112 protein-coding genes, 9 tRNA genes, 2 pseudogenes and 1 CRISPR repeat array (2 of these 124 running past the window's edge) are annotated in these 115,343 nt (G+C 38.5%); of the genes and pseudogenes, 52 read left to right on the top strand and 71 right to left on the bottom strand.

The window, feature by feature from the left end:
• The 21 genes from GSF08_RS03435 to GSF08_RS03335 form a co-directional block, all read right to left on the bottom strand.
• Window positions 1-877, bottom strand: partial view of a rhamnosyltransferase WsaF family glycosyltransferase gene (locus GSF08_RS03435; RefSeq protein ID WP_249805840.1) — the 5' portion only. 350 nt of this gene lie to the left of the window's left edge; the window shows 877 of its 1,227 coding nt (coding positions 1-877); it begins with the start codon at window positions 875-877; the stop codon falls past the left edge of the window.
• 14 nt (window positions 878-891) lie between these two features.
• Window positions 892-1,866 (bottom strand): glycosyltransferase family 2 protein, encoded by a 975-nt coding sequence (locus GSF08_RS03430; protein ID WP_160624418.1) that lies wholly within the window; start codon window positions 1,864-1,866, stop codon window positions 892-894.
• Between the two features lie 17 nt (window positions 1,867-1,883).
• Window positions 1,884-2,666 carry an ABC transporter permease gene (locus GSF08_RS03425; protein WP_160624417.1) on the bottom strand — a complete coding sequence of 261 codons (783 nt, stop codon included), beginning with the start codon at window positions 2,664-2,666 and terminating at the stop codon, window positions 1,884-1,886.
• Window positions 2,663-3,796 carry an ABC transporter ATP-binding protein gene (locus GSF08_RS03420; protein WP_160624416.1) on the bottom strand — a complete coding sequence of 378 codons (1,134 nt, stop codon included), beginning with the start codon at window positions 3,794-3,796 and terminating at the stop codon, window positions 2,663-2,665. The genes GSF08_RS03425 and GSF08_RS03420 overlap by 4 nt, the downstream gene beginning before the upstream one ends.
• A gap of 115 nt (window positions 3,797-3,911) precedes the next feature.
• A complete protein-coding gene (locus tag GSF08_RS03415) occupies window positions 3,912-5,549 on the bottom strand; it encodes a rhamnan synthesis F family protein (protein WP_160624415.1) in 1,638 nt (545 codons plus the stop codon).
• 9 nt (window positions 5,550-5,558) lie between these two features.
• Complete coding sequence (locus GSF08_RS03410; protein ID WP_160624414.1) at window positions 5,559-7,127, bottom strand: glycosyltransferase family 4 protein; 1,569 nt, start codon at window positions 7,125-7,127, stop codon at window positions 5,559-5,561.
• A 40-nt stretch (window positions 7,128-7,167) separates the two neighbouring features.
• Window positions 7,168-8,130, bottom strand: a complete 963-nt coding sequence (locus tag GSF08_RS03405) for a glycosyltransferase (RefSeq protein ID WP_160624413.1) — start codon at window positions 8,128-8,130, stop codon at window positions 7,168-7,170.
• 12 nt (window positions 8,131-8,142) lie between these two features.
• Window positions 8,143-9,108: a glycosyltransferase family 2 protein gene (locus GSF08_RS03400; RefSeq protein ID WP_160624412.1), complete on the bottom strand. Its 966-nt coding sequence runs from the start codon at window positions 9,106-9,108 to the stop codon at window positions 8,143-8,145.
• A gap of 10 nt (window positions 9,109-9,118) precedes the next feature.
• On the bottom strand, window positions 9,119-10,000 hold the full coding sequence (locus GSF08_RS03395; protein ID WP_160624411.1) for a glycosyltransferase family 2 protein: 882 nt from the start codon (window positions 9,998-10,000) through the stop codon (window positions 9,119-9,121).
• 16 nt (window positions 10,001-10,016) lie between these two features.
• Window positions 10,017-10,496 (bottom strand): PssE/Cps14G family polysaccharide biosynthesis glycosyltransferase, encoded by a 480-nt coding sequence (gene pssE / locus GSF08_RS03390; protein ID WP_160624410.1) that lies wholly within the window; start codon window positions 10,494-10,496, stop codon window positions 10,017-10,019.
• Window positions 10,497-10,507: 11 nt separating this feature from the next.
• The gene (gene pssD, locus GSF08_RS03385) at window positions 10,508-10,978 is read right to left on the bottom strand and encodes a PssD/Cps14F family polysaccharide biosynthesis glycosyltransferase (RefSeq protein WP_160624409.1); all 471 of its coding nucleotides are present in this window, start codon (window positions 10,976-10,978) and stop codon (window positions 10,508-10,510) included.
• 241 nt (window positions 10,979-11,219) lie between these two features.
• Complete coding sequence (locus GSF08_RS03380; protein ID WP_160624408.1) at window positions 11,220-12,569, bottom strand: Gfo/Idh/MocA family oxidoreductase; 1,350 nt, start codon at window positions 12,567-12,569, stop codon at window positions 11,220-11,222.
• A gap of 8 nt (window positions 12,570-12,577) precedes the next feature.
• The gene (locus tag GSF08_RS03375) at window positions 12,578-13,651 is read right to left on the bottom strand and encodes a pyridoxal-phosphate-dependent aminotransferase family protein (RefSeq protein ID WP_160624407.1); all 1,074 of its coding nucleotides are present in this window, start codon (window positions 13,649-13,651) and stop codon (window positions 12,578-12,580) included.
• A 14-nt stretch (window positions 13,652-13,665) separates the two neighbouring features.
• Entirely contained in the window at window positions 13,666-14,862 is a 1,197-nt protein-coding gene (locus GSF08_RS03370) for a Coenzyme F420 hydrogenase/dehydrogenase, beta subunit C-terminal domain (RefSeq protein ID WP_160624406.1), read from the bottom strand.
• Window positions 14,862-15,992: a polysaccharide pyruvyl transferase family protein gene (locus tag GSF08_RS03365; RefSeq protein ID WP_249805839.1), complete on the bottom strand. Its 1,131-nt coding sequence runs from the start codon at window positions 15,990-15,992 to the stop codon at window positions 14,862-14,864. Before GSF08_RS03365 ends, GSF08_RS03370 begins: the two co-directional genes overlap by 1 nt.
• 284 nt (window positions 15,993-16,276) lie before the next feature.
• Complete coding sequence (locus GSF08_RS03360) at window positions 16,277-17,254, bottom strand: LCP family protein (RefSeq protein WP_160624405.1); 978 nt, start codon at window positions 17,252-17,254, stop codon at window positions 16,277-16,279.
• A gap of 299 nt (window positions 17,255-17,553) precedes the next feature.
• A tRNA-Gly gene (locus GSF08_RS03355) sits at window positions 17,554-17,627 on the bottom strand.
• Window positions 17,628-17,630: 3 nt separating this feature from the next.
• Window positions 17,631-17,706, bottom strand: a tRNA-Asp gene (locus tag GSF08_RS03350).
• A gap of 117 nt (window positions 17,707-17,823) precedes the next feature.
• A tRNA-Ser gene (locus GSF08_RS03345) sits at window positions 17,824-17,914 on the bottom strand.
• Window positions 17,915-18,050: 136 nt separating this feature from the next.
• The gene (locus GSF08_RS03340) at window positions 18,051-18,383 is read right to left on the bottom strand and encodes a type II toxin-antitoxin system PemK/MazF family toxin (protein WP_160624700.1); all 333 of its coding nucleotides are present in this window, start codon (window positions 18,381-18,383) and stop codon (window positions 18,051-18,053) included.
• A complete protein-coding gene (locus GSF08_RS03335) occupies window positions 18,383-19,372 on the bottom strand; it encodes a LolA family protein (protein WP_160624404.1) in 990 nt (329 codons plus the stop codon). The genes GSF08_RS03340 and GSF08_RS03335 overlap by 1 nt, the downstream gene beginning before the upstream one ends.
• 96 nt (window positions 19,373-19,468) lie before the next feature.
• Between GSF08_RS03335 and GSF08_RS03330 the strand changes: the two genes are divergently transcribed.
• Entirely contained in the window at window positions 19,469-19,660 is a 192-nt protein-coding gene (locus GSF08_RS03330; protein WP_160624403.1) for a hypothetical protein, read from the top strand.
• Window positions 19,661-19,714: 54 nt separating this feature from the next.
• Here the strand turns inward: GSF08_RS03330 and GSF08_RS03325 are convergent, their stop codons facing one another.
• The 9 genes from GSF08_RS03325 to deoD form a co-directional block, all read right to left on the bottom strand.
• The gene (locus GSF08_RS03325) at window positions 19,715-19,906 is read right to left on the bottom strand and encodes a heavy-metal-associated domain-containing protein (RefSeq protein ID WP_160624402.1); all 192 of its coding nucleotides are present in this window, start codon (window positions 19,904-19,906) and stop codon (window positions 19,715-19,717) included.
• A 58-nt stretch (window positions 19,907-19,964) separates the two neighbouring features.
• Window positions 19,965-20,954, bottom strand: a complete 990-nt coding sequence (locus GSF08_RS03320; RefSeq protein WP_160624401.1) for an Asd/ArgC dimerization domain-containing protein — start codon at window positions 20,952-20,954, stop codon at window positions 19,965-19,967.
• A 4-nt stretch (window positions 20,955-20,958) separates the two neighbouring features.
• Window positions 20,959-21,681 carry an amino acid kinase family protein gene (locus GSF08_RS03315; protein ID WP_249805837.1) on the bottom strand — a complete coding sequence of 241 codons (723 nt, stop codon included), beginning with the start codon at window positions 21,679-21,681 and terminating at the stop codon, window positions 20,959-20,961.
• Between the two features lie 148 nt (window positions 21,682-21,829).
• Complete coding sequence (locus tag GSF08_RS03310; protein ID WP_160624400.1) at window positions 21,830-22,945, bottom strand: phage tail sheath family protein; 1,116 nt, start codon at window positions 22,943-22,945, stop codon at window positions 21,830-21,832.
• Window positions 22,946-22,964: 19 nt separating this feature from the next.
• Window positions 22,965-23,543, bottom strand: a complete 579-nt coding sequence (locus GSF08_RS03305; RefSeq protein WP_249805835.1) for an NUDIX hydrolase — start codon at window positions 23,541-23,543, stop codon at window positions 22,965-22,967.
• Entirely contained in the window at window positions 23,540-24,616 is a 1,077-nt protein-coding gene (gene mutY / locus GSF08_RS03300; protein WP_160624399.1) for an A/G-specific adenine glycosylase, read from the bottom strand. Before mutY ends, GSF08_RS03305 begins: the two co-directional genes overlap by 4 nt.
• 99 nt (window positions 24,617-24,715) lie before the next feature.
• Window positions 24,716-27,136 (bottom strand): heavy metal translocating P-type ATPase, encoded by a 2,421-nt coding sequence (locus GSF08_RS03295; RefSeq protein ID WP_347337977.1) that lies wholly within the window; start codon window positions 27,134-27,136, stop codon window positions 24,716-24,718.
• Window positions 27,137-27,147: 11 nt separating this feature from the next.
• Entirely contained in the window at window positions 27,148-27,414 is a 267-nt protein-coding gene (locus tag GSF08_RS03290; protein ID WP_160624398.1) for a metal-sensing transcriptional repressor, read from the bottom strand.
• Window positions 27,415-27,530: 116 nt separating this feature from the next.
• Window positions 27,531-28,247: a purine-nucleoside phosphorylase gene (deoD, locus tag GSF08_RS03285; protein WP_160624397.1), complete on the bottom strand. Its 717-nt coding sequence runs from the start codon at window positions 28,245-28,247 to the stop codon at window positions 27,531-27,533.
• A 128-nt stretch (window positions 28,248-28,375) separates the two neighbouring features.
• Here deoD and pepF point away from each other — a divergent pair, with 128 nt between their 5' ends.
• Window positions 28,376-30,136 (top strand): oligoendopeptidase F, encoded by a 1,761-nt coding sequence (gene pepF / locus GSF08_RS03280; RefSeq protein WP_160624396.1) that lies wholly within the window; start codon window positions 28,376-28,378, stop codon window positions 30,134-30,136.
• 165 nt (window positions 30,137-30,301) lie between these two features.
• Window positions 30,302-30,866: a CRISPR direct-repeat array (repeat unit 36 nt; unit sequence GTATAAGTACAAATTCATTTTACAAGATTCTCTATT).
• An 85-nt stretch (window positions 30,867-30,951) separates the two neighbouring features.
• Here pepF and GSF08_RS03275 read toward each other — a convergent pair.
• The 6 genes from GSF08_RS03275 to GSF08_RS03250 all read right to left on the bottom strand — a co-directional run bounded on the left by GSF08_RS03275 (window position 30,952) and on the right by GSF08_RS03250 (window position 37,672).
• Window positions 30,952-31,830: a hypothetical protein gene (locus GSF08_RS03275; protein WP_160624395.1), complete on the bottom strand. Its 879-nt coding sequence runs from the start codon at window positions 31,828-31,830 to the stop codon at window positions 30,952-30,954.
• Complete coding sequence (gene cas2 / locus GSF08_RS03270; RefSeq protein WP_249805833.1) at window positions 31,827-32,138, bottom strand: CRISPR-associated endonuclease Cas2; 312 nt, start codon at window positions 32,136-32,138, stop codon at window positions 31,827-31,829. The genes GSF08_RS03275 and cas2 overlap by 4 nt, the downstream gene beginning before the upstream one ends.
• 10 nt (window positions 32,139-32,148) lie before the next feature.
• Complete coding sequence (gene cas1, locus GSF08_RS03265; RefSeq protein ID WP_160624393.1) at window positions 32,149-33,063, bottom strand: type II CRISPR-associated endonuclease Cas1; 915 nt, start codon at window positions 33,061-33,063, stop codon at window positions 32,149-32,151.
• Complete coding sequence (gene cas9, locus GSF08_RS03260; RefSeq protein WP_160624392.1) at window positions 33,063-36,635, bottom strand: type II CRISPR RNA-guided endonuclease Cas9; 3,573 nt, start codon at window positions 36,633-36,635, stop codon at window positions 33,063-33,065. Before cas9 ends, cas1 begins: the two co-directional genes overlap by 1 nt.
• Window positions 36,636-36,871: 236 nt before the next feature.
• Window positions 36,872-37,159, bottom strand: a complete 288-nt coding sequence (locus GSF08_RS03255; RefSeq protein ID WP_160624391.1) for an HIRAN domain-containing protein — start codon at window positions 37,157-37,159, stop codon at window positions 36,872-36,874.
• A 48-nt stretch (window positions 37,160-37,207) separates the two neighbouring features.
• Window positions 37,208-37,672: a hypothetical protein gene (locus GSF08_RS03250; RefSeq protein WP_160624390.1), complete on the bottom strand. Its 465-nt coding sequence runs from the start codon at window positions 37,670-37,672 to the stop codon at window positions 37,208-37,210.
• A gap of 112 nt (window positions 37,673-37,784) precedes the next feature.
• On the opposite strand from GSF08_RS03250, the gene GSF08_RS03245 reads away from it, so the two are divergent.
• Complete coding sequence (locus GSF08_RS03245) at window positions 37,785-38,765, top strand: helix-turn-helix transcriptional regulator (RefSeq protein ID WP_160624389.1); 981 nt, start codon at window positions 37,785-37,787, stop codon at window positions 38,763-38,765.
• A gap of 215 nt (window positions 38,766-38,980) precedes the next feature.
• Here the strand turns inward: GSF08_RS03245 and GSF08_RS03240 are convergent, their stop codons facing one another.
• Window positions 38,981-40,384 carry a DEAD/DEAH box helicase gene (locus GSF08_RS03240; RefSeq protein ID WP_160624388.1) on the bottom strand — a complete coding sequence of 468 codons (1,404 nt, stop codon included), beginning with the start codon at window positions 40,382-40,384 and terminating at the stop codon, window positions 38,981-38,983.
• A gap of 356 nt (window positions 40,385-40,740) precedes the next feature.
• Window positions 40,741-42,186 carry a leucine-rich repeat domain-containing protein gene (locus GSF08_RS03235; RefSeq protein ID WP_160624387.1) on the bottom strand — a complete coding sequence of 482 codons (1,446 nt, stop codon included), beginning with the start codon at window positions 42,184-42,186 and terminating at the stop codon, window positions 40,741-40,743.
• A 122-nt stretch (window positions 42,187-42,308) separates the two neighbouring features.
• Here GSF08_RS03235 and GSF08_RS03230 point away from each other — a divergent pair, with 122 nt between their 5' ends.
• On the top strand, window positions 42,309-42,764 hold the full coding sequence (locus GSF08_RS03230; RefSeq protein ID WP_160624386.1) for an HD domain-containing protein: 456 nt from the start codon (window positions 42,309-42,311) through the stop codon (window positions 42,762-42,764).
• 132 nt (window positions 42,765-42,896) lie between these two features.
• Here GSF08_RS03230 and GSF08_RS03225 read toward each other — a convergent pair whose 3' ends face one another.
• From GSF08_RS03225 to GSF08_RS03185, 9 genes are all read right to left on the bottom strand, one after another.
• Entirely contained in the window at window positions 42,897-44,057 is a 1,161-nt protein-coding gene (locus GSF08_RS03225) for a D-alanine--D-alanine ligase family protein (protein ID WP_160624385.1), read from the bottom strand.
• 56 nt (window positions 44,058-44,113) lie between these two features.
• Complete coding sequence (locus GSF08_RS03220; protein WP_160624384.1) at window positions 44,114-45,688, bottom strand: UDP-N-acetylmuramoyl-tripeptide--D-alanyl-D-alanine ligase; 1,575 nt, start codon at window positions 45,686-45,688, stop codon at window positions 44,114-44,116.
• Entirely contained in the window at window positions 45,681-46,412 is a 732-nt protein-coding gene (locus GSF08_RS03215; protein ID WP_160624383.1) for an alpha/beta fold hydrolase, read from the bottom strand. The genes GSF08_RS03220 and GSF08_RS03215 overlap by 8 nt, the downstream gene beginning before the upstream one ends.
• Window positions 46,413-46,521: 109 nt before the next feature.
• The gene (locus tag GSF08_RS03210) at window positions 46,522-47,883 is read right to left on the bottom strand and encodes a HAMP domain-containing sensor histidine kinase (protein WP_160624382.1); all 1,362 of its coding nucleotides are present in this window, start codon (window positions 47,881-47,883) and stop codon (window positions 46,522-46,524) included.
• Window positions 47,883-48,542 carry a response regulator transcription factor gene (locus tag GSF08_RS03205; protein ID WP_160624381.1) on the bottom strand — a complete coding sequence of 220 codons (660 nt, stop codon included), beginning with the start codon at window positions 48,540-48,542 and terminating at the stop codon, window positions 47,883-47,885. The genes GSF08_RS03210 and GSF08_RS03205 overlap by 1 nt, the downstream gene beginning before the upstream one ends.
• Window positions 48,543-48,597: 55 nt before the next feature.
• On the bottom strand, window positions 48,598-49,932 hold the full coding sequence (gene glmM, locus GSF08_RS03200) for a phosphoglucosamine mutase (RefSeq protein ID WP_160624380.1): 1,335 nt from the start codon (window positions 49,930-49,932) through the stop codon (window positions 48,598-48,600).
• 17 nt (window positions 49,933-49,949) lie between these two features.
• Window positions 49,950-51,323 (bottom strand): CdaR family protein, encoded by a 1,374-nt coding sequence (locus tag GSF08_RS03195; protein WP_160624379.1) that lies wholly within the window; start codon window positions 51,321-51,323, stop codon window positions 49,950-49,952.
• A complete protein-coding gene (gene cdaA, locus GSF08_RS03190) occupies window positions 51,323-52,699 on the bottom strand; it encodes a diadenylate cyclase CdaA (RefSeq protein ID WP_160624378.1) in 1,377 nt (458 codons plus the stop codon). Before cdaA ends, GSF08_RS03195 begins: the two co-directional genes overlap by 1 nt.
• A gap of 83 nt (window positions 52,700-52,782) precedes the next feature.
• Entirely contained in the window at window positions 52,783-53,553 is a 771-nt protein-coding gene (locus tag GSF08_RS03185) for an HAD-IIB family hydrolase (protein ID WP_160624377.1), read from the bottom strand.
• Window positions 53,554-53,679: 126 nt separating this feature from the next.
• On the opposite strand from GSF08_RS03185, the gene GSF08_RS11500 reads away from it, so the two are divergent.
• Window positions 53,680-53,841 carry a hypothetical protein gene (locus tag GSF08_RS11500; protein WP_249805831.1) on the top strand — a complete coding sequence of 54 codons (162 nt, stop codon included), beginning with the start codon at window positions 53,680-53,682 and terminating at the stop codon, window positions 53,839-53,841.
• A gap of 313 nt (window positions 53,842-54,154) precedes the next feature.
• On the opposite strand, the gene GSF08_RS03180 is transcribed toward GSF08_RS11500, so the two are convergent.
• The 4 genes from GSF08_RS03180 to GSF08_RS03165 all read right to left on the bottom strand — a co-directional run bounded on the left by GSF08_RS03180 (window position 54,155) and on the right by GSF08_RS03165 (window position 56,043).
• Window positions 54,155-54,228: transfer RNA gene (locus tag GSF08_RS03180), tRNA-Thr, on the bottom strand.
• 9 nt (window positions 54,229-54,237) lie between these two features.
• Complete coding sequence (locus GSF08_RS03175; protein WP_249805829.1) at window positions 54,238-54,795, bottom strand: Maf family protein; 558 nt, start codon at window positions 54,793-54,795, stop codon at window positions 54,238-54,240.
• On the bottom strand, window positions 54,792-55,517 hold the full coding sequence (locus tag GSF08_RS03170; RefSeq protein ID WP_160624376.1) for a TIGR01906 family membrane protein: 726 nt from the start codon (window positions 55,515-55,517) through the stop codon (window positions 54,792-54,794). Before GSF08_RS03170 ends, GSF08_RS03175 begins: the two co-directional genes overlap by 4 nt.
• Before the next feature lie 91 nt (window positions 55,518-55,608).
• Complete coding sequence (locus GSF08_RS03165; protein ID WP_160624375.1) at window positions 55,609-56,043, bottom strand: ACT domain-containing protein; 435 nt, start codon at window positions 56,041-56,043, stop codon at window positions 55,609-55,611.
• A gap of 246 nt (window positions 56,044-56,289) precedes the next feature.
• On the opposite strand from GSF08_RS03165, the gene GSF08_RS03160 reads away from it, so the two are divergent.
• Window positions 56,290-57,291 carry an aspartate-semialdehyde dehydrogenase gene (locus tag GSF08_RS03160; RefSeq protein WP_160624374.1) on the top strand — a complete coding sequence of 334 codons (1,002 nt, stop codon included), beginning with the start codon at window positions 56,290-56,292 and terminating at the stop codon, window positions 57,289-57,291.
• 39 nt (window positions 57,292-57,330) lie between these two features.
• Here GSF08_RS03160 and GSF08_RS03155 read toward each other — a convergent pair whose 3' ends face one another.
• The 7 genes from GSF08_RS03155 to GSF08_RS03135 all read right to left on the bottom strand — a co-directional run bounded on the left by GSF08_RS03155 (window position 57,331) and on the right by GSF08_RS03135 (window position 61,542).
• Entirely contained in the window at window positions 57,331-57,678 is a 348-nt protein-coding gene (locus GSF08_RS03155; protein ID WP_160624373.1) for a hypothetical protein, read from the bottom strand.
• Window positions 57,679-57,794: 116 nt separating this feature from the next.
• Window positions 57,795-58,154: a DUF6483 family protein gene (locus GSF08_RS03150; protein ID WP_283809451.1), complete on the bottom strand. Its 360-nt coding sequence runs from the start codon at window positions 58,152-58,154 to the stop codon at window positions 57,795-57,797.
• A 128-nt stretch (window positions 58,155-58,282) separates the two neighbouring features.
• Window positions 58,283-59,554: a GGDEF domain-containing protein gene (locus GSF08_RS03145; protein ID WP_160624371.1), complete on the bottom strand. Its 1,272-nt coding sequence runs from the start codon at window positions 59,552-59,554 to the stop codon at window positions 58,283-58,285.
• Entirely contained in the window at window positions 59,547-60,017 is a 471-nt protein-coding gene (locus GSF08_RS11495; RefSeq protein WP_347337981.1) for a GGDEF domain-containing protein, read from the bottom strand. The genes GSF08_RS03145 and GSF08_RS11495 overlap by 8 nt, the downstream gene beginning before the upstream one ends.
• Window positions 59,987-60,718 carry a PDC sensor domain-containing protein gene (locus GSF08_RS11490; protein ID WP_249805827.1) on the bottom strand — a complete coding sequence of 244 codons (732 nt, stop codon included), beginning with the start codon at window positions 60,716-60,718 and terminating at the stop codon, window positions 59,987-59,989. Before GSF08_RS11490 ends, GSF08_RS11495 begins: the two co-directional genes overlap by 31 nt.
• 14 nt (window positions 60,719-60,732) lie before the next feature.
• Window positions 60,733-61,116, bottom strand: coding sequence for a hypothetical protein (locus tag GSF08_RS11485; protein WP_249805825.1), 384 nt, complete (start codon window positions 61,114-61,116; stop codon window positions 60,733-60,735).
• A gap of 225 nt (window positions 61,117-61,341) precedes the next feature.
• On the bottom strand, window positions 61,342-61,542 hold the full coding sequence (locus GSF08_RS03135) for a cold-shock protein (protein WP_160624370.1): 201 nt from the start codon (window positions 61,540-61,542) through the stop codon (window positions 61,342-61,344).
• A gap of 1,035 nt (window positions 61,543-62,577) precedes the next feature.
• On the opposite strand from GSF08_RS03135, the gene GSF08_RS03130 reads away from it, so the two are divergent.
• Both GSF08_RS03130 and GSF08_RS03125 read left to right on the top strand, forming a co-directional pair.
• Window positions 62,578-63,096, top strand: coding sequence for a hypothetical protein (locus GSF08_RS03130; protein WP_160624369.1), 519 nt, complete (start codon window positions 62,578-62,580; stop codon window positions 63,094-63,096).
• Between the two features lie 492 nt (window positions 63,097-63,588).
• A complete protein-coding gene (locus GSF08_RS03125) occupies window positions 63,589-63,945 on the top strand; it encodes a tyrosine-type recombinase/integrase (protein ID WP_160624368.1) in 357 nt (118 codons plus the stop codon).
• Window positions 63,946-64,417: 472 nt separating this feature from the next.
• On the opposite strand, the gene GSF08_RS03120 is transcribed toward GSF08_RS03125, so the two are convergent.
• The 3 genes from GSF08_RS03120 to GSF08_RS03110 form a co-directional block, all read right to left on the bottom strand.
• Window positions 64,418-64,503, bottom strand: a tRNA-Leu gene (locus GSF08_RS03120).
• Between the two features lie 290 nt (window positions 64,504-64,793).
• Window positions 64,794-66,125 (bottom strand): glycoside hydrolase family 3 protein, encoded by a 1,332-nt coding sequence (locus GSF08_RS03115; RefSeq protein ID WP_160624367.1) that lies wholly within the window; start codon window positions 66,123-66,125, stop codon window positions 64,794-64,796.
• Window positions 66,126-66,521: 396 nt separating this feature from the next.
• A tRNA-Leu gene (locus GSF08_RS03110) sits at window positions 66,522-66,607 on the bottom strand.
• Window positions 66,608-66,743: 136 nt separating this feature from the next.
• Here GSF08_RS03110 and GSF08_RS03105 point away from each other — a divergent pair.
• On the top strand, window positions 66,744-67,907 hold the full coding sequence (locus tag GSF08_RS03105; protein WP_160624366.1) for an iron-containing alcohol dehydrogenase: 1,164 nt from the start codon (window positions 66,744-66,746) through the stop codon (window positions 67,905-67,907).
• A 61-nt stretch (window positions 67,908-67,968) separates the two neighbouring features.
• Here GSF08_RS03105 and GSF08_RS03100 read toward each other — a convergent pair whose 3' ends face one another.
• Window positions 67,969-69,747 (bottom strand): hypothetical protein, encoded by a 1,779-nt coding sequence (locus GSF08_RS03100; RefSeq protein WP_160624365.1) that lies wholly within the window; start codon window positions 69,745-69,747, stop codon window positions 67,969-67,971.
• 168 nt (window positions 69,748-69,915) lie between these two features.
• Window positions 69,916-75,201, bottom strand: a complete 5,286-nt coding sequence (locus GSF08_RS03095) for an SdrD B-like domain-containing protein (protein ID WP_160624364.1) — start codon at window positions 75,199-75,201, stop codon at window positions 69,916-69,918.
• Window positions 75,202-75,233: 32 nt separating this feature from the next.
• Between GSF08_RS03095 and GSF08_RS03090 the strand changes: the two genes are divergently transcribed.
• A complete protein-coding gene (locus GSF08_RS03090) occupies window positions 75,234-76,001 on the top strand; it encodes a nucleoside phosphorylase (protein ID WP_002582179.1) in 768 nt (255 codons plus the stop codon).
• Between the two features lie 53 nt (window positions 76,002-76,054).
• On the top strand, window positions 76,055-76,927 hold the full coding sequence (ant(6), locus tag GSF08_RS03085) for an aminoglycoside 6-adenylyltransferase (RefSeq protein WP_002582178.1): 873 nt from the start codon (window positions 76,055-76,057) through the stop codon (window positions 76,925-76,927).
• Between the two features lie 75 nt (window positions 76,928-77,002).
• Here ant(6) and GSF08_RS03080 read toward each other — a convergent pair whose 3' ends face one another.
• Window positions 77,003-77,191 carry a hypothetical protein gene (locus GSF08_RS03080; RefSeq protein ID WP_257362619.1) on the bottom strand — a complete coding sequence of 63 codons (189 nt, stop codon included), beginning with the start codon at window positions 77,189-77,191 and terminating at the stop codon, window positions 77,003-77,005.
• A gap of 706 nt (window positions 77,192-77,897) precedes the next feature.
• Here GSF08_RS03080 and GSF08_RS03075 point away from each other — a divergent pair.
• From GSF08_RS03075 to GSF08_RS02960, 24 genes and pseudogenes are all read left to right on the top strand, one after another.
• Complete coding sequence (locus GSF08_RS03075; protein ID WP_021401955.1) at window positions 77,898-80,942, top strand: SrtB-anchored collagen-binding adhesin; 3,045 nt, start codon at window positions 77,898-77,900, stop codon at window positions 80,940-80,942.
• Between the two features lie 12 nt (window positions 80,943-80,954).
• Window positions 80,955-81,227, top strand: a complete 273-nt coding sequence (locus GSF08_RS03070; RefSeq protein ID WP_009269673.1) for a hypothetical protein — start codon at window positions 80,955-80,957, stop codon at window positions 81,225-81,227.
• Window positions 81,175-81,501: a YdcP family protein gene (locus tag GSF08_RS03065; protein ID WP_003417601.1), complete on the top strand. Its 327-nt coding sequence runs from the start codon at window positions 81,175-81,177 to the stop codon at window positions 81,499-81,501. The genes GSF08_RS03070 and GSF08_RS03065 overlap by 53 nt, the downstream gene beginning before the upstream one ends.
• 15 nt (window positions 81,502-81,516) lie before the next feature.
• Window positions 81,517-81,900 carry a YdcP family protein gene (locus GSF08_RS03060; protein WP_103951361.1) on the top strand — a complete coding sequence of 128 codons (384 nt, stop codon included), beginning with the start codon at window positions 81,517-81,519 and terminating at the stop codon, window positions 81,898-81,900.
• A gap of 167 nt (window positions 81,901-82,067) precedes the next feature.
• Window positions 82,068-82,475, top strand: a complete 408-nt coding sequence (locus GSF08_RS03055; protein ID WP_003423032.1) for a helix-turn-helix domain-containing protein — start codon at window positions 82,068-82,070, stop codon at window positions 82,473-82,475.
• Window positions 82,476-82,490: 15 nt separating this feature from the next.
• A complete protein-coding gene (locus GSF08_RS03050) occupies window positions 82,491-82,817 on the top strand; it encodes a hypothetical protein (protein ID WP_003423033.1) in 327 nt (108 codons plus the stop codon).
• Between the two features lie 100 nt (window positions 82,818-82,917).
• A complete protein-coding gene (locus tag GSF08_RS03045) occupies window positions 82,918-84,312 on the top strand; it encodes an FtsK/SpoIIIE domain-containing protein (RefSeq protein ID WP_003423037.1) in 1,395 nt (464 codons plus the stop codon).
• A gap of 183 nt (window positions 84,313-84,495) precedes the next feature.
• The gene (gene mobT / locus GSF08_RS03040; RefSeq protein ID WP_003423038.1) at window positions 84,496-85,692 is read left to right on the top strand and encodes a MobT family relaxase; all 1,197 of its coding nucleotides are present in this window, start codon (window positions 84,496-84,498) and stop codon (window positions 85,690-85,692) included.
• Window positions 85,693-85,725: 33 nt separating this feature from the next.
• Window positions 85,726-85,839 (top strand): annotated as a pseudogene (locus GSF08_RS03035) (DUF3789 domain-containing protein); the annotation flags it as partial.
• Complete coding sequence (locus GSF08_RS03030) at window positions 85,840-86,061, top strand: hypothetical protein (protein WP_002323342.1); 222 nt, start codon at window positions 85,840-85,842, stop codon at window positions 86,059-86,061.
• Window positions 86,062-86,264: 203 nt separating this feature from the next.
• Window positions 86,265-87,041, top strand: coding sequence for a helix-turn-helix domain-containing protein (locus GSF08_RS03025; protein WP_003423043.1), 777 nt, complete (start codon window positions 86,265-86,267; stop codon window positions 87,039-87,041).
• A gap of 84 nt (window positions 87,042-87,125) precedes the next feature.
• On the top strand, window positions 87,126-87,422 hold the full coding sequence (locus GSF08_RS03020; protein ID WP_003423044.1) for a hypothetical protein: 297 nt from the start codon (window positions 87,126-87,128) through the stop codon (window positions 87,420-87,422).
• Complete coding sequence (locus GSF08_RS03015; RefSeq protein WP_003423046.1) at window positions 87,341-87,844, top strand: antirestriction protein ArdA; 504 nt, start codon at window positions 87,341-87,343, stop codon at window positions 87,842-87,844. Before GSF08_RS03020 ends, GSF08_RS03015 begins: the two co-directional genes overlap by 82 nt.
• Window positions 87,845-87,861: 17 nt before the next feature.
• Complete coding sequence (locus tag GSF08_RS03010) at window positions 87,862-88,365, top strand: antirestriction protein ArdA (protein WP_003423048.1); 504 nt, start codon at window positions 87,862-87,864, stop codon at window positions 88,363-88,365.
• A gap of 117 nt (window positions 88,366-88,482) precedes the next feature.
• Window positions 88,483-88,881 (top strand): conjugal transfer protein, encoded by a 399-nt coding sequence (locus GSF08_RS03005; protein ID WP_004843362.1) that lies wholly within the window; start codon window positions 88,483-88,485, stop codon window positions 88,879-88,881.
• Window positions 88,859-91,309, top strand: coding sequence for a conjugal transfer ATPase TcpF (gene tcpF / locus GSF08_RS03000; RefSeq protein ID WP_003423051.1), 2,451 nt, complete (start codon window positions 88,859-88,861; stop codon window positions 91,307-91,309). Before GSF08_RS03005 ends, tcpF begins: the two co-directional genes overlap by 23 nt.
• Window positions 91,309-93,504, top strand: coding sequence for a CD3337/EF1877 family mobilome membrane protein (locus tag GSF08_RS02995; protein WP_160624363.1), 2,196 nt, complete (start codon window positions 91,309-91,311; stop codon window positions 93,502-93,504). Before tcpF ends, GSF08_RS02995 begins: the two co-directional genes overlap by 1 nt.
• The gene (locus GSF08_RS02990) at window positions 93,501-94,508 is read left to right on the top strand and encodes a C40 family peptidase (RefSeq protein WP_003423055.1); all 1,008 of its coding nucleotides are present in this window, start codon (window positions 93,501-93,503) and stop codon (window positions 94,506-94,508) included. Before GSF08_RS02995 ends, GSF08_RS02990 begins: the two co-directional genes overlap by 4 nt.
• 15 nt (window positions 94,509-94,523) lie before the next feature.
• Entirely contained in the window at window positions 94,524-95,435 is a 912-nt protein-coding gene (locus GSF08_RS02985; protein WP_003423057.1) for a conjugal transfer protein, read from the top strand.
• Window positions 95,436-95,555: 120 nt separating this feature from the next.
• Complete coding sequence (locus GSF08_RS02980) at window positions 95,556-95,933, top strand: GntR family transcriptional regulator (protein WP_003423058.1); 378 nt, start codon at window positions 95,556-95,558, stop codon at window positions 95,931-95,933.
• Window positions 95,934-96,797, top strand: a complete 864-nt coding sequence (locus GSF08_RS02975) for an ABC transporter ATP-binding protein (protein ID WP_003423060.1) — start codon at window positions 95,934-95,936, stop codon at window positions 96,795-96,797.
• Window positions 96,794-97,438 (top strand): ABC-2 transporter permease, encoded by a 645-nt coding sequence (locus tag GSF08_RS02970; protein ID WP_003423062.1) that lies wholly within the window; start codon window positions 96,794-96,796, stop codon window positions 97,436-97,438. Before GSF08_RS02975 ends, GSF08_RS02970 begins: the two co-directional genes overlap by 4 nt.
• A gap of 12 nt (window positions 97,439-97,450) precedes the next feature.
• Window positions 97,451-97,642 carry a hypothetical protein gene (locus GSF08_RS02965; protein WP_003423063.1) on the top strand — a complete coding sequence of 64 codons (192 nt, stop codon included), beginning with the start codon at window positions 97,451-97,453 and terminating at the stop codon, window positions 97,640-97,642.
• A gap of 204 nt (window positions 97,643-97,846) precedes the next feature.
• A complete protein-coding gene (locus GSF08_RS02960; protein ID WP_009269672.1) occupies window positions 97,847-98,035 on the top strand; it encodes a cysteine-rich KTR domain-containing protein in 189 nt (62 codons plus the stop codon).
• A 107-nt stretch (window positions 98,036-98,142) separates the two neighbouring features.
• Here the strand turns inward: GSF08_RS02960 and GSF08_RS02955 are convergent, their stop codons facing one another.
• The gene (locus tag GSF08_RS02955) at window positions 98,143-98,502 is read right to left on the bottom strand and encodes a helix-turn-helix transcriptional regulator (protein WP_003423065.1); all 360 of its coding nucleotides are present in this window, start codon (window positions 98,500-98,502) and stop codon (window positions 98,143-98,145) included.
• A gap of 171 nt (window positions 98,503-98,673) precedes the next feature.
• Here GSF08_RS02955 and GSF08_RS02950 point away from each other — a divergent pair, with 171 nt between their 5' ends.
• The 10 genes and pseudogenes from GSF08_RS02950 to GSF08_RS02885 all read left to right on the top strand — a co-directional run bounded on the left by GSF08_RS02950 (window position 98,674) and on the right by GSF08_RS02885 (window position 105,233).
• Entirely contained in the window at window positions 98,674-98,883 is a 210-nt protein-coding gene (locus tag GSF08_RS02950) for a peptide-binding protein (RefSeq protein WP_000527317.1), read from the top strand.
• Between the two features lie 16 nt (window positions 98,884-98,899).
• The gene (locus GSF08_RS02945) at window positions 98,900-99,172 is read left to right on the top strand and encodes an antitoxin (protein ID WP_000301765.1); all 273 of its coding nucleotides are present in this window, start codon (window positions 98,900-98,902) and stop codon (window positions 99,170-99,172) included.
• A gap of 1 nt (window position 99,173) precedes the next feature.
• Window positions 99,174-99,803 (top strand): annotated as a pseudogene (locus GSF08_RS11750) (P-loop nucleotide/nucleoside kinase family protein).
• Window positions 99,804-99,849: 46 nt separating this feature from the next.
• Window positions 99,850-100,587, top strand: a complete 738-nt coding sequence (erm(B), locus tag GSF08_RS02930) for a 23S rRNA (adenine(2058)-N(6))-methyltransferase Erm(B) (RefSeq protein ID WP_002292226.1) — start codon at window positions 99,850-99,852, stop codon at window positions 100,585-100,587.
• Window positions 100,588-100,732: 145 nt separating this feature from the next.
• Entirely contained in the window at window positions 100,733-101,017 is a 285-nt protein-coding gene (locus GSF08_RS02925) for a topoisomerase C-terminal repeat-containing protein (protein WP_073459356.1), read from the top strand.
• A 144-nt stretch (window positions 101,018-101,161) separates the two neighbouring features.
• The gene (locus tag GSF08_RS02920) at window positions 101,162-101,998 is read left to right on the top strand and encodes a ParA family protein (protein ID WP_021377930.1); all 837 of its coding nucleotides are present in this window, start codon (window positions 101,162-101,164) and stop codon (window positions 101,996-101,998) included.
• Between the two features lie 447 nt (window positions 101,999-102,445).
• Entirely contained in the window at window positions 102,446-102,862 is a 417-nt protein-coding gene (locus GSF08_RS02915; protein ID WP_003423075.1) for an RNA polymerase sigma factor, read from the top strand.
• 6 nt (window positions 102,863-102,868) lie between these two features.
• Window positions 102,869-103,117, top strand: coding sequence for a helix-turn-helix domain-containing protein (locus GSF08_RS02910; RefSeq protein ID WP_002323370.1), 249 nt, complete (start codon window positions 102,869-102,871; stop codon window positions 103,115-103,117).
• A gap of 394 nt (window positions 103,118-103,511) precedes the next feature.
• On the top strand, window positions 103,512-103,769 hold the full coding sequence (locus GSF08_RS02890; RefSeq protein WP_009269671.1) for a helix-turn-helix domain-containing protein: 258 nt from the start codon (window positions 103,512-103,514) through the stop codon (window positions 103,767-103,769).
• An 18-nt stretch (window positions 103,770-103,787) separates the two neighbouring features.
• Complete coding sequence (locus GSF08_RS02885) at window positions 103,788-105,233, top strand: site-specific integrase (protein WP_003423078.1); 1,446 nt, start codon at window positions 103,788-103,790, stop codon at window positions 105,231-105,233.
• A 208-nt stretch (window positions 105,234-105,441) separates the two neighbouring features.
• Here GSF08_RS02885 and GSF08_RS02880 read toward each other — a convergent pair.
• The 4 genes from GSF08_RS02880 to GSF08_RS02865 form a co-directional block, all read right to left on the bottom strand.
• A tRNA-Arg gene (locus tag GSF08_RS02880) sits at window positions 105,442-105,518 on the bottom strand.
• A gap of 278 nt (window positions 105,519-105,796) precedes the next feature.
• Window positions 105,797-105,873: transfer RNA gene (locus GSF08_RS02875), tRNA-Arg, on the bottom strand.
• Between the two features lie 103 nt (window positions 105,874-105,976).
• Complete coding sequence (locus GSF08_RS02870) at window positions 105,977-106,453, bottom strand: methylated-DNA--[protein]-cysteine S-methyltransferase (protein WP_160624362.1); 477 nt, start codon at window positions 106,451-106,453, stop codon at window positions 105,977-105,979.
• Window positions 106,446-107,618 carry a DNA glycosylase AlkZ-like family protein gene (locus GSF08_RS02865; RefSeq protein WP_160624361.1) on the bottom strand — a complete coding sequence of 391 codons (1,173 nt, stop codon included), beginning with the start codon at window positions 107,616-107,618 and terminating at the stop codon, window positions 106,446-106,448. The genes GSF08_RS02870 and GSF08_RS02865 overlap by 8 nt, the downstream gene beginning before the upstream one ends.
• 84 nt (window positions 107,619-107,702) lie before the next feature.
• On the opposite strand from GSF08_RS02865, the gene GSF08_RS02860 reads away from it, so the two are divergent.
• From GSF08_RS02860 to GSF08_RS02840, 5 genes are all read left to right on the top strand, one after another.
• Complete coding sequence (locus GSF08_RS02860) at window positions 107,703-108,467, top strand: MBL fold metallo-hydrolase (RefSeq protein ID WP_160624360.1); 765 nt, start codon at window positions 107,703-107,705, stop codon at window positions 108,465-108,467.
• A 274-nt stretch (window positions 108,468-108,741) separates the two neighbouring features.
• Window positions 108,742-109,728 (top strand): rod shape-determining protein, encoded by a 987-nt coding sequence (gene mreB / locus GSF08_RS02855; protein ID WP_160624359.1) that lies wholly within the window; start codon window positions 108,742-108,744, stop codon window positions 109,726-109,728.
• Window positions 109,729-109,785: 57 nt separating this feature from the next.
• Complete coding sequence (locus tag GSF08_RS02850; protein WP_160624358.1) at window positions 109,786-110,280, top strand: GNAT family N-acetyltransferase; 495 nt, start codon at window positions 109,786-109,788, stop codon at window positions 110,278-110,280.
• Window positions 110,281-110,326: 46 nt separating this feature from the next.
• A tRNA-Ser gene (locus GSF08_RS02845) sits at window positions 110,327-110,415 on the top strand.
• Window positions 110,416-110,573: 158 nt separating this feature from the next.
• The gene (locus GSF08_RS02840; protein WP_160624357.1) at window positions 110,574-111,248 is read left to right on the top strand and encodes an MIP/aquaporin family protein; all 675 of its coding nucleotides are present in this window, start codon (window positions 110,574-110,576) and stop codon (window positions 111,246-111,248) included.
• 50 nt (window positions 111,249-111,298) lie between these two features.
• Here GSF08_RS02840 and GSF08_RS02835 read toward each other — a convergent pair whose 3' ends face one another.
• Window positions 111,299-112,300, bottom strand: a complete 1,002-nt coding sequence (locus tag GSF08_RS02835) for a DMT family transporter (protein WP_160624356.1) — start codon at window positions 112,298-112,300, stop codon at window positions 111,299-111,301.
• Window positions 112,301-112,445: 145 nt separating this feature from the next.
• Here GSF08_RS02835 and GSF08_RS02830 point away from each other — a divergent pair, with 145 nt between their 5' ends.
• On the top strand, window positions 112,446-113,786 hold the full coding sequence (locus tag GSF08_RS02830; RefSeq protein ID WP_249805823.1) for an MATE family efflux transporter: 1,341 nt from the start codon (window positions 112,446-112,448) through the stop codon (window positions 113,784-113,786).
• Window positions 113,787-113,791: 5 nt separating this feature from the next.
• Window positions 113,792-114,292 (top strand): ECF transporter S component, encoded by a 501-nt coding sequence (locus GSF08_RS02825; RefSeq protein WP_160624355.1) that lies wholly within the window; start codon window positions 113,792-113,794, stop codon window positions 114,290-114,292.
• 286 nt (window positions 114,293-114,578) lie between these two features.
• Here GSF08_RS02825 and GSF08_RS02820 read toward each other — a convergent pair whose 3' ends face one another.
• A protein-coding gene (locus GSF08_RS02820) for an ABC transporter permease (protein ID WP_160624354.1) crosses the window boundary here: on the bottom strand, window positions 114,579-115,343 show its 3' portion. Its footprint extends 2,499 nt past the window's final position; only the last 765 of its 3,264 coding nucleotides appear in the window; the start codon falls outside the window, past its right edge — the gene reads right to left on this strand; its stop codon occupies window positions 114,579-114,581.

The following is a 115,343-nucleotide window of genomic DNA, read 5'->3' as shown; positions in this document are numbered from 1 at the left end:
TTTCAAGTGAGCGATAGGGGAAGGAAAACTCATATTCATCAACACTTCCTCCGGCAAATACAACTTCAAAATTAGGTATTTTTTTTGATAATAATTCTAAAGCCAAAATACCAATTTCAAAATCTCGCCGAGATGTGTTCTGACGGGCATAAAAGAAAACACGATTTACTGAATCCTTTTTTTCTTTTGAAATATACAGGGTTTTATCAAAAGAAAAAGCAAAACTTTCTGCCTGCATATTAAAATCGTTAATGCAAATATCTTTAAGCCAGTCGCCAGCTGTTATTCCCTTGAAACCGAACTTATACGTATTTTTTGCAAATTCGTAAAATGATCCAACTGGGAAAAAATAAGGCTCATAGTCCTGTATGAAATAGAATTTTTCCAGTGTATTCTCAAATCTTTTAACAAAATAAGCTGTATGCCAAGCAGTCGCTATGGTGGCATGAGCAAATGATATAAATGATGTACTGTAGAAGAATTCAATTCTTGTATCAATAACATCTGAATAATGCAGATGTACAAACTCGGTTAGCTCTTTATTATCATAAAAACGAGAGGCATCCAAATACACGCGGCTATGCACATGCTCATCTTCAATCATACTGATAAAACGAAAAATGTTTATATGACCTCCGCCACCAACTCCTACATCAGGAATAATCCAGTTTAAGAGAATATTTCCCGTTTTCATACTTGCGTCATATTCAGCCTGATTAAAGGGGATTGTTTCTGTATTCACAATGAATTCCAAATCTTTTAATAAATTGATTTTAGCAGGAACAGGTTTATTTAAAAGTCGATTGAATACAGCCTTGACTCCTCCGGTCTTGAACATGTGGATACCATTTTTAAGCTTCTGCAATATATTACTCATATTTGATTGCTCCTTTAACTATTTCTCTGTTTAAATTGCTGAGAGAATTTCCTATCCAATTTTATCTGTTTATCCTCATCCAATAAATGATATTTGCCGCCTAAATATCCTGCCTTAAATTTAAAATAGTTTCTAATAAACATATAAATAATATTTTTTATTTTTTCGCTAATACTGAGTTCTGAATGACGTACATAATTTAATTCATACCAGCAAATCTTAAGATACTCTTTCAAAAGCTCAGGGACAGATCGGGCAATCCTATACTGCTGTATATTGTATAAACCTTTGTATTCATCATAGCAACGGGTAAAATACTCTTTCAATGGATAATTATGCGAATGGATAACTGGAGCATCGTAACAAAATACCTTCTTATAACCTTTTTCCATCATTTTTCTCATCCAGATTTGATCCTCTGCAAAATTTACATCATCATAAGGATAAATCTCAAAAATTGATTTTCTAACACAAGAGTTATTATCCGAGAAAAATGATATGTAACCTCGATATGCATCATTTTTCAGAAAGGCAGACTGATCATCCAGCGATATTATATTTGTCTGATCACCAAATTGACGGAAACACTCAGTTATATTTCGAATTTCGAATACATTACAATTCTCAAAATCAGGATAATGTGCTCCAAATCCTCCAACGATATCTTTATCCAGATACATTGGACGGACAAGATTTTCAAGCCAGTTTTCATGGGCAGGGATCGCATCTTGCGTAATGAATACAATGAATTGACCTGATCCTTTTGAAGCTCCAAAGTTTCTGGTTTTACCGTGTCCAAATTCCGCAGCAGGAATTTCATATAAGGTATATCCATACTCTTTTATAACAGCGATACTATCATCCTTTGATCCAGAATCAACACAAATAACCTCATAAGTTAATGAGGTTTTTTGATTTTTAATCATCGCTAAACACTTTTTGAATTTTTCTCCGCCATTTTTCACCGGAATTACAATGCTTATATCCATTTCATCACTCCCAAATATTATACTTCCTCTGCAAATCCCTTTTCTAATCTGACAAAAATCAAATAACCAATAATCAATAATACTGCACTTGCAAGGAACACACAACCTAATAGTAACATATCCGGTGTTCGATGATATAGGAAAATATCACGATAACTATTCATAATGTGAGTTAGTGGATTTAGATTGATCAATGTTAAAAATATTTTAGAAGCGTTCGTAAATTGAGCTAAACTATACAAAATTGGAGTACCATAAAATAGCATATTCAATACAAAGGTAACTATATACTCGGTATCCTTGATATATATATTAATTGCACTCAGCGGCAAAATTAATGCTAGAGACAACATTGTCTGTATAATAGCAATAATCGGAAGTAAAATCAAATGCCAGCTTATTCCAATTCCGTTGATCAGTACAAAGAATAAGACTATCAAACAGGATATGAAAAAGTTAATCACTCCACTTATCGCTACTGAAAGCGGCAGAATTTCTCGGGGGAAATAAACTTTTTTAATGATTCCTGCATTTGCTCGAATCGATGTAGTGCCTGCCTGTACTACAGTTACAAAAAAGGTCCATGGAATTATACCTGTTACTAGATAAATCAAATAATTATCAATGACATTTCCCATTAAATATGGAAACACAATTGCATACACTAAAACAGACAGAAGCGGATTGATAAAAGACCAGAGAATACCCAGCGCGGAACCCTTATATTTTCCTCTGATTTCTTTACGGATACTCGTCTTTAAAAGTTCTTTATAGGAAATAATTTCTCTTAATCGATTCATGAAATCACCTGATTCCCCTCTATTTTTATTTGGATTCTGTCTTGAGTAATTATTTTTTGATCAAAATTATTATATAGAATAGCATCAATACTATGTAGTCCGGTATAATTATTTAATTTCACCGGGCAATACCATCCACATTTAGCATTCGGAGCCGCACCACCGTACATATCATGATAAGTCATCAAAACATCAGGTCTGCGCTCTCGCATTGCGGTGGCAATTTCCATTCCATCTAAATAAATTTTTAGTGTGGTATTTGCAATATTACACAATGCCCAGCCGCGTACCATCAAAGGTTCTGATACATCCACTACTATTTCATTCATAAGCGGCTCATCAAAATGGATTTGGCCTTCCACTTTTTCGACTGGACCTGTTTGACTGCTGTCATGATCCTCTATCATTTTATCAAGATAATGGTCGATGACATCAGCAGGATCGCCATCCATCGCAACTTCTCCATTATAAAGCCATATTGCTCTTCCACAAAGTCTCCTTACCGTATCAAGACTATGAGAGACGATTACAATGGTTTTATCACTATCCCGTAATTCAACCAGCTTAGAAAAGCATTTATCCTGAAAATGCTGATCACCTACAGCCAATATTTCATCAATTAACAAAATTTCAGCGTCTACGTTAATCGCCACTGAAAAAGCGAGTCGCATATACATTCCTGAAGAATATGTCCTTACAGGATTATCAATAAATTCTCCAAGCTCTGAAAAAGCGATAATATCTTCCATGCGATTTTCGATTTGTTTTTTTGATAAGCCAAATATAGCAGCATTAAAATATATATTTTCCCTGCCGGTGAAATCAGGGTGAAAGCCTGCACCTAATTCTAACAATGATGTTAACTTTCCATTTGTTATAATAGAGCCCTGATTAGGATATAAAATTTTAGACATTAATTTAAGCAAGGTTGACTTCCCGCTGCCATTGCTTCCTATCAATGCAACTGTTTCACCGTGCTGAATATTAATATTTATATTCTTCAATACATGATGAACTTCACTTTTTGATTTGTTCCAGAAAATCAAACGTTCTTTTAACGTATTTGGTTTATCAAAAATTCTTTTGAAATTTTTAGACATTTGTATTACCTGGATTGCAATATCGTTCATAGTTACCTCCTGCTACTTAAACCAATTAATAGTAGCATATATTTATGTCCTTGTTAATCATATCTTTTTAGTTTAACCCTTTTAAATAATCATTTCAAGTATCGATAACTAACTGTTAATAAAAGAATCCCCGCCCCGTCAGTAATTGATTCAACTTTAACTTAAGCAAATCGAAAAATGATCTTTGTCTGTAAGTATTATAAAAATCAGCATAGACTTGCGTGTTTGGCATCTGTTTTAATACATCAATGCAGGCTTTTCGAACTGCGTCAGTTACAGTATAAGTACTCTCTTTCATTATGAAAGGACAATTCAGTACGATAAAATCATATGGCAGACGTTCAAATTCACGATTTACATTTAACATTTTTCCTAGATATAGACTTTCTATACAAAAGATTCTAAAGCTGAATCCTTCATGCTTCAAAAAACGTGATAGTCTAAATTCAAATTCAGATGTACATTTTATACTGTCAATTCCATTACCAAAAAAAGATTGAAATCGATTATCATGAATAATGGCTTGATTAAAAAACAGAAAATTACTTTTTAAAATACATTCATTCTGATCCGTCTGCATGCCATATAAAGCTAGTGCATCACAGCTGTCATCCATTGTTTGAATTATTTCTTCAATTGGATAAACAGGACCGAAACATGAATTGTCCATTAAAACCAATTGATCATAATCAAACAGATTAATAGTCGATAAATGTTCACGCCAAATTTCAAAAGATTTATGCTTTTTCAAATGCTCTGCGTATACTATTTTTTCTTTTGCAAATTGAGGATCCACATTTAAATGCGAATAATCTGTTGCAAAAATGATGGTTTCAAAGCTGTCACTTATTTTTTTGATTGTTTCGATATCCATGTCCAAGAAACCATTTTTTTTCAAGCTGCTGTATATAAGAAGACGTTTTTTATTCTTCATCTCTTCTTTCTTCACAGTAATTGCATTATGAACAATCTCATAATCATATCCGTTTCCATTAACAAGATAAACCCAAATCCGTTCAATTGCATGAGCTGGTGTAAAATCAATTTGTCCATTTTCATCCGGAAAATCATATTGACTCCAATCTAATTCAAATATTTGATGCACAGCATTTGATTTTGCCCAAAACATCGTACCAGCTGGAAATATCGGTTCATCTGGTAATGTGACAGCTATTCCCATATCCGCCAATAAAGTTTGCGTAGTATCTTTGGTTCCATTCCATCTTGCTGCCAATTGTATTAAAGGGTAAACCTCTGGCATTACTAATCCTAAATGTTCATCTTCCTCCATCCGGCTGAATAATTCGCAAAGATGTTGGGTACTGCCAAATAAATTCTGATACAAATGATGACGCCAAGCGTCTCCCCATTCAACAGTTTCAGATTTTTTTGTATGCAAGTGACATATATAGTCATAATTTTCAATGAAGGAACCTACTTGCTTAAGAAAAGGGAGCACATCTCTGCCACGATTTTCATATACATCAACCTTATATTGCAAACAGTGATCAATCAACTCAATTTTACTTTCGATAATTGCCTTTTTCTTTTCGCTATCAGTGCTGATCCATAAATCATACGAAAAAGGCATAAAGTTCAATGATTGAATAATTTCATCAAGTATATCAATGAAATATACATGTATCTGTATAAGTATCCGTTTATTGAAAGACTTCACGAATCCCTCATGTATATTACTAGTATGAATCATAGTTAAATCATGCCTTATTTGCTTGTTATAATAGTTACTCATAGGTTCCTCCTATTCCCAAAGATCTATTAATTTTTGTATATAATTTTCAAATTGCAAATTTAACACAGCATAATTTCTTGCTGTATTTGTCATTGTTTCAATTTCTTTTGAATTTTTTAACGACTGTAGTGTTAAATCAGCTAATTTCACTATATCAAACCTGGATATAAGAAATCCTCTGCCGTCAGCTAATAGAGAATCTGCACCCCCAGCATGTAAAAATGCAAAAACAGGCACCTTATTGAAAACTGCATCAATCATAACATTAGGAAATGGATCTTCTCTGGAAGTTAACCAAAAAGCACTTGCACTTTTAACCATACTATTATAACTATTTTCAGGTAATAAAGGAATAAATATAAAATATTTTTCAAATCCAGCTTTTTGTATTTGCAATTTCAGCCAGTAATAGAGTTCGGTGTCTTCATAATCACCTATCCATACAAACTGATAATCTCTTATTCCTCGCTTTAATATTTCAATTGCCGCTGAGCAAAATAAATCCGTTCCTTTCCTCAATGAAAATGTTCCCAATCCCAGGATATATTTCTCGGATACCAAAATTTCACTCGCCCTATCAGCATTCTCTTTTTGAAAATAACCCTGCGGATAAATATAGGCATTGGATGTTTCACCGTAAAGGGATTCAAAATCCTTTTTCACACATTCTGCAGGAAAAACGACTGCATCAGAATAAAGCCTGATATCTTCACCATAGCGTCCGAAATTATAATGCTCAATAGACGTCCGCATTTCATGGATGAGAGTAATTATTTTAAAACCTTCAGTTTTAAATATCTTTGCAATATTTCCAGATATAATCGTATTCAGAAGCACTCTTGAATACCCGATCTGATAAAAGGCTCGAATAAATGTTGAAAAAATATCACGTTTGGATTGCTTTAAGCTTTTCTTTTCAAATAAATCAGTTAATACAAAAACTGGTATTTTATCTTGTTGCAGCATATGGAGCAAGATACCGCCATTTTGCGCTAAAACAATAACTTGCTCACCGCGATCAATAAGACTTCTTGCTATATTGCATACTAGAATAGGTGCACCAGTTTTTGTTAAATCATGTGATACCAGCACAATACCATTTCCCTTTATACATGAATATTTATTTAAAATAGCCTCGCGGCAGTCAGTTTCTGATATTAAGGGAATTATTTTTATGTGAAAGCTTGCAAGATCAATTATGTGTTCGCATGGATCAAATCTTATAAATTGCACAGTTTCATGAAAGAATATTACCCCTTCATACATTTTATTTGAGTTAACAGAAATCTTAACTGTATTTTTTTGTGTGAAATTTTCATCAGATGCATAATAGACAAATATAACTTCATCTTCACTAAACTGTTTATTCATTTTTAACTCTAAATAGGCTTGTTGAAAAGGAGATGAAAATTGGAAGATAAAAAAAGGATCATCAGATGTTGTCCGCCAAGAACCATTTCTTAATACGACATTTTCTGTTTTCAATAGTTTGCCGTATTTTACATCAAAGGTATTCATCACAGCATCCGGTGGTATCTGATCTTCTTTTACATGTAATTTTCTCATGATATTCTTCATATATGAATTCACCTCGCACCCCATATACAATCCTTATTTTTTATAAAATTGCTAGAACATCTCCGAAAAAGGATGTAACAGAGTAATATTTTATTAAGTGTGTAAAAAGTCCTCTTCGAATTAACCGAAAGAATTTCCGTTGTTCTACACACTCCACTCTTAACTTCATAAATTCAAATCTCTCAAGAGCTTCTTTTTTATTATGAGTATACAAGTCTCTATCTTTCAATAGAAAATCAAGCGCTTTCTTTTCTTCCTTTAACACTTTTGCTCTATTTTCTACACGATATTTTTTTGATTCCTGTGCTTTTCCGTCAATTACATAATTTAAACCAATCGCATTATTGGAATGAATCCGATAATGAATCAAAGACCGATTATAAAAATAAAAACCATTTTGTCCAGCAGCCAGAAGGGCAAGCTCCCAATCATGTGGAAGCATATTCTCTGTCAATTTTACGTATTTCTTTACAATTGCAGAACGCATGGCCATACAGCATCCCTGACTTATATTTTTCTTCATTAGTATGCTCAGCGGCACTGAAATGCAATCATTTTCATCTACTTTAATATCCAATAAACCATGATTACTCTTATCAGCATGCTGTTTTACTTCAAAACCTTTTCCATTTTCATCTATAAACGAAAAGCTGTGACTTATCATCAAAATTTCATCATGTTGAAAGAATTGAACAACTTCCTCAACCTTTTCCTGATTCCAGATATCATCCTGGTCACAAAGAAAAATTATATCACCGCTGACCATTTGAAGGCCTTTTGTAAAATTTTTTCTATATCCTATATTGACGCTATTTTTAATTAGCATCCAAGGAAGATCGTGATCACTAATATAAGTTTCTATAATGGGAACTGTATGATCATGAGACAGATCATCCAAGATTATTACTTCATCAAGATCATACGTTTGTTTTCTTAAGCTTTCCAATTGCTCATAAATATAATGTTCTCCGTTATAGGTTGTCACAACAACTGATATTTTCATAAATAATCCTTTCTACTTCATAAATTTAAGCAAAAAATATTTCAAATATTCATATGCAGGATTCATGGTTGTTGAATATTTACAATAATCTTTTTTTGATTTCTTTATAACTTGACGCACATCAAAGAGTGACATCGTTTTAAACTCAGTTCTGATTTTCCAAAATTCAATAAAATCATCGACTAAAGTTTGATAATTTCTATCCGCATTATGAGCTATTAAATATTGTTTTAAATCTAAATAACCAAATAATAGACGTTCTCCGTAGTTATCTACTTTACCACATGAAATTCTCCTTTTCAATTTTACAAAACGTTCACAGATACCTTTATCCACTCCGACTAGATTTTCTCCATGCTGTCGATAATAAATTAGTTTTTCCGATGAAATATATATTCCATTATCACAAGCAGCAATATAAGACAACCATTGATCATGCAGCATATGCTTTGAAAAAGGTAGTGCCTTTTCGTAAAGTTCCCTTCGTATTGCCATTGTGGCCCCTGTAACAAAGGGCTTTTTCAATACTCTGTGAAAAATATCATCTTGATCTTGCGTTTGATTAAATCCTATTGATGAATATAAATCACCCAGCACATTTTTATCATTGTCAATCAAGACAGCATTTGTACAAACTAAACTGACATGATCATCTTTTTGAAAATAAGACATAATAACTTCAGTTTTATTTGACATCCAAATATCATCCTGATCGCTGAAAAAAATGATATCCCCCTTGGTCAATTTCAGTGCATTTAAAAAATTATTGCACACGCCTCTATTTGAATTCTTAACAATTCTATATGAGATGCTCTGTTGACACAAAAATTGTTCAGCGATAAGAAGCGTGTTATCCTGTGAAAAATCATCTGATATGATCAATTCATCAACTGAAATAATTTGGCTGCAAATACTCTTTAGTTGTTTCTCTATATATTTTTCGCCATTATATGTACATAAAACCACAGAAATTTTCATTCATCGATCTCTACTTTCTATCCTGCTGCTCATCCAAATATTTTAAAATTTCCTTTAAAGAATTAATACTGTGCTTGTAAAAAAACTGATTCTTTTTACGGGATTTTTTAAATGCCTGATTGGTAGAAGCATCTTCATAATGAAGTATTTTAAGGTTTGGATTATAAATCATTTTGAGTGACTTGGCCTGACATTGGAAAAACAAAAATTCCTCTTCTCGGTACATAAAAGTGCGATCATTAAAACCATCGAAATTCTTTATATATTCGGGAGAAAATACTAAACAGCACCCATTTAATAAAATGCCCTTATGTACTTTAAATATTCCAGGATCAAATTCCTTATTCCTAACTTTTCTATCATGCCTACGATCAAGAAAAAACATGATCATATTCCGAATAAAGAAATAATTTAATATCACAAGTAGTCTCTGCTTATATAAATCATATATAACTGTTTTTCTTGTAGGTATTCTATACTCAACTTTGTAAAAATCGTTATTCGGCAGACAAATTAAAGGTCCCATTACTGCAAAATGACTTTCTTCATAATTATGATAGACTATTTCACAAAAATCATCTTGAATCATTTCAGTATCATTATTCAAAGCACAGATAAAATCAGCCTTTAATTGATTTTTGCAATATTGAAATCCAATATTATTACCTCTGGCAAATCCTAAATTAGTTTCTGACAACAATACTGTAACTCGATTATCTTCGCAAAAATGCTCTTTTAATTGAATTCCGGTACCGTTTGGAGAACCATTATCAACTACAACGATCGCATAATTATCAGTATCCACTAATTTTTTTATCGATGCGATACAATTCATTGTTTCATCTATCACATTATAGTGTAAAATAAGAAAACACATTTTATATGTATTCATACACAATTCCTTTCAACTAAATGCGCTCAATTATTTCTGCTAATTGATCGCAGAAAAATTGATTATTTGCCTTATATGGTTTAGGTGTAAATTCATTATTTTTCATTATTTCTTCTTTCAATCCATTTACAGAGAGGGTACCCTGAATATAACCGTAATTTTTAAATTCCTGAACAATTTCTATCTGATGATCATTTTCATGTTCATTAAATTCAACTCTTCTAGGCACCGCAATTACCTTTTTATGTTGTAGAAGAGCATTTAAAATTGCTCCAACTCCCCCATGGGTAATAATTAAATCTGCCGATTTTATATAGTCATTAAATTGATCGATACCAATAAAGTCCATCAACTTCATATTTTCTGAATAGTATTTTGTATGGCCTATCTGGGCTATGACTGAATCAGATATTACTCCATCATTTATTAATCGATCGATTTCTTCAAGTAATCGCACAAAACCTTTATCTTGTGTCCCTAATATAACAAAAATCATAGATTAAACTCCTAAAATATCCATCCTAAGTAAATAGCCTTAGGGTATAATTCGAGCATGCTTTCCCATTGAACAATGAAACAATCTGCTATTGGATAAATAAATCTACCCGATAATGTTTTAGTATGGATATTAGCAAAGGTTTCAATGAAAATAACTTTCTTTTTAAAAAAGTGAGCTATAAAACACATAGGTACAGCTGTATGAGCACCAGTTGATATAATAACATCAGGTTTTAATTTAAAATACAGATATAAACTCCTGATACAATTTATAGGAAAAATGAATAAATATGTCAGTAAATTATGCTTAGTGCCGTACATTAGAAAGCTCATCTTTTTTTTATAAATATCTTTAAGCGGAATATTTGATTTTGTGTACTCCGTTATAAGATGATAATCATAATGATCGAACAGTGTATGTAATTGCAGCAGTTCTGATAAATGGCCACCTGTACTGCTAATAAAGATAATTTTCTTCAAATGCAATCATCCTCTCTTCAATTTATATCTATTATAACATGATTCAAAAGAATACACTTAAACTTTCCCTAACATATCTATCTGCCAAATCACATTAAATAATCATTCATTTTTAGATGCTGCAGACTTTTTCATGATCGCCTTTATTGAAAGGATTACCAATAAACAAAAAGGCGATCATTCAATCTGATACGCCTTTTCAAGTTACTTTTCAAAAAGCATGAACATACGCTTTATTGGATCAATTAATATTGATTTTATTCAACTTTTGTATGTAGAAATCTTCTAATTCATTTGCAATCTGCATAGATATTCTCTTGCTGATGCACGAATAGCTCTTTGATTTCTCAACCGATTTAATAAACGCAACTAACTGGTAACGTATTCCCTCTCCATCTAATTGATAAAAATAACGTTTATTATTTGTGGAATCTTCAAATCGAATTTCAAAGTAATCCGTTTTCCACCAAGGTGCTGGTACATAGATATATCCTTTTGTTCCGGATATGATCAGCTCACCCTCTGATTTGATACCCTTTGCAACCTTTATAGAAGCAACTGCAGTCGGATATATATAATCAATTTTTGTAAAACGATCAAACATTAGTTTCTCATTTACCAAATTGGAAACAACATTTTTATAGGAATATTCAGTTCCCAGTAACTGAAAAATCGGCAGCATAGCTGTAGGACCCCAAGAACACATGCTGTTCCATGTATTTTTTAAACTCTTTTCATCAAGATTATCGATTTCCCGTAGACTAGTACAAGTAGCTTCAATCGAAACCAATTGTCCAATTATGCCTGTCTTCGCCAATAAACAAAGCCGTGAATAAGCGGTAGAATACGCGGTTTTCAACGATTCCATAAATATACAGTTTTCAGCTTCAGCAAGTGCGAATAATTCTTGCGCTTCTTCTTTTTTCAGTGATATTGGAGATTCACATAAAACATGTTTACCTAGTGAAAGCGCCTTCTTAGCATATACATAATGAGTTTCTGGATGAGATGCTATATACACCGCATCGCAGCGATCCAGTAAGCTATCAAAATCATCAGTAATAAACGTATCATCATTTAGATGAAAATCAGCTAAAGTTATTTCCTCACCGCAAATACCAATAATATCAATTCCGTTTACGAATTTACATTCTCTGACAATTTTCGTTAAGAGATTTTTTTCTCCAATGATACCAAGTTTCAATTCTCTTTTATCTGATCTAAGTTCTGAACTAGATATACCTTCCGTACGATCTAAATAAACTACCTCACAATACTCATTTAAATAGTCAAATTTCCCAACCCAATCGGATCCTACAGTAAATATATCAATTTCATGACGGATGATATCATCTATTTTTTGTCCCTCATACTCTTCAACAATAATTTCATCAGCCAACCCAGTTGCATATACGGATTCAATCCTTTCAATCAAGGATTGCTGAACATTTATTTTTCCTCGAGTTTTATCAAAATCATCTGCGGTCACACCAACAATCAAATAATCACCTAAAGCCTTCGCACGTTCCAATAGCCGGATATGTCCATAGTGTAACAGATCATAAGTTCCATAAGTTATTACTTTTTTCATATGCTTCCCTAAATTATCTTTCTTTTCTGCATATCCAAAAATGCATTGATGAGGGTTTGATTATCTTTTTCATTCAGTGCTCCCAAATGACCGATTCTGAACACTTTTTCGGATAAATCGCCTCCATTTGGACAAACCCATATTTGATACTCATCTTTCAAAACTTTAAATATATTTGTTGCAGATGCAGTTAACGGATGCAGTGGTGTAACTGCGTTTGACAAAGATTCACTAAAAATTTCAAAAGGCAGATTTTCTATTTTCGACCGGAAGTCTTCTGCTAATTTTTGTGTACGAGCAATTTCCGAATCAACCCCACCATTCATTTCAATGTTCTTTAATCGTGTATGAATCTGTCTAAGGATACCAACTGCCGGAGTAAAAGGTGTTTGACCTCGTTCCGCATTCTTTAGAGCGGATTTCAAATCTAAGTAAAAGCTTTTACTTTCAATTACTTCAATACGTTTCTGCGCTCTTTTGGATAACACAAGAACTGATACACCCGGAGGACAAGCCAAAGCCTTTTGCGATCCAGTTATAAGAACATCGATTTTCTGTTCATCCATATTAATTGGATCAGCTAAAAAAGAACTGATCGCATCTACGATAAAAAACAAATGATTTTTCCGACAGAAATTACTGAGCATCTCCATATCGTAAAGTACACCGGTAGAGGTTTCATGCATATTGACCAATAAGGCAGTATAACCCATATTTTCAAAAGCACTCAAACGCTCCTCCGTTAACCTTCTTCCATATGGAATTGTTAATTCTGTAAAAGGAATTTGATGCAGTTGACATAAGTCACAAAATCTCTGCCCAAAAGATCCACCGTTAATAATTAATACTTTATCCGCTTCAGATAGAGTATTCATTACGGCTGCTTCCATGGCCGCAGTGCCTGATCCCGTCAGAAAAACAGCTCTTGAATCTTCAGAAGCATATGCGTATTTTTTTATCAATCTCTCATTCTCCAGCATAATTTCTGAGAATTCAGGTGTCCGAAAATATGGTACTTGTTCATATCCTACTTTCTGAATACTCTCATCGCTTGTAACTGGTCCTACTGTGAAATTCAACATATAGTCCTCCCGTTTTATTTTCGATTTTTTAAATTCCATATGAATACTTTTTGGCGGTTTCCCCATATATATTTTTGGAATAATAATTTAATAGAGGGCTTTTGAGCCCATTTTTTTACAATTTGACGGTAATTCAATTCGTCATTCATTAAATCTTTCATGAATAATTCACGGGCAGGATTGTATTCAATATTCTTTCTTAATGGTGACTGGTATTTTAGTGCAGTGTCAAAATCCAATTCATGTCCGTATAAGTATTTTTTCGAATTTTCCAAAAGCTCCCTGCCTTTTGAAGTATTTGCTAAAATTAGAGATGCTCCTTCATTATTCCCGTATAAATCAGGACAATAAATATGCACGCCCCATAAGTCTCCTAATGTTATATCTGCAAGCCGATCAGGAGATGTAAAAGGACAGTGATAACATGATGGCCGATTCATAAGATGACTGAGCCAAATTGACCAATAAGGATTAAACCATCGATCCTTTTTGAATCGCTTCCCATTTTCAAGTTCTAGCATCATTACCTCAAAATCCCACTTATTCTTATCTTTATATCGATAATCTACGAATGAGATTTCATTTCCATACGTTTTCTTAATATCTGAATTCATTTTCTTCATATAAAGAGGTGAGGGTACACCTTCACAGATCACCTCAACAGTTGTCAAGTTCGTTTGATCAATATTCATCAAAAAACTCTTTAGACCAGCAATTTGACAGGGAGTTCCTGAAAACAAAACATTTTGTTTATCCAACAAAAATTCACGTACTTTCTTATACATATCATTCATAGAGCTTTGCGAATATTTAGACTTGCGAAATCTTGCTGTATCTTCGACAGTAAATGAAAAAGAATGATTTACACGTAATCCATGTGCCTCTGCTCCGAAAACTACATAGCCTGTTTTATGCCAAGCTTTAACGATCGCACTGAAAGCTCCTCCAGAAGTGCTGTCTTCCTTTATGTGCTTATCCTTTAAAAATCCACCAAAAGCTATTTTTTCATCTCTATTTTTAGAAGGCATATTTTCATATGGACATACTTTGTGACATAGATTACAATGTATGCATTTTTCATTATTAATATGTGGATAGCGAAAACCTTCCTTGTCCGTTATCATTTCTATAGCAGAATGACCGCAAATCTGGACACATGCCTCACAGCCAAAGCACTTTACTTTTTCATGATCAAACAAATAACCATTCATTACTGCTCACCTTGATAACCGTTCTCCAATTCATAATTCATAAATTCAAGCGCTTTGCTACGAGCTTGTGCAATTCTTGCATGTACATCTGAGTAATCAATTTCATTCGCTGTTCCTTCATCACCAGTTACCAACAGACGATCTTTAATCCCAAACAATTCCAATAATTCTTCAATTTTTGTATCACACTGTTCTCGTGAAAATACATAGAACGGTTTTTTGAACTGGACACTGAAAATCATGCCATGATAAGAATTTGTAATTACACATTCAGCATATTTTACCAAGGACAAGAATTCCTGAACACCAGCTTCATAAAACATTTTATGTTTCTGGCTATTCACTGCACGCAAACTGATTTCTATAATTTTCCAGCCATTTTGTTCAGCTAATTTAACAGCATAGTCTTCCATTGCTTTATTATACCTTCTTGCATAAAGCAGCAGATATTTATCATTTTCTTGTCGATTATCAGTGATTACATCATAATCACTTGGTTCCAATAATAGAGTTGGATCAATAACTTTTTCTACAGGTATTGATGTATGCTCACGTACGTAATTCAGCATTGCTTTCTCCCGCAAACCAATCGCTTTAAAATTTTGAAGTCTTTGATTCAAAACATTATAATCCTGTTTTGAAAAATGAGGATCTCCAAAACTAGCTGCAAATGCAACACTATAACCATTTTTCATACATGGATAATTGGCATAAAAACCATCGTCAAAACCAAATTCATCTATGCAAAAAATGGTATCACTGCCACATACAAAACCTATTAGCTCTTCTTCTTCAACGACATCATTGAAATTAGCTTTCGTGTACTTTTTCTTTGATCTTTTGAATTCATGATGATAAAAATGATCAAATTTTTTATAATTTATTCGTATGGCAGGCAAACTTAATTCACACATCATTCTCGCTTCTTCATTGGAATCCCACATATGATCCATAGGATTCAGTGGATCCTTGTCCTTTAAAATTTCAGGGCAGTAATCGATTAGTTTAGATTCCCATCTACCGTTTCCTATTTTATCAATAGCCTTACTCATTGCCCAGGATTGTAAAGCAGATCCATAATTAGTGAAGTTGCAATGTATATTATAGCTAATAATTCCAAAAAATTTCATATATATTTCTCCTTTATAATCTTGCAAAAAGAATCTCCTCATATTAATAACCAAGAATAGTTCATTCCCAGTTGAATATGATTTAAGATACGGCTTTAGTATACAATATTATTGGATTTTTAGAAAGCTTTTCAACATATGTTTATAAAGTATAGAATATGTTTTTTTATTCTAAAAATGAAAGCTTTATTAAATGTATGCATAAAAAAACCTCCTCATTGTATGCTCAATAAGCTGCAATGAGAAGGAACTTACATTTATATAAGATACTAAATTAACATATACTACGAATTGCCAGCCATTTCCTTAGTTTCCCTATCAACCTTTTTTACATTATCACTGGCTGTATAATCTTTGCCATATATGTTTTTATGCATTAATTCTACTTCTCCAGTAAAGTCTTTTAGTACATAATGCGGTCCAAATCCATATAGGTATAAAGATTTCAAAATAGAATCATATCCGCCTGATGGAAATTGGTACTGCTGAATATCGCTTAAATCAAAAGACAGCAATTTTGTAGCATAATTTTTAATCGTGCCATTTGATACATTTGTTTCAACAAATGGTAAAATTTTATTAATAAAATCAAGTAATTTTAAAGGCGATTCCCCTTTTATAGAGCCGACAATTGCATTAATTACATTATTCTGACGTTGCATACGCTCATAATCACTGTCGATTTTTCTTATTCGCGAATATGCTAAGGTTTGGGATCCATTCATATGATAGACTCCCGCAGACCCTAAATTCATATAGGATGCCTCGCTTGATGTAAGATTTATATCTACACCACCTAAAATATCAACAATTTTTTCAACTGAATCAAATGAAAATTTCACATATTTTGTAATATTCATATCAAAATTATAGTTTAAAGCGGCCAAGCTGCCTTTTACACCATTATATGCATATGCATGATTCAATTTCTCATAACGGCCTTTCAAAGGAAGGAAAACCAAATTATCTCGCTGTACAGATGTAATTTTTATTTTCTTCTCATTAAAATTAAGTGAAATAATTTTTATAACATCTGACCGCGTACCATTCCCATCTGACTTATCAATACCCAATAAAGCTATATTTTCAGTATCATCATCAAGTGTATTAGCTTTTACATCTTTTTTACTAAATTCTTCTTTTTGATCCATCTTATTTAAAATAGAATCTACATATAGATTGGCCCCGGCAATGCCTCCGACCAGCAGCACAATGATAACAGATAAAATGATAATTAATCTTTTTTTTGCTTTTTTGCTCATATAAATGCCTCCTAAATTCTAACCTATTATACATTCATTTCTTAGAAAAGGATAGCTTTTCTATCTCTTTCATGCCTAATTGACAGATTATAAATGCTATATTTCTTACTTTCAACGTTTATGAAAGAAAAAAGGTGAGTTATATGAAAATTTATAAAATAGTTCACGAGTAGAAGTATAAAATAAATATTTAACTTCTTAATCCCTGTATCATAATATCAGAAATTCCGTGTCAAAAAGCTTCTATTACTTGAAAATAAGTATTAAAAAAGCCCTTTAAATAGGGCTTTACTCGCATATGGAGCAGATGAGGGGAATCGGACCCCCGTATCAACCTTGGCAAGGTTGTGTTCTACCATTGAACTACATCTGCAAATGGCGGTCCAGATGGGACTTGAACCCACGATCTCCTCCGTGACAGGGAGGCATGTTAACCACTACACCACTGGACCAATTGCTAGGTTATTATATCATAACAGATACAAAAATCAAGTATAAATTTCACTTTTTTCCCGGCGTTTTCAGCCGCCGAAAGATGAGATTTTCAACAAGCTTTTTTATAAAATAGATGGCGGAGAAGGAGGGATTTGAACCCTCGCGCCAGTTTCCCGACCTATACCCTTAGCAGGGGCACCTCTTCAGCCACTTGAGTACTTCTCCATCTGATCTATTTTGCTATTAGTGCCTGTATATAATATCATGTTTCGCATACCTTGACAAGTACTTCGTTTTACTTTTTAAATCCTGTAAAAACGATAAAAAACACGGCATATTTCCTGCCGTGTCAATCACTATCCTATATATTCAAAGAGATCCTGATCGCCTGATCAACTTTATCCAGTGTTTCTTTATTTAGGGTGCAAATCCATTGTCCCAATCTTTTTTTATCGATCGTTCGAAGCTGCTCGCAAAGAATCATCGATACATAACTCAAAGCCTGATCACTGAATATCACATGGGTGGGAATTGGCGGTTTGGACATTTTTTTTGATACTGGTGCAATGATTACGGTTTTAGAGTAGCGGTTTCCTTTGTCATTCTGAATGATCACTACCGGACGTACACCGCCCTGTTCGCTTCCCACTACCGGAGAAAGGTCCGCATAATATACATCACCTCTGCGGATCATCACTTCATCACTGCCACCTGCATGCTGGCGATGACGCTCATCATTTCCTCCGGTCCGAGATCATCGCTGAATACAGTATATTCAATGCCATTTTCCACAACACTCATTCGATTACCGTCATAAAAGCCAACCAGATCCAGCATATCTACCATACGGCCTGGCATCAATACGGTCTGTGTTTCATTTGGTGCTTTGGCAATTCGCTCAACTACGGTAAAGTTTTTATCTCCTGTATATTCCAATACATGACGGGATTCTCCCTCAATATCCATGACTGATTTTCCGGACAGCTTGCTTTCAAATATCTCCATTGGATATAACGGCAGATCCGCATCCGTAATAGTAGATGAGGATGTCTTCGCTTCCAGCTTCGACGGTGCCTTGAAATAGTTCTTGCCAAGCTTACCATTATACTGGACTTTATTAAAGACAATCTTCAGTTCGGGACTATTATCCTTATTGAATATTTGAAGCCACTGAACCTTAGCCTTTTTATCAAACATCATTTCTTCCTTAACGAAGTTTTTATTATTTGGATATACAACCTTGGATGTGATTAAATAACCATCCTTTTCCTTGGTGATCTTCGCTTCATCCCCTTTTACAATATCTGCCATGGATTGAAGTAAATATGGCTTAGGGGAATTCATCGGCCAATCACCTTCAAACTTAAATACTTGATTCAGGCTTGGTGTTATTACAAATACACCTTCCTCATTGCGCAGAATGATCTGCTCCTGATTCAGTGCCTTATCATACAGCGACACCTTGAAAAATTCATTTTGATCCTGTTTCTGATAGCCGACCTGCACTACATAGGTTTTTACATCTTCTCCCTTGGTGATTTCCATATCACCTTCCAGTAAGTAAGTATCCATATCTTTCATTGTTTTTTCAAACTTTTTATCGAAAGATGCCGGTTTTAATGCAAAACACAATGCAATTACCAGCACGAGGACACCGATACCTGCTATGATCTTCGCTTTCATATCGATTCTCCCTTCCTATTCACCTTAATTTATGCTTGTCGAATTTCAGAAATGCATAAACCCGAAAACATTTCATAAGTTAGAAGGGGTGATCGTATGAATAAGCTGCAGATAATTTGTCTTTGGTTCTCGGTTCTTACCGCATTGAATTATGCCTTTCATGTGTTGCTGGGCTTTCCGATGCTTTATGCTTGGATAAAGGAAGACACATGGATTCAGTATCTTTACGCATTAGCAGTCGGCATTTCTGCCTTTGTCAATATCACTTTATTATCAAAGTCAGACTAAAAAAGGCTAGTTGAACTTTTACCGTTCATACCAGCCGCTTTTTTACATATTCACTTAAATGACAGTAAAACCAATTTCCGTAATCACCTGACGAGCAACTCTCGCCATATCAGCACCGCCGTTTACGATGACTGCTTTCTGATCTAAATTCACTTCAAAATCAACTCTTGTATCGCTTAACGCATTTTCAATTTTCTTTGCGCAATTTGCACAGTTCATATCCTGTACCATAATGATTGTTTTCATATTGCTCACCTCTGTATTATTATACCATGGGAGATGAAAAATTATCATTTTTTTGATTTTATCCTTCACGAAGCCAATCATTGTTTACGAAAATAAAAGCTGCCATTACCCCATTGGCACTTAACATCTCAATTTCATCACAGACGCTCCATAACCCAATCGTATGTTCATCAAAGCATCGTACTCTTCCAATAAAGCAGCGATAGTCATGGATAACGTCAGAGGGTATCGGGTACATCTGATGTTCGATATCATCAATCAACAATGAGGAATCACCTTTCGATAAGATTTCGATCAAATCTTCACGCGTACATGTATCTTTCAGCTTTACCTGAATGCTCATGCTGGCACCGCGCATTGAGGCAATCCACACACAGGTTGCATAAACCGGTACATCGACCCCAAATACCTGCTTATACTCAGTGTCCAAATGTTTTTCACTGCACGTGAAACCCTCCGGTGTAAAACAATCGATCTGCGGCAGCGGATTAAACAGCACCGGAAGATGATTCAAGGCGTCACGATACGGCATATATTTGGAATCGAAACTTTCCTCATGTAAATAATTTTGCATCTGCTCCTTAAGCTCCTGACACGCATCAAAATCTGCTTTAGCAAGGGACTGATATGTTGAAACAGTTATTGACTCAACCTGAAAATGCTCCTGGAGCTTTGCCAGGCTTTGAATCAGCTGCAGTGATTCCATCTGCGGCAGCTTTACGTAATGTGTATTTCGCTGAATGCGATTTCCATTCACAGCAGGTGCGATACAAATTTGATCATCATTGGTATCCGCCCACATATCAATCGTGATACAGCCCGCAGCAATACCCTTTTCAATCAGCTCCTTATGCTTTTCACATCGGCAGCAGATAAACAAGATTTCATTTTGTGCGACTACACAGTCGATATCTTCACATTGAGACGGATCATCATTGCGGTAAATCTGAATGACATCTGCGGGAAACCGCCAGCTTTTCAACCGATTTAAAATGGCACCCGTCAGCAGGTTATTCTCGCCGATGATGCCGATTCTGCATTTCTTCATTCTTTCACCCTTCTATCATGGTGCCGCTGCTGCTTGAAAACGTACCTTTCAAAAAGATCGTTATATGATTCTCCTTAGCAAAGGTAACACACCGTTCATGCAGGACACGCGACTTCATATTCAACATTTCATCATAAGTCAATACATCATATTTTACGGCAAATTCATGGATTTTCGGATCCAGATCATAGACTCCGTCTACATCAGTATAAATAGAAACACTGCTCAGTCCCATCATTTTCGCGAATAAAACAGCACTGTAATCACTGCCCCCGCGTCCTAACGTTGTCACTTCCTTGCTGGCATTGATACCGATAAATCCACCGACTACAATAACATCATATTCATCCAGTTTCGATTTTATTTCTTTATTATCCAATTTGATTACTTTCGCATAGTCATAATTGTTATCCGTTACTATCCCGCATTCCTGAAACGGCAATGCATAAGCCTTAACTCCCATCTCCAAAAGCTCACTGCAAACGCGTAAAGCGGACAGCTGTTCTCCCATTGAAACCAGACTTGCCCGTTCTGAACTGCTCAATTTATCACTGCCCATTGATAATAATGTATCGGTGGCATAAGCATCAGGATATCGTCCCATTGCGGAGACCACAACAATTAATTTAAAACTCTCTACATCATGAAAGATATGTTTATAAACATATTTTCTGGTTGCTTCATTCCGCAGAGAGGTACCACCGAACTTCAGAATTTTTACCTCCATGAAGATACCCCCATATTCTTTATAAACTATGTGATGATGGGAAATTAGTATGGGCATATAGCCTAATTGATTGGTAAACAAGCAAAAGCAGCTGCCAGACTGACAACTGCTTGATAAATATAAATATGAGTGAATATACGGCAAGTAATTATTGCTGAAGCGTAATTTGGAAAATAATGAATTCTCCCGGGCGCATTGGTGCCACTCCAATCTGAATCACAATGCGGCCGTTTTGAATATCATCATCAGTCATAGTAGATCGACCGATCATGACGTAAAATGCTTCGCCCGGACTGGCGCCTGTCAGCGCCCCATTACGCCATACCTCTGTCAAAATTAATTGAATAGTGGAGGTCAATCTCTGCCAAAGTTGTTCATCATTTGGTAAATGAAGCGCCCATTTGGTGAATTTTTGGATAACCTTTTGTAAATAAATCAAAAGCCGCTGAATATTTATGTATTTAAAATCGCTTTGTGATGACATCGTACGGGCACCCCAGACCAAACAGCCTCGTCTTGGAAAAGCGCGAATTAAATTAATCCCTTTCGGGTTCAGTTTATCTTGATCTGCTGCGTTAAAGGAAACGGATAGATCTGTACAGCTGCGTATTGTTTCATTAGCAGGAGCCTTATAAAATCCGCGCGTATTATCCGTAAGTGCATATATACCGGCAATCGCTCCACTTGGCGGCATATAATTATACTTTTTCAGTAAATGGTCAAACATCAACAGCCAAGGATGATAAATCGCTGCATTAGAAGAATCAAAATGATTACGATACGTCAGCAGAGCCGCAGCAGTTTTCATATCAACGGGAGCATCAATGATCGCGAAGCAATTTCTTTTTTCACAATAGGAGATCAGTCCATCTAAGACAGTTGGTATCGTGACTCCCGGCATAGTCAGCTGCGTGACTTCCTCAATATCCTGAAAAGCAGCCAGACCGGTACTGTGTCCATCCGGTTTGTATGTACCTAAAAATGTATCGGGATTTGGTTCTCCTTCCACACGCATGACGTAACAAACATCACCGCCGTTATAGAAAAACATCTCCACTGCATAATACAAAAAACGATATTCAAAATCAGTTCCCAAGGGTTCTCCGTATATTCTGGTAAATTGAGAAATCGAAGTAAGGCGGGTCGGCTGCCCTTCTATCGGCCCCCGACTCGCATATCCGATAAACCCCGCTGCCGATATATTCACATCTTCTATTTTAGAAAGCTGTATTTCATCAATCTCTGGAACTTCATAATTTTGCATGTTTCTTCCCTGCTTTCTTTTACTGTTTTAATAAACGCATCGCTTTTTCATTTAGTTTTTCATAAATCGGCAGCATATCCGGTTCGCTCACATATTGATTAATTTCTTCGATAGGAATCCACTTAACGCCTTGATTTTCATCCGGCTTCATAATTAGTTTTTCATGTTCATCCGCTTCTAAAAGATAAGTAATATTGGCATGCTGATGCGAAGATATCGGATTGCCTCGCTTGATATGACGCCATACCGGCAGAATATCCAAGGCCAGTATCTCTTTACTTAAAACCTTACATGATTGTATACCGGTTTCTTCCTGTGCTTCTTTCAAAGCAACATGTAATAAATCTGCATCGCCATCTGCATGCCCTCCGGTCCATCCCCAGGAATCATAAATATTATGATAGACCATCAGCACCTTATCATGAGAGGAATTGAAAATCCAGCCGGAAGCAGTCAGATGAATCAGCTCATTCTTTCGCAACAGCATATCATCAAATATATCCAGATATTTCAAAATGACTTTACGGTCCTGTTCCTCCTGTTCATCCCAAGGATGATATGCTTCAATTAACTGTTTCACATCCACAAGTGTTTTCATATATCTCCCTCACTTTTCAGCCATTGTACCGCCGCATCGCGATAAATCTTTAAAGCGGTCGGAATCGCATATTTTGTTTCCATTTCCGCAACGCTCACCCAAGTAAAATCTTCACATTTTCCCAAATCCTCACACAAAATTAAATAACCGTTCATATGCCATTCCAAATGCGTGAAAATATGCTTTGCCGATGTGAGCTTGATCATCTTATCAATCACATATCCAGACTGCATCAATTTTTCCTGAATCTGATTGCGGGTTAGATGATCTTCGTACGCCATAAATTCATATAAGGACGCCAGCAGTCCTTCCTTTGGTCGCTGCCGAACAGCTATTTTATGCTTATGAATCAGAATGAGAATCGTTTTTTTCTCAATCCGGCGGCGCGCTTTGGCTTTTTTTATCGGCAGATAATGTGCTTTTCCCTCGCGATATCCATGACAGTGTTCGGCCAGTGGACAGATGTTGCATCGCGGTGCGGCATTGGGAACACAAATCAACGCTCCGATTTCCATGACTGCCTGATTAAACTCATCCGGATGGTCCTTCGGCATTAAATCCTGAATGATCATTTGGAATTTACGTTTGGTTTTAAGTTCTAATATATCATCCTCGCTGACCATCAAACGGCTGAACACCCGCAGGACATTACCATCAACCGCCGGCACCGCCTCGTGAAAAGCAATAGAAGCGACCGCTCCCGCTGTATATTCACCGATTCCCGGTAAATTCAGCAGCTCCTCATAGCTTGCCGGAAGCTTGCCTTTGTGCTTTTCAACACACACTTGTGCACATTTTTTCATATTACGCACCCGATTATAATAGCCCAAACCTTCCCATAGCTTATGAAGCATATCATCATCAATCACAGCCAGCGATGGAATATCCGGAACCGCAGATAAAAAACGTTCAAAATAAGGCTTTACTGCTTCGACGCGTGTTTGCTGAAGCATAATTTCCGATACCCAGACGCGATACGGTGTCGGTTCACTTCGCCAGGGTAATACACGAGCATTTTCCCTATACCAGGTCAACAAATCCTGGATCCATTTTTCCTTATTAATTATTTCCATATCATCACTCAATTCACATGTATTATAACACGATTCGAGAAATCCTCGGGATTGGAAAGCAAAAGAAAAGCCGGAAGAAAATTCCGGCTGACTGAGATGTTATTTAAAATAGCGCAGTCTTAATGCGTTGCTTACAACGCTAACTGAACTGAAGGCCATCGCCGCCCCCGCAAAAATCGGATTCAGCAGCGGACCGCCAAATAAGTACAGAATTCCGGCTGCAATCGGAATGCCGAGTGTATTATAGAAGAATGCCCAAAACAAATTCTGCTTGATATTGCGCATAACTGCTCTTGATAATCGCACTGCTGTCCATACATCCTCAATTTTATCTTTCATCAGAACAATATCTGCGGATTCAACTGCAACATCACTGCCGGATCCGATTGCAATGCCGATGTCGCTTTGCGTCAATGCAACTGCATCGTTGATTCCGTCACCAACCATGGCAACCCGCTTGCCTTGTGATTGAAGCTTTTTGATTTCTTCGCCCTTTCCCTCCGGAAGTACTTCAGCAATCACATGGGTAATTCCGATATTGACAGCAATCGTCTTTGCACTGCGCGGATGATCGCCTGTCATCATGATCACATCAATATTTTGTTTCAAAAGATTTTCAATAACTTCATGCGATTCTTCTTTTACTTGATCAGCAATTGCCAAAAGGCCGAGAACAGCTTTTCCATAGGCGACCCAAACAACCGTATAGCCTTTATTCTGCCACTGTGTTTCTATTTCAGTATATGCTTTTGTGGACAGCTGTTGTTTCTCCATGAGGCGGCGGTTACCAACCAACAACGGCTGATCCTGATACATAGCCTGAACACCCAAACCATTGCGTGTCATCACCTGTTCAGCTTTCGGTATTTCTAATTTTTCTGTTTCAGCTGCCTTTACAATCGCGATCGAAAGCGGATGCTTAGAGCCGGATTCCGCCGCAGACGCCAAGGCAAGGAGCTGTTTCTTATCCGAACTTTCCATAGCAACAACGGTTGGCTTGCCCATCGTGAGCGTGCCGGTTTTATCGAATACTATGGTATCGATCGATCCTGCGGTTTCCAAAGCCTCTCCGCTTTTCATAAATATACCGTTCTGTGCCGCCTTGCCGGTACCCACCATGATTGCGGTCGGAGTTGCCAGGCCCAGTGCGCATGGACAAGCAATCACCAGAACCGATACAAAAATTGTTAAGGAAAACGTCATGTCCTGTTTAGCGATAAACCAGCTAATCGAAGCGATTAGTGCGATTACCATGACCGTCGGGACAAAATACAGAGAAATTCGATCTGCAATACGGGCGATCGGTGCTTTCTTTCCCTGTGCTTCTTCAACCATTTTAATGATTTTGGATAATACCGTATCTTCACTGACTGCTGTTACTTCCATTTGGATCCTGCCGGTCAAATTCAGCGTACCGCCAATCAGCGAATCACCTGCATGTTTATCAAGCGGCATGCTTTCTCCTGTCAGCATGGATTCATCGACTGAGCTTTCTCCCTCAAGGATGACTCCATCCAAAGGGATCGCTTCTCCAGCCTTTACCAGCAAAGTATCGCCTATCATCGCTTCGCTGCTGTCAATAACAATTTCCTCGCCGTTTTTAAGCAGTACCGTTGTTGTAGGCCGAAGCGACAGCAATGCTTGTATCGCACCATAGGTTTTCTGTTTCGAGCGTGCTTCCAAATGTTTACCGAACATAACCAGAGCGACAACAACCCCGGCAGATTCAAAATACAGCCCATGTACACCATGCATATTTCCTTCTAAAATAGTAATAAAAGAATACCAGGAATACAAATATGCACTGCCGGTTCCAATTGCGACCAAGGTATCCATATTGGGAGCTAAATGGACCAGCGAACGGATACCATTGATAAAAAAATGCTTGCCGATTATCAAGATCAGGGTCGCTAAAATCATTTGAATCAGCGCAAAATTAACTGGATTCTTTTCATAATGGATGAATGCCGGAAGCGGAAGCTCGATATTTCCAAGCATATGTGACATGCCGATGTAAAGCAATACGGCTGCCAATGCCAAGGTAACATATATTTTTAAATTTACGCGATCTTTGGTTTCTATGTGCGGCTCCTGATTTTTTGGGATACTTCCCTCATAACCAGCTTTTTTTATCGCATGCAGCATCTCTGATACTTTTACCACTTTGGGATCATACACGATATGAGCACTGTTGGTTAATAGATTCACATTCGCCTGTTCGATCCCTTCCATACGGTTTAACACCCGTTCCACAGCACTGGAACAGGAGCTGCAGCTCATACCGTTGATCTGCAGATTGATTTCCTTATTTTCATGAATTTCATGCAAAGTAAAACCAGCTTTTTGCAAAGCCTCATTATATGTTTCAATTGCGATTGGCTGTTCACTTTCAATGGTTGCCTGATTCATAACCAGATTTACCTCAGCATGTTCAACACCGTCAACCCGCTTACAAATTCGTTCCACCGCCGCTGCACATGCGCTGCAGCTCATTCCTTCTACATCATATGTCTTTTTCACAAGGGTACCTCCTATTTCAATATTTTCTCAAACAATACTTCTATCTCATTGATTTTTTCTTCACTCTGTTCTTCAGAGCGCATCGCATCCTTGACACAAGTGTGTAAATGGCCGCTCAAGATATGCATATTGGCTTTTTTCAGCAAGGCTGTACTTGCCATAATCTGATTGGATACATCAATACAATAACGTTCGTCTTCAATCATACGGATGATCGCATCAATCTGACCACGAGCCGTTTTTAAATTCTGCAATGCTTTTTCTCGTTCTCTAATCATGTTTTTAACCTCCCCCTATGGGTGTAGGGATAGATTTACTATATAGGATACCCAGATAGAAGTCAATTCATGCACTCTTTTAAAATAAAAAGAACGGCACACCGTTCTTTTGTAAATTATAATTGAATCGCTGCCTCCAGTGCCACTTCCATCATGGAATGAAAGGAGTTCTGGCGCTCTTCAGCGGTGGTCGCAGCTTGTGTTACCAAGGAATCCGAGATTGTCAGCAGACAGGCCGCATGCTTGCCGAGCACTTTCGCATTCTGGAATAACGCAAAGCTTTCCATTTCTACGCAGACACAGTTATGTTCACCATAGAAGGCTTCGATGCCGGGAACATTTGCTTCATGGTAAAATACGTCGCTGGAATGAATACGTGCTTTGGTAATATGTTTATTTAAGGCTCTGCCGGCTTCCTCGATCACACCATTCAGTTGATCACTTGGAAGCTGTATATCACTGTCATTACCTGACTGTACTTTTGCGAAACTGGATTCACTCCATGCGCTGTCTGCCAGTACGAGATCGAAAAGCTCCAACTGATCTGTATAAGCGCCTGCCGAGCCGATGCGAATAATATTTTCCACATTGTAAAATTTGTAAAGCTCATAAGAATAGATTCCGATGCTTGGCATTCCCATGCCGCTTCCCATTACTGATAATTTCTTTCCTTTATACGTTCCGGTATACCCAAACATATTGCGGACCGTATTAAACTGTACTGGATTTTCCAAATATGTTTCCGCAATGAACTTCGCACGAAGCGGATCTCCCGGCATTAGTACGGTCTTGGCGATATCTCCGTTTTCCGCATGATTATGTGGTGTAGCCATAATAAAAATCCTCCTTTGATTTGTATCCACATTATATCATAATCCCCTAAAACACAACAGAAGTTCCTATGCTTCCTCATTGTCTTAATATAGGTTTCGCGATACAATAAGAACAGTGAGGTGGAATTATGAAACGAAGTGATATCGCAAAAGAATATCAATGGGATCTGACTACCCTTTTTAAAGATCAGAAAGCATTTGAGAAACAGTATCAGGTTGCCCGCAGTTTATTGGAAAAATTGACTGCAAAACAAGGGACTATCACAAAAACAAAAGATGCGTTTATTCAATTTATGAATGATCAGGAAACATTCTCCCGTTACCTGGACAATCTAAGTAGCTACGCCAATATGTGCGCAGATGTCATGCCGGAAGATCAAGTCGTGCAGAATAACCGCTCTTTGACCATGAAGCTGTATCAGGATTGCCTTGAAAAACTGAATTTCGTTGATCTAGAACTGATTGCCAACAAAGCTGTAGTAGAAATTTATCTGGCGGACGACGATTGCAAAGATTTCCGATATCCGATCGATGAAATTTTCCGAACCATTCCGCATCGGCTAAATGAGCGCGAAGAAATGCTGATGGCACAAGTAAATGAACTGATGGTCAATCCTTCTGAAATTTATGATGCATTGCGATTGGAATTTGAACCGGTGACAATCGGTGGTGAAGAACTATTTTTAAATGAAGCAACTTATACGGAATTTTTAAAACATCCGGTTCATGATGTAAGAAAGCAGGCATTCACACATCTATTTCAAGAATACAAACGCTATGATAACGCATTTGCAAAAATGCTGGGCAGTCATGCCTATGGACAGGTGCTGAATGCGAAGATTCGCCACTTTGACAGTGCACTGGACGCGAGCTTATTTGAAGATGGTGCAGATCGTTCTTTGTTTGATAAAGTACTGCACATGGCCAATGTAAAATATCAGCAGCCGCTTCATGATTATTTTGCTTTCCGTAAAGAATATCTGAAACTGGAAGAACAGCATACGTATGATATTTTATTACCGTTAGCGGAAAGTGAACAGCAGAATTACAGCATTGAGGAATGTTATGATATTCTGCATAAAGCGTTAAAACCACTTGGCGATGAATATTTGGAACTGCTGAACCAGGCAAAAAAGGAACATTGGGTGGATTATATGACACATACCGGAAAACGCAGCGGTGCATATTCGGGAGGAAGCTATGATTCTAATCCCTTTGTGCTAATGAACTTTACCGGTGGATATGACAGCTTGAGCACTTTGGCTCATGAACTCGGACACTCTATGCATTCTTATTACTCTCATAAAAACAATCGGCCTATGCTTGCGAATTATCGTATCTTTGTCGCTGAAGTTGCAAGTACTGTCAATGAAATTCTGTTAAACAAATATCTGTTATCTACCAGTGATGATGAAGCCTACAAAGCATATATTTTAACCAATCTTCTGGAACAGCTGGTAGGAACTCTATACCGTCAGCCGATGTATGCACAGTTTGAATTGGATCTTCATACTTTTATTGAAAAGGGAGAGCCGGTTTCCAGTGGCAAGTTGACTGAGGATTTCTTAAATATCAGCCGCAACTACTTTGGATCATCTGTCATCGTGGATGACCTAGAAAAATACAAATGCTTCTATGTACCACATTTCTATTACAACTTTTATGTATATAAATATACGTTGGGAATGTCGGTTGCCCTGAGTTTTGTTAAGAAAATATTATCTGGTGATACTGCTGATTATATGAAATTTTTATCCAAGGGCGGAAGTGAAAGCCCGATTGATGAATTGGTAAACAGCGGAGTTGATCCTCGCAATGATCAAGTTTATGATGATGCATTCACATTCTTTAAGGAAACCTTGGAAGAATGTAAGGAATTGATGATGTAATTAAAAGAAAATTGTCCTAATCATATAAGACAATCTTTTTAATTTGTAGATTTTCGATGAACAGTAAAATTCAAATTTTTTAAATGTACTTTCAAATATAGATATATTTCTGTAACTTTTTACAAGATTCTCTATTGTTGAGATCAACAAAGATGGTGTCTTTGTGTATAAGTACAAATTCATTTTACAAGATTCTCTATTTCATTACCACTTACGAGGATAATAAGCGCTGGTATAAGTACAAATTCATTTTACAAGATTCTCTATTTAGAATTACAATATCAAGATATATTGAAAAGTATAAGTACAAATTCATTTTACAAGATTCTCTATTTTGTTGCAGGCACACCAGCTGATAGCGCTGTATAAGTACAAATTCATTTTACAAGATTCTCTATTATGTTACAGTAGTGCCGATAACGCTCAATGGTATAAGTACAAATTCATTTTACAAGATTCTCTATTTCATTACCACTTACGAGGATAATAAGCGCTGGTATAAGTACAAATTCATTTTACAAGATTCTCTATTTATCTGCATAGAGCCATAGAAGGTGAAAGGGTATAAGTACAAATTCATTTTACAAGATTCTCTATTCTTGTCCAGCAGCTACCACCTTCTGCACAGGTATAAGTACAAATTCATTTTACAAGATTCTCTATTGCTTCCCATTATTATCCTCAAAATCATAATGTATAAGTACAAATTCATTTTACAAGATTCTCTATTAGATATCAATATATATAAGTAAAAAAGCCCATTGTAACAGGGCTTTCGCTAGTTATTTAATATATATTTTATAGGAATTCATACATTATTCACGTAATATTACATCAATTATGTCACTTTTAAAAATTTCAGGATGCTTAGAAGTACTTTCATCATACAATTTTTTGTGTTTTAAATACGTCATAGCTTTACTATAATACTCATTTTCTTTTGGCGTTAATAGTGGGCTATATATACAATTCTGTTCTTCCTCAACACGATGCAAAACAGTATTCTCCAGGACTAAATATTGTTCAAAATTATGATATGCTTCATATAATTCAAAGCATCGTAAAAATATATAAAATGAAGCATTGGATACAGTCTTCATGATCTCTATAATATAAAGAATCTGAGATAAATCCAAATTACGATCTAAATCTTTAATTAAAACATGATAGAATGTTTCAGGATGGCTATTAATGAATTCTAATACGATACATAATTGTAATTCAGTATTCGTGGCAAAATCAATTTCCTCTTTGTTTACAAAACTAAAACTGTCTTGAATATATTTTTCTATACAAAAATTAGATAAATGAGGGTTTATGAACATATATTTGCTATGCAAATTACAGAAAGAATGCGCTACTAAATTTGCCAATTTCACATTGATTAAATCATATTCGTCTTTTATTTCTTCAAGTTCATCAGTATTTATCTGTATCTGCATTAATTTACTAAAGTAACTCTTTGCTGTAAACTTCAAATCATCTATAATTCCATTATTATCAAATTCAATAACATTAAGTTCCTTTTTCTCGATTATTTGATTATTTAAAAGGAAACTCTTATCTTGTCCGTTTAATCCATTTAAAACAGTTTGATATAAGGTATTCAAGTTGTTGTGATTACCATGGAAAAAGACGATCTTCTCGAAATACATTTCTTTTATACGTTCATTATAATTACATAAGATTTTCATTCTATCACCATTGTGTATTGTTCATTGACAATATACTCGCTTGGAATTTTCTCACCGAGCACAAGTATCATATCTTCAAATTGCTTTTCCGTAATACTTAATATTCTGATATTTCCTTTCTTTGGAGTTAACGCACTCACTCTTGCTGTGTGTTTTGAAGCATCTTGTATATTTTTACAGAATCTTATATAAACAGAAAACTGAAGCATTTGAAATCCATCTTCTAATAAAAATTTACGATAATGTTGATATTCTCTTTTTTCACTATTTGTCTGCATAGGCAAATCAAACAATACAATCAAACGCATGATTCGAAAACTAGAAATTGCTTCCTGATTCATAAAGTAATATAGGTGTTACAAAATAAGAGGAATCATTATTATCTAAACATTTTATATAGCTTAAAACCATTTCTTCAATCGCGTTTTGAACAGAAAAACGTTTATCATTTATGATCACACTTTCTTGAAGCAAGGCTATCAAATCTTTTCTTGTTTGGATCGCCAGTGAGGAATCAAGCTCATCCTTATGATCATATACATATTTATCTATGATCGCCCGGAAAGGTTCTACAAAATCATAACTAAGATTGAAATTATTTTGTTGTGAACAGTGATGAATACCTAGCATGGTATGAAAACCATACATGGTCAAAACCCGGGTAATTTGCGCGGCGATGATCGTATATCCATAATTCAGCGCCATATTGATGCCATCATCTCCGGTATGATCCCTTATAAAAAACGAACCATAAAGAGCATTAAAAAATAGTTTTGCACAAACAGCTTCTCGATTTGTTTTATCACCAGATTGAATTTGTTTTACTTCGGTTTTTAATTTCTGTATTTTTTCATCACTGCACTTATTCAATTCCAGGATGTTTATCTGATTCATAATTTTAGCTTTTACAATACCTGCCCATATCTGGGATAATAAAGGTTTTTTAACTTCCATTTGTTGATAAAATACTTTCAATTGTCGGTAATGCATGTATATTGGCATTGATATGGACGAAGGTTGATAACGCTCATTGCAAATAATGAAAGTTATATAGTTTTCCGATAAAGCAGAAAGTAATCGAGAAGTGATAACCGTCCGCTGATCTTCCAATAAAATGCTTGCTATGTCTTCTAACGGAATATCTAATTCTTGAGTATCATTTAGTATTATTAAAGAATGATGTTTTACAGCCAGTTTATTCGCTTTCCGAATATATATTTGTCGATAACCCATTAAAATATTTCTCCTAAAATATTAGAGTGAAGAATTTGGATATCTTTGATTGTGGACACTGTTATTTGATATCGGGTTTTAACCTGTCTTTGGATTCCTGATGCAAGTAAATCCAAACCATCGCCTAAAATGCTATATACTTCAAACATTCCAGATGAAGTTCCTCCTGCTAAACATATTCCTTCTACTCCTGACTGTAGGGTTATCCGAATGAGTTGATTCCGGTTTAATTTTAAATAAGGTATGTAACCTTCTTTTTCAAGATCATTGTAAAGCACATATTTAAAGTTTTTATCTTGTCCATACCACAACATTATCATCGGATTTTTATCCAAGTTCATTAAACGATACTGATCCATTCCAGCAAAATATAATCGATCATCATCTTTACGCTTATAAACATATACCTGGATTACATCATCTTTATCCACATATTGTTTTTTCTCAGGATGTATACAGATTCTTTCTTTCACATCTTCTAAATTTATTTTCACTTTTTTAATCTCATGTCCATTGGGTGCAATTGGATATCCCTGATGAGCAGTGTACGCCTTTGAACCATTATCGTAACCAGCTAGCCACACCTTAACTGCATCATATATCGCTTTTTGTGTACCTTTAGAATCATATATTTTTTCTACACTATCAAGCTTAAAGCTATCTTTATCAATGCTAATACGTTTTGTTAATACAATTTCTTGTTGATTTTCAGGATTCTTTCTCACCCCCATAATGGTAGCTTCATGTAATCTGCTATTTTGTTTTTTAATAATTTTATGAGAAATCATCAATGGCTTAACTTTTTCAATTTGTTCTTTTGTGTAATTTGGGAAAGTACAGAGTGATTTTCTCAGCACTTCCTCATCTCGTTCATAAATTCTCAGTTTAATTTCTTCAACAAAATTAGCATAAGGTACCGGAAATTGGCGATAATTCATATTCTTAGTAATATCAAAATAATCGCTTAAATCTTGTGTTGCCTTTTCTTCATAACGATATTCTTTCAATTCTCCGGTCTTTTCTTCAATAACCGGTATGCGATATCGCTGTATATTCAGCGTTCTTTGACGAATATACATTTCATGCATCTCAATTCGTCTTCTTAAAGTATCGGTTGCGCAGGCGATGATCGTCGCATCAAGTGCATGGTGCAAATGATTGCTTCGATCTTTTTTCTCTATATCTTTTTCCATTGAGATAATCTTACTTTTGATTTCCTTTTGCTTGATAATATCCATTTCATCATCCATACGCTTATACAGCTGATCCAACTTCTCGTCTCGTTTATCATGACGTAAAAGATCTCCACTTTGATAAGAGTGAGTAAGAGTATTCAAATGCCATATTCCTTTTAATTTTGATGTAACTTGTCCGGTGAAGCTTCTCACCTTCACATCAGAAAAATAATAAGAAATAATTTTGCAAAGAACTTTTGTAGCATACCGGGTATCGTTTAATGCCCTCGCACTAAACTCTTCTAACATTTCTTCTGTTACTTTCTTTGTTAGATAATTTTCTCGCTTGCGTGCATCATGAATATTCTTATACACCCAACTTTGAAATTTCAAAAATCCCGGACGGGCATGAAATGCTTCATACGGAATCCGATTTCCTTTTTCACGGTTCATTTTTGTCGATACCAATACTTTATTAGAATAAAGATCATTGAAACACATTGAATAAGGCAAAATATGATCAATTTCATAAGCATCATTATCAAAAATATCCTTTTCATGTATTTTTGATACATTCTCATCATTTGTATAAGCCAGCATATAGGGATCAATACCTTTCTGCTCAATAAAAAGTTTATACTTCAACAGATCATTATGTTTGATTTGATCTTCTGAATAAAAACAATCAAACTTGCTTAAAATTTGTCGTTTTAAGTTGATTTTTTCTACTTTATTCGATATTTGTGAATCCATGATTTTCGCTCTTTCATTTTCATCTTTTGTGAGTTCGCGAGCTACTTCAACATGGATTTCTTCCGGTTTTCCATATTTACGAATTAACGCATTGATAAGATTCTTGGTTTCCTGCAAGGTCGTACGCACACAACGATTTGTTACGCTCATATCTAAATCGTCAAAAATATCTGAAACTGATGGAAGCTGATCATGTACCTTATCATCGCTTTTTTTATTCACGTGATCAAAGCCTGCTTCTCTCATAGCATCCGAATACATATATCCTTTTTCCAACATCAAAGGAACAATTTCATACAAAACATGGAAAGATAACTTACCGAATCGTATGAACTTTCCCTCATCAAGACCTTTCACTACACCCTTGATATCCTCGTCTTGTTGTCTCAACAATGGATAATCATCATGATCTAAGTACTTTTCTATTTCCTTATCCGTTTTATATTTTGAAAGCAAGTCTGCTATTTCATCCAAAAGCTTTAAATCATCAATCCGATGGACTTTCTTAAACGCATTTTTAAAATAAGATGTTATCTCCATTTTACATATTGAAGTTTCTAGTTTTTGTTTCTTTCGCAAATCGTCAAGATTGCGTTCAGGATGCTTTTTACCTTTCTTATTGATTTCCGCATAATCCTTTCGGCTTAATGTTAAACCCGTAAAATGAACATCCTCACCGATAATTTCCATCACATGTTTATACTTAATTTCTTTTGTTTTCTTCGCCTTCTCCACAATTGCCTGTATTTGTTCTACAGACAGCTGCTTTTTATCTCGATATGAATCTTTATAGTAGTAAATATTTGTGAGCTTTTGAAGCAGTATGAATACTTCATAGGTAGGTGCTGCTATCGGTGCTCGCAATTGTTTATCAAATGAACAGGTACCAATCATATGAACTATTGGATTGCTATAGGGACCGGATTCAGGTCCTTCTGAAAAGGAACGCTGATATGTTAATATATCTAAATAAGATTTTTTGAAAGAATCATCAATTAATCCACATGTAATCTGGGTATCCAATACCTGCTCTGCTTCATCGGTGATCATTTTTCTGGTCACACCAATTTTGAAATTGCCACTTGTATTTTTGATCTTATCTTTAAATTTTGGATCACTTAAAATATATTGAGAAATAGTACAATTATTTTCATCCAAAAAAGTTTGTGTTTGTTCAATAGAATATAATAATTTCTGTTCTTCACTCGCACTTTTGGTATCCTTAGCTACTTCCTTATTCTTTCGATTACTCCTAAAGCCACGATATTTTGCATAATGAACCAAACAGATCAATAATTCTTCCTTTGTTAAAGCTGAAGTGAGTCCACGACATTTCAAGCGATAAGGATTTTCATAATTTTTTGCTTCAAAATCAAAAAATTCATTGATCTGCTCTTTTGTAAAGAAATCATATTCCACAAATAAATTTTTTACTTTTTTGATGCGGGCTTTTTTACGGCGAATCAATCTTCTTAATCCCCGTGCGTTTCTGCGTTCTTCCATGCTTCCGTTTTTCGATGGAAAAATTCTACTGTTTGCGGCAATCAAACGGCACGGCTCATGATTATCATTTACTGCCATGCAGCTCCAGCCAACCGATCCAACTCCCAAATCTAGTCCCATAATGTAATTTTCTTTTTTCATATGTACGTTCCTCCTATAAAAGAAAAAGCCCTATAGTTACCTATTAGGGCTTTTTCTTGCAGTTACTCTCTACGAGAGAAACTCTGATAGAAAGTCTTGCAAAATGAATTTGTACTTATAGCAAGATATCTCTTGCAAAACCATATTAACAAATTCCCCAGACCCTGTCAACCCCAAAAATGTAACCGTTTACACTTAGTATTGTATCATAATATGTATCTTTTCTTTCACATTTTTTATAAATCTAATTCTGCTATAACACAGTTATATAAAATACATAATATTTTTACAGGCTGCCGGTCATTTATAATTTCATAAATACGTCCAGCACTATGCGATCCCCTTGCTACGGTATGAATACTATTAGCAACGTATCCAACCTTTACACCGGTTTCTAATTCCGCTTGAATTGCCTCGCTGTCATAAGAATTATCAAGATCTTTTTTCAATATTAAAGTTTGACCTGGCCGAAAAATTTCCTGTCCAAAATAATGTTCAATACCTGTTATCGTTATCAATCTCATCGTTTCAGCTCCCTCCATTTCTTCCAATAATTATTCGTGAAATACCAATTACAGCTGTGCCTCTATTATCATAATTTTCTGATAAACAGAAAAATTGCCAAAAGGTTTTTTAGAAACATATGGATGATGTTTATCATGTTCAACTCCATAAGAAACAGCATCATAAAGCGATATACATTCTTTTTGAAAATGAAAATTATCAGAAAAGGGCGCCGGATAATCCAAGTTACGTGTATGCCACAATTTAAAGTCCACCAAATTGAGACACCAGTAGGAGTAAGCTGTTCCAAAAAATAAATAATTATATTCCCAATAAACATTTTTGATGATTCCATGAAAAGTTTGGAAGATTTGATCACATTCACAGCTTAAATACTTATGTAAGCAATGTTTACAAATTCGATTGCCTTGTTCTAACGCAATCCATAAATTTGTACATTTCATACCGCTCGTCACGTATGGACAATCACAATAATGAACGATATGATTTTTTGTAATAAGCCAATCCGTCATCTCTATCACCTCGCGTTATCATTATAAAATAGCAGTATGGTAGAAAATCCAACCAGGTTTTCAAAATTTGTAAATTTATTTATGATAGAATGAAAGCAAAAGAGGGATCAAGATGAAGAAAACAATACTATTTCATATTTATCAAATATTAAAGACATTTTCCGATGAGGAACACCCGCTCACTCGTCGTGAAATTCAAAAACTCTTAGAAACTCAATATGACATCCAAATTGAAAGACACACATTTACTTCTTATATAGACGCCCTTATTGAAGCTGGTGTGGATATACAATCAAGGGATGATAACTCAAATGGTACCGCACTGCGTTTTTTTCTTGGTGAAAGATCATTCGAAAAATCAGAAATACATTTACTGTGCAATGCCATATATTCTTCCCATTTCATCCCTGAAACAGAATCGAAACAGTTAATACAGAAGTTGCTTCATACCCAAAGCAAATATGTATATCAATCCTTTTATCCAAACATATATTTAAAAAATTCAAACAAATCTTTAAATCACGATTTCTTCCTTAACATCGAAGTGATACTGGAAGCAGTCCAACAAAATAAAGCAATATCGTTTGACTATATGAAATATGATTATAATAAGAAAATGATTCCCAGAAAAGATAAAAAATACATCGTTCATCCTTATCATATTGTTTATGCAAATGAAAATTATTATCTGCTTTGTCAAAAAGATGATTATACAAATTTAAGTCATTATCGGATTGATAAAATGAAAAACATAATCATTACCGCACTGCCGATAAGACCGATAGAAAAAGATTTCAACCCTTACGAATATTGTAAAACCAAAATATATATGTATGGCGGTAATGTAGAAACGTTCACGATACTTTGCGATCATTTCATATTAGATGACATGATTGATCGTTTTGGTCAGGATATATATATTCAGAAAAAGAACGATAAAGAATTCTTAGCAATTATCAAATCCTCTAAACAAGGAATGCTGTATTTTGCTTTACAATATATGAACTATTGCACAATTATTGAACCAGCTGACGTGAGAGAAGAATTCATTGATATCCTAAAATGTAATTTAAAGAAATACGCTTCAAAATAATTAGGTAGTTACCTTTTTTGTAGAAAAAAGAATCAATACAAGATGATTATGCTTGGATCAAAATAAGGAACTGTTACAAAATAATCAATGAATTCGGCTACTTTTACGATATTCTGAAAATATTAGATAGAGGAATACAAAAAATGTATCTACTTATAGAAGTATGATACATTTTTATTATATTATTTTAGAACCAGAGAAACATGTTCATCCGATTACTTGCCTCGCATTGCATAAATTGAGGAGCTTGCGGAATTTCGTTTTTTATCTTGATAAGCATGCGATGAGCTATCACGTTTTTTGCTGTCATTTGCTTTTGTATCCTTACCAAATTGCTTAGATTTTGATGGAGTCTGCTTATTATTGTTATAGGATTTTTTTGTAACACCAGTATCTGATGATTTTGAATTCTTTGATTTATTAGACTGTTTCCCCTGTTTTGGACTGGTATTTCTACCTTGCCCCTGTTTTTTCTTTGGAGTAGGTGTTGTCACAAGCATCGGATAAGCATGTTCGCGGTTCACTGGGATATCACAGTCAATTAATTTCTGAATACTTTTCACATAATCGATTTCATCGATATCACTGAAGGAAATAGAAGTGCCGGTCTTTCCTGCCCGCCCGGTTCTTCCGATGCGATGCACATATGCTTCTGCCTCATTCGGCATGTCGTAATTAAAAACATGGCTTAATTCACTGACATCAATGCCCCTTGCAGCAATATCCGTTGCGACCAATATTCTGATTTTACCCTCTTTAAATTGGGTTAAGGCAATTTGACGGGCATTCTGTGACTTATTACCATGGATCACCCCGGCTTTTATATTGTGGTTGATTAAAAACTTTCCTAACCGATTCGCATTGTGCTTCGTTCTGGTAAAGATAAGGGCATTCTGGACATCATTATGTTCCAGAATATCCAACAATAAATGCTTCTTGTTCGCTTTATCTACATAATATAGGGTTTGATCAATTTGCTTTGCCGTGCTGGAAACAGGTGTGACTTCCACACTAACCGGATCAACAAGAAGCGTATGTACAAGGGTGCGAATTTCCTTCGGCATCGTTGCACTGAAAAATAAAGTTTGCTTTTTTACAGGAATTTGGGCGATAATTTTCTTTACATCGTTCAAAAAACCCATATCTAACATCCGATCGGCTTCATCTAATATAAAAATTTCGATATGTGATAAATCAATAATGCTTTGTTTTATTAAATCATTCAAACGTCCCGGTGTCGCAATTACGATATCCACACCATTTTGGATTGCTCGTTCCTGTGGTTTCTGTGAAACGCCGCCAAAAATGACCGCACTCTTAATTTCGGTATACTTTGCATACGCGCACATATTTTCCTGAATCTGAATTGCCAGTTCTCGAGTGGGGGTTAAGATTAATGCGCGGATATAATCCCGCTTTCCTGCCTGATACAGCTGCTGAATCGTAGGAATTGAAAAAGCCGCGGTTTTCCCGGTTCCGGTTTGTGCACAACCTAAAATATCTTTTCCTTGAAGTGCTTGAGGAATTGCCTTTTCCTGAATAGGCGTCGCATCTTCATAGCCTTGTTCTTTCACAGCCCTTAATAAAGGCTCGATAATGTCTAATTTATTAAATTTCATGATTTTCCTTTTCTACTTAAACAATGAAAAAGCGATACATGGTATAACTTAAAGTATCGCTTCTCCTGCATAATATTAAGTCAGTTTTAACATTATATCACAATATATGCAGATTATCCAATTTTCCTTCTAATTCATACATCATCAGAAAAACATCCTTACGAAGATAATGCACGATTGTTTAACAGACTGACAGACACATCCTGCGATCCATATTGATATTTCATTACATCGATCACTTTCATGCCTTCTCTTAAAGCATATACCGCTTCATGCAATCTCCTTTCTGCCTATTGTATCAAATCCTATAAAAGAAACCCTGCATCAAAAATAATTTCATGTAGGGTTCACAAGCATTAGCTGCTAAATTTATCGTAATATTCCAGATCCTCCAGAACACTGATATCCATGATCGGATTATCATCTAAACGCAGCTCATACAGCGACGTGAGCTTCTTTAATGGCGAGACATCAATGATATAATTCGCTTTCAAAGACAGACTGCTCAAATAGATAAGCTTATCCAGCGGCTGTAAGTCAATAATACTGTTATGATCCAGACGCAATCGAATCAAGTTCACTAAGTTTGATAATGGATGCAAATCCTCCACGACATTATTATACAGGTCGAGAACGCCAAGATTGGTCAGGTTTTTCAATGGTTCTATATCGCGGATACTGTTATTGGCAAGCAGCAGACACTCCAGATTGTACTGCTCTTTCAACGCGTCAATACGGCGGATATTGTTATTACTGACATCAAGCGTGGTCAAACCATTGCAATGATTCAAAATATCGATATCTTTGATCATATTATTATAAAGGCTGAGCTCTTCCAGCTTCCCCGCATGCTTCAGAAAATCTATCGTATGAAGCTGACAGTTGCTGGCTTTGAAATAAATCAATTCTCGTAAATCGGATAATCTTTCTATATGATGAATATGATTATCAGACAAATCCAATTTTTCCAAATGCAACAGGTGTTCCAGAACCGAAACATCACGAAGACCAGTCTGGGCCAGGCGAAGTGCGCTCAGCTGATCCAAATCTTTCAAAAATCCGAAATCATCAACCGGATCGTAGGAAAGATTCAAGTCCTTCAGCTCAGTCAATTCGCTAAGCACACTGACATCACGCAGATATTCATTATTTGATAAATCCAGTACCTGAAGATGCTTCATCGTTTTTAACGGCGAAAGATCACTGAATAAATTGGTCGAAAGCTCCAGATGCTTTAAATTGCTAAGATACGTAAGATCATTGATATCATACATCCACATATGATTCATCGTCAGCACTTCCAGCGAAGGCAGGGTAGCCAATGGATAAATACTAGGTGCCTGACCAGCTACTCCCAAATGAAGCACCCGCAGCCGCTTCATCCCCTCAAGCGGTTCAATGCTGTTGATCTTGGCGCGATCTAAATTCAATTCTTCCAGATTATCCAGTCGTGATATGGCAGTTAAATCCATCATATACAAATTATTGTTGGAAAGATCGAGCCGCTTTAACTCCCGCAGCTGACTAATCGGCCATAACTCTCGTATCTGATTTTTTGATACATTTAAATAGGATAACTGTTCCATCGAGGATAAAACGTCCAGTGAATTTATATAGTTACCGGTTAAGTCAAGATAGGTTAAATTGATTGCATGCTCCAAGCCAGACAAGTCATGGATATCCGCCTTACGGGCACTGAACGATGTCAGCTGAACCAGGTCATCCACGGTTATTTCCTCATCCTCGTGTTTATGAAGATAGTTATGCAGCGCTTCCAGTAATGCTTCATCCTTGATCAGCATAATTCTCCCTCCCGTTCTCTATGTTCATTATACGCCTTCTCGCTTTATTTCGCGAGTGATTCAAGCCGGAGTTCTATACATTTTCCCAACCCGGTGATAAAATGTAAAAAAGGAGAAACAATATGGATCGATTAGAATATATTCGGGTTCAAACAGACCGTATTCTACAGCGGATACCATCCGCGGAGGAGCAGAAATTCGCCTATATCCATTTATACGGCGTATCAAAATGGGCAGCGTTTCTGGCTATGAAGGAAAACCTCGATCCGGAAATTGCGGCGGTATCCGGTATGCTTCACGATATTGCCAGATACCTTGAGAATAGTGCCGATCACGCCGTACGAGGGGCAGAGCTGTCTTTAGAAATTCTCAATCATACCCAGTTATTTACTGCCGATGAAATTTCGATCATTACAAGTGCAATCGCTCATCATAGTGATAAAGAACACATCCACGATGTGTATGATGAACTTTTGAAAAACAGTGATGTATTAGATCATTACTTCTATAATCCCAAAGATCCGATTTCGCCGTCTGATCAAAAACGGCTGCTGCTTCTGTTGAAGGATATACAATAGCTAAATGCTGTAATGCGGTATTCTTTACTAAAAAAATCCTGTTATCATTATGATAAAAATGAACTCGGAAAGTTGATCAGCCAACAAAACGATTACATATTCATACCATTTTTGATAATAGGATTTTTACAATTATTTCTTGATTCCTTTTAATCCACCTTCATGATAATTCGCCAACAGATTTGTATCATAGGAGTAAATGCGCTGTTCACTTCGCCGCATATGATCAAAAGCCAGCTGAATGATTTTATCAAGCAGTTCTCTAAAACCAATACCTATTGCTTCCCATAAATAAAAGGACAGCGAACCGGGGATGGTATTGATCTCATTGACATATACTTGATCATTTACATCATCAATCAGAAAATCAATGCGGCATACACCGGATGCATGAAGGGCATGAAAGGTTTTTAATGCCAGTCGTTTTACTTCCTCATACATATCCTTAGGAAGATCCGCAGGCATTTTACGCGCGGCGCTTGCCATGCCCTTACTTTTTGATTCTCCTTCATATTTATCCTGATAACTCAAAATCTCACTGGATTTCATCACTTCTTCAATTTCTGATGACTCTGCCCTAGAAAGGTCTCCCAATACCGAACAGTTTACTTCCCGCATCGGCTCAATCAGTTTTTCCACAACTGCTTTTTCATCATATTGGAATACCTGGCGCAGGGCAGAAAGCATGTTTTTTTCCTCTTTGACGATCTGAATGCCTACTGAGCTTCCCAGACAAGCCGGCTTTAGAATCAGTGGATATCCCAATTCATTGCATTTCTTCAAAATATTATCATCCAACAATTCATAGGCAGTCACATAGAACCACGGTGGAGTTGGGATATTCTGCCGATCAAGAATTTGTTTCATGATCGTTTTATCCTGGCCGATCGCCGCTCCCAGCACCCGACATCCACAATATGGTATACCCAATAGCTCCAGATAACCCTGCAGGGTTCCATCCTCCCCGTTGGTGCCGTGAATTACCGGAAATGCCAGATCGACCGGTATTGCTTTATGTTTCCATGTGCGGCGAATGAAGCGTATTTCATATTGACTGCCGTTTCGAATCAGCTGCACCGGATCGAGATCATGATCAAGCTTCTCCATATCCTTAAAGGTATTCAACTCACAAAGGCTGCGATCACTGTACATCAAGCCGCTTTTGGCAATATAAAGCGGTACTATTTCATATTTTGAGGGATCTAAGGCCAACATGACCTGCTGTGCTGACAAAATACTGATTTCATGTTCAACGGATCGTCCTCCAAAAATAACTGCTACACGAATTTTCATTAAACCCGCTCCTTTACGCATGTTTCATTTTAGTGTATGCGCCTAGGATATTTATGTTAATGATTAAAGGCGTCCGGCAGATCATTCTCAATCAAAACGGTATCACTGGGTGCAGCGATCTTTCGGCATAAGGCAAGCGCATCCTTTGTCATTTTGACAACATGTATTCTGCTTTGATCCATCTCCGTTCGAAGCAGCCCCTTATAGATATAGCGCGTTTGCTGTTCACCGACCAAAATGACCTCATCCGCATACTGCGGTATCACCTCGCCAAATTGTCGGTTTTCTTCATTTTCCACACTTCCCAAGTCGATAAAACCAGGCGTTATCAGAATATGCCTCCCGGGCATCTGCGCCAATACACCAAGTGCCAGACGTGCAGAAACTGGGTTGGAATTATAAGAATTGTCAATCATCGTAAACGGATATTGATGATTCAGCTCTAATCGATGTTCGATGAACGGTACGCGTTCCACCGCTTGCTGCATCGCCTTCCACGGAATATTCATATACCAGCCGACCGCCAGTGAAGCCAAGATATTAAGAACATTATGTTCTCCCAGTAAGATTGTGTGAAAGGTATAGGACTCCCCGCTTGCATCTACCTGAAAGGTGGTTCCCCCGGCATCGCTTATAATATTATAAGCCCGCAGATCTGCATCCTTTTGATGAATACCATAGCGAATAATTTTACAGGTATTCTTAATTTCATAATTTCGGATATAATCATTATCCATATTGATTACACCCAGACCGTCTTTGGGAAGATGTTCAATCAGCTGCATTTTCTCCTGTAAGATATTATCAATCGAATGAAATGTCTGAAGATGTTGAGGCCCCACCGCACTGACTACACCGATGCGCGGCTTCACAAATTCTGCCAGCCTTGTTATCTCATGAATATGATCAGCTCCCATTTCACAGATAAAGGCCTGATGAACCGGCTTGAGCTGTTCTCGGATCGATCGGGTAATACCCATAAGGTTGTTATAGGACTTTGGTGTTTTAAAACAATAGAATTGTTCACTCAATACATGATACATAATATTTTTCACTGATGTTTTGCCATAGCTGCCGGTGATGCCGATGCGCATCTGATTTGAATATTTTTGCATGATTCGTTTGGCATCACGGACATACCACTTGCGGATACCCTGTTCAATCGGCATCATCAGCCATTGGGAGGGCAGAATCAAAAGCCATGGCGAGAAGAACTGCAAACAGGCAAGACAGATGAAGGCTCGAATACCGAGCAATCGGTAAAGCAAGTACAGCCAGCCCCATGTAAGCAGGCTCATCATAAGCGACAATCGTTTTATTCGTGCTGTCCATACCAACGGCAGAATCGCGGTATGGCGATGGTCTGCCTGATACAGCACATAGCTGTAAACCAGCATCAGCAAGGTCATTAAGGTCATCATAATAGATGTTCGATTCATCATGGCAATACCCAGACAAGGAATAAACCAGATCATCAAAGCAAATGATACGTTCGATGATTTTATGCGCTTTGCGCACCAGTCTATATAACGTCTTAAATTATAGCGATTTTGCTGAAGAATATGCAGCGCGTGCTTGATGGAAACCAATTCAAAGCAATAGATGCTTACAAACAAAATCACCTTACTCATAATCCGTACGCTCCCTTACCAGAAAACAATCCAATACCCTCAGGAAACGGTTCATTTGATGAAAGTATGCAAAATGATCATCCCCATCGAAAATGGCCAGCGCCGCATTCGGCATCTTTTTCGCAAGCTTTTTTCCCATCCAGAGCGGTGTCTGTTCATCCAGCGTGCCCCATACCAATAAAGTTTCTGTGTGAATCGAGGATAACATCGGAGTAATATCCTCATTGACACATTTTACAAGAATCTGCCGCATGATTGATGAGGCATCTTGAAAATCTCGGCTTCCCTCGTTTCCCTTAATAAGACCCAGATGTTTTTTTATTTTATACCAATATACCTTTCCATAATACTCCATGCTGTGATGCGGACGAATACCTGCTGCACCAGTTAATATCATCTTATGCACAGAATGATTGAGCGCGTAGCGAAAAGCGATCCTGACTCCAAATGAATGAGCGATTAAAATCGGATTCTCTGCTTCATATACATCCAAAACTTCCGATAAAAAATCCGCATAATCCTGTATCGACCATGCGGTATCCGGTTCCTCACTTTCCCCAAAACCGGGAAGATCCATCATAATCACTTGAAACCATTCTTTCATATGATCAAAAATGGGCCGCATCATTTCCATATTCTGACCCCATCCATGAAGCAGTACAACACTCTGTCCGCTTCCTGCCGTCTCCACATTGACAGTTTGTCCCTTTACCGTTATAAGCATAGAAATCCTCCTACATATCATGTATATGTAGAAATGTAAGCTTTTAGACATAAAGAAAAACAGATGTTCACCCAATGTCTTAACAAAATGGCATTGTGCTTTCATCTGTTTATTTTTTATAGATCCTGAAAATCACACCATCGCTGGTATTTTCACCTGCTACCTCAAAGCCATTGGCATGAACGACCTTCGCTACGATGGATAAGCCCAGACCAAACTGTCCGCCTTGCCCTTTTTCATATGGCTTAAACAGTACCTTTAAACGATCATCACTCATGGAAGGACCATCATTGCTGATCGTTAATTCCGATTCGTGAAGCCGTATCGTTATATTCGTTTTCGCATAGCGCAGTGCATTTTCCAATATATTTTCAACGGTTACCCGCCAGGATTCCTCTAGGCCTTCAAAGAAAATATCATCATCGAGCTCAGTAATGATATCAATATCAGAGCGGATTGCCTTCGTAGCCAGCACTACGGTTTCAATGACCTGATGCATGTCGGTAATCGCTCCGTTATTATCCTGCGATATCAGATATTCAACGCGATTCAAAAACAGTAAGGAATGTACTTTCTTTTCCAGACGATCTGCATTGTCGATGATAACATCAACGCTCTTTTCCAGCGTATCATACGGATAAATACCGTCCTTGATGCTTTCTCCATATGATTTGATCGTAGCGATCGGCGTTTTCAGATCGTGAGATATATTGTGAATCATTTCTTCCTTGGTTTTTTCTTGACGTTTTAGTTCCTGACGCATGCTCATCAGCGCATCAGCCAGCTCGCCGATCTCGTCCCGCCGTGTAATTTTCAAGTCCGCATCTTCTCCGGTCTTGATCTTTTCTATGTAATTTCGGATCTGATTCAAGGGATGAATCATGGTTGCCATCCATACCATCAAAATGATAAAAAACAGTCCGACTACCACTACGGTAACGTTGATTACACTGCTTACAAGTGTTGTTCGGAAGCCTTCCATGTAGGCTGAATCAATCGCTGTTACCAAGGTAAGCGACTGCCCCTTTGAGCTGAACACCTTCACCGCTTTATAATACGTTGTGACACTGTTACCATGATAGGAAAACTCTTGGCTGTCACCCTTCATTTCCTTTACTTTTGTAATAATGTCCTTTGATAATCCCGTATCTAACTGCAGCTTACGGTCGCTGCGGTCAATAATGGAATTGATCTGCTTGTCCGTTTGTACAATGATCATATGTGAAAGATAAGGATCCTGAATGAGCCGATCCAGGTCATTGACCGCGAGCTGCTCATCTTTCAGCCGTGAAATTATCTCTTTCTGCGTGCGATCAATCGTTGAAAACATCTGTGATTCAATTACTTTATTGATATTGCCATTCAAATACACAAAGAAAAACACACAGAAGAATGTCACAAAGAAGAAAATAAGGGCAAACAGCTGCTGGGATAAAGACAGCTGTTTTACCCATGTTTGAAATTTACGCATTATCCTAAACGGTATCCGTAACCGTAAATCGTATGAATATTCAGTTTAGGAAGCTTCTTACGCAGTCTTCTGAGTGTATCGTCCACAACGCGGTCACTGCCGAAATAGTTCTCTTCCCAGACATTCTCCAAAATCTTTTCACGACTGAAGGCAATTCCTTTATTTTTGATAAACATCATCAACAAATCAAATTCTTTCGTCGTTAAATCAATTTCCGCATTGTTATCAAAAATTTTGCGCTGTTCTTCATCCAGTTCATAACCATCGATCAGAACCCGCTTATTTTCCGTTTTATACGTACGCTTCATAACATTGTTTACCCGCAGTACCAATTCCTTTGGCGAAAACGGTTTGGTGATATAGTCATCACTGCCCTTTTCCAGACCAATGATGCGATCAAATTCTTTATCCCGGGCAGACATAAAGATAACCGGAATCTCTTTACCCGAATATTTAATTGCTTCGATCAGATCAAAGCCGCTTTTATCATCCAGCATGATATCCAAAATCCACAGATGCACATCATCATCTGTAACATGGGCGTTGGCTTCTTCATACGTATAGTAGGAACGAACCTCATAACCCTCTTTTCTTAAATACTGACTGACTAGATCATTCAGGTTCTTTTCATCTTCTACAACGCAGATAACTTTTTTCATAAGCTCACCTCTATGCTTATTTTAGCCCAAATGATTTGAAAAAAAAAGGACTTTCTTAAAGTCCCTTTGTTTTTATAAAATTTACTACACGGTTTACATATAAATCACACAATTCATCTGTCTTGGCTTCGACCATGACCCGAACCAATGGCTCTGTACCGCTTGGACGCACCAAAATACGGCCTTCGTCACCCAGTTCCTTGCTTACCAGATCAACCTGTTCCAATAATTCTTCGTTTTCCAGCGCACGATGCTTATCATTTACTTTAACATTGATCAGCAATTGAGGATAGATAAACAGATCTTCTGTTAATTCACTTAATTTCTTACCGGTTTCCCGCATTACTTTTAAAAGCATCAATGCCGTAAATAAACCATCACCGGTATTTTCATAGGCGTTGAAAATCACATGTCCTGATTGTTCACCGCCGATAGAATAGTCATTCTTCTCCATGCACTCATACACATATTTATCACCGACTGCCGTTTGCTCATAACTGATTGAAGCACGATCGAAGGCACGGTATAATCCCAGGTTGGACATAACTGTCGTCACGACCTTATTATCCTTTAGGGTGCCGTTTTTATGCATGTGGCAGCCGCAGATATACAGAGTATGATCGCCGGTGATCAATTCTCCATTCTCATTTACGGCAATTAAACGATCTGCATCACCGTCAAAGGCAAAACCCGCATCATAATGTCCGCTGCACATCAGCTCCTGTAAACTCTCTGGATGCGTAGATCCGCAGTCGGTATTGATATTGACACCATCCGGCTGTGCGTGGATCACTTTCAGATTTGCCCCCAGATCCTTCAATGTTTCAACCGCAGTAGCAGTCGCTGAACCATTCGAAAGATCCAATGCGATATTCATGCCGGATAAATCTATATCGACACACGCTTTTAAATAACTGATATACAGCTCCAAGCCGTCTTCCCAACGAATCACTGAACCGAGCGCATCATTGATCGCCAGTTCCACATCGCCTTCACCATCCATATAGGATTCGATTCCCAGCAGTATTTCTTCCGGCATTTTCTTGCCTTCATGGTTGAAAAGCTTAATTCCGTTGTCATAGTACGGATTATGACTGGCGGAAATCATTACTCCGCAGTCAAAGCGTTCTTTTTGTACCAAATATGAAATACTCGGAGTAGGACATACACCCAGCAGATAGACATTTGCGCCGGCAGAAGTAGCACCGGCTGCCAGCCCCATTTCAAACATACTGCCGGAAAGACGCGTATCCTTTCCGATCAGGATGCGGGCATGACGATCCTGTCCGAAATAACTTCCGATATACTTTCCGATGGCAACCGCCATATCCAGCGTTAAATTGTCATTCGCTCTGCCGCGCACGCCGTCTGTACCAAAATATTTACCCATATTGTCAGTCTCCTTTACTAGTCAGGTAATACCAGTTTAATCTTGATGCTTGATTTTGATAACGAATAGCTTACTAATTTATTTTTACCCGAGACGAGCAGCGGAACTTCCTGCGTTCCCGGCTGGGTAACTTTACTTAAATCAAAATAAACGCTGATATCCTCTGCTTTTAACTTATCAAGCACTTTTTTCGCCCCGGACACGATAACATCCGCATAAGCATCTTCCTTGTTTTCCGTAGCGACCTGGAATCCCTTCTTGTTATTTTTGAAGGCGATCGGAATATTCTTAATCGTGGTTTCCTCTCGATCTGCCAGCTTCACTTCGATGTTCACTCGCTGAATGGAAGCTTTGGTGACGCCGGTTGGCAAAATGATCGGCATCGGTACGGTCTTATCACCGTTCAACGTGCTGGCCGGCAGTTGTATCTGCAGCTCGGAAATCTCATCCAGCACTTCTTTTGGACCGTACAGGGTAACTGAATCATGATCCAGCGTATAGGATTCTATCGCTTTCCCATTTGGAACCTTGCCAACCGGAACTACTGTGATCGGCACATCCTTGGTTGGTGTGGTAACTTCTACTTTGGCCTTCATTTTGCTTGGCAGGATATCGACATCGATACGGTTTCCATTCTGATCATAAGCTACAATTTCCGCTTCTGTCTCAAACGTTTTCGTAACTCCGGATACATCAATCAGCGCTTTCACAAATGCGATTTTATCAACCGTTTCCTGTGAGGCGTGCACAATGACTTCACCCTGTTCAAATTCCGGCTTGCCCAATGAGTATATTTTATCCATCTTATCCGTATTGACGAAATCATAGCCCAGAGTAAATACCTTGCTGGTCTTTCGCTTGATCGTTACCATTGCGGTACTCGGATTCAATGTTACTTTTACCCGCGGTGAAAAGTTCACCGGCTTTAAGGTTACCTCATGGGTTCCTTCGGTAAATTCACTCAAATCAGCCACGACCTGAAAGTTTTTCTGTGAGTTCAGCAGCTGAATATCGCTTAATTCACCGACTACTACCGCACTGACCGATTCCGGCAGTCCGCTCACTTCATATACCTCATTACTAACCACTGTCGATACCGGAATATTATCAATGGTCGTAGTGCTCTTATTGGTCGCAAAGATATTGCTGGAATCATCACCGGCATTTACCACCATATACAGCAGCACCGCTAAAACCAGCGCAACTGCTTTACCATGCTTCTGATTAAATAATATTTTATCGACCCAAGTGGATATCCAGCGGAAGAATTTCGCAACCGTATTTTCCACATTGGCATAGGTTCGAGTGAATTTTTGTCCTTTTTCTGCGATTGACTTAGCCAGTTCAGTTTTCCCTTCCCGGCTCAGCTCGGTCTTTTTCTTTCTTGCCATCAGGATTCACTCCCTTCGGAATTATCTTTTTCAGCTTTTTTCTTCGGTGTTTTCTTTTTCGCAGTTTTAGACGTCTTATATGAAATCGTCTCTGCTTCGATCATCTCATCCATATCCAGCTGATCCGTTTTTTTCTTCACTGTTTTTGTTTTTTTCGCTGCAGCGGTTTTCTTCGTTCCAGCAGCCCGTTTTTTCGCCGGTTTCGCTTCTGCTTTATCTGAATCCGCTTTTTTCGCTGCGGCTTTTTTCATATTTGGTTGTTCAGTATCAGGATTTGCTTCAGCTTTTGGAAGCTCCTGCATCGTTTCCTCTGCATCCTTTACAACCTCTTCAAACATAGATTCCAGTTTATCCTCTGTCCGCGGCTCTGCTGCCGCTGCCTGATCCAAAATCGGCTCCGGCTCCGGCGCATCCACCGTCTTTTTCGTCCGTTTGAACCGAGAATTTTTTACTGCTTCATTTGGTTTATCCTTTTTGTTTTTACCGCGGAAATGAGCAATAAAGGAATTCGCTTTATGATCCGGTGAATCGGTATCGATCAGCAGATTATTCGGATTTTCTAAATCGCTTTCCCGTTTAATCTTATGAGAAACTATTTCATTCTGTGTTTGACAGATTACCATCAGCAGATATTCACGCAGGCTCTTTTCACTTACTACGGTCAGCTTACCGCCTTCGGCAATAGAGATATTACCGGTTTCTTCCGAAACAACGATCGTTACCGAATCGGTTATTTCCGAAATTCCCACCGCGGCCCGATGACGTGCACCATAGCTGGAAGGAAAATCAATCGTGGTCGGCGGGAAATAAGCAGCCGCGCAGGCAATCTTAACCCCCTGAATAATCACAGCACCATCGTGGAGCGGAGTACCTACCATAAAAATCGAACAGAGCAGTTCAGAGGTGACAACGGAATTCATCGGAGTACCGGTTTTAATATAATCGGCCAGGGAATGACCCTGTTCCAAAGAAATCAGTGCACCGGTCTTACTTTTTGACATCTCAGAGCACGCTTTTACCAGTTCATCAACCAGTTTCTCCCGTTCATTGACCGTAAGCGTTGTAATTTTAGAGAAAATACTGGTCTTACCGAGTTTCTCCAATAACGCGCGAATTTCCGGCTGGAATACGATGATAATTGCCAGAAACCCCCATTTAACAAATAAATCTGAAATATAACGCACCGTTTTCAGACCCAAGAATACCGCAAGTGCATGGATGATAAAAATCAGCAGAATTCCCTTAAAAATCTGAATGGTACGAGAGTTGTTTTTAACAATCTTGATACAATAATAAATAACGACCCAAACACAGCCGATATCGGCTAACAGCCGCAAGAGTGCTATAAAATTGTTATATGTGAAATAATCAAGCATAAGAACACTCCTTTCGCATTTTACATTATAGCATAAAACTGTATGCAAGCCTTATTATTTTCCATTGGAAATTACCAGCGATCTTAATTTTTATCAAGCAGGCTGCCAATCGCGGCGGCAACACTTTCAAAGCTGTCGGATGCCTGTTTTTGAATGATTGCTTCTGCGTGATTAAGAGTAAAACCATGATAGGCTTCAATCATCGGCAAATCATTATAGGAATCACCGATGACAAAGATCTCATCTTTCGCTGCCTTAACATACTCCTGAAGGAATTGAATGCCCTTTGCCTTACTGATACAATTGGGTACTACATCGATGCAGTCCACATTCACATAGGCACATACTGTATCTGCGTAACGCTCATTGATGATTTGGGCAGTCTGTTTCGCCAATTCCATATTATCTAAAGAGAGTACAAACTGAGCAATCTTTCGATTTGCCAATACTTCCTCCACTGATTTTGTAGCCTTGATCATGCCGTATTTACGATCCGGCCGAGAAGCATCCACAACCACCTTAGCTCGATGAAAACCGTCATTGATCACATAGGAAAAGCAGCGCACGGTCTTGATATATTCCAATACCTTTAAAGCCCGCTCAAAATCCATAACTGTCTCCTGAAGCAGATTTCCTTCCCAATCATATATGACCCCGCCATTATTCCCGATGATATAATCACAGGATAATGTATTTCGTTCAATCTCAGATAGGATCGACTCCATACTGCGTCCAGTTACTATGACAAACAGATTGCCGGCATCCCGCCATTTCTGTATCATCCTTTTATTTTCTTCACTCACATCCTGACCAATACGGAGCGTTCCATCATAATCACTTGCGAAAATTTTCATCCTGCACCTCCACGAAATCAATCTTCTCTATTTTAACAAAGTTCTTTCAATAACAAAACTCATTTCCATAAATTACTGGAATACCAAACTATCAGATAACCACAATAGTATCAGGAGGTGTTATTCATGGCTGAAAAGAAATACCGTCCGGGTCAGAACTGTGAACAGACTGACAAATACAGTTTATATGACGAAAAGGGCAAACTTCTGAATGAAGACATCGACGTGGAAAAAGGCAAAAGATTCCCACCGTCACAGCAGAAAAACTGTTACTACAAGGCTCAGTAGTTTACCGATGTAATATTCTGAGCAGAAAAGCCGCTGAAAAAGCGGCTTTTCTTATATCCTTTTATCATCTTAAACCATCATGTATCAACAGACCATATGATATGACGAAAGCGCAAAAAGATATCATTTTTCAACAAGCAAAGAAGCATCATTTATGAATCCATATAATAAATCAAAATCGTCATTTCTTACATTGCTGTCATGCAGATTTGATAAACAGTATGTATGAAATATGATGAATATTCGTCTTTTTTGTTTTTTTACACATTAAAACAATAAAAAACCCCTTTACTTAGAGGGGTTACTTTATTTATGGTGCCGACACGCAGAATTGAACTGCGAGCTGAGCATTACCATTGCTCTGTATTACCATTATACTATGTCGGCGTTCGGGTCTTAACCGTGTTCTTTCAGAACCCGATAGAGACTTGCCATCGGCAAACCCATTACATTATAATAGTCTCCGACAATTTTTTCAACTAAAAAAGCACCTTTTCCCTGAATTCCATAGGCACCAGCCTTATCCATCGGTTCATTGGTATCAATATATTCCCAAATTTCATCATCATGAAGTGAATAAAATGTGACATCAGTGTGCTGATGAAAGGTGATTTCTTCCTGTGGATACAAAACTGCAACCCCGGTAATTACCTGATGCGTGCGACCGGAAAGTCGTTTCAGCATTTCAAATGCCTGCTGTTTATCACGTGGTTTGCCCAATACTTCACCGTCAATGCATACAATGGTATCAGCGCCGACGATGATATCTTCCGGAAAAGATTCCTTAACGGCCAGTGCTTTTTGTCGGGCTATTTCTTCAATGGCTTTGCCCAGCGGTAAACTCGTATTGATAAATTCTTCTGTTTGTACTCCCTTTGCGGTAAAAGGAATATCCATTCTTGCCAATAATTCCCTGCGACGCGGTGAATTACTCGCCAGGATAACACGTTTCATGATTCGCTCGCCTCCGTACAATCTGTGATCTTCGGTTCTTTCCTTATCCAATGCTTTACATATAACAAACTGCCTCCAAACAATGCCGCAAACGGAACTGTGAAGCCGATCACGATTCGCATGACCATGTGGAAAAAGAAATCCTGCGGAAACATCTGAATCATGATATCCGTAGCGGGATTCAGCAGCCATAGATCATTGGTGAAAAACAGCTCATGGAAACTCGTCCAAAAAGAGTAAAAATCAATCAATGCCCATATACAAAGCATGCCGATAATAACCAAAAAAGCTAAAGAAACCTGCATGAACCGATAAGCCAGCGATCCCAACAGCCCTTCCTGCCGTTTCCATAGCAGCACCGCTATTCCAATGATCAACACAATCACAGCAGCCAGTCGTACTTTCCGCACATTTTGATAAAGATCTTTTACATCGATCATATGATCGCTTTCTCGCTTATTGAAAACTTCTCGTGTTTCTCCATATACCTGAGCTTTTACCAGAATATCATCACGGTCATCCTGCAAATAATCAAGCAATGTATTGGTGGCACGCATTAGATCCTTTTGACTCATGCCGATATGCTCCGCGGTATTCATTGCGGCATATTCATCTTCAAAGAAACCACGATTAAACGCATTGATATCGACACTGGTTATCAATAATATCGCAATCACAGAAACAGCTACTGCCACGGCTATAAATTTTTTTATTCGCTGCATATCATCACTTCCTAATAAGCAGACCTATCATAACACAAGTCGTTTTTCTTTACCAACATAAAAACAGAACGAATCATTTGATTCGCTCCCTTTATTCAATCGCCTCAAGCTGCATATTATATACCCCATTTAAATTTGCCAGCTGCTTAATTACCTGATCCATCATGATATCCATATCACTCATATCCATAGAAATCACGACATTAGCCCGATCGTGGATCGGTATATTTTGATTAATTGTCAGGATATTGGCATTCATACTGGAAAGCTCATTGAGAACTTCGGACAGAATGCCTTTTTTATGCATCAGCGTAAATGAAATTACCGCTTTTCTTCCCATGAAATTCTGTGAGGGAAGAAATACATAATCTTTATATTTGTAATAGGTACCGCGGCTTATGCCAACTCGCTTGACTGCTTCGGAAATCTGTTTAACTTCACCTTCCTGAAGCAAATTCCGTGCTTCTACAACTTTTTCATAGACCTCCGGCAGAATACTGGATTCTACTATCAAATACTTTTCCATAACGATACCTCCTTTATCATCAAACATCCATTCTATTAGATTGATGTCTTACCTTTTTCCTAATAAAAAACAACTATTCTTCAGTTTTAAATTTTACCACATATAGTTAATATCGTCCATAACGAAAGTATTTAATCCTACGTTATCCAGTATTCTTGAGCATCCCTTAAAATCGCTGCAAGGCGTGTCATAAGCTTAGCGGCTCACATATAATACAGTATCAAACATAAATGAGGAGGAAAGCCTATGAAATCCATTCATATTGCGATATTAGGTGCTACCGGAGCGGTAGGCCAGACCATGCTGGAGATGCTGCTGGAACGAAAATTCCCCTACCGTAAGCTCACCCTTTTGGCAAGCTGTCGAAGCGCGGGCAAGGAAGTAAGTGTAAACGGACAGAATTTTGTCATTCAGGAAGCGACTCCGCAATCATTTAAGGGAGTCGATTTGGTACTTTGTGCCGCAGAAAACGATGTAGCTGGTTTCTTTATCCCCTATGCCGTTAAAGCGGGAGCGATCGTCATTGACAACAGCAGTGCTTATCGATTAGATCCGTCAGTACCGCTGATTATTCCGGAAGTAAACAAAGAAGCCATTAAGCATCATCAAGGAATCATCGCAAATCCTAACTGTGCGACCATAATCGCATTGGTGGCACTTGCCCCGCTTCATCGCTATGCACACATCACGCGGATGATCGTTTCTACCTATCAAGCAGTATCCGGCGCTGGAATCGGCGGAATGAAAGAGCTCAATGATCAGATGCAGGCACTGGCTGATCATAAACCGATCCAAACTAAATATTTTCCATATCAAATAGCATACAACTTGATCCCGCAGATTGGTGATTTTAATGATAAGGGATACAGCAGTGAAGAAATGAAAATGCAGAATGAGGGAAGAAAAATATTAAACGCTCCAAATCTGGCCGTCAACTGTACCTGTGTAAGAGTCCCAACCATGCGTTCTCATGCGGAGTCAATCACGGTGGAATTTGATGAACCGATTGATGTTTCAACAGCCAAAGAATTGTTGATAAATGCACCAGGCATCAAGCTTGTCGATGATCCGATAAATGCCCGATATCCGATGCCGCTGGAAAGTCAAAATCAGGACTTGATCTATGTTGGCCGCATCCGAGAAGATATCAGCACGGATAAACATGGACTTTCTCTTTGGTGCTGCGGCGATCAAATCCGCAAAGGAGCAGCTACCAATGCGGTACAGATTGCGGAAACATTTCTATAAACAAAAATTGTCCGTCACGGACAATTTTTATTACCATATTTATTCTACGATTTCTGCTTCTACCTCTTCAACTTCCTCGTTTTCCTGTGGTCTTGCTTCCATTTCCAGCTCAACCGCCTCTTTCATCGGATGCGCAAGATTGTTTAAACGGTCAATAATTACACCACCGGTATACAACAGAAATGCATATGCAAAATAAGAGGAACATTCGGTAAAATAATATTTGCACACGTCCTTCATGTTATCCGAGATTGAAAATCCGTTTGTCGTTACAAGACCACTAATGTACTCATAACTGTGCCAAACGGAAAAAGCTCCGATCAGCAGAAAAATAACGGCTAACACATAAAGGGTAATAACGGGAACTGATACTTTTTTCTTGTTCATGTTTCTTTCCTTCCTATCATTCGATAACGTTTCTATTATCACGCAACAATGCCGCAAAATTATGGTATTTTTGTCCAAAGTTACGTGATTATTCTGTTATGTTAACACAATCAGACTCATAAATAAATACCATAACAGCTGGTAACCGCGTCCAGACCAGCCTGAATATCCGATATGGAAATACCGGCAGCTAGCCGCTTTTCGTCACTGAGGGCGCTGAGGCGGTCATAAAAATCCATAGCAACCTTCAAATGATCCAGATCTGTGTTGGTAATGGAATCCTGAAGCAGCTGCATCGCATCCTTTACGCGATTGCTTTCAAGCAGTTTCATCAGCTGCAAATGAAGCTTATCTGACTCACTAAGGTTTTGTTCATCCACTATTTCATATTCAGGACCAGCCTTATGCAGTACTCCGATCGCGATCATTTTTGTCAAGTCTTTGATCTGACGCATGATCCAATCCTTCTCAAACATCGACATGTAAAATTCCTACTTTCTTTAAGCTGATTGTTACGAATCTTTATTATATATATGCTGTGAATCAGCGAATTTGACGAATCAAAAAAAATACTTTAACAGCCTATCAGACTGCGCATGATCTCTTATTTATCCTGGTGAAACTGCTTTTCAGCTGTCTCCAGCAGCTCATCAACATTTGATCCATCCTCTGGCTTACATACACAACAATAAGAAGGTAGGATGAATTCCTTTTTCCCATGAACATGCAATTTCCAAATCATTTGTAAAATAAATTCATCAATATTATTGCCAGCTTCCTGAAATAAGGCAATAATTATGATTTCTTCGTTTAATCTCGCTGCAAGCGTACCTTTTTGAAAACATTCTGTAATACTTTGAGATACATGAGTCAGATATTCTTTTTTCTGGGTATTCGATACCTTCATAGATACTTCATAAAAGTTTGTCATTCTAATATATACCAGCTTCAAAAAAGAATCATTCTTATCCATTTCTCGGTTCGCATAATAGCGAAATCCTTCTAAATTCAGCAGACCGCTTTCGGGATCGGTAAACCGTTCACGTTTCAAGTCCTTATTCTTTTTATTCAACAAATACAGAAGCCAGATCAAGCCGTATATTACAATGCCGCTTATCATACAGCCAACAGTGATCGTGATATTTGTGAAATCGGATACCCACTTTTCTTTTGGCAGTAAACTAATGCTCCATTTTGCCGGCAAACGAAATTCCAGTTTAACCGCATCAGAAAAATCTACGGTTTTATCTGACACTGCGATCACCGTCTTGTTCTGTCCCAGTTCATCTACCCGCCATAATTCATAATCATAATCTGCTTCCTCAAGCATCTTTAACTGCAGGCGTTTCATGACCTTGTTTTGATCCAAAGCTGCTACGATTTCACCCTGATATTCATTTCCTGCATCCATGATCGGGTAAATAAAGTAAAATACCTTTCCGTCATACGAAGGCAGAGCTTCCGGTCCTTCGATAACTTTATCTTTTATCACTTTAGCTAATGTATGACTATACGGAAATTCACTTAACTTTTTACCTTTTAATGCATCATATGTCTGGGGCTGAATATTTTCCAAAGCATCATGTCTAAAATATGCAAGATAAACAATCTCATCATGCTTTGACAATAAACGCTGACTGATTGTTTCAAAGGCCTGAATATCTCCTGAATCTCCCAGATTAAGCTCAGCAAATGCGGCATAATTCATATGATTGAAATTTTCTTTTAGCTTACTTGCAAATATCGTTCCCATCGTTTTTGCTTGCTGGCGATGCTGATCCTCTAAAGTCCGCACTGCCATATTTTTAAAAAACATCGATAATACCAAAATCAGGATGGCGAGACCGATGAACAAGACCTTTGTCTTCCTATTCATACTCCTGTTCTCCGTTCAGATAAAGCGAATAACAGCCTTTTCCGTGTCGTTTCACATCATAAAGTGCTTTGTCAGCATTGGCGATCAGAGTATCTAAGGATGCTTTTCTATCCCATGAGCATGCTCCGATACTGCAATGTATGCTTATATCCTGATCTTTCCACGTTACTGAAAAATGAAAGCGCTGAACAAGCTCCTGCAGGATCGAATGCAATTCCGCAAGATCGTCAATATCACGAAGGATCAGAATAAATTCATCACCGCCGTATCTGCCGGAAAATCCGTCATACCGTTTTTCATACTCACGCAGAATTATACCGACCTGTTTTAATGCGATATCACCTACGCTATGTCCATATGTATCATTTAATATTTTCAAATCGTCCAAATCCACAAAGCAAAGTGTAATCAATGTATCCTCATCATCTGAGCTTAATAATTTATTTGCTTGGTTAAGAAAAATGTTCTTGTTGAAAGACCGGTTAACTCATCCTTCAGACCCTTGCTCGACATTTGCAGGATATTCTCATAATCAATTTGCTCGACTTCATCACTATGAAATAGTTTCTTTTCAAGATCATGAAATGTCATTAAAAGGGAATTATTTGCTTCTGCCTGTTTCTTCATCTGTTTTACAGTATACAAATAAAGCAATACCAGAAACAGAAGCATAGCCACATTCATAAGTATGATTTCAGGTACGATCGGCAGCAAAGCAGATAAGAAATCAGCCGTAACCAATACATCCCAATTCGTCCGCTTGATCGGTCCAAAGGAGGTATGTTGAATGTTGCCGCTATTCATACTGGTAAATGAACCTGATTTCCGGCTTAACAGCAAAGATTCAAGCTGATCAGTCGTTAGTTGAAATATCGTTGTATCTCGCAGAATATCCATGTAATCCGCACCATAACTTAACCCATTTGTCGAGGACATAATCTGCCCCTTTGAACCGATTAAAACGGCTTCTACCCCGTCTGAGGACATTGCTTGATTCAATAAATGAATAATTTCATCAAAATAGATCGAACAGAACAAACCACCGGTCATCTCACCATTCATCAAAAGCGGAACTGCCACTGTGTAGTTCAGAGTAACGCCGTCTGCACCGGCAACAAAGCTGTCTGTAACAACATTGCTTCTGGTAGCGTACAGCTTCTGCATATGCTCGCGGCTTGCTAAGCTCGCAGGCTCTTTTCACCCAGTGTATATACCTGTATATCTTCATCCATATAACAAATGAACATATAACCGTATTGTTCGTTGATCTTATCCAATTTGGCTACTTTTTCTTCCCATGGTATCTGCGGATCATAAAACTCAGGAAGTGATGATAGCGATGTCAGCAGCTTCAAGGATTCATCAATTTTTTGTGAAATCAGCGAGGATACACTCTGATAAGCATTTTTCGCGGACTGCTGCATTGATCTGGTACTTAAATAAATGCCGCCCGAGGTTATCAGCAAAATGCAGATCAAAGCAAGCAAAAAGAATCTTTTACGCACGGCTGTGAATAAAAGGTCATTTTTATATTGCGGTTTTGATGATTTCCCTTTGTCCATTGCTAATACCCCTCATTTTCAACAACATAAATATTATCTGTTTTGCTTTATGCGTTTTCTAAAATACACCGTTATTTATTAGCTATATTCTAACATAACCATTCATCAATACAACCTTCAATTCGATTGATTTCAGAAAATACAAACAAAAAAAGGATCAAGCCCTAACAAGTATAGGCATTGATCCTTTCCTCACTGTCCTTTTATGGATTTCAGAATTTTTATTTAGTCGATCGTTACGTTAGAAGCTTGAGGACCGCGGTCACTGTCTGTAATCTCAAAGCTTACATTCTGTCCTTCTTCTAAAGAACGGAAACCGCCGGTCTGAATTGCTGAATAGTGAACGAAAATGTCTTTCCCTGCTTCACTTGTAATAAAACCGAAACCTTTGTCTGCATTAAACCATTTAACTTTACCTGTACTCATGTATAGTACCTCCTTATTATAAATAAGAAGCACTCAAGAAATAAAAAATCACATAAATGTAAGATTGTTAGCCTTGAGACATAATTACAATTTACATATCATGTGAATCATAGTTATATTGCTTGTTATCTGTGATTAACTATACCATGAACAAGGATATGTGTCAAACAATTTAATCGGTTACTTTAATTTACAGATCATTTCGTCTTTTTTTCAGCAAACATTAAAAAATTCCTTTGAATAGGGCTTATTTAACAAATGGTGCAGCAGAAGAGAATTAAAAAAATACAAAATATTGATGATTTTAGCTAATTTAGACCATTTAAAAACATATAAATTATAGTTTTTTCTATCATATTTTTATTTTTCACTAAAAATTGTTCTAAAAGTGTTCTAAAAAATATATCCTCCTCCCTACATTATTTTGATTTAAAAAGGCAGAGTAGTAAGAAATAGTATTTCTTTTCGTTAAATCCGATAAAGATTTGACATATTTTTTCTAACATAATCACTAGGTGTCATCGTATCTTTAATTTCTCTTAAAACATTATCCAATTATTATATTATGATCTAATATTCATATTTTTCTAAAATTACAAACCATCTCCTATTAACAACTATAGTTTCACTGAACAAGTTGAAACATCCATATTATATCAATTTTTTTAAGATACAATGTTGCAAAATCTCATTTTAATTACCCAAAGTTTATTTATAACCATGTGTAGTTGATCATAAACTATACATAGATAAGTTTTATAAATTAGCTATATAGAGGTAACATTCTATATATGAAAGCGCTATCATTTTGTTAGGTAAGTTGCATACAATAGAAAGAAGATGAATTTATGAAGCTTTTTATAGAATTTAATAAATGGAAATTCAGTATACAAATCTCAATGTTATAAACCATTGAGGTTGTAAGAAAGGAGAGATTATGTCTAAAAAAACAAAATATATTCTACTGTTTTTATTAGGTTTTATTGTAGGAGGCGTACTTTTTGAATTGATATTTTAAAAAGGAGTGTAATTAATATGATTAAAATAGAAAAGAGTAAATTTATTCTATCTTTATTTATAGGTATATGTATGATGTTTATTTCAAGTGTAACTAATGTTAAGGCTATAGACAAAATCGAAGTGAAACCAGCATCTAATGAAGAAACAGCACAGCTATCTGAAATAATATATTCTCCAAATAGTAATTACGTTCAGTTGCGTGATAATCATTTAGAAGTATTCGATGCTACACCAAGATCGGCCAGTGGAGTAGCGGTATTCATCGCCGGTATAGTAGTATGCTGGATAATTGATGGAATTGTGAAGTGGAAAACAAATCACACACCGGCTGATTTTGTTGCTGGAGGATTGCAAGCTGTAGAAGACTTCGTGAAGGTTAACCACACATCAAAGCGTCGTCTTACTAAAGTAATATCTGATAGAAGATATGTCATAGGATATACTACTTCTTCAGGTCAACAGTGTTATCGAGCTAATCCAAATCAAAATTGGTCATGTTTAAATTCAATCCTTCCATTTAAAGAAGAAATTTAGTAACATGAAAAATCCCCCTATCTCAATTAAGAGATAAGGGGATTTTCTTATTCATAATATACGTAATACGCAGGAGCCGCATCCAAAACAACATCCTTCTGTCCGATATGAATTCGGATAGCACCATTTGGATTGCTTCGTGTTTCAGGATAAGTCTCTAGAACTTTGAAGTCTCCATTGATTCAGAAGCGTTCGCCTGGCTTAAAGATCTGATCTCCAACGTTTGCACCATAACCATTCACTCCATCACACGGAATGGCATCGATCCAGTTCTGATTGAATACTGGCCGGCCGCAGACTAACTCATAGAAAGCAATTGCTCCATTGCTGAAACCTTTCTTATCGCTCCCAATTACTTCCCTCACCGCGTAATGTTAGGGTATGCAGCAAGATCTCCCGGTTAGTAAACATGATTCTGATTAATCATGCGAAACTTACCGGAAGGTGTCGTTTGCGGTTTTTATCCTAAATGAGCAGCAACCTTGTTCTTAAATGTCTGTCAACTGTATGGTACTCCTACTCTCATCTGAGCAGGGCAGTTCTTACCTGATCAATCGTGATGCTGGAATAAATGTTTGCGCAATAGTTGATAAATTAGTTTCCATTAAACCCTTTGATGATCAACAAATAAAGATGAAATGTTGGACACTTGATGAATATTTTAAATTCATAAAGTTAGCGGATGATTTTCAATATAAGGCATTATATTCTCTATTTTATTTTACTGGATTGCGTCGCGGTGAAGCGTTTACATTAAACTGGAATGATATAGATTTCAATAAGAAAACTCTTAAAGTAACTAAAACAATTACAAATAAATTAAGCAAGCAGGACAGAAAAAAGGTTTAAAGTATAAAATAACTGCACCGAAATCAAAAAGAAGTATACGAACGATTTCCATACCCAAAATACTAGCAGATATGTTAACACAATGGAACGAACAGATTATGGTAGTTGACGGCTTCACAGTAGATTCATTTGTTTTTGATATTAATAAGCCACTCCCCTACTCAACAGTTGATCGTACGATGAAAGGTTAGGCGGAGAAAGCGGGCATTACAAAATTAAGCCCTCACGGCCTTAGACATAATCACATTTCGTATTTAATCAAAAATGGTATAAATTACTCGCCGTTGCTCAACGCGTGGGAGACACCGTAGAAATGATTTTAAAATATATGCACATTTATTTAAATAAAATGAGAAACAAATTATTATACTAATTGACGATCAATTATCATATTACCAAAAAATGTTCCAAAATTGTTCTAAATTATAACCAAACATTAAAAAAGCCCTTTGAATAGGGCTTATTTAACAAATGGTGCAGAAGAAGAGATTTGAACTCTCACGCGATCGCTCGCACTGCCGCCTGAAGACAGCGTGTCTGCCGTTCCACCACTTCTGCATTTTTTGATTGCCTATATATGATACTACATTTTTATCTGTTCGTCTACTACAAATTTTAATTTTTTGTGAAATATAATTTTCTATAATATTCAAAAGTTTTATGGATAAATACGTTATTTTATGACCTAAAATATCCCCTATATAAGCAATTTTTTATTTATTTTCTTGAGCGGCTTTCAATCTTAGACTTGTTCATTCTCTCGGCAATTTACCTTATACACAACTGCATTATCTTTAATTCTTATTCCCCGATAAGTTAGATCAGTTATTCCCTACACGGATATTTAATTAATTTAACGTAAGCAGATTCAGTTTATACTTCCATTTTAGAATCCGAATCAGAGATTGATCGATATCGGTTTCTGAAATTTGTCCATTCTGCACAGCCTGCACGACCGCAGGTATTTGGACTTCAAAATAGGTACTTAGGATAATGTCATTGCCAGCCTGCACCGCTTTGATCGCCGCTGCTTCATCGCCATATGCTGCCCGTACAGCATCCATGGCTAGGTCATCCGTCATGATAACTCCTTTAAACTTTAACTGACTGCGCAGCAGCTGATGAACCGATGCGGAAAGGGATGCAGGAGTATCAGCATCCATACTGGTTACAAGCACATGATTGACCAATACGCTGTCTGCGCCAGATTCGATGCCCTTAATAAAGGGGATAAGGTCTTCTTTTTGATATGTCTCTATACTTCGCCGATCAACGGCAAATCCAACATGCGTATCCGCGTTATTGCCATAGCCAGGAAAATGTTTAAGTACCGAGCCTACCTTATCTGTGCTCATTTGAGTAATTACCGTTTTGACATATTCGCCCGTCATATTGGCATTTTGTCCAAATGCCCGATCATAAATAAAATCCTCAGGATTCATCGAAAGATCGCTGACCGGGGCAAAATTAACATTCACACCGAGGCTTTTCAGCAGCGTGTCTTTTTCTTTTGTATCACTTGTTACCAAATCGAATCCGCCTTCAGCATATAAACTCTGCGGTGAATGAAACGGCACTGCCCGAAAACTGGGATGAATCGATATTCGATTAACCGTTCCACCTTCTTCATCAACTCCGATAAATAGAGGAATTTTCGAATGAGCTTGATAGCTTGCAGTCATCGCAGAAGCAGATGCCGGACTTTGATTAGCAAAATCTCTTCCAAATAAAACATAGCCGCCGATATGATAACGCTCTAGGTTTTCAATAGCATTATTTTGCGGGCAGCGGACAAAAAATAACTGGCCTACTTTTTCTTCCAATGACATCTGGTCTATCAGCATGATTATTTTTTTATTTACAAGCATTTCTTCTGATGGCTTCAGCAGTTTCATTTTCTTAGCTATCTTCTTTCCTTTTCTCATAATATACGTAATCTTAACCTGAATACCGGTATTGTACTCATAGGCGCCCATATCCATAATCACATCACGTGTATCAAAAACAGACATCTTCGTTTTTCCAGACAGCGCTATGGTTACTGAGTATTCATCGATCTGAACTACTGTTCCTGTTGATTTATGTATTTTAGGTTCAGAATTTTTTTGACCGCTTTCGGTCTTTTCGCACCCGCTTATGAGCAATAGGCATGTCACGATAACGATAAGTTTATTTTTCATATTGATCCAACATCCTTTATTTATTTTTATTATATAATATTTATCGTTATTAATAAATAAATAATTATTACTTATTATATTGGAATCAATAACAGATCTCGCAGGTAATCTGCACTGCACATATCTCATTTAATCTTTTAATTTATATACTTTTTATACTGATGCTAATCACAGAAAATTATGATCCATTGAAATATCTGCATATGAACTATACATATATATCATCCGCCATGAACCAGCAAGCAGTATTTCCAACAGCGTACATTTAGAAATTCCCGAAAAAGTCAGTTCGACAGAAAATTCATTTTCCAAGAGAATTTGATCTGCTGTATAAGCTCGGTAAGCTAGGTGAAAAGCATACAAAAAAGTCCGATATTTTCGGACTTTATTTACAAATGGTGCAGACGATGAGACTTGAACTCACACGAGCATACGCCCACTACCCCCTCAAAGTAGCGTGTCTGCCATTCCACCACGTCTGCGTGAATGCCTAATTATCATACAATATTTTAAGGAAATAATCTACTCTTTTTCAAAAAAACTGATTCTGATAAAAACATGTTTCGCGCTCATTGGGAAACAGAGTATAATAAAGGAAATGAAAGGGAGGATTTATACATGGAAAATTTTTTATATGACATTCCAACCAAGGTTTATTTTGGAGAAGGACAGATTGCGCATCTCCCAGAAGCTATCAAAGAATATGGCAGCCGCGTACTGCTTTGCTATGGCTCAGGAAGCATCAAAAAGATCGGACTCTATGATGAAATCATCCGGCTTTGTAAGGACCATCAGATTGAACTGTTTGAGTTGTGCGATATTGAGCCTAATCCGCGTGTAACATCGGTTAATGAGGGGGTTCGACTCTGCCGCGAACACAAGATTGATGTCGTTTTGGCCGTAGGCGGCGGCAGTACAATCGATTGTGCCAAAGTAATTGCTTCCAGTGTGGATTATGAAGGGGATGCTTGGGATATCGTCCTTGATAAAAAGAAGATAAAAAACGTACTGCCGATCATCGCCGTTTTGACACTTTCAGCAACCGGCAGTGAAATGGATCACGGTGCAGTTATATCCAATCTGGAAACTCACGATAAAATTGGAGTAGGACATCCGGATATGGCACCTCGTTATGCTTTTGAAGACCCGACCTATACGTATTCCGTTTCTCCTTATCAAACTGCTGCCGGGACTGCAGATATTATGTCACATATCATGGAATGCTACTTTCAAAGTACTCCCGGCACATATCTTGTAGACCGATTTGCGGAAGCGCTGTTAAAAACCTGCATTCACTATGGCCCGATCGCATGGAAGGAACCGGAAAATTATGAAGCGCGTGCCAATCTCATGTGGGCCAGCAGCTGGGCAATCAATGGACTTCTCAAATACGGCAAGTCCCAAAGCTGGACCGTACATCCGATGGAACATGAATTGAGTGCTTACTACGATATTACTCACGGAGTCGGCTTAGCAATTCTGACCCCTAATTGGATGAGCTACATTTTAAAAGAGGAGACGCTTGATAAGTTTGTTGAGTATGGGATAAATGTTTGGAATATTGATAAAAATCTTCCGAAAAAGGAAATTGCGGAAAAATCAATCCTTGCTACTCGAGAATTTTTCAATTCTTTAGGTATCGCTTCTACCCTAAAAGAAGTCGGTATCGGCGAGGAAAAGCTGGCATTGATGGCTGAGAAAGCCGCCGCTTCCCTGTCCAATGCCTATGTCCCGCTCAATAAGGATGATGTATTGACGATCTTTCAAAATTCTCTGGTTTAAAAAGACTGTCAACTTAGTCAACAGTCTGAAACGGTTCTAAGTGAACCGTTTTTTATTTACTTTATGCTTTTTCTTTTTTGCGTTTTTTCATAAAGAAGAATACAAGGATTCCGGCAAGAATCAGAAAACCGACTCCTGTATATACATACATCATTGGGAAGCTGTCCTTCTTTGTAGTTTTCTTTCCTTTGGATAATGGTGTCTCATTATCTTTGACGACTTCATTTTCATCATTGATTGTTAAATCCCCATCTTCAGTCCGGATAACTGCATTTCCTTGTTCATCAACATTGATTATCTGATTCGCTCCGACGACAACCGTGCCGTTGACACCCGGCTGCACAACTGTTTCCGCATTAGCTGTGTCGTTTACATCACGATAGAAGTAGATATGGGTTCTTGTACGTGAATAGAAGTCATGCGTATTGCTCGTGTTCTGTCCGCCCAAAAGCACATATTTGTTATTTCCTTTTTCGTAAGTGCTCGGAACGTTGATCAGCAATGCTTTATTCAATTCAGCTTTAACGGTTTTTGAAGATAAAACCGTGTTCTTTGTAATATCAAAATAAATAATTTTTACATCATAGCTGGTTACTTCTTTACCTTTAAGATTGTAATATACATTATACACGGTCTGATCTTGACCGAATGTATGTGTTACTGTTTTCGATTGACTTCCAGATAAAATATATGTTTCATTATCCTTATCAAAAGAATTCTTAACATCATAATGAATGGTCTTATTCACATCGACAGTAGTTTTATGTGTTTCTAAAACTTTACCATTTTCTAAATTTACGTAATTCACTGTAATATCATAAGGTTCATTTACTTTTACTTTTTCGTACTTAACTTTATAAAGCCGCGTTGCATTGTCATATTCATGCTGGATCGTTTTTGCTTCTCCTGCACTGCGGCGATATTCCGTCTTATTTGCTACTACCGAGTCGCTGGTATCATAAGATACTGATTGTCCCGGGTATACGCTTACTATATTTGTTTCTAATACGACATTGTTATACAGGTACTGAACGGTAATATTGTAAGCACGCTGAATACTGTCATCCTGAAGCATATACCGATATGTGTAGCTCTTACCGCCTTCTGCATACGTAGGGTTTAAAGCAGCAGCCTGACCGCTCATTAACTTATAATCTTTTCCGTTTATCCGAATTGCCGCATCCGGCTGAAAATGACCGCCGTCTTTCTCTGTTACAGTAAAAGTCTTCTCTGTCAACCGAACATTATTTTGATCAACATATATAACTGTACTTGTTTTGACTGGCATATTTATTTTTTCGTAATTGAAAGAAAGGCTCTTTGTCCCAAACGGAACTTCCTTATAATTGTTTCCGGAAACAGAATAGCTTTCATTATGAAACATATAAGTCAGTGGAGCAGTATAGCTGGTACCGCTGCCGCTGTTCACTACTGAATATGTCGCTACAACGTTATTGTTGATGAGATAATAAACCGGCATATTGTATGCATCATAAGCCTTTATCGAAGTACGGTAGCCGTCGTATTCCGCGATGAGAGAAAGACCGGCTGCGGCCGGTACGGTAACCCGCACGTTACTTCCCGCCGCAACAGCGACAGTATTAGCATATGCACTGCTGGAGTTTGATCCCCAATAGCGAACCGCTGATAAATTTTCATTTGTATTATTGGTAATAATAAATGCCCGTGTATCGGCATTATCAGCAACTGAGGTTGTTAGTGAAATCGGAGTCTGCAAACTCATATTGTCTTCTGCATGAATATTGAAAGCAGTTCCTGCTAACAATATTGTGAATGATAATACGATTCCCGAGAGAATCTTTCCCATTTTCTTTTTCATAATACAACCTCCGCTTACAATTCCTTTTACACCCCTATCTTATTACAGGACTGTCACATGCTTGTCACACGACAGATTATTTTTAAAAAACTTTTTCTATCATGAAACCTTTTAACATACAAAAAAGAGACTTTGGCAAATCTGCTAAAGTCTCTTTTCATAATCTTATTAAATCATTTTTCTGCGTCTCCATAGATATACAACAGAACCCATGGAAAACATCATCAGCATTATATATAGTTGAGTATTGGTCGTATCTCCGGTTTTTATACTAGGATTACCATCATAAATACCGCAGTCCCAGCTCATGTCATATCCGCCCTCAGACAGATAGAACGGACGCGTTACCGACCAATCCTGAATTCTTCGGATACCGTCAGAATCCCTTTCTATATCCGTTCCCTGATTCGGAGTCGTTACATAAGAATTCGGCAGGTAGAATTTTACACGGTAATAGCCTTCGGCCAATCCATCAAAACGATAATAGCCTGATGCATTGGTATAGGTTTCACCAACTTTTACCCAGCTGCTGTCGTTTAAATTCTCATCTTCACTGTGCTCCAGCACGACCAAGACATTGCCGATACCGGTGCCGGCTTCATCTTGAATGCCATTGCGGTTGGTATCAAACCAAACATAATCTCCTATACTGCCCGAGGTCTCAATAATGCCAGCATCCCAGCTCATATCTTCACTAGCATAGCCAAGCTTGATGATATCCGTTGGGAAGCCCCATCCCGCCATATAGGTAGGCAGTGCATTCGAATCAAGCTCGGCATCTCCGTTTCGCGGAATCGTAAGCTGAGTAAATGGTGTCAGATCAAAGAAAATACGATATTTAATTCCGGTATAGGTACTTCCTTCTAAATGGTCAAAACGATACCGTCCGTATTTATCTGTCATGGTTTCGCTTTGTACAGTCCAGAAGTCCTCACCAGGAGCTTGTCTTTGCAGATACACGCGTACATTGGCAATTGGCTGTTCATCCAAATCCTGAAGTCCGTCCTTGTTGCTGTCATTCCAGACATAATCTCCAAGACTGCTGTAACGTCGTGCTCCGCCGTCCCAATACTTTTCGATGCTGTTGCCCTTTACAGCGATCACATCGGTAAAGCCGCTTTCTCCGCTGTCTTCAACATAGGTAATATCACTGTCTATGGTATCATCAAAACCGATATTTCCTTTTACAATATCATACCCCTGCGGAAAAATGAAACGTACCTGATACGTGCCAGGAAGCAGTTTATCAAACACATAGGTTCCGTCATCCTTTACCGGCTGCGACATGTATGGATCTTTCTCGCGAATCCCGCTGACGACCCGATACAGCTCCACTTTTGTCTTTAACAGCGGAATATCCGCAGCCGCATTATTGTTCAGATCATCGAAATTGCGATCCTCAAAGGTGCGGCCGCTCAATGCGCTGTAATACGTCAATCCGGCATCAATGGACATATCAATACCGCGATCCTCCAGCTTGATCACATCGGTGCGAGCGACCTGATCATCGGTGGCAGGCACCATGTTTTTAGCGTCCGAATTAACATCAGCAGCATTCACATTATCGACATACTTTGTAAATTCATAGCGTGAATAGCCGGTGCTGGAGACCGAAGTTATATCAAATTCAACCACATACTCACCGGCCGGCAGCTCTTTAAATATATAGAATCCATCTTTATCCGTAGTCACGGATTTCTTATAGCGCAGAATTCCGTCCTTTTTCTCAAGCAGATTAACGGTTACACCCTCGATTCCCTTTTCATCCGCATCTTGAATACCGTTACGATTATCATCGATCCACACATAGTCTCCCAGCGCGCCAAGGCTGACAAAACCGGCATCAATCGTTGGATCATCTTCACCAAGCAGATTTCCATCGGCTTCTTTGGTAACCGTCAATCGAACAAAATCAGTCAAGCCATCGCTGTCAATATTGGAATCAGCTGCTGGATATGCCTTGCTTCCCGCATACTGTAAGGTTGGTTTATAGGAATACACAGATTCATCCACCGGTGATTCAAATTCCAATTTATAACTATAGATGACTTTACCCACAAAATCATTTGGATCATCAGAATCTTTACTTCTGCCCTCCAGCGGGTTGTTGCAGTCCAAATTATCAAAGAGATAATAACCGGACTGATCGGTTGTCGTTTTCTTTGTCCCGATGAGTACCGGTACAGCATCATCAATACCCTTTCGATACGTATACAGGGTCACACCAACACCTGACAGGGCCACATCACCCGCATCCTGAAGACCATCATTGTTGCGATCGACAAATGCGTAGTCACCAATCGAGCCTTTCGGCAGATTTACTTTCATCTTAACCGGATCATTTTCAGTACGATTATCATCACTGATTGCTTCACCGGCATCATGTCCGTCGCGCAGAACCGCACACATTGCGGAATTAAAATAAAATTTATCAGTGATATCGTCAATTTCATCCGTTGTGAAGTTTGGTGCAGTCATACCGATATGGATAGTAAAGTCAGAACCCTCGGCAAGCTTCATAGCTTGGAAGTCCACTTCTGCCCCAATCGCGGTAACCTGATCCATCGTATATCCGCTAAGATCCGTTACCCAATTACGGTTGCCGCTGGTCCATGCTCCGCTTTCCATCGTACCGTAAATCATTGGCAGATCCAATTCACGCTGTGCCGCGCTGCGATTTGCGGCGGTCCATGTTTCAATCGGATCAACACAATAATAAATCGTTACATATTGAGAAGGAATTTCTATTCCGTCATGATCATAGACCTTAACCCCGTCCTTTTTCAAGATCGGCCGCTTCACAATAGAGGTGCCGCGGTCTGTGGGGGTTCCGTTCAAATTGCTTCGATTCACCAAAGTATCTCCGGCAAAAGGCAGGATATCCAAAACTCTTGCTTTGGTTACTTTATTTGTTGAAGTAGAACCGTTTTTAACAACAATACGATAATCCATGCTTCCGTTTGGCACGGTGGTAGCTGCCTGTCCGGAACCTTTATATTCCTTATCTGACTGTCCTTTTGCTTCCTTATAAATGGACAGATTATTGATTTCGCTGACGCTGATCGCATCATGAGCAAATACATAGCGCGGTACTGATGAAGTTATCGGTCCGGAAGTACCGTCAATGATTTTATCAAGATCTTCATCATTTACCATCGCCCCACCCATGGAGGTTGCGTCAAATGAATTGCCATAAGGATTTTCAACTGACTGCGGAACCGTTTGTGAACTGCTTAAATAAGAAGGCGCGATCAAATTATTGACCGAATTACTGCCTCGTGATATATGCGTGGAGAATCGAACAAATAAGTTCATCCCCGGTTCAATCGTTAATCCGTCAAAGAACATCGTAATCTTCTTTGTCGTCTTAGACGTAGTAACAACCTCTCCTGCATCATTAATTTCTTTTGCGGCCGTATTTGATTCAACGATCCGAACATTCTTCAGATCAATCGTTTTTCCTTCACTTGGATTTTTACCGATCATGACCAAATACGGACTCGATTGACTCGGATATACGTCATCCAAGCTTAGTCCAACCGGCAGATCAAAGCTCACAATCGGAGAATCAAACAGCTGTGCAGCATTATACGACGTATTGCTTGCCTTCAGCGTATATAAAACCTGATCCCCCGGATTAAAGGTTTTTGTTCCCGCCTTGTCATTATCGACCGAAATATCAATATCCACTTTTGGACGGCTCGTCTGTAACAGCGGATACCGCACCTCAACAGTCTTTGTTTGCTGCTGATCTAATGTTTCTGAAACAACATTTCCGGTTTCATCCTTTACATTAAATTGATACTGCACATCAGCAGCGTTGGTGATGCGGCGGATTTCATGAGCGGACGCATCAGATGCACGCTGTTTGAATACCGCCTTGAAATCAATTCCGTCAGAATAGAAATTCGCTTTTGTTCCGGAATAGATAACCCGGAAATGAACTATTTTATCTGACAAGGCAGACACATCAACCGTTTCACCGGCAGCAGATAAATTTTGAACATCGTGAATGGTTTTCAAAGAAGTCCAAACCGTGCTGGACTGTCCGTATGTCTGATACTGGATCTCGGCATGAACAGGGGCATCTGAACCGCCGATATAAGCGCGGTGAATTGTAATAGATGAAATAGCATATGCATCTTTAGTCATTGCTTCATCCACATACAGGCTGTCTTTAAGATACTGCATTTTGATGTTATCATCTGTAACAATCACATTCTCAGCATCGATCTTATTTTGTCCGTCGGCAAAGCCGAAGATCTTAAACGCAACCTTGCTGTCGCTTTCCAGCAGACTCATCGTATCCTGCTCGTCAACAGAAGATGCTTTATCATATTCATGGGCATACATCTGCTTATCTTCACCGTTCACGCTGCGCGATCCGGATACCGATAGGATACCTTTATCTACCTTGAATTTATATTGTTCATAATTGTTCTTCAACGTATTTTTGAAAGCGATATAATTATCCGTATCACCATACTGCTCATTATTGGCTATAATAATATCCGTACTTTGAAGTGGTTTTACCGTAACAACTTTCTCGAGCATTTCATATTGTTCATCCAATGAATAGCCGCTTGGAGCCTCTACTTCCCGAACCAGATAGGCAGTACCGCTCTTGCTGGCTGCCAGCAGCTTACTGAAGCCGTAACCATCCGCATTTGTTGTGATAACTTCCTCCGGAATATTTTTTGGCTTTCCATGTTCATCATAGGCATACACATGAAAGACTGCATTCTTTAACGGTTTTCCTGCAGTGTCCGTCTTATGAATAACGAGTTTCCCCATAGTGGACTCATTATAAATCTGACCGCCGCTGATATAAGCAGGATCATCGGTTCGATCCGGCGTATAGGTTTTAACTTCAGACTGTTTACTGAGAACTGTTACTTCATAGTAAGCGTCATTCTGCGCAAAACCAGTCAATCCGTTTGTTTCCTTTACTGTGTAAATGCCTGGCTCCAAATTCTTCCATAAAGCAATTCCATGCTCATTTGTCTTCAAAGAAGCAACGAGAGTATCCGCAGAAATTTGCGTATGGTCACCTTTATAAAGGGAGAATGTAACGCTAGCCAAGGTCTGCTGCGCACCGGTTTTATCATATACATGCGCATCGCTGTATTTGGTAATTTCAACATTCCCCAGCGCTTGGTTGATGATCTTGCCGCTTTCATGATTCGCAACAGTGGTAATCTGTTTAGCCGTAATCGTGAACGGTATCGGAGCGGTTAATCGCTGATAGCTGTCCGGTGCTGCGGTTTCGATCAGCTGATAAGCTCCCGGCTCCAGCATGCCCGATTCAAAACTGCCGTTTTTACTTGGATGGAAGGCTTCATATCCTGCTACATCCACAAAGTTTCCTGAATCATTTCGCTTCTGTAACTGGAATGTTGCCTTCACGACACTTGTCTCATCCATTGCGATCGGATGATCTGTATCAATTGTCATTTTCGTAAATATGAATTTGACGGAGAGATAGTATGGCTATTATTAAAAACGAAATACCGATTTTGGAGTTTGATACAGAGCAGACAGCAGTTCTTAATCCCACTCATGAAAATCTTGGTTTGAACTTACCCAAGAAATGTGTGTTCGCATTTCTTGGTGCTTACATAGATGAATATGCCAGTAAAAGTGATACCAAACAGGTATCCACTTTTGAGAGTGCAACGAAGCATTATCCCATTTACATCACCAAATACAAGGGTGAGGACATTGTGCTTTGTCAAGCACCCGTTGGTGCGGCAGCAGCCACACAGATACTTGATTGGCTGATTGGTTATGGTGTAAGAGAGGTAATCTCGGCAGGTAGTTGCGGTGCTCTGGAAAAGTTCCCCGAAAGTACATTCCTCGTACCAAACAAGGCTCTGCGTGATGAGGGAACATCTTATCACTATGCGCCCCCTTCTCGATTTGTGGAAATCAGCGAGAAGGCAAGAAAAGCAATTGAAGAAACCATTCTTGAGCATAGTATGAAATATCAGGAGGTTATAACCTGGTCAACGGATGGATTTTTCCGTGAAACCAAAGAAAAGGTGGCTTATCGCAAAAGTGAAGGCTGTGCAGTTGTAGAAATGGAATGTTCTGCTCTGGCGGCCTGTGCTGATTTCAGAGGGGCAACCTGGGGTATGATACTTTATACCGCAGACAGTCTTGCAGATGTTGACAAATACGACGAAAGAAACTGGGGCGGTAATGCATACGAATATGCACTTACGCTCTGCCTTGATGCGGTTATCAAATTATAAGAACAGTTAGAATCAATCTTTTTTTGTGATATAATTTTATTGAGGTGAATGAAATGAGGACTGAAAAAGAAATATACGATTTAGTTTTGAATTTTGCTTTTCAAGATGAGAGAATTAGAATTGTAACTCTTGAGGGGTCTCGCACTAATGTTAATATACCAAAAGACAATCTTCAAGATTATGATATTACTTTTTTTGTTATAGATATGGGAGAATTTTTGAAAAGCGATGACTGGCTTAGTGTTTTTGGTAACAGAATTATGATGCAAAAACCTGAAGATATGGAATTATTTCCTCCAGAAGAAAAAGGATTTTCTTATATAATGCTTTTTGATGATGGTGTAAAGATTGATTTAACTTTGTTACCTGTTTCAATGCTTGAGGAGTATCTTACTCGCGATAAACTTGTAAAAATCATGTTAGATAAAGATAATATGATTAAAACAGAAATAGTTCCCACAGATGAAGATTATTACATTAAGTGTCCAACAGAAAGAAAGTTTGATGACTGTTGTAACGAATTTTGGAATGTTGCAACATATGTATCCAAGGGCTTACTTCGTGGTGAAATACTATTTGCAATAGACCATATGAATGAAGTATTACGTCATGAGCTTCTTAGGATGATTAGTTGGTATGTCGGTACTGAAAAAGGATTTAATTTCAGTTTGGGTAAAAACTATAAATTTTTAGATAAGCATATTTCAAAAGAATTGTGGGATAACTTACTAAATACATATTCAATGAGTTCGTATGAAGAAATGTGGAAATCGTTTGATTTGTGTCTATGTTTGTTCAAAAAAATATCTAAAAAAGTGGCAGATTCACTTGGTTATAATTATCCTGATTATGATGAAAACGTTACAAAATATTTGGAAACACAAAAGAGAATTTCAAATAAATATCTTTATGGTAATAGGTATTGACAAATTCATATTTGTCTAACTTACTCTAAATTAGCAAAGACCGCTTACAAAAGTGTAGGCGGTCTTTATTCGTGTTCAGATATATTTGATTTTGAACTTTCTTTTCTTGGCTGAAAGCACCTTGCAAAGAATATCATCTGCTGCGTCCGTGTATCTGCCTTGTGCTATCAGGCTGTTCTTCAAACGGATAAGTGATTGCAGCACTTCGCTGTATTCGTCCTTGGAAAGGTATAAATGATATTTTTGTTCTTTCAAAACAACCACCTCCTGTTACCGCAATTATATAATAAGAAATGGCATAGAAGTAGTGTGCGATTGTCGCTTGACCACCCCTAAATGAACGAATTAACAGGGTAACGAACGCCTTATTCATTAGCAGGAATTTTGCTCGAATTTTTCTGCCATTAGCAGAGAGGGCATTTTCATTAGCAAAATAGCGAAAATCCTGCTAATTTTTATTAGCAAGTCGTTCACCTGAAAGGCGGACGACATTCGTCCTAATTTCCATTAGCTGACGGAGATTTTGCTAATGAAAATCTGTGAATTTTACGATTTTTCACTTTTTCCGTAAAAATGAAAAAACGCCGGAAACCCTTGATTTTACTGGGTTTTCCGGCGGAGTTTTTGGCGTTCCCGAGGTGATTCGAACACCCGACCTACCGCTTAGGAGTTCTCTGCGAACCGTGGTAGCTAGAAGTTCGATTATCCTCTTGGGAGCGTTTAATGCCGTAAATTAAAGCATAAGTGCTTGTTATGTTTAATTGTTGATACTCTCTGGTGTACCCTCATACACCGTAGAGTGTTAGCAGGTTGTTAGCAACAAAGGCTAATTTAAAGCTTTAATTTATCAGAAAACATTACAAACAAACTATAAATCATTTATCACTAGAAATCAAGATACTCGTATGTTATAGACGTTCAGAAATGAGCGTCTATTTTTATACCAAAAATGAAAGGAGTATTAAAATTTATGAAAAAGACATTGAAACGATTGTGTACGGGCTTCTTAGCTCTTGCAACTATCGTTACTGCTTTACCGACTACACCCGTTCATGCAGAAAGTAAGCAATACTGGACAGAAAGTGCAGAGCGTGTCGGTATCATTGAAAAAGTAATGAATGACGGTTCTATCGGCTCGACATTCAATGAGGGCATGATGAAAGTTGAGGGCAAAACAGCCTATTGTATCGACATTAACACAGATTTTAGGAATGGCTACAAGACCAGAGCTGACGCAAGCTCACGCATGAATGCCAACCAGATTTCAGATGTGGCGTTATCCTTAGAGTATGTCAAACAGTATGGCGAAGCTCACAAGGAACTGAACTACAAGCAAGTCTATCTGTTGGAACAATGTGTAGTCTGGCAGAGATTGAGCGTACATCTTGGCTGGCAATGCGATAACGTGCGAGCTTCTTATGATGAAATTCCAAAGGCAACGCAGGACGAAGTTTTCTCTGGTGCAAGAACCTTTGTCAAAGAAAATAAAGGACGCTATGAATGTGGCGGTTATATCTACTCTGGCGAGGGGCAGGAATTGGGGCAATTCTGGGCGAAGCTGAATGTTGGAAATGCGAAACTTAAAAAGACTTCCAGTAATGCCAGCATTACAGACGGTAACGGGAATTACTCAATCGCTGGTGCGACCTATGGTGTCTTTACTGATAAGGACTGCACGAAACAGCTTGCCACCCTTACGACTGATGAAAACGGAAATACAGATGTTGCAGAGGTAAAAGCAGGCACAGTCTATATCAAGGAATTATCCGCACCAGCAGGATATAAAGTAGATAAAACTGTATATTCCTTAAAGATTGAAGCTGGAAAGACGGCGACTTTGAACGTATCTGATACGCCAAAAGTAACGGACACTTTGATTGAGCTTTTCAAGATAGATATGGAAACAAAGAAAGACAATCCGCAAGGGAACGCTTCTTTAGCAGGTGCGGAATTTACATGGAAGTATTATGCTGGCTTCTATAACAAAGACAATCTCCCTGCCGAAGCTACTCGAACATGGGTTACAAAGACAATCGCTGAAACAGACAGCTACGGGACAACTCATTACATCACAAAATTAGCGGACGCATACAAGGTGTCTGGCGACAGCTTCTATATGCAAGACGGAAAAGCCGTTCTTCCACTTGGGACACTAACCATAGAAGAAACAAAAGCTCCAAACGGCTACTTGTTAGAGGGTGCATATATGCAGGCTGGCGATAAGTCCGAACAGATAAAGGGCTTATATGTAACACAGATTACCGAGGACGACGACCTTGCCGTATTATCTGGAAGTAACCAGTTTTCCGTATCAGACAAGGTTATCCGTGGCGGTGTGAAAATTCAGAAGCGAGATTTAGAAACGGGCGATATGAAGCCACAAGGAAGTGCAACCTTGAAAGATACTGCTTTTGACATCATTTCCTTAAATGATAATTCTGTTTTGGTTGAGGGCAAGCTATACAAGAAAAATGAAGTGGTAAAGACAATTCGTACCGATATTGAGGGTGTCGCTTCTACTTCTGCTGACCTCTTACCTTATGGAAAATTCCGTATTGTTGAGAGTGAAGCTCCCGACGGTTACTTAACTGACGGTGCAAAGCCGATTGATTTTACAATCACAGAAAATGGAAAAATCGTGGACTTAACCGACAAAGCCCATTCTATCTATAATCAGATTAAGCGTGGAGATATTGAGGGTGTAAAAATCGGTGCAGGCACACACAAGCGTCTTGCTGATGTTCCCTTTAGGATCACAAGCAAGACGACAGGAGAAAGTCATATCGTGGTAACTGACAATAACGGGCAGTTCTCCACTTCTGCTGACTGGGCTTCTCATAAGCACAATACCAACGCAGGCAAGACCAGCGAGGACGGTGTGTGGTTTGGAACTTCTGAACCAGACGACAGCAAAGGTGCGTTACCTTACGATACTTACGTCATTGAGGAATTACGCTCTGAAAGCAACAAAGGCTTTGAACTTATCCCACCTTTTGAAATCGTGGTATCAAGAAATAATCTTTTGATTGATTTAGGAACGCTGACTGATGAATACGAAAAAGAAATCTCTATCCATACCACAGCGACCAGCAAGGACGGCGAAAAGACTATCCTTGCAGGAAAAGAGATTACGATTGTTGATACTGTCAAATTAGACGGACTTACAAAAGGCACAAAATATCAGCTCAAAGGCTGGCAGATGTTAAAAGAGGAAAACGCCGAGCTTATCATTGACGGGAAACGTGCAGAAAATGATTATACCTTTGTCGCTGATGAGGAAGAAATGAAAGTGGAAATTGCCTATACATTCAATGCGTCTGCTTTAGGTGGCAAGAACCTTGTTACCTTTGAAGAATTGTATGATTTGAGCAATCCAGACGAACCCGTGAAAGTTGCGGAACACAAAGACATTGAGGACGACGGGCAGACCGTTTTAATCACAGAGCGTATCATCAAAATTCATACGACTGCTACGAATAAGGACGGCAACAAAGAGCTTGAAGCTGGAAAAAACGTTACAATCATTGATACCGTAACCTTAGAGGGCTTAGAAGTTGGTACACAGTACAAACTTGTGGGCTGGCAGATGTTGAAAGAAGAAAATGCAGAACTTCTTATCAATGGAAAATGTGTGGAAAATGATTATACGTTTACTGCTGACAGCGAAACTATGAAAGTGGAAGTTGCTTTTACGTTTGACGCTACTTCTCTTGACGGTAAACAGCTTGTAACTTTTGAAGAATTGTACGATTTAAGCAATCCAGACGAGCCGAAGAAAGTTACCGAGCATAAGGATATTGAGGATAAGGGACAGACGATTACCTTTAAGGAAAAGCCAGAAGAACCAGAGAAACCCGAAACACCACAGATACCAGAAAAGCCGAGCAGACCGAGCGACAGTCCCAAAACGGGCGACAGTACAAATGTAATGGCATTTCTTGTGATGTTGCTTGCGTCTGCTGGTGGACTGGCTGGAACATATCTTTACAAACGCCGTAAAATGAAGAAATCATAAGGCGGTAACGGTATGATGAAAGAAAAATCACGCTCTCCGCCGAAGCTGTCAAACGGCAGACTTTTGCTTATTCTGGCTTGTCTGCCACCAACCTGCAAGAACACGGATAGTCAAGGGTGCGAAGCATTGATTTTACCCTTTACTATCTGGGGGATTGCTGGTACTTCCCAAACCGCCAGAATAAGAAATTACAATCAATTTATCAAAATAGAAAGAAACGAGGTAAAACATTATGGAAATGAAATATGTCGTGCCAGATATGGCACAGTCTTTTGGAACTCTTGAATTTGCAGGAGAAAGCGAGCCTATCTTTGAAAGAGATAAAAATAACCGCAGGGTCTTAGCCAGACGAAGCTATAACCTTTATTCTGACGTACAGAAAGGCGAAAATGTTGTAGTGGAAATTCCCGTGCAGGCTGGCGAAAAGAAGTTCAAGTATGAACAGAAAGTAAAACTTGTCAATCCGAAGTTGTACGGCAGAGGTTACGCAATCGGGGATATGGGACATACCGATTATGTATTAGTTGCTGATGATATTGTAGCAGTTGAAGAAAAGTAAAGGAGTGAAGAATTTATGAGATTATCAAACGGTTTTGTTATTGACAAAGAGAAAACATTTGGAGAATTAAAATTTACAGCGGTGCGTGATGTTTTCTTACAGAATGAGGACGGGACACCGAGTACCCAGCTTAAAAAGCGTATCTATGACTTGAAATGTAGTCTGCATGGTGGAATTATCCCCGTGTCCGTACCGCCAGAAGTGCCGTTAAGGGAATTTCCGTACAATGCAGTTGTAGAGCTTGTCAATCCCGTAGCCGATACGGTATCAAGAAAGACGTTTGGTGGTGCAGATGTGGACTGGTATGTAAAGGCAGAGGATATTGTGTTGAAGAATAAAGGCAATCAGAACGCAGGCAATCCACAGAACCATGTACCGCAGGGACAGACGAAAAAATAAATCTAGGTCATAGATTATACTCTGAAATTACAGTATAATGAGCCAAAAGAGCCGTATTTAAGCTATGTAAAATAATTTTGACAAGGAAAAAAAGGATTTGTCGAAGATATTGGATAGACATTTGAGGGTTAATATATGACAATGACACCGAAAGGAGCAATCGGAATATGGAAATAGGTAAGAAACTTAAAAATGCACGAGTACAGTCTGGAATGACACAAGAAAATGTTGCAGAAAAAATCAATGTATCAAGGCAGACAATTTCAAACTGGGAAAATGAAAAATCTTACCCAGACATTATCAATGTAATAGAGTTGAGCAACCTATATTCTATAAGTCTTGACGAATTGCTAAAGGGTGATGAAAAAATGATTGAACATTTAGAAGAAAGTACAAATGTTGTAAAAAGCAACCAAAAAATGATATGGGCAATTATTGTAAATATCATTGTCGTAGCATTGCTGATAGCATTAAATATGTTTATACCAGATAACCGTTATTTCTTAGTTGGAATATTTTGTCTTATGGTTATCACTTCATCAGCATTACTTTACCAGATAATCAAAAAATTTTAAGGAGGATATTTTGTTATGAATTTGAACATAGTTTTAGCGGTAATTTGTGGAGCAGTTGCACTTGTAGGAGCGTTTTGTGTTGTGTTTCAGATTTATCATATGACTGTTATAGACGCAACAGCCAGAGGATTAAAGCACCCTAAATTTTGGGGAGTATTTACAATGAGTGGGAATAATTCAAGTGGTTTGCTTATGTATCTAATCGGAAGAAGAAAATACCCTATTGTAAATATGAGTGAAAGCAACTCAAAAGAATTAGAAAAACGTAAAAAATCAGCAGGTATTGGACTGTTATTTTTGGCTATTGGTGTAATTGGCATTATATGTGCGACCTTAATATAACTAAAAATGCAGATTTATGATTATATCTTGCAACATTTACAAAGCAGTTAGTCTATATGATTGACTGCTTTTTTCGTACCCAGAAAGGAGTGAATGATTTATGCGTAAGATTTGGAATAGAGGACACCGTATCAGAGCCAGCGACAAGCACCTTGTCTACCATTTTTCCATAGGGACGCTTCTGTTTTTATTCGTGGCGGTTCTCCTGCTACTGAATATCAAACAGCTCATGCGTACCGACTGGGAGCATTTCAGCTTGTTAGAGAACGGCTTGACGCTTTCCCCTTACAACTTCATAACCATACTGATAGCGACTGGTGTTTGTGCATTGGTCGCTTTTCTGTATTACCGCTTCTGTTACGACAGTTTCAAGAAGCTCCTGCACCGTCAAAAGCTGGCGAGAATGATACTGGAAAATAAGTGGTATGAAGCCGATACCGTACAAGACAGCGGTTTTTTTACTGACCTGCAAAGCAGATCAAGGGAAAAAATCGTCTGGTTTCCAAAGATTTATTATCAAATGGAAAAGGGACTGCTTCATATCCGCTGTGAAATTACGCTGGGAAAATATCAAGACCAGCTTTTACGGTTAGAGGATAAATTGGAAAGTGGATTATATTGTGAGCTGACCGACAAGACCTTACATGACGGTTATATCGAATATACCCTGCTTTATGATATGATAGCGAACCGCATTACTATTGATGAAGTACGGGCAGAAAATGGCTGTCTTAAATTGATGAAAAATCTTGTCTGGGAATATGACGCACTCCCTCACGCTCTGATTGCTGGTGGGACTGGTGGCGGTAAAACCTATTTTCTGCTGACGCTCATTGAAGCCTTACTGCATACCAACGCTGTCCTTTACATCTTAGACCCGAAAAATGCGGACTTAGCAGACTTAGGGACAGTTATGGAAAATGTGTATCACACCAAAGAAAAAATGATTGATTGCGTCAATGCCTTTTATGAGGGTATGGTACAGCGAAGTGAGGAAATGAAGCGACACCCGAACTATAAGACGGGCGAAAACTACGCTTATCTGGGACTGCCACCCTGCTTTCTTATCTTTGATGAATATGTGGCGTTTTTTGAAATGCTGGGGACAAAAGAAAGCGTGGGCTTACTTAGCCAGTTAAAGAAAATCGTTATGTTAGGACGGCAAGCAGGATATTTCCTTATCGTTGCCTGCCAGCGTCCAGACGCAAAGTATTTCTCGGACGGTATCAGAGATAACTTCAATTTCCGCGTGGGACTTGGGCGTATCAGCGAATTAGGTTACGGTATGCTGTTTGGTTCAGATGTGAAAAAGCAGTTTTTCCAGAAGCGTATCAAGGGGCGTGGCTATTGTGATGTGGGAACAAGCGTTATCAGCGAATTTTACACGCCTTTAGTCCCGAAAGGACATGACTTTTTGCAGACTATCGGCTCTCTTGCACAAGCAAGGCAGGACGGGACGGCGACGTGCGAAGCGAAAGGCGACGGCACGGACTAGCCGTTGCTGGTGTGGCGTAAGCCACGCCAGCAGGTAAAACCCCTCGGTATCTAACAGAGGGGTACGTTTGCAAATAGACAATAGACGAAAAACATAGGAAACATAAGGCTTCTGGCATGATTTCCCAGTAAAAATCGGCTGTGAAGTCGCCTTAAAAAACTTCACACTTGACAGATTGGGGGTATGGTTCTGAATGAAGAACAATGGATAAAAGAATTACGGGAGAAACGGATTGCTTACGGTATCTCACAAGGCAGGCTGGCGGTGGCTTCTGGTATCACAAGGGAATATCTCAACAAGATAGAAAGCGGAAAAATGAAGCCGTCAAAGGAACTTCTGGAAACTCTGCATAAAGAACTGGCAAGGTTCAATCCAGAAGCACCGCTTACCATGCTGTTTGATTATGTGAAAATTCGTTTTCCCACGCTGGATATACAGCACATCATCAAAGATATATTAAAACTGAATATCAACTATATGCTCCATGAAGATTACGGACATTACAGTTATACGGAGCATTATTCTTTAGGGGACATCTTTATCTATACGTCGGCTGACGAAGAAAAAGGTGTCCTTTTAGAGTTAAAGGGGCGTGGTTGCCGACAGTTTGAGAGTTACCTGCTGGCACAGCAAAGAAGCTGGTATGACTTTCTCATGGACGCACTCATAGACGGTGGCGTGATGAAGCGTATCGACCTTGCTATCAACGACCATACGGGCATTTTGGATATTCCAGAGCTTGCGGAAAAATGCAGAAAACGGGAATATATCGGAAAGTCCAGAAGTTATAAGTTTTACCAGTCGGGCGAGCTTATCAAGCACAGCGAGGACGACAGAGAATATATGGGACGTACCCTTTATCTTGGTTCGCTGAAATCTGATGTATATTTCTGTATCTATGAAAAGGACTATGAGCAGTATGTCAAGTTAGGGACACCTCTGGAAGAAGCCGATATTATCAACCGTTTTGAGATACGGCTTAGAAATGAACGTGCCTATTATGCAGTACGGGATTTGCTGACGTATTACGACGCAGAGCAGACCGCCTTTTCTATCATCAATCAGTATGTACGGTTTGTTGATGAAGAACCAGACAAGCGGAAAAATGACTGGAAACTCAATGACCGCTGGGCTTGGTTTATCGGCGATAATCGGCAAAGTCTGAAACTGACGACAAAGCCAGAACCTTATACCTTAGATCGTACATTGCGTTGGGTACAAAGGCAGGTAGCACCGACCTTGAAAATGCTGAAAAAGATTGATAAGGGAAACGGTACAGATTACATGGAGACAATCGAACAGCAGGCAAAGCTCACAGAAAAGCATGAAATGATAATCAAACAGCAGACGACCCCTGCAAAAGATTTAGTAGAAATTTAGGAGTGATGAAAAATGTGGGTATTATTAAAAGACTTCCTGCTGGTATCTATGGGAATGGGTATCGGCATAGTCTTGATGTGTATTTTGAATGTCGGCAAAGAAGCTGACTATAAAATGAAACAATTAGAAGAAAGCGAGGACAATTAAATGAATTTCGGACAAAATTTGTATCAATGGTTTTTAAGTAACGCACAGAGCTTAGTGCTTATGGCGATTGTGGTTATCGGTATCTACTTAGGGTTCAAGCGTGAGTTTTCCAAACTTATCGGCTTCTTGGTAGTTGCCTTGATTGCTGTCGGTTTGGTATTCAATGCTGGCGGTGTGAAAGATGTATTGTTAGAGCTGTTCAATAAGATTATCGGTGCATAAAATTTTATTGTGGTACTGATATGCGAATGTTATAATTTGAATGTTGTATTACATAAAACGCTGTACTTACCAGAAAAATCTATGAATTTTGTATATTATACAAGGTTGCAACTTGAAGTTGCTAATGTGCATTTCAAAAAATATAGAATATAACATTATGGCTTGATAAAATTTATTCATCAAATCATAGGAGGTATCACACAATGAGTTTAGGAGAAAAAATCTTCAAGTTAAGAAAAGAAAAAGGAATATCGCAAGAAGCACTAGCTGAACAAATAGGCACTACTAGGCAGGCAATTAGTAAATGGGAAAACAATCAAGGGTTTCCAGAAACAGAAAAGCTTTTACAATTATCAAACATTTTTGAAGTATCTACGGATTATCTTTTGAAAGACGAAAAGAATGTAAAGAATAGTGAAGAACGAGGATATTATGTAAGCAAGGAAATGTCGGTAGGGTTTATCGCTAATCAGAAAAAATTAGGACTTTATCTTGCTTTAGGGGTTATGCTTTGCATTTTTGCTGGAATACCATATACCTTGTTTTTAGATAATATGACTTGGCGTTATTTAGGTATGGCATTTTGCTTTGTGGCAGGAATTATATTTTTTGTCGTAGCAATTTTTTATGAAAAACAAGAATACAACATTTTAAGGCAAGAACCTTTACTACTTGATTATGAATATCTAAAAGAATTGAAAAGCGAATACACTTCAAAAAAGAAAAAATATGTAATAGTTGCTGTTCCTTGTACTGTTCTCTTTATAGCAGGACTAATTTTCTTTCTATTTACTGTGAAAGGCTATATTTCATGGACAGAATATCATTCCTTTGCATTTTTCGGTCTTGCTGTTGGAATGTTGGGTTTTGTATATACAATCAATGTTATGGAAACCTATGAACTATTAGTGAAAAACGAGCAATATTCAACGAGTTTCTTTTTCAAACTAAAAAGAAAGATTAAAAAGAGATTAGGATAAGCTATAATTTAATATTCACACAAAGCAGTTAGTCTTATGATTGACTGCTTTTTTCATACCAAAATTTCAGATTGGAGTGATTACATGAACGATATTTTTAAGGATATGCAGGCAAAAGTCGGCTGTGAATACATTTCTGACCTGCCCTCTTACAAGCGTAAGGTGTGGCGTGAAATGAAACGGCTGAGCCCTGCCGATTATGAAGAAAGACAATTAGAAGATTTTTCAAAGTTTGTGTTTGGTATGCCGTACCAGACCTTAAAAGATGTGATGAAACAACAGAAAGGACGTGAAGAACAATGCAGGAAACAAGGGTGCTGGTGGAAACGAGAGAAACAACTGGCGAAGAAACAACATCATACTGGTTCGACCTGCCGATAGATGTTGCCGAGTTTGAAGAAAAGTTAGGTGTCGGTGCAGAAAGCACGGCGTACCGCATTATCGAAAAGGTGTTGCCTTATGCTGATGAAGTCCACGAACATACAAGCGTGTACCAGCTTAACGAATTAGAGTTTATGTACCGCCAGCTTTCAAGCGATATGCAGGAAGAATATGTATCACTACTTACGGTGTTTGAGAATTTAGAAGCACTTTATATTTGCAGGAACGTGATTACGGTTTATCCCGACTGCAAAAGCATGATAGATGTTGCAAGGCAAAAGCTGATGAATGACTCGACGTTCAAACATTTATCCGAGGACTGTCAAGAATACTACTTTGACTTTGAAGCCTACGCTTCTCACTTGCAGGAACACGGGAAATTCTTAGTAACGGAACACGGTATCTTTGAACTACCAGAGTAGGAAATGAGGTGGTGCTTATGATAGATGATATGGCGGTTTACATTGCTAATCTCGGTAAATACAATGAGGGTTATTTAGTCGGTGCTTGGTTCACGTTCCCCATTGACGAGGAAGATGTAAAAGAAAAAATCGGCTTGAATGAACAGTATGAGGAATACGCTATCCATGATACCGACAACTTCCCCATTGCGATTGGCGAGTATGTTTCCATTGAAGAACTCAATGAGATGTATGAAATGATAGAGGAACTTCCCGACTATATCGTAGAGTGTCTGGACGAATTTATCAGTCACTACGGGACGCTGGAAGAAGTCGTGGAACACAAGGACGATATTTATTATTATCCCGACTGTGAAACCATGACAGATGTTGCCTATTACTACATAGACGAATTGCAGGCACTTGGGGACATTCCACCCAGCTTACAGAACTACATTGATTATGAAGCCTACGGGCGAGATTTGGATATGGGCGGTTGCTTTATTGAAACAAGCCGAGGGATATGCGAGATACCATATTAACGCTGGAAGATCAGCAACGGCATGGTTGCTACTGACAGCGTATTTCTCTTTTAAGGGACAGTCTGAAAATGGCTGTCCTTTTCTCTTTGAAGAACTTACGAAAGGAGCTGAAAGAACTTGAAAAAGATTAAATCTTATACGGGTATCTGGAACGTGGAAAAAGTCTTGTATGCAATCAATGACTTTAACCTGCCTTTTCCCGTTACCTTTACACAGATTACATGGTTTGTGATTACGGAATTTATCATCATTCTGTTTGGGGATATTCCCCCACTTTCCATGATTGAGGGAGCATTTCTCAAATACTTCGGTATTCCCGTTGCTCTCACTTGGTTTATGTCGCAGAAAACCTTTGACGGAAAGAAGCCGTACAGCTTTTTGAAATCACAGATAACCTATGCCCTGCGACCTAAAATCACTTATGCGGGAAAAGCCGTAAAACTGCATAAGCAGACCTTGAATGAAACAATCACGGCAGTAAGGAGTGTGAACTATGTTCCCGATAAAATATATTGACAATAACCTTGTCTGGAACAAGGACAATGAGGTGTTCGCTTACTATGAGCTGATACCGTACAACTATTCTTTTCTATCCGCAGAGCAGAAATTTATCGTGCATGACAGTTTCCGACAGCTTATCGCACAGTCCCGTGAGGGTAAAATTCATGCGTTGCAGATTGCTACGGAAAGCTCAATCCATAGTATGCAGGAGCAGTCAAAGAAGCTGGTAACTGGAAAATTAAAGGAAGTTGCCTGCCAGAAAATAGACGAACAGACCGAAGCGTTAGTATCTATGATTGGTGACAATCAAGTGGACTACCGCTTTTTTCTTGGCTTTAAGCTCATGGTTACGGAAGAACAGCTCAATCTGAAGAACATAAAAAAATCGGCGTGGCTGACGTTCACGGAATTTCTCCATGAAGTGAACCACACGCTGATGAATGATTTTGTTTCCATGCCGAATGATGAAATCAACCGTTACATGAAAATGGAAAAGTTACTGGAAAATAAAATCTCCCGTCGCTTCAAGGTGCGTCGCTTGGAAATCAATGATTTTGGGTATCTCATGGAACATCTTTACGGCAGGAACGGTATCGCCTATGAAGATTATGAGTATCAGTTACCAAAGAAGAAATTGAACAAAGAAACGCTGATAAAATACTACGACCTTATCCGTCCGACAAGGTGTGTGATTGAGGAAAGCCAGCGGTATTTACGATTGGAACATGAGGACAAGGAAAGCTATGTGTCCTACTTTACCGTCAATGCGATTGTCGGGGAGCTTGATTTTCCGTCAAGTGAAATCTTCTATTTCCAACAACAGCAATTCACATTCCCCGTTGATACTTCTATGAATGTAGAAATCGTGGAGAATCGAAAGGCTCTTACCACAGTAAGAAATAAGAAAAAGGAATTGAAAGATTTGGATAATCACGCCTATCAAGCAGGAAGTGAAACCAGTTCAAATGTGGTGGACGCATTAGACAGCGTGGATGAGCTGGAAACGGACTTAGACCAGACAAAAGAAAGTATGTATAAGCTCTCTTATGTAGTGCGTGTATCGGCTGATGATTTGGACGAATTAAAACGCCGTTGTGATGAAGTCAAGGACTTTTACGACGACCTCAATGTAAAGCTGGTGCGTCCTGCTGGGGATATGCTGGGGCTTCATTCTGAATTTTTACCTGCCAGCAAGCGATATATCAATGATTATGTGCAGTATGTAAAATCAGATTTTTTAGCTGGGCTTGGCTTTGGTGCGACACAGCAGTTAGGAGAAACTACGGGTATCTATATGGGCTATTCCGTTGATACGGGAAGAAATGTGTACCTGCAACCGTCCCTTGCCAGTCAAGGTATAAAAGGTACAGTTACCAACGCCCTTGCGTCTGCTTTTGTCGGTTCGCTTGGCGGTGGAAAGTCGTTCTGTAACAATCTTCTGGTGTATTATTCGGTTCTCTTTGGGGGACAGGCGGTTATCTTAGACCCAAAATCAGAGCGTGGCAACTGGAAGGAAACACTTCCAGAAATCGCACATGAAATCAATATCGTAAACTTAACCAGCGATAAAGGAAATGCAGGACTTCTTGACCCATTCGTGATTATGAAGAATGTAAAAGACGCTGAAAGTCTGGCAATCGACATCTTAACATTCCTTACGGGTATTTCCTCTAGGGACGGCGAAAAATTCCCCGTACTTCGTAAAGCGGTACGCTCCGTTACCCAGAGCAACAGTCGGGGCTTGCTCCATGTGATAGACGAGCTACGCCGTGAAGATACGCCCATATCAAGAAATATCGCAGACCATATCGACAGCTTCACGGACTACGACTTTGCACATCTGCTGTTTTCAGACGGGACGGTAGAAAATGCTATCAGTCTGGATAACCAGCTCAACATCATTCAAGTAGCTGACCTTGTACTGCCAGATAAAGATACCACTTTTGAGGAATACACGACCATTGAATTATTATCGGTTTCTATGCTGATTGTGATTAGTACCTTTGCCCTTGATTTTATCCATTCGGACAGAAGTATTTTTAAGATTGTAGACCTTGACGAAGCGTGGGCGTTCTTAAATGTGGCACAAGGAGAAACGCTCTCTAACAAGCTGGTTCGTGCTGGACGAGCTATGCAGGCAGGCGTTTATTTTGTTACCCAGTCTGCCTATGATGTTTCAAAGGAAAGTCTGAAAAACAATATCGGCTTGAAGTTTGCCTTTCGTTCTACTGACATTAACGAGATAAAACAGACCTTAGAGTTTTTTGGTATCGACAAGGACGACGAGAACAACCAGAAACGGCTTCGTGATTTGGAAAACGGACAATGTTTATTGCAGGACTTATACGGGCGTGTCGGCGTGGTGCAGATACACCCAGTCTTTGAAGAACTGCTACACGCTTTTGATACCAGACCGCCCGTGCAGAGAAATGAGGTGGAGTGATGAAAGAAAGGATAAAAGGTGCGTTCACAAAAAAGAAGATTTTCCACTTTCTCAAAATGGCTCTGTTTGTCGTGGCACTTTCCCTTATCCTGCTTTCACTTCTGGGGACGGTGGCTCATGCGACGGGGCTTGTGGACGATACCATAAACGCAGAAAATCTTTATTCTAAATATCCGCTTTCCAACTACCAGCTTGATTTTTTCGTCGATAATAGCTGGTCGTGGCTTCCGTGGAACTGGCTGGACGGTATCGGAAAATCGGTACAGTACGGGCTTTACTGCATTACCAACTTTGTCTGGACGATAAGCCTTTATTTAAGCAATGCAACGGGTTATGTGGTGCAGGAAGCCTATAAGCTGGACTTCATCAACGATATGGCAGACAGTATCGGAAAGAGCATACAGACCCTTGCAGGCGTAACACAGAACGGTTTTTCTTCTACGGGCTTCTATGTTGGTTTCCTGCTTCTCATTATCTTAGTGGTGGGAATGTATGTTGCCTATACGGGACTGATAAAACGGGAAACCAGCAAGGCACTTCATGCCGTTATTAACTTTGTGGTGGTGTTCGTGCTGTCCGCTTCGTTTATTGCCTACGCTCCCGACTACATCAAAAAGATAAATGAATTTTCAAGTGATATTAGTACCGCTTCGTTGGACTTGGGAACAAAAATCATGCTCCCAAACTCTGACAGCAAGGGCAAGGACAGCGTGGACTTGATAAGGGACAGCCTATTTTCTATTCAAGTGGAACAGCCGTGGTTACTCTTACAATTCGGGAACAGCAACGCAGAAGAAATCGGGGCAGACCGTGTAGAAGCTCTGGTATCGGCAAGCCCAGAGGACGAGGACGGAAAGACCAGAGAGGAAGTCGTGAAAACAGAAATCGAGGACAACGACAACAACAATCTGACGATACCGCAGGTCGTGAACCGTTTAGGTATGGTGTTCTTCCTACTGTTCTTCAACTTAGGGATAACGATATTTGTATTCTTGCTTACGGGCATGATGTTATTCAGCCAGATACTTTTTATTATCTTTGCTATGTTTCTGCCTATCAGCTTTTTACTTTCCATGATACCGAGCTATGAAAGCATGGCAAAGCAGGCAATCGTGAGGGTGTTTAATACCATAATGACACGAGCAGGAATAACGCTCATTGTAACGGTGGCGTTCAGCATTTCCAGTATGTTTTATAACATATCCACGGACTATCCGTTTTTCATGGTGGCGTTCTTACAGATAGTGTGTTTCGCTGGTATCTACATGAAGCTGGGTGACTTAATGAGTATGTTCTCTTTGAACGCTAATGATAGTCAAAGCATGGGACGAAGAATTTTCCGCAGACCATATCTATACTTGGCACATAGGGCTAGACGTATGGAAAGACGGCTTGCTGGTGCGGTTACTGCTGGTGGTGTTGCTGGTGCGGTGGCTGGTAGCACGATTTCAAACAGAAAAGCGACAAGGAACACAGCTACAAAAGATAGTCGGGGTAATACATCTTCCAGCATGGGACAGCGTGTAGGTTCAAAGGTGGGTGCTGTCTTAGATACAAAAAATAAAGTGAAAGATAAGGCAAGTGCTGTCAAAGAGAATATCAAGGATATGCCGACACAGACCGCTTATGCCGTCCACTCCGCAAAGGAAAAGGCAAAGTCCAGCGTGTCCGACTTCAAGCGTGGCATGGTGCAGGAACAGCAGTCCAGACAGTCGGGACGTATGGAAAAACGGGAACAGCATAGGCAGAATATCGCCGATAAGCGTATGGAGCTTCAAAAGGCACAAGAAGCAAGGCAGGCACAGCGAAAGGCTGACGGATCAGCGACAACGGGAGCTACCCGTCCCCATGAGCGACCAGCCACAGCTTCAACCATTCCAAAGCCGAGTGCTGAAAAAACGCAGGAAGTCAAACGCCCTGCCACAGCGACGACTTCAAAAACAAATGAGCCAGTCAAGACAACGGTTATCAAAGAGCGTCCCTTATCTTCGGGTACTTCTGATAGGAAAACGAGCCAGCCTACACAGCCAGTACATAGGCAGAATGTAGAAAAAGTGGTATCGCAGGAAACACGCCAGAATGACACCAAAGACCGCAGGACAAAAGTTCAGCAGACGCAAAGCGTCCAGAAAAACCAGCAGACCACAGAGAAAACCCGTAACCTTGTAATGAAGAAAGGACAGAAGAAAAAATGAAACTGAAACATATTGCTATTATCGGCAGTCTGTTTCCTATCCTCTTTTCACTGGTGCTTTTCTTTGGGGTGTTGATTAGTGCGGACAGCGACGACGAGAACAGCAACTTTTCTTCTGGCATTACGGGTATGAACTTATCCGCAGAAGTCTTGAAACATCAGCCTATGGTGGAAAAGTACGCCAGAGAATACGGCATTTCCGAGTATGTCAATGTGTTGCTGGCAATCATACAAGTGGAAAGTGGCGGTACAGCCGAGGACGTTATGCAAAGCTCTGAAAGTCTGGGACTACCGCCCAATTCATTAGATACAGAAAGTTCAATCAAGCAGGGGTGTAAATATTTTGCGTCCCTGCTTTCGTCCTGCAAAAATCAAGGTATGGACGATTTGAATGTAGCGATACAGTCTTATAACTATGGCGGTGGTTATGTGGGATATGTGGCAGGAAAAGGAAATAAACACACTTTCAACCTTGCAGAGAGCTTTGCCCGTGAAAAATCGGGTGGAAAGAAAGTAACATACACCAATCCAATAGCTGTTGCGAAGAATGGAGGCTGGCGGTATAGCTATGGAAATATGTTCTATGTGGAATTAGTCAATCAGTATTTAACTGTTCCGCAGGTGTCGGGAGAGCTGGCACAAAAGGTAATGAATGAAGCGTTGAAGTATCAAGGCTGGAAGTACGTCTATGGTGGTAGTAATCCCAACACTTCCTTTGACTGTTCGGGACTGACACAATGGTGTTATGGAAAAGCTGGTATCTCCTTACCGAGAACGGCACAAGCACAGTATGATGCTACCCAACATCTCCCACTCTCGCAGGCAAAGGCTGGGGACTTGGTATTTTTCCATTCTACCTATAACGCTGGTTCGTATGTAACCCACGTCGGCATTTATGTAGGAAATAACCAGATGTACCATGCAGGCGACCCGATAGGATTTGCAGACCTAAGCAGTAGTTACTGGCAACAGCACTTAATCGGTGCAGGACGAGTAAAACAATAGAAAGGACTTGAAGATATGTTTAAGAAAAATAAGAAACAGACAGAAACTATCAAAGAACCAAAAGAAAAAAAGGTGCGTACTGTCAAGGTAGGCACACATAAGAAAACTGTGATTGCCTTGTGGGTGGTGCTTATCGCAAGCGTGAGCTTCGGGGTGTATAAGAATTTTACCGCTATCGACCAGCACACCACCCATGAAAAAGAAATCATTGAGCTTCGCTTGCAGGACACCAACGGGATAGAAAATTTCGTGAAGAACTTTGCGAAGTCATATTACACATGGAATAACAGCAAAGAAGCGATTGAAGCAAGGACGCAGGCAATCAGCGGTTATCTGACAAAGGAATTGCAGGACTTGAATATAGATACCATTAGAACCGACATACCGACCAGCTCCACAGTTACAGATGTGATTGTATGGCATATCGAGCAATCGGGAACGGATACTTTTTCTGCTACCTACGAAGTAGATCAGCAGATAAAAGAGGGCGAACAGACAAGCAATGTGAAAGCAACCTATACTGTAAAAGTTCATGTAGACGCTGACGGGGATATGGTAATCGTTCAGAACCCTACTCTTGCACCAGCAATCGAAAAATCAGACTATGATCCAAAGACACCAGAAACAGACGCAAGTGTAGACGCTGATACTGCAAATGACGCTACCGCATTTCTGGAAACATTCTTTAAGTTGTACCCAACAGCCACAGAAAACGAACTTGCTTATTATGTGTCGGGGAATGTGCTTGAACCTATCGGCAGGGACTACCTTTATTCTGAACTGGTAAACCCTATCTTTACAAAAGACGGGGAGAATGTAAAAGTTAAGGTTGCTGTAAAATTCCTTGATAATCAGACAAAGGCAACGCAAGTATCGCAGTATGAGCTTGTGCTACATAAGGATAGTAACTGGAAGATTGTAGGATAATTGTAAAAGGCTTGTATCATATTTTTATGCTCTGCAAGCCTTTTAATATTGACAACTGTATTTTTAAGTATTATGCTGTACTTGTATAAGCTATACAGTATAGAACAAGGCGGTGTTTAAATGGAAATCTTTATCAATAATCATGCAAGCATACCTATTTATGAACAAATTTCTTCGCAAATAAAAGCATTGATTATAAATGGGGAATTAAAGGCTGGCGAAGCTCTACCATCAATAAGAGGACTTGCAAAATCATTGCATATAAGTGTATTGACTGTTCAAAAATCTTATGATGTGCTTCAAAAAGACGGTTTTATCGAAACAACAGCAGGCAAAGGGTGTTTTGTATCTGCTCAAAATCAAGATTTTTATATAGAAGAACAACAGAAAAAAATCGAAGATAGATTTGTAGAAGCTATTGAAATAGCCCGTGCAAGTGGCATAAACCTTGATAAATTGATTGGATTATTAAAATTATTATATGAGGAGGACGAGTAAATGGCTGAAAATATTTTAGAAGTTAAAAACCTTACAAAAGATTATGGCGATTTTGTATTAAATGACTTAAGTTTTTCCATTCCTAGAGGTGTAATTATGGGGCTTATTGGCGAAAATGGAGCTGGAAAATCGACCACAGTAAATTGTATTTTGAACGAAATTAAGAAAAACAGTGGAAACATTTTGATTTTTGGAAAAGACCACATAATTGATGAATGTGAAATAAAAGATAAAATCGGAATTGTATTTGACGAAAACCACTTTCCAGATATTTTTACACCAAAAGAAATTGAAAAATATATGTCGGGAATATATACCAATTGGGACAGTATAGCATTTCGTAATTATTTGAAACAGTTCGAATTACCAGCAAAGAAGAAAATTAAAGATTTTTCTAAAGGAATGAAAGTAAAACTTGCATTCGCTGTTGCTCTTTCACATAAAGCAGAATTACTTATATTAGATGAAGCAACAAGTGGATTGGACCCTATTATTCGAGATGATATTCTTGATATACTGATTGATTTTGTGCAAGATGAAAATTACTCTATTTTGTTTTCATCACATATTACAAGTGATTTAGAAAAAATAGCAGATTATATTACTTTTATTCATAAAGGACGGTTAGTTTTCTGCTCATTAAAAGACGACTTAATTGATAACTATGGTGTTGTAAGTTGTGGAGCAAGTGTCTTTGATACGCTAGATAAGACAGAAATTATTTCCTATCAAAAAGAAGATTATCAATATAAGGTTCTTGTTCGTGATAGAAACAAGATTGCAAAAGATTTTCCAAAAGCACTTGTAGAACCTGCTACTATTGAAAATATTATGTTGTTTTACGTAAAGGGGGAATTACAATGAAAGGCTTATTGATGAAAGATTTATTAGTAATTCAGAAAAAATATGGAATTACTAGAATTATTATGGATATATTCATTATAGTAGCTTTGATGTTATTTTTAAAAGGGACAGGAGCTATTTACATTAGTTTATTGTTAATTCCAGTTGAAATAATGACAATGATAATTTCCTTAACGACTTGCGACGAACAATGGAAATGGGGGAAATATGTTGTTGCACTACCCGTTTCAAAAACTACGATTGTAAAAAGCAGATATATAGTTGCTTTGATTATGACTTGTATTGGCTTTGGGGTAGCTTTGCTTGTTAATACCATAACATATTTTATATTCCCTCAATTTGCATTTGGTTATTATATGTTTATTGCTTGTGCTTCTTTTGCCGTAACCTTAGTATTTTTGTCATTTGTATTGCCTTCAAATTATTCACTTGGAGTTAATGCAGGTTTTGCGGTTATGTTTACTCTAGTGATTATTCTTGTTGTATTGGCAGTTTGGACAAATGTGACTAACAATTCTATTTTATGGTTTGTAGTCGATAATTTTGAATTGAGTATCGGCATAGCTTTTATAATAGTTATAGCTCTTGCTTTCAGTTCTTATCTTCTATCAAAAGCATTTTTTACTAGAAAATACAATTAGTGAGGTATTGTTATGAGAAAATGTCTTAGATGTCATGAAGAAATGGTCGAAAATTTAGATGTTAAAGTTGATATGCAGGGATATGGTATTAGAATAACTACTAAAGGCGTTTTTGGAACTACGGTAGAAAAACCTAAAGTTGCAGTTTGTCCAAAATGTGGCGAAGTTTCCTTATATATTGAAAATTTTAAATCAATAAAATAAATGATTAAAATCTGCATATAGACTGAGGGTTTATTGTTTGCTAACGTCCGAGCGGATATTGAAGAATTTATGAATAGTACATACCCAGAGATGCAAGCAAATTTCAAAAGGTATTTTGGAAATAGACATTTTACGCCGAAAAAATATGTTTATATCACTACGAAAAAGCAAAAATTAAATTTCTTAAAAGAATAAGGGGGGGCTATGGATAAGCAATTATGGGTATTATGTCCTATTTGCAATAATAAGACACGAACTAAAGTGCGAGAAGATACAGAACTGATAAATTTTCCTTTGTTCTGTCCGAAGTGCAAAACGGAAACTTTAATCAATATAAAGCATGGAAAAGTAACTATTATCAAAGAGCCAGACGCAAAGACGCAGAGCCGATAATTTGTAGGTTATTATGACTTATAGATTGTTGGCTCTTATTTGTTACCTGCGGAGCAGATCAGCAAATAGATAATGCAGAATAGCAAAAAGGGAAAACAAGAAGCTGATTACTTCTTGCTCTCCCTGCTGTTCAAGATACCGTCAATCGTACCTTGAATGATTTTTAATTCGTTATCACTCAATAAATCAAGAGAGGTTTCTATCTGACGGCGAGCTGTACTTTTTACGACGTTCTCTGCTGGATAGAAATATTCATCGACCGATATATTGAACATGGTAACTAAATCATGGAATAATTGAAAACTAGGGTGTGAACCAACATTTTCAATATCTGCGATATGGCGTTCTCCATAGAACACTTTATCGCCTAAATCATTACGAGAAAGCCCTGCTCTCTCACGGGCTTCTCTGATTGCCAGTCCTAAAGGTCTGAAATCAAAAGTTTGTGTTTCTTTTGCTTTTCTCATTTTAAATCACCTAGCATGAGTTTATACTTCATGCTGTATATTTAGAATGTGTTAAAATTGAGCGAATCATTCAATTAGAAAACGAAAAAGAATAGAATCACAAATCACTTGTGATTTGTGATTGTTGATGATAAAATAAGAGTAAGAAGAAATAGAAAGAAGTGAGTGGTTGTGGGAAATTTAGGCGCACAAAAAGCAAAACGAAATGATACACCAATCAGTGCAAAAAAAGATATTATGGGGGATAAGACGGTTCGTGTTCGTGCTGACTTGCACCATATTATAAAAATCGAAACAGCAAAGAATGGCGGAAACGTAAAAGAAGTTATGGATAAAGCCTTAGAAGAATATATTCGGAAATATTTACCTGACAAACTTTAAAAGGAGTGAAAATGAAATGGCAGTTACTTATGAAAAAACATTTGAAATAGAGATCATTAACGAATTATCGGCAAGCGTTTATAATCGAGTATTAAACTATGTTTTGAATCATGAATTAAATAAAAATGACTCTCAATTATTGGAAGTCAATTTATTAAACCAATTAAAGCTTGCAAAACGTGTAAATCTTTTTGATTATTCTTTAGAAGAATTACAAGCCGTTCATGAGTATTGGCGGTCAATGAATCGCTATTCAAAACAAGTTTTGAATAAAGAGAAAGTGGCTTAATATGGCAAATATAGTCAATTTTACTGACAAACAATTTGAAAATCGCTTAAATGATAATTTAGAAGAATTGGTTCAAGGAAAAAAAGCGGTTGAATCGCCAACCGCTTTTTTACTTGGTGGGCAACCAGGGTCAGGGAAAACGAGTTTGCGAAGAAGATGATTGAGCAGGCAGGAACAAAGTGATAAATTCAAATTGTGAGGGAAAATATAGATGAATCAAGGAAGAATTATTGTGATTACAGGCTCACCGGGGACAGGAAAAACAACAACTGCGTCAATTGTCGCAAAGGAATCAGATATGGATAAATCAGTGCATATGCACACCGATGACTTTTTTCATTACTTAAGCAAAGGCGCAATACCACCACATTTGCCAGAATCCAACAAGCAAAATCTGGTTGTCATTGAAGCCTTTTTAGAGGCTGCAAAGCGATATGCTCGTGGCGGATATGATGTAATTGTAGATGGGATTGTCGGGCCATGGTTTTTGGAGCCATGGAAAGCTCTTGCCCAAGAAGATTACGAGGTACACTATATTGTATTAAGAGCGAGTATGGAAATAAGACTTAGAAGCAAACTTAAGAGTGTGTTGATAGTGCAGTATCTTAAAATTTTGTATAATAGGAATTGAAGTTAAATTAGATGCTAAAAATTTGTAATTAAGAAGGAGTGATTACATGAACAAAAATATAAAATATTCTCAAAACTTTTTAACGAGTGAAAAAGTACTCAACCAAATAATAAAACAATTGAATTTAAAAGAAACCGATACCGTTTACGAAATTGGAACAGGTAAAGGGCATTTAACGACGAAACTGGCTAAAATAAGTAAACAGGTAACGTCTATTGAATTAGACAGTCATCTATTCAACTTATCGTCAGAAAAATTAAAACTGAATACTCGTGTCACTTTAATTCACCAAGATATTCTACAGTTTCAATTCCCTAACAAACAGAGGTATAAAATTGTTGGGAGTATTCCTTACCATTTAAGCACACAAATTATTAAAAAAGTGGTTTTTGAAAGCCATGCGTCTGACATCTATCTGATTGTTGAAGAAGGATTCTACAAGCGTACCTTGGATATTCACCGAACACTAGGGTTGCTCTTGCACACTCAAGTCTCGATTCAGCAATTGCTTAAGCTGCCAGCGGAATGCTTTCATCCTAAACCAAAAGTAAACAGTGTCTTAATAAAACTTACCCGCCATACCACAGATGTTCCAGATAAATATTGGAAGCTATATACGTACTTTGTTTCAAAATGGGTCAATCGAGAATATCGTCAACTGTTTACTAAAAATCAGTTTCATCAAGCAATGAAACACGCCAAAGTAAACAATTTAAGTACCGTTACTTATGAGCAAGTATTGTCTATTTTTAATAGTTATCTATTATTTAACGGGAGGAAATAATTCTATGAGTCGCTTTTGTAAATTTGGAAAGTTACACGTTACTAAAGGGAATGTAGATAAATTATTAGGTATACTACTGACAGCTTCCAAGGAGCTAAAGAGGTCCCTAGCGCCTACGGGGAATTTGTATCGATAAGGGGTACAAATTCCCACTAAGCGCTCGGGACCCCTTGTAGGAAAATGTCCTAAGTGTGGCAACAATATTGTATTAAAAAAATCGTTTTATGGTTGTTCAAATTATCCTGAATGTACCTTCACTTTAGCTGAACATTTTAGAAAGAAAAAACTCACCAAAACAAATGTAAAAGAATTACTAGAGGGAAAAGAAACCCTGGTAAAAGGAATCAAAACGAAAGATAGAAAGTCCTACAATGCCGTTGTAAAAATCGGAGAAAAGGGATATATTGATTTTATCTCTTTTTCAAAATAAGCATAAAAGCCCTTTAAAGAGGGCTTTTATATATTAATCACAAATCACTTATCACAAATCACAAGTGATTAATCACAAATCACTTGTGATTTGTGATTCCTAATGATACAATATTACTATACAAAAAAAGAATGGGGCGTAGTTATGGAGAAGGAAGAACTCAAAATACTTGAAGAATTAAGACGTATTTTAAACAGTAAAAATGAAGCGATTGTTATCTTAAACAATTATTTTAAAGGTGGTGTTGGAAAGTCAAAATTATCGACTATGTTTGCTTACTTGACAGACAAATTTAATTTAAAAGTTTTAATGATCGATAAGGACTTACAAGCAACATTGACAAAAGACTTAGCAAAAACATTTAAGGTAGAATTGCCACGTGTTAATTTTTATGAAGGACTGAAAAATGGAAACTTGGCTTCTTCTATTGTTCATTTGACTGATAATTTAGACTTGATCCCTGGCACGTTTGATTTGATGTTACTGCCAAAATTAACTCGCTCATGGACTTTTGAAAATGAAAGTAGATTGCTTGCTACTCTTTTAGCACCTTTAAAAAGTGACTATGATCTCATTATTATTGATACTGTACCAACGCCAAGCGTTTATACAAATAATGCAATCGTGGCAAGTGATTACGTCATGATCCCTTTACAAGCAGAAGAAGAAAGTACAAACAACATTCAAAACTATATTTCCTATTTGATTGATTTACAAGAACAGTTTAACCCTGGACTAGATATGATCGGTTTTGTTCCTTATTTAGTTGATACGGACAGCACAACGATAAAATCAAACCTGGAAGAACTGTACAAGCAACATAAAGAAGATAACTTGGTTTTCCAAAATATTATCAAGCGAAGTAATAAAGTAAGTACCTGGTCTAAAAACGGCATTACAGAACACAAAGGCTATGACAAAAAAGTTTTATCTATGTATGAGAACGTATTTTTTGAAATGCTTGCATATAGTATGCAGTAATAATTCAAAAGCTGTTATCGTGTGCGGTAAATAAAAAAAACCGTTCCTAGATAATACACTTTTGTGCGTCTTGAAAAATAACGGGACGGTTTTGGATATAACCAGAACTGTCCTTTTTTCTTAGGAGTAAATAAGGCATAGCTCTGGTTAAAGGGGGCTATACCATGATTGCATACGGAAGAACGTTCTGCCGTTCTCAACTGAATAAATATTTCAGTCCACTATTACAATCATTACACCCTTTACAAGAATTAAAAATTCATATCAATAGAATTTATAAAACAGTCTGTTTGTGTAATTACACATTATCGGGCTGTTTTTGTTTTGTTAAAAATTTTTTTCAACTTTTTTCGGTTTCAACTTAGCAAATCACACCTGTCGTTCCCTATATGGTGCGGAAAGAGGGATAACCACTTTTCATATCGTAACGGAAAGGGGGTGAGATTGATGAAACCATCTGACTTCCAGAAAACAGTTCAATGCCGTTTTGAAAGTTGTTTGAAGAAAGTTGTCCGACATGTTGTTAAGGACTATCAGAAGAAATTAAAGCGACGACAAAAGGGAGAAACGCTTTTTTGTGAACTTCCAGAAATCGTTGTAGAAAATCTGGCTGTCTGGGACGACTATGATACGGACTATACGATTTTCAATGTATGTGGTAGTGATATTCGTATTTGTGATGATGAACTGGCAGAAGCCTTGAAACATTTGTCTGAGCGTAATCGAGAAAATTTGTTGATGTATTATTTCTTGGAAATGAGCGATACCGAGATTGCAAAAAGACAAAATATTTCAAGAAGTGGTGTTTTTCAAAACCGACACAATTCACTAGAGCTTATGAAAAAAATACTAAAGGAGAAATGATAGCAAATGAAACACACAATGAAGAAGCCGTCCTACTACTTGCTTTCGCAGGCAATGGACGGGGACGAAAAAGCGATTGAAAAGATACTGGCATTTTATGACCCTTACATATCAAAGTGCTGTCTACGACCACTCTATGATGAATACGGCAATGTCTATATTGTTGTAGATATGGAATTAAAGGGACTTATCAGAGAAGCACTTATTAAAATGATTTTAGGGTTTGATATTGCCTTAGAAATCGAAGAAGAATAACAAGCAGTAACCGCAGAGCATGATTTGTTCAATCCCCTCTTTCCTGCTCTGCCCCTGCTTTTATATGAAAGCAACACGCTTTCGCCACAGCTCTTTGACAACTGAATAAAGCAGACAGATACGTTTGTGAGATAGCGAGCCACGGGAACTGTACGCCACGACCTTTTCAAAAGAAAGCGAGCGACCCACGCAGTGATCCGAGAGCGACTGTTGGAAAAGTCGTTTTGCCATGACCTATCCTCACAGAATAATGATACGTCCGCATGGTGCGGTTCTGCCCACAAGAATGGGAATAGTTGAGATACTAACGGAGCTTTCCAAAGCCGTCTGCCTGCTTATAATTGATAGTTTCAGCAACAAAATCTATCTACTCTTTTTATTTAGGTGTGTTATAATGACCTTATTAGACGAGTGTATTTTGTTGCTGTCACAAATGAAAGGGGTCTTAATAGTGATAAGTGATACACAAAATGCACAATCTCCTACAAAGGAAAAAAAGACTTATACAGTAGAGGAAATTGCTGAACAACTGGACATTAGCAAAAAGGTAGCTTATTCATTAGTAAAAAGCGGTCAATTCAGTTATGTTCGTGCTGGTAAAGCCATACGGGTATCAAAGGTTTCTTTCGATAAATGGTTAAATGAAATTTAACTATAAGGAGAGAAAATTATGGCTTCAATCAAACAAAGAAAATCAAGTTTTTCAGTTATTTATTGGTACTTAGATAGTGCAGGAGAAAGAAAACAAAAATGGGACACGCTGGAAACAAGAAAAGAAGCAAAACAGCGAAAAGCCTTTATAGAATACTATCAAGAGAAATTTGGATATGTGATAGTTCCATTAGAGGAACAATTTGCACATCAGATTGAAAATTCTAAAAAGGAGTTAGATGTTGTAGACAAAGATATTACATTGCGTGATTTCCTAGAAATTTTTGTTAATTTATATGGCACATCTAAATGGTCGCCGAGTACATTTAGTAGTAAGGTAGGCAGTATTGAAAATTATATCAATCCGATTATTGGAGATTGGAAACTGAATGAAATAACTACAAAAAGTCTATCAAAATACTACAATGATTTATTGAGCGTTCCAGAAGTACCACGGGCAAACAGAAAAGCAACTGGTCGTTGTGTTCAACCAGCGAACATCAAAAAAATACATGATATTATCCGCTGTGCCTTAAATCAAGCTATCCGCTGGGAGTATATTGATACAAACAAAAGAAACCCTGCGTCTTTGGCTACGTTACCAAAAATTCCAAAGACTAGGCGAAAAGTGTGGAGTGTTCAAACATTTCGAGAAGCGGTAAAAGCCACGGAAGATGATTTGCTTTCAATTTGTATGCACTTAGCTTTTTCCTGCTCTATGCGAATTGGAGAAATTACAGGACTTACATGGGAAGATGTTATTATTGATGAAGAGTCCATTGCTACAAATAATGCAAAGGTAATCATCAATAAAGAACTTTCAAGAGTAAATGCAGAAGCTATGCAGAAATTAAAGGAAAAGGATATTTTAAAGATTTTCCCAACGCAAAAACCGCATTGTACCACAAGGCTTGTCTTGAAAACGCCAAAAACAGAAACAAGTAATCGTGTTGTCTGGTTACCTAAAACAGTTGCGGAACTATTGGTGCAATATAAAAAAGACCAGCAGGAATTAAAGGAATTTTTAGGAAGTGCCTACAATGATTACAACCTTGTTATTGCGTTGGATAATGGCAATCCCGTGGAAAGCCGTATTGTTAGAGATAGGTTTCAAAAGCTCTGTGAAGAAAACGATTATGAAGTTGTGGTATTTCACAGCCTACGCCATTTAAGTACGGGTTATAAACTCAAAATGACAAACGGAGATGTTAAGTCCGTACAAGGCGATACTGGTCACGCAGAAGCAGAAATGGTTACAGATGTATATTCAGAAATCATTGACGAGGACAGACGTTTCAATGCACAAAAAATGGATAAAGAATTTTATTCTACGCTTAATGATGATACAGACAATCCAAAGCAAGATACCGACTTAACCGATAGTGATATGGCGTTATTGGAACTGATTAAATCTTTATCGCCAGAAATGAAAGAGCAATTTTTAAAGCAGGCACTTCAAAGATAGAATTTCAAAAGTGTTAGCAAATTCCAAAAAAACCAGCGATTTTTCTTCAAAAATAAAAAAGTGTTAGCAAGCCTATTTCCTTAAAAGTCTTAAAAAAATATCGAATAAAAAATGACAGATTGAAAACAATTCGTATTCAGCGTAAATAGAAAGCCATAAATAAAGAAACGCTGAAAACCTTGTAAAATAAGGCTTTCAGCGGAGTTTGTGGCGTCCCAGACAGGAGTCGAACCTGCGACGTTTCGCTTAGGAGGCGAACCCTCTATCCTGCTGAGGTACTGGGACATTCTTAAAAATCTATTCAATTTTATCTAGTTATCATATCAAAAGGCGTTTGTTCCACCTAGCCCTTAGGAGAGATTCGTGATATCCATTTCACCAAGGGGGCATAGGTGTATGCCTGCTGATTTATCTGAATATTCTTGAATGGTGTATCTTGAATATAATGATACCGTAAACCAGTATGTTTATTATATCATTGAACCCCCTTTTCGTTAAGTCATTTTTTCACAAGTATTTCATCAATAAAAAAACTGTATCACATGATACAGCTTCTTGTAAAATGGCGTGCCTAACAGGACTCGAACCTGCAACCTTTTGAATCGGAATCAAATGCGCTATCCAATTGCGCCATAGGCACATTGCATATAACATTATAGGATAAAATCCATAATTAATAAAGGTTTTCTTGTCGAAATCGAAAAATTTTTTCAGGTTCTTCATTTCTGCGCCGCTGAACCGGCTCATTTATCATCTGCTTTTACATATTTTGCTTCCAGTTCCAGCAGAAACAATTTCTTTTCAATTCCTCCCCCATATCCGGTCAGACTGCCGTCTTTACCGATTACTCGATGACAAGGTATCAGGATGCAGATCGGATTGCGGTGATTCGCGCCGCCTACCGCCCGTACGGCATTTCGATTACCGACAGCTTCCGCAAGCTGCTGATAGCTGCATGTAGCTCCATACGGCACAGTTAAAAGTTCACACCAGCAGCGCTGCTGAAAGCAAGTGCCATAAACAAATTTCAAAGGTACTTGAAAGTTCTTGCGGGTTCCGCTGAAATATTCATCCAGCTCCTGTATACAGCGGTTGATGATTTCACTGCGATGTTCGGTTTTTGAAGCGTCGCAGAAGCTGACCTCGGTGATTGCCTGTTCGTCTGCACGAATGCGGAGCCATCCTACCGGAGATTCATAATAGCCTATATATTCATCCATTTTGTAATTCCTCCTGTTCAAAAACCAGCTGGGTACAGCGATTGTATGTTAGAAACCGTTTTAAACAGCGGTTCAATGTCTTATCATAACGATTCGCATAGCTTTGCTTTTCCCACCAAACACGCTTCACGATCAATGTGGACGTAGCGCGGTCGGTCTTTAGCTCAATTCTGCCTATCAGCATGTCACGATACAGCAGCGGCATGACATAATAGCCGTACTGCCGCTGTTTTGCCGGTACATAAACCTCCCAACGATATCGAAAATCAAACAGCGCTTCGATCATGCGACGATCCCACAGCATATTATCAAGCGGAGCCAGAATCCGCATATTGCGGCTGTGAAGTTCTGCATCCTCCTCTAACAAGGGCATACTGCTTCGATCAATATAGAATACCGCGGGAATATCCGTTACTTGAAATGAAATCAGAATACCTTTCTCACAAAGCCGTTTCAGCGCTTCCTTACGGTCTGCGCTTTTAAAATCATAAATCCCTAAAAAAGCATCAGATGGACGATCCCACAGACACCCCACACTGTTGATGCGGCGAAGTACCAGCCATTCATGATAATCCTGTACCGACTGAAAGGGACAGGGCTTCTGATAAATATCCGCATCAATCCAGTTTTCTGCCAAACCATAGTAACGTCTGGTACCCACCTTATGATGAACGATCGCATCACCGCTGTAACACATACACTCCAGAATCGCCCGTACCAAGCTCTGTTCACCGTAATGCCAGGTTACCCTTTCACTGCTCTCCATATCTGTGGAACAAGCCCATTCATGTATACGAAGATATTCTGTTACCTCCTGAACCGTTGCCTCGTGTTTTTTCAGCCAGGGACGGTAACGTTCACGGAACGGTTCAAAACACGGCCAATCCATCACACTGCAGATCGACATATTTTTATCCCAGCAGTCAAACAGCTGCCGGTTATCGTACAGAGAACGATACAGCTCATCGCGCCGATAATTCTTCATGCGTGCCTGTAATACTAAATCAGCATTTCGACCGGCGGCGTCCAACGGATCAAACTGGATACATCCTACCTTCTTCACGAAATCACAAATATCCTGATCATCCTTCAAATCGGACTCATCACATAATCCCTGATAACGGATCAAGTAATTTCTCACCTGTTGTTTGGTATACGTTTTCATAGCTTACCCTCTTTTATGTTAGTATACCACGACCCTGCTATTTTTGATCAATCATGTTATACTACCATTACGAGGTGATTACATATGAATTCATGGTTTACCGTAGAATCGATCGATGATGCTACATTTGTCATCAGCGAATATCAGCACTGGGAACAGCCCCATGCCTATTTGGTGCTCGGTGAGAAAAAAGCTGCTTTGATCGATACCGGCCTGGGTGTTGGCGATCTTTCCAAAATTGTGCACTCGCTTACCAAACTGCCGATTCTCGTTATCACAACCCACGTACACTGGGATCACATCGGATCTCATGGAAAATTCAAAGAAATTGCCGTACACGAGATCGAGAAGCCGTTTTTGGAAGACTGGTTTCCGATCCCCAAAGAAATGGTAATGATGGGTCTGTGCGGACAGCCATGTGAGTTTCCAGAAGGGTTCGATCCCGATCAGTACCAAGTATTCCATGGCCCGATCACCCAAGTGCTGCACGATGGGGACGGTATCAATCTCGGCGGAAGAATGCTTCGAGTTATTCATACGCCGGGACATTCGCCCGGTCATATCTGCCTGTATGAAGCAAGCAAACGCTACATATATACCGGAGATCTGATCTATCAGGGAAAATTAGACGCCTTCTATTTTTCAACTTCACCGCAGGATTTTGCGGCATCCGCCTCACGCATCGCTGCCCTGCCGGTTACTAAAATTCTGCCCGGTCACAATTCACTGAATATCAAACCGAGTCTGATTCAAGAGATTGACCGCGCGTTTCAGGAACTGGCTGCGAAAAAACAGCTGGTACACGGCAGCGGTATTCACAGCTTTCAAGACTTTCAGATACACCTGTAAAATAAAGAGAAAGCGGTGTGAGTTTCCATGAAAACACATCGCTTTTTTATAAACGCTGCCGATTTCAAAAAACATTCACGGCAGGAAAAATGTAAATCTTAAATTTTCTGAAAATTAACCACATTTCGTTAGTAAAACCCCTATGATAGTGTTATAATTTTAGCCATACCCCATTGTTGTTTTTTACTGATAAAATTTTAAAAATTCCGTTAAAACGAAGAAGATGGGGAAAGCTACTTATGATAAGTGCAAGAATACTAGAGAGGTGAATATTATGGCATTTTCAAAAGAAATTGGAATAGACCTCGGTACTGCCAATATTCTGATCTATGTCAAGGGTGAAGGCGTTGTGATCGATGAGCCTTCAGTCGTTGCCATTGATACAGAAACAAAGAAATGTCTTGCGGCAGGTCAGGAAGCCAAAGACATGCTGGGTCGTACCCCGGGTAAAATAGCTGCAATCCGTCCGCTGAAAGACGGTGTTATCGCAGATTATGAAATTACCGAAATCATGCTGGATTACTTCCTGAAAAAGCTGAACATCAAGGGCATGTTTAAACGTCCGACCGTATTGATCTGCTGCCCAACGAACATTACATCGGTAGAGCGAAGCGCTATCCGGGATGCTGCGTATCGTTCCGGAGCGAAAAAAGTCTATATTGAAGAAGAACCAAAAGTTGCGGCTGTCGGTGCCGGACTGGATATCGGAAAGCCAAGCGGAAGCATGGTCGTCGATATCGGGGGCGGCACTGCAGATGTCGCTGTACTTTCCTTAGGGGATATCGTTACCTCGGCATCAATCAAAATTGCCGGTGATACCTTAGACCGCAATATCATCAAATATGTAAAAGATGAAAAGAAGCTGTTGATTGGAGATCGTTCGGCTGAAGAAATCAAAAAGAAAATCGGTACGGCATGGCCTGCAGAATACCATGAAAGCATGGAAGTCAGCGGACGTGATCTCGTCAGCGGCTTGCCGCATACGATTATGTTGACAAGTGATGAAATCGAACTCAGCATCCGGGAAAGCTTACAATCAATCGTACGTGCCTGCAAAGGTGTCCTGGAGCAGACTCCTCCGGAACTCTCCAGTGACATATATGCTCGCGGAATCGTTTTGACCGGCGGCGGGGCACTGCTCAACGGCCTAGATGAACTGCTTCGCAATGAACTGCATGTTCCAGTATATATTGCCGAGAATCCGCTGTACTGTGTAGCAGAGGGCTGCGGCATTCTGTTAAACAATATCAATGTTCTTTAAGAAAGTCCTTCGGGACTTTTTTTATGTTATAATATACAGCAATAGGAGCTGAAAATAATGGAAATTAAAGTTTGTGACAATGAGAAAAGCGTACTTGCGATGGCTGCCCTTGCCAAGACAATCTGGAGCACCTGTTATCAAGGTATCATTACCGATGAACAGGCGGCTTATATGATCGATAAGTTTCAAAGCTATGAAGCAATCAAGCAAGCCATTGAGACGGGACATTATACTTATTTTCAGGCATGGATTGAACATGTTATGGTTGGCTATTGTGGGGTACAGCCACAGCAGGATCGATTGTTTCTCAGCAAACTCTATTTGTTGGAAGCCTATCGAGGGAAAGGTATCGGGACCGCCCTCATTAAACAAGCCATTGAATTTGCGAAAAGGCATGAACTGAAAGCCGTCTATTTGACCGTCAATAAACAGAATGAATCCGGAATCACATTGTATAAGCATTTGGGGTTTCAAATCATAGATGCAGTTCAAAGTGATATCGGACATGGCTATATTATGGATGATTACATCATGGAGTTGAAATTATCATAGACAAGCGGGGGTGTTTCCGCTATAATTTTTAATGTACTTTCATGATGGAGCGATATCGAAGTGGTCATAACGAGCCGCACTCGAAATGCGGTAGTCCGCAAGGGCACGTGGGTTCGAATCCCACTCGCTCCGCCATTTACGAATGAAAAGAAGCTGTTTTAAACCAGCTTCTTTTTTTCCCTATTTCTTTTATTTGATTATATATAATTAATTATTATTATTTTTATTATAATTGATTGATAATTATTATGTTTTGTTTTACTATATTCTTATAAACGAGGAGGAATATACATATGAAAAAATATATTGCGGAGTTTATCGGTACCTTTGTACTGGTATTTGTCGCATGTGGGGTTGCGGCCATTACCGGATGTAACGGTGAAGCAAATGCTTCCTATCTTCTGACTGCTCTCGCTTTTGGCGGTGTCATTATAGCTATGGCGTATTCTATTGGCACCATTTCCGGTTGTCATATCAACCCTGCGGTATCGTTAGCGGTATTCATCAACGGCGGTATGGATAAAAAAGATTTTATCGGTTATCTTGCCGCACAGTTTGCCGGCGGCATCGCAGGTGCCGCTGCCTTATCAGCAATGATCGGTACCGGCATGGGATTGGGAACAAACGGGTTGTTCCAGAACGATATTATAAAATCTCTGCTGATTGAAATCATCCTGACCTTTATCTTTGTACTTGCAATTCTAGGTGTCACCAGTAAACCGGAATACAGCAAGGTTGCCGGTTTCGTCATCGGCGGTTCGCTGACATTGGTACACTTAATGGGTATTTACTTTACCGGAACTTCTGTAAATCCCGCCAGATCATTAGGACCGGCATTATTAATGGGCGGAACTGCATTAAACAATGTCTGGGTATTCATTGCCGCGCCATTAATCGGTGGGGCAATCGCCGCTCTTGTTTGGAAATACATTCGCGTACCGGCAGCAGAAAATGAACAGACAAAATAAAAGTAAGGAGATCCCTTACTTTTTTCATGCCTTATCCGCATTTATGATAATCATATATCTGATGAAGCACCATCGCTTTTCGCAGCGCTTGGTTCCTCAATGCCTTCTTTATCAAAATAATCTCCTGCTATTTTCTCAGCATTGATTACTGCCTCACTTGACAAAGCGTTTTTTTGAGTTTCTGTCTTAGACCGCTTATTAGCAAATACTAGGATGATCACCGCAGCCATAATAATGATACAGCCGATAATCTTCATTACCGTCAACTCTTCCTGTAAAAAGAAGTAACCGCATACCACTGCGGTGATTGGTTCAAACAAGCAGAGAATCGAAGCCGAGGTCGAACCCAGTAAGGCAATCCCCCGCTGTAGGAGTACCACGGCCAGGAAGGAACTGATAATCGCAGCCACCATCATATATCCATATGCTTGGGCGGGCAGCCGAAAATCCAATGAAGGAGATACCAAATGATATAACAGTGTCTCCAACACGATAAACATCGCGCCGTACATACTCAGTTTATAGGGATTCATATGAATGAGTCCCTTTTTCTCAATCATGACCATATAGAAAGCATAGGTAAATCCCGATGCGGCAGCTAAAAAGAGCCCCAGCATACTGTTTCCTTTCGACATATCAAAAAAGCATAGGATACCGAATACCGCAAACATCAAAGCCAGCAGCTTCTGCCGGCCAAGCTTTTCGCGAAAGACAAAGCGGCACAGCAGCGCTACGAAAATCGGATACAAAAAATGCAGGGTTGTCGCAATTCCCACATTTATATATTGATAGGACACACTCAAAAGAATCGTTGTCAGACCATTGCCAAGCATTGTGACGATCATAATTCCAAGCAGATCATGCCGGCTGATCTTCAGCGATTCATGATCTTTCTTCATCAACAGAAACAAAATGGGTATGACCATGAGCGCACGCATAAATACCAAAGTATTTGGTGAGGTTCCAAGTGCGTAGATATGAGTTGCCAGCAGCGGTGTGATCCCGAACAGCACGGCTGAAATAATCGTATAAAAAATTCCCTGTACTTTCATGCGAATCCCCTTTCCGATTTACTGGACTATTATATCACGCATTTACTTTCTCTAATAGGACTGAAACTGTTTTCATAGAATTTCAGTCTTTTCATTACATATGGTTAGTAGTATACTAAAAATATCATTATTAGGGGTGAAATAGATGGAAAACACAATAAAAAAAGGACTGATGACTGAAGGAGTCATCTGGAAAGAGCTGTTATTTTTCTCGATTCCACTGCTGCTGGGAAACTTATTTCAGCAGCTTTATAATACCGTGGATTCAATCATTGTCGGTAACTTCTGCGGCAAGAACGCCCTGGCTGCGGTCGGTTCCAGCAACCCGATTATCAATCTGCTGGTCAGCTTCTTTATGGGTCTGTCAATTGGAGCCGGAGTCATCATCTCCCGTTATTTCGGTGCGAGAGATCAGGAAAAGCTGCACGATGCGGTACATACATCTATTGCCCTCACTCTGGTAGTAGGTATCTTCATGACGATATTCGGCTATCTCGCTTCTCCGCTTGTGCTGGAGCTGGTAGGCACCCCGGCTAAAGTCATGGACAATTCTGTTCTTTACCTGCAAATATACTTTTTAGGAATACTGGGAGTCATGCTTTACAATATGGGAAGCGGCATTCTGCGGGCGATCGGTGATTCTAAAAATCCTTTATACTTTTTGATTATTTCTTCCCTAACCAATATTGTTTTGGATCTGATCTTTGTTGTGACCTTGGATATGGGCATTGCCGGAGCAGCGTGGGCTACGCTGATCTCACAATGTCTGAGTGCTGTTTTAACGATGATCTTGCTGATTCGTTCTAAGGCGGAATACCGGGTTATCCTAAAGGACATCAAAATGAAAAAGGATATGCTGATCAGCATCATCCGGATCGGTCTTCCAAGCGGCATTCAAAATGCGATTGTATCATTCTCCAATGTTATCGTTCAAAAAAATATCAACAGCTTCGGTGCCAGTGCCATGGCAGGATGTGGTTCCTATACAAAAATCGACGGCTTTGCGATACTTCCGGTCATGAGCTTCTCAATGGCTATGACAACCTTTGTCGGACAAAACATGGGCGCCAAAAAGTATGATCGGGTCAAGCAGGGCGCTAAGACCGGCATGATTATGAGCTGCTCGGTTACGGCAGCCATTGCACTGATCCTTTTTCTGTTTGCCCCGAATATATTAAGAATCTTCTCCGAAGATGAGAAGGTGCTGTATTATGGAATACTTATGATGCGTACGGTCGTACCTGGTTATCTTTTTCTGGCTATTTCGCACGCTCTCAGCGGCGTGATCCGCGGAGCCGGCCTCACCACGGTACCGATGATTGTCATGGTATGCTGCTGGTGCTTCCTGCGTATGGCCTGGATTCTTTCCATGATGCCGATTTTTCATGATATTCGTGTAGTGTTCTGGGGATATACACTGACCTGGCTTGCCAGTTGTATCTGTATGTATGTTTATTATAAAAAAGCCCATTGGCTTTATCGGTAATCGCTATGAGGCATAAAGAGTCGATACTCGCTGCATTAGGCGCAGCTCTTATCTTTGTTACAACGATGTTTATTAAAATACCATCTGCATACGGCTATTTCAATCTCGGAGATGCGCTGATATTTCTGTTTGCTTCTGCTTTATCGCCATTTACGGCTTTCTTATGCGGCGGCATCGGCAGTGCTTTAGCCGATATAAGCGGCGGTTACATGCAATACGCTGTCTTTACGCTTTTCATCAAAGGAATTGAGGGACTGCTGGTCGCTGTCCTATATCAGCGGCTTCACGTTCGTCCATTATTCTCCATCATGGCTGCAGCCCTGTGGATGTTAATCGGTTATTTTTTATGTGACTGGTTTTTGTATCAGCAGGCAGAAGCTGCTGCCGCCGGACTCTTGATGAATGCAGCACAAGGTCTATTCGGGATCATCATCGCTGCAATTCTGCATCCGCGCTTCATGAATATTGTGAAGCATTTCAACCTGAAGAAAAAAGAGAACCGCTGATTGCCGAGACAACAGAATGCAGTTCCCTTTTTTATCATGATATAAAACGCATACTACCTGAATATTTTAGATTACATTTTTAAGCGAGATGTTTATCAAAATGTTAATATTTCACCCTTTGGATATGCACATGAAAACTCCAGTTCCACCTTCCGGTAATTACCTCGTTTATTGCCACTTGCACATTCCAACAAATATTTTTTTATTGGGGAGGAAGCTATTGTATTGAACTTGCCCCCCATGATGCAACACTTTTACAATCCGATAGCAGCCTTAGATTACGTCGTTATTCTACGGACTTCAAAGATTCCACCATTGGAATCTTTTTCAGTTTCGGATACATTGCGATATTGACGATCAAGGCAAATCCTATCGTGATAAGGACTGAATACAGGAATGAGAGCGGTTCAATGTTACGGCCGAACATCACCGTATCCATTTCCGCAACACTCATAATGATGCGATGCAGCAAAATGCCCAACAGCAGCCCGGTGCCTGCCCCGATACATGTTAACAGGATGTTTTCACGGTATACATAAGCAGATACTTCCTTATCATAGAAGCCCAGTACCTTAATAGTCGCAATCTCACGCAGCCGCTCTGATACATTGACATTGGTCAGGTTATACAAAACGACAAACGCCAGCAGACCGGCTGAAATCACCAGTACCACAGTTACGATATTCAGTGATGAAATTGTATCATTGAAGCTTTCTGCCATACCGGTAAAGAATACCACGGAGCTGACATCATCTCGTTTCACCAAATCTTGTCCGACCGCATTTTCAATCGTTTTGCGGTCATCCCTTAAATCCGCAATCAATACGTTATCCGAAGCCGGTGCTTTGAAGATTTCTCGATAGTACTTGGGACTCATATACAAATAATGATCGATATAGTTTTCCACCACTCCGATGATTTTCACTTTGCGTTTTGAGCCGCTGCCATTGTCCACCTGAATTGTATCACCAGCTCCAACATGCAGCTTTGACGCAATCTTCTCGGTGATAATCGCACCATGATCCGACAGTGATAATTCCTTCTGTGAAGT

The organism is Copranaerobaculum intestinale (assembly GCF_009831105.1).
Taxonomy (GTDB): domain Bacteria; phylum Bacillota_I; class Bacilli_A; order Erysipelotrichales; family Erysipelotrichaceae; genus Copranaerobaculum; species Copranaerobaculum intestinale.
This window is presented reverse-complemented; position numbering and strand designations above follow the sequence as displayed.

What these genes read in the sequence shown, in the direction of transcription:
- GSF08_RS03430 (WP_160624418.1), bottom strand. Translation starts at nt 1,866, where the DNA reads ATGGATATAAGCATTGTAATTCCGGTGAAAAATGGCGGAGAAAAATTC.
- GSF08_RS03425 (WP_160624417.1), bottom strand. Translation starts at nt 2,666, where the DNA reads ATGAATCGATTAAGAGAAATTATTTCCTATAAAGAACTTTTAAAGACG.
- GSF08_RS03420 (WP_160624416.1), bottom strand. Translation starts at nt 3,796, where the DNA reads ATGAACGATATTGCAATCCAGGTAATACAAATGTCTAAAAATTTCAAA.
- GSF08_RS03415 (WP_160624415.1), bottom strand. Translation starts at nt 5,549, where the DNA reads ATGAGTAACTATTATAACAAGCAAATAAGGCATGATTTAACTATGATT.
- GSF08_RS03410 (WP_160624414.1), bottom strand. Translation starts at nt 7,127, where the DNA reads ATGAAGAATATCATGAGAAAATTACATGTAAAAGAAGATCAGATACCA.
- GSF08_RS03405 (WP_160624413.1), bottom strand. Translation starts at nt 8,130, where the DNA reads ATGAAAATATCAGTTGTTGTGACAACCTATAACGGAGAACATTATATT.
- GSF08_RS03400 (WP_160624412.1), bottom strand. Translation starts at nt 9,108, where the DNA reads ATGAAAATTTCTGTGGTTTTATGTACATATAATGGCGAAAAATATATA.
- GSF08_RS03395 (WP_160624411.1), bottom strand. Translation starts at nt 10,000, where the DNA reads ATGAATACATATAAAATGTGTTTTCTTATTTTACACTATAATGTGATA.
- pssE (WP_160624410.1), bottom strand. Translation starts at nt 10,496, where the DNA reads ATGATTTTTGTTATATTAGGGACACAAGATAAAGGTTTTGTGCGATTA.
- GSF08_RS03380 (WP_160624408.1), bottom strand. Translation starts at nt 12,569, where the DNA reads ATGAAAAAAGTAATAACTTATGGAACTTATGATCTGTTACACTATGGA.
- GSF08_RS03375 (WP_160624407.1), bottom strand. Translation starts at nt 13,651, where the DNA reads ATGTTGAATTTCACAGTAGGACCAGTTACAAGCGATGAGAGTATTCAG.
- GSF08_RS03370 (WP_160624406.1), bottom strand. Translation starts at nt 14,862, where the DNA reads ATGAATGGTTATTTGTTTGATCATGAAAAAGTAAAGTGCTTTGGCTGT.
- GSF08_RS03365 (WP_249805839.1), bottom strand. Translation starts at nt 15,992, where the DNA reads ATGAAATTTTTTGGAATTATTAGCTATAATATACATTGCAACTTCACT.
- GSF08_RS03360 (WP_160624405.1), bottom strand. Translation starts at nt 17,254, where the DNA reads ATGAGCAAAAAAGCAAAAAAAAGATTAATTATCATTTTATCTGTTATC.
- GSF08_RS03340 (WP_160624700.1), bottom strand. Translation starts at nt 18,383, where the DNA reads ATGATCCGCAGAGGTGATGTATATTATGCGGACCTTTCTCCGGTAGTG.
- GSF08_RS03335 (WP_160624404.1), bottom strand. Translation starts at nt 19,372, where the DNA reads ATGAAAGCGAAGATCATAGCAGGTATCGGTGTCCTCGTGCTGGTAATT.
- GSF08_RS03330 (WP_160624403.1), top strand. Translation starts at nt 19,469, where the DNA reads ATGAATAAGCTGCAGATAATTTGTCTTTGGTTCTCGGTTCTTACCGCA.
- GSF08_RS03325 (WP_160624402.1), bottom strand. Translation starts at nt 19,906, where the DNA reads ATGAAAACAATCATTATGGTACAGGATATGAACTGTGCAAATTGCGCA.
- GSF08_RS03320 (WP_160624401.1), bottom strand. Translation starts at nt 20,954, where the DNA reads ATGAAGAAATGCAGAATCGGCATCATCGGCGAGAATAACCTGCTGACG.
- GSF08_RS03315 (WP_249805837.1), bottom strand. Translation starts at nt 21,681, where the DNA reads ATGGAGGTAAAAATTCTGAAGTTCGGTGGTACCTCTCTGCGGAATGAA.
- GSF08_RS03310 (WP_160624400.1), bottom strand. Translation starts at nt 22,945, where the DNA reads ATGCAAAATTATGAAGTTCCAGAGATTGATGAAATACAGCTTTCTAAA.
- GSF08_RS03305 (WP_249805835.1), bottom strand. Translation starts at nt 23,543, where the DNA reads ATGAAAACACTTGTGGATGTGAAACAGTTAATTGAAGCATATCATCCT.
- mutY (WP_160624399.1), bottom strand. Translation starts at nt 24,616, where the DNA reads ATGGAAATAATTAATAAGGAAAAATGGATCCAGGATTTGTTGACCTGG.
- GSF08_RS03290 (WP_160624398.1), bottom strand. Translation starts at nt 27,414, where the DNA reads ATGATTAGAGAACGAGAAAAAGCATTGCAGAATTTAAAAACGGCTCGT.
- deoD (WP_160624397.1), bottom strand. Translation starts at nt 28,247, where the DNA reads ATGGCTACACCACATAATCATGCGGAAAACGGAGATATCGCCAAGACC.
- pepF (WP_160624396.1), top strand. Translation starts at nt 28,376, where the DNA reads ATGAAACGAAGTGATATCGCAAAAGAATATCAATGGGATCTGACTACC.
- GSF08_RS03275 (WP_160624395.1), bottom strand. Translation starts at nt 31,830, where the DNA reads ATGAAAATCTTATGTAATTATAATGAACGTATAAAAGAAATGTATTTC.
- cas2 (WP_249805833.1), bottom strand. Translation starts at nt 32,138, where the DNA reads ATGCGTTTGATTGTATTGTTTGATTTGCCTATGCAGACAAATAGTGAA.
- cas1 (WP_160624393.1), bottom strand. Translation starts at nt 33,063, where the DNA reads ATGGGTTATCGACAAATATATATTCGGAAAGCGAATAAACTGGCTGTA.
- cas9 (WP_160624392.1), bottom strand. Translation starts at nt 36,635, where the DNA reads ATGAAAAAAGAAAATTACATTATGGGACTAGATTTGGGAGTTGGATCG.
- GSF08_RS03255 (WP_160624391.1), bottom strand. Translation starts at nt 37,159, where the DNA reads ATGAGATTGATAACGATAACAGGTATTGAACATTATTTTGGACAGGAA.
- GSF08_RS03250 (WP_160624390.1), bottom strand. Translation starts at nt 37,672, where the DNA reads ATGACGGATTGGCTTATTACAAAAAATCATATCGTTCATTATTGTGAT.
- GSF08_RS03245 (WP_160624389.1), top strand. Translation starts at nt 37,785, where the DNA reads ATGAAGAAAACAATACTATTTCATATTTATCAAATATTAAAGACATTT.
- GSF08_RS03240 (WP_160624388.1), bottom strand. Translation starts at nt 40,384, where the DNA reads ATGAAATTTAATAAATTAGACATTATCGAGCCTTTATTAAGGGCTGTG.
- GSF08_RS03235 (WP_160624387.1), bottom strand. Translation starts at nt 42,186, where the DNA reads ATGCTGATCAAGGATGAAGCATTACTGGAAGCGCTGCATAACTATCTT.
- GSF08_RS03230 (WP_160624386.1), top strand. Translation starts at nt 42,309, where the DNA reads ATGGATCGATTAGAATATATTCGGGTTCAAACAGACCGTATTCTACAG.
- GSF08_RS03225 (WP_160624385.1), bottom strand. Translation starts at nt 44,057, where the DNA reads ATGAAAATTCGTGTAGCAGTTATTTTTGGAGGACGATCCGTTGAACAT.
- GSF08_RS03220 (WP_160624384.1), bottom strand. Translation starts at nt 45,688, where the DNA reads ATGAGTAAGGTGATTTTGTTTGTAAGCATCTATTGCTTTGAATTGGTT.
- GSF08_RS03215 (WP_160624383.1), bottom strand. Translation starts at nt 46,412, where the DNA reads ATGCTTATAACGGTAAAGGGACAAACTGTCAATGTGGAGACGGCAGGA.
- GSF08_RS03210 (WP_160624382.1), bottom strand. Translation starts at nt 47,883, where the DNA reads ATGCGTAAATTTCAAACATGGGTAAAACAGCTGTCTTTATCCCAGCAG.
- GSF08_RS03205 (WP_160624381.1), bottom strand. Translation starts at nt 48,542, where the DNA reads ATGAAAAAAGTTATCTGCGTTGTAGAAGATGAAAAGAACCTGAATGAT.
- glmM (WP_160624380.1), bottom strand. Translation starts at nt 49,932, where the DNA reads ATGGGTAAATATTTTGGTACAGACGGCGTGCGCGGCAGAGCGAATGAC.
- GSF08_RS03195 (WP_160624379.1), bottom strand. Translation starts at nt 51,323, where the DNA reads ATGGCAAGAAAGAAAAAGACCGAGCTGAGCCGGGAAGGGAAAACTGAA.
- cdaA (WP_160624378.1), bottom strand. Translation starts at nt 52,699, where the DNA reads ATGCTTGATTATTTCACATATAACAATTTTATAGCACTCTTGCGGCTG.
- GSF08_RS03185 (WP_160624377.1), bottom strand. Translation starts at nt 53,553, where the DNA reads ATGAAAATTTTCGCAAGTGATTATGATGGAACGCTCCGTATTGGTCAG.
- GSF08_RS11500 (WP_249805831.1), top strand. Translation starts at nt 53,680, where the DNA reads ATGGCTGAAAAGAAATACCGTCCGGGTCAGAACTGTGAACAGACTGAC.
- GSF08_RS03175 (WP_249805829.1), bottom strand. Translation starts at nt 54,795, where the DNA reads ATGAAACGTGTTATCCTGGCGAGTAATTCACCGCGTCGCAGGGAATTA.
- GSF08_RS03170 (WP_160624376.1), bottom strand. Translation starts at nt 55,517, where the DNA reads ATGCAGCGAATAAAAAAATTTATAGCCGTGGCAGTAGCTGTTTCTGTG.
- GSF08_RS03165 (WP_160624375.1), bottom strand. Translation starts at nt 56,043, where the DNA reads ATGGAAAAGTATTTGATAGTAGAATCCAGTATTCTGCCGGAGGTCTAT.
- GSF08_RS03160 (WP_160624374.1), top strand. Translation starts at nt 56,290, where the DNA reads ATGAAATCCATTCATATTGCGATATTAGGTGCTACCGGAGCGGTAGGC.
- GSF08_RS03155 (WP_160624373.1), bottom strand. Translation starts at nt 57,678, where the DNA reads ATGAACAAGAAAAAAGTATCAGTTCCCGTTATTACCCTTTATGTGTTA.
- GSF08_RS03150 (WP_283809451.1), bottom strand. Translation starts at nt 58,154, where the DNA reads ATGTTTGAGAAGGATTGGATCATGCGTCAGATCAAAGACTTGACAAAA.
- GSF08_RS03145 (WP_160624371.1), bottom strand. Translation starts at nt 59,554, where the DNA reads ATGAATAGGAAGACAAAGGTCTTGTTCATCGGTCTCGCCATCCTGATT.
- GSF08_RS11490 (WP_249805827.1), bottom strand. Translation starts at nt 60,718, where the DNA reads ATGCAGAAGCTGTACGCTACCAGAAGCAATGTTGTTACAGACAGCTTT.
- GSF08_RS11485 (WP_249805825.1), bottom strand. Translation starts at nt 61,116, where the DNA reads ATGGACAAAGGGAAATCATCAAAACCGCAATATAAAAATGACCTTTTA.
- GSF08_RS03135 (WP_160624370.1), bottom strand. Translation starts at nt 61,542, where the DNA reads ATGAGTACAGGTAAAGTTAAATGGTTTAATGCAGACAAAGGTTTCGGT.
- GSF08_RS03130 (WP_160624369.1), top strand. Translation starts at nt 62,578, where the DNA reads ATGATTAAAATAGAAAAGAGTAAATTTATTCTATCTTTATTTATAGGT.
- GSF08_RS03125 (WP_160624368.1), top strand. Translation starts at nt 63,589, where the DNA reads ATGTCTGTCAACTGTATGGTACTCCTACTCTCATCTGAGCAGGGCAGT.
- GSF08_RS03115 (WP_160624367.1), bottom strand. Translation starts at nt 66,125, where the DNA reads ATGAAAAATAAACTTATCGTTATCGTGACATGCCTATTGCTCATAAGC.
- GSF08_RS03105 (WP_160624366.1), top strand. Translation starts at nt 66,744, where the DNA reads ATGGAAAATTTTTTATATGACATTCCAACCAAGGTTTATTTTGGAGAA.
- GSF08_RS03100 (WP_160624365.1), bottom strand. Translation starts at nt 69,747, where the DNA reads ATGAAAAAGAAAATGGGAAAGATTCTCTCGGGAATCGTATTATCATTC.
- GSF08_RS03095 (WP_160624364.1), bottom strand. Translation starts at nt 75,201, where the DNA reads ATGACAATTGATACAGATCATCCGATCGCAATGGATGAGACAAGTGTC.
- GSF08_RS03090 (WP_002582179.1), top strand. Translation starts at nt 75,234, where the DNA reads ATGGCTATTATTAAAAACGAAATACCGATTTTGGAGTTTGATACAGAG.
- GSF08_RS03075 (WP_021401955.1), top strand. Translation starts at nt 77,898, where the DNA reads ATGAAAAAGACATTGAAACGATTGTGTACGGGCTTCTTAGCTCTTGCA.
- GSF08_RS03070 (WP_009269673.1), top strand. Translation starts at nt 80,955, where the DNA reads ATGATGAAAGAAAAATCACGCTCTCCGCCGAAGCTGTCAAACGGCAGA.
- GSF08_RS03065 (WP_003417601.1), top strand. Translation starts at nt 81,175, where the DNA reads ATGGAAATGAAATATGTCGTGCCAGATATGGCACAGTCTTTTGGAACT.
- GSF08_RS03060 (WP_103951361.1), top strand. Translation starts at nt 81,517, where the DNA reads ATGAGATTATCAAACGGTTTTGTTATTGACAAAGAGAAAACATTTGGA.
- GSF08_RS03055 (WP_003423032.1), top strand. Translation starts at nt 82,068, where the DNA reads ATGGAAATAGGTAAGAAACTTAAAAATGCACGAGTACAGTCTGGAATG.
- GSF08_RS03050 (WP_003423033.1), top strand. Translation starts at nt 82,491, where the DNA reads ATGAATTTGAACATAGTTTTAGCGGTAATTTGTGGAGCAGTTGCACTT.
- GSF08_RS03045 (WP_003423037.1), top strand. Translation starts at nt 82,918, where the DNA reads ATGCGTAAGATTTGGAATAGAGGACACCGTATCAGAGCCAGCGACAAG.
- mobT (WP_003423038.1), top strand. Translation starts at nt 84,496, where the DNA reads ATGGTTCTGAATGAAGAACAATGGATAAAAGAATTACGGGAGAAACGG.
- GSF08_RS03030 (WP_002323342.1), top strand. Translation starts at nt 85,840, where the DNA reads ATGAATTTCGGACAAAATTTGTATCAATGGTTTTTAAGTAACGCACAG.
- GSF08_RS03025 (WP_003423043.1), top strand. Translation starts at nt 86,265, where the DNA reads ATGAGTTTAGGAGAAAAAATCTTCAAGTTAAGAAAAGAAAAAGGAATA.
- GSF08_RS03020 (WP_003423044.1), top strand. Translation starts at nt 87,126, where the DNA reads ATGAACGATATTTTTAAGGATATGCAGGCAAAAGTCGGCTGTGAATAC.
- GSF08_RS03015 (WP_003423046.1), top strand. Translation starts at nt 87,341, where the DNA reads ATGCAGGAAACAAGGGTGCTGGTGGAAACGAGAGAAACAACTGGCGAA.
- GSF08_RS03010 (WP_003423048.1), top strand. Translation starts at nt 87,862, where the DNA reads ATGATAGATGATATGGCGGTTTACATTGCTAATCTCGGTAAATACAAT.
- tcpF (WP_003423051.1), top strand. Translation starts at nt 88,859, where the DNA reads ATGTTCCCGATAAAATATATTGACAATAACCTTGTCTGGAACAAGGAC.
- GSF08_RS02995 (WP_160624363.1), top strand. Translation starts at nt 91,309, where the DNA reads ATGAAAGAAAGGATAAAAGGTGCGTTCACAAAAAAGAAGATTTTCCAC.
- GSF08_RS02990 (WP_003423055.1), top strand. Translation starts at nt 93,501, where the DNA reads ATGAAACTGAAACATATTGCTATTATCGGCAGTCTGTTTCCTATCCTC.
- GSF08_RS02985 (WP_003423057.1), top strand. Translation starts at nt 94,524, where the DNA reads ATGTTTAAGAAAAATAAGAAACAGACAGAAACTATCAAAGAACCAAAA.
- GSF08_RS02980 (WP_003423058.1), top strand. Translation starts at nt 95,556, where the DNA reads ATGGAAATCTTTATCAATAATCATGCAAGCATACCTATTTATGAACAA.
- GSF08_RS02975 (WP_003423060.1), top strand. Translation starts at nt 95,934, where the DNA reads ATGGCTGAAAATATTTTAGAAGTTAAAAACCTTACAAAAGATTATGGC.
- GSF08_RS02970 (WP_003423062.1), top strand. Translation starts at nt 96,794, where the DNA reads ATGAAAGGCTTATTGATGAAAGATTTATTAGTAATTCAGAAAAAATAT.
- GSF08_RS02965 (WP_003423063.1), top strand. Translation starts at nt 97,451, where the DNA reads ATGAGAAAATGTCTTAGATGTCATGAAGAAATGGTCGAAAATTTAGAT.
- GSF08_RS02960 (WP_009269672.1), top strand. Translation starts at nt 97,847, where the DNA reads ATGGATAAGCAATTATGGGTATTATGTCCTATTTGCAATAATAAGACA.
- GSF08_RS02955 (WP_003423065.1), bottom strand. Translation starts at nt 98,502, where the DNA reads ATGAGAAAAGCAAAAGAAACACAAACTTTTGATTTCAGACCTTTAGGA.
- GSF08_RS02945 (WP_000301765.1), top strand. Translation starts at nt 98,900, where the DNA reads ATGGCAGTTACTTATGAAAAAACATTTGAAATAGAGATCATTAACGAA.
- GSF08_RS02920 (WP_021377930.1), top strand. Translation starts at nt 101,162, where the DNA reads ATGGAGAAGGAAGAACTCAAAATACTTGAAGAATTAAGACGTATTTTA.
- GSF08_RS02915 (WP_003423075.1), top strand. Translation starts at nt 102,446, where the DNA reads ATGAAACCATCTGACTTCCAGAAAACAGTTCAATGCCGTTTTGAAAGT.
- GSF08_RS02910 (WP_002323370.1), top strand. Translation starts at nt 102,869, where the DNA reads ATGAAACACACAATGAAGAAGCCGTCCTACTACTTGCTTTCGCAGGCA.
- GSF08_RS02890 (WP_009269671.1), top strand. Translation starts at nt 103,512, where the DNA reads ATGACCTTATTAGACGAGTGTATTTTGTTGCTGTCACAAATGAAAGGG.
- GSF08_RS02885 (WP_003423078.1), top strand. Translation starts at nt 103,788, where the DNA reads ATGGCTTCAATCAAACAAAGAAAATCAAGTTTTTCAGTTATTTATTGG.
- GSF08_RS02870 (WP_160624362.1), bottom strand. Translation starts at nt 106,453, where the DNA reads ATGGATGAATATATAGGCTATTATGAATCTCCGGTAGGATGGCTCCGC.
- GSF08_RS02865 (WP_160624361.1), bottom strand. Translation starts at nt 107,618, where the DNA reads ATGAAAACGTATACCAAACAACAGGTGAGAAATTACTTGATCCGTTAT.
- GSF08_RS02860 (WP_160624360.1), top strand. Translation starts at nt 107,703, where the DNA reads ATGAATTCATGGTTTACCGTAGAATCGATCGATGATGCTACATTTGTC.
- mreB (WP_160624359.1), top strand. Translation starts at nt 108,742, where the DNA reads ATGGCATTTTCAAAAGAAATTGGAATAGACCTCGGTACTGCCAATATT.
- GSF08_RS02850 (WP_160624358.1), top strand. Translation starts at nt 109,786, where the DNA reads ATGGAAATTAAAGTTTGTGACAATGAGAAAAGCGTACTTGCGATGGCT.
- GSF08_RS02840 (WP_160624357.1), top strand. Translation starts at nt 110,574, where the DNA reads ATGAAAAAATATATTGCGGAGTTTATCGGTACCTTTGTACTGGTATTT.
- GSF08_RS02835 (WP_160624356.1), bottom strand. Translation starts at nt 112,300, where the DNA reads ATGAAAGTACAGGGAATTTTTTATACGATTATTTCAGCCGTGCTGTTC.
- GSF08_RS02830 (WP_249805823.1), top strand. Translation starts at nt 112,446, where the DNA reads ATGGAAAACACAATAAAAAAAGGACTGATGACTGAAGGAGTCATCTGG.
- GSF08_RS02825 (WP_160624355.1), top strand. Translation starts at nt 113,792, where the DNA reads ATGAGGCATAAAGAGTCGATACTCGCTGCATTAGGCGCAGCTCTTATC.